110 protein-coding genes and 1 pseudogene (1 of these 111 running past the window's edge) are annotated in these 111,806 nt (G+C 60.9%); 68 read left to right on the top strand and 43 right to left on the bottom strand.

Annotation, left to right across the window (positions count from 1 at the left end; translation table 11 throughout):
• Positions 1–479, bottom strand: the 5' portion of a protein-coding gene (map, locus tag P3C50_RS20325) for a type I methionyl aminopeptidase (protein WP_275547341.1). The gene continues 304 nt to the left of window position 1, outside the view; only the first 479 of its 783 coding nucleotides appear in the window; its start codon is at positions 477–479; the stop codon falls past the left edge of the window.
• A gap of 325 nt (positions 480–804) precedes the next feature.
• Here map and rpsB point away from each other — a divergent pair, with 325 nt between their 5' ends.
• The 23 genes from rpsB (at position 805) to ispD (ending at position 26,671) form a co-directional block, all read left to right on the top strand.
• Entirely contained in the window at positions 805–1,545 is a 741-nt protein-coding gene (gene rpsB, locus P3C50_RS20320; RefSeq protein WP_275547340.1) for a 30S ribosomal protein S2, read from the top strand.
• Positions 1,546–1,656: 111 nt separating this feature from the next.
• Complete coding sequence (gene tsf, locus P3C50_RS20315) at positions 1,657–2,520, top strand: translation elongation factor Ts (RefSeq protein ID WP_275547339.1); 864 nt, start codon at positions 1,657–1,659, stop codon at positions 2,518–2,520.
• 188 nt (positions 2,521–2,708) lie between these two features.
• Positions 2,709–3,452 carry a UMP kinase gene (gene pyrH / locus P3C50_RS20310; RefSeq protein WP_147809583.1) on the top strand — a complete coding sequence of 248 codons (744 nt, stop codon included), beginning with the start codon at positions 2,709–2,711 and terminating at the stop codon, positions 3,450–3,452.
• A complete protein-coding gene (frr, locus tag P3C50_RS20305) occupies positions 3,449–4,006 on the top strand; it encodes a ribosome recycling factor (RefSeq protein ID WP_275547338.1) in 558 nt (185 codons plus the stop codon). The genes pyrH and frr overlap by 4 nt, the downstream gene beginning before the upstream one ends.
• A 17-nt stretch (positions 4,007–4,023) precedes the next feature.
• Positions 4,024–4,770, top strand: a complete 747-nt coding sequence (uppS, locus tag P3C50_RS20300; RefSeq protein ID WP_197857841.1) for a polyprenyl diphosphate synthase — start codon at positions 4,024–4,026, stop codon at positions 4,768–4,770.
• Entirely contained in the window at positions 4,770–5,585 is an 816-nt protein-coding gene (locus P3C50_RS20295) for a phosphatidate cytidylyltransferase (RefSeq protein WP_275547337.1), read from the top strand. Before uppS ends, P3C50_RS20295 begins: the two co-directional genes overlap by 1 nt.
• Positions 5,582–6,766: a 1-deoxy-D-xylulose-5-phosphate reductoisomerase gene (ispC, locus tag P3C50_RS20290; protein ID WP_275547336.1), complete on the top strand. Its 1,185-nt coding sequence runs from the start codon at positions 5,582–5,584 to the stop codon at positions 6,764–6,766. Before P3C50_RS20295 ends, ispC begins: the two co-directional genes overlap by 4 nt.
• A 60-nt stretch (positions 6,767–6,826) precedes the next feature.
• Positions 6,827–8,179, top strand: coding sequence for a sigma E protease regulator RseP (rseP, locus tag P3C50_RS20285; protein ID WP_275547335.1), 1,353 nt, complete (start codon positions 6,827–6,829; stop codon positions 8,177–8,179).
• An 85-nt stretch (positions 8,180–8,264) separates the two neighbouring features.
• The gene (gene bamA, locus P3C50_RS20280; protein ID WP_275547334.1) at positions 8,265–10,640 is read left to right on the top strand and encodes an outer membrane protein assembly factor BamA; all 2,376 of its coding nucleotides are present in this window, start codon (positions 8,265–8,267) and stop codon (positions 10,638–10,640) included.
• Positions 10,641–10,684: 44 nt separating this feature from the next.
• Complete coding sequence (locus P3C50_RS20275; protein ID WP_197857846.1) at positions 10,685–11,188, top strand: OmpH family outer membrane protein; 504 nt, start codon at positions 10,685–10,687, stop codon at positions 11,186–11,188.
• Positions 11,185–12,246: a UDP-3-O-(3-hydroxymyristoyl)glucosamine N-acyltransferase gene (gene lpxD / locus P3C50_RS20270; protein ID WP_197857847.1), complete on the top strand. Its 1,062-nt coding sequence runs from the start codon at positions 11,185–11,187 to the stop codon at positions 12,244–12,246. The genes P3C50_RS20275 and lpxD overlap by 4 nt, the downstream gene beginning before the upstream one ends.
• A gap of 47 nt (positions 12,247–12,293) precedes the next feature.
• Positions 12,294–12,734: a 3-hydroxyacyl-ACP dehydratase FabZ gene (fabZ, locus tag P3C50_RS20265; protein ID WP_003244215.1), complete on the top strand. Its 441-nt coding sequence runs from the start codon at positions 12,294–12,296 to the stop codon at positions 12,732–12,734.
• Positions 12,731–13,507 (top strand): acyl-ACP--UDP-N-acetylglucosamine O-acyltransferase, encoded by a 777-nt coding sequence (gene lpxA, locus P3C50_RS20260; protein WP_275547333.1) that lies wholly within the window; start codon positions 12,731–12,733, stop codon positions 13,505–13,507. The genes fabZ and lpxA overlap by 4 nt, the downstream gene beginning before the upstream one ends.
• A gap of 5 nt (positions 13,508–13,512) precedes the next feature.
• Positions 13,513–14,646: a lipid-A-disaccharide synthase gene (gene lpxB / locus P3C50_RS20255; RefSeq protein WP_275547332.1), complete on the top strand. Its 1,134-nt coding sequence runs from the start codon at positions 13,513–13,515 to the stop codon at positions 14,644–14,646.
• Positions 14,646–15,272: a ribonuclease HII gene (gene rnhB, locus P3C50_RS20250; protein WP_275547331.1), complete on the top strand. Its 627-nt coding sequence runs from the start codon at positions 14,646–14,648 to the stop codon at positions 15,270–15,272. The genes lpxB and rnhB overlap by 1 nt, the downstream gene beginning before the upstream one ends.
• 71 nt (positions 15,273–15,343) lie before the next feature.
• Positions 15,344–18,874 carry a DNA polymerase III subunit alpha gene (gene dnaE / locus P3C50_RS20245; protein WP_275547330.1) on the top strand — a complete coding sequence of 1,177 codons (3,531 nt, stop codon included), beginning with the start codon at positions 15,344–15,346 and terminating at the stop codon, positions 18,872–18,874.
• 137 nt (positions 18,875–19,011) lie between these two features.
• Entirely contained in the window at positions 19,012–19,962 is a 951-nt protein-coding gene (locus P3C50_RS20240) for an acetyl-CoA carboxylase carboxyltransferase subunit alpha (protein ID WP_275547329.1), read from the top strand.
• 58 nt (positions 19,963–20,020) lie between these two features.
• A complete protein-coding gene (gene tilS / locus P3C50_RS20235) occupies positions 20,021–21,343 on the top strand; it encodes a tRNA lysidine(34) synthetase TilS (RefSeq protein ID WP_275547328.1) in 1,323 nt (440 codons plus the stop codon).
• 150 nt (positions 21,344–21,493) lie between these two features.
• Entirely contained in the window at positions 21,494–23,125 is a 1,632-nt protein-coding gene (locus P3C50_RS20230; RefSeq protein ID WP_212629752.1) for a CTP synthase, read from the top strand.
• Positions 23,126–23,128: 3 nt separating this feature from the next.
• Positions 23,129–23,974, top strand: coding sequence for a 3-deoxy-8-phosphooctulonate synthase (gene kdsA, locus P3C50_RS20225; protein WP_275547327.1), 846 nt, complete (start codon positions 23,129–23,131; stop codon positions 23,972–23,974).
• Between the two features lie 148 nt (positions 23,975–24,122).
• Positions 24,123–25,412: a phosphopyruvate hydratase gene (gene eno, locus P3C50_RS20220; RefSeq protein ID WP_275547326.1), complete on the top strand. Its 1,290-nt coding sequence runs from the start codon at positions 24,123–24,125 to the stop codon at positions 25,410–25,412.
• Between the two features lie 285 nt (positions 25,413–25,697).
• Positions 25,698–25,976, top strand: coding sequence for a cell division protein FtsB (gene ftsB, locus P3C50_RS20215; protein ID WP_017363771.1), 279 nt, complete (start codon positions 25,698–25,700; stop codon positions 25,974–25,976).
• A complete protein-coding gene (gene ispD / locus P3C50_RS20210; RefSeq protein ID WP_275547325.1) occupies positions 25,973–26,671 on the top strand; it encodes a 2-C-methyl-D-erythritol 4-phosphate cytidylyltransferase in 699 nt (232 codons plus the stop codon). The genes ftsB and ispD overlap by 4 nt, the downstream gene beginning before the upstream one ends.
• A gap of 12 nt (positions 26,672–26,683) precedes the next feature.
• On the opposite strand, the gene raiA is transcribed toward ispD, so the two are convergent.
• Complete coding sequence (raiA, locus tag P3C50_RS20205) at positions 26,684–27,007, bottom strand: ribosome hibernation-promoting factor, HPF/YfiA family (RefSeq protein ID WP_275547388.1); 324 nt, start codon at positions 27,005–27,007, stop codon at positions 26,684–26,686.
• A gap of 140 nt (positions 27,008–27,147) precedes the next feature.
• Positions 27,148–28,044 carry a LysR substrate-binding domain-containing protein gene (locus P3C50_RS20200; RefSeq protein ID WP_275547324.1) on the bottom strand — a complete coding sequence of 299 codons (897 nt, stop codon included), beginning with the start codon at positions 28,042–28,044 and terminating at the stop codon, positions 27,148–27,150.
• A gap of 134 nt (positions 28,045–28,178) precedes the next feature.
• Between P3C50_RS20200 and P3C50_RS20195 the strand changes: the two genes are divergently transcribed.
• The 9 genes from P3C50_RS20195 (at position 28,179) to rpoS (ending at position 36,289) form a co-directional block, all read left to right on the top strand.
• Positions 28,179–29,291, top strand: coding sequence for an S-(hydroxymethyl)glutathione dehydrogenase/class III alcohol dehydrogenase (locus P3C50_RS20195; protein ID WP_275547323.1), 1,113 nt, complete (start codon positions 28,179–28,181; stop codon positions 29,289–29,291).
• Between the two features lie 99 nt (positions 29,292–29,390).
• Positions 29,391–30,239, top strand: a complete 849-nt coding sequence (gene fghA, locus P3C50_RS20190; RefSeq protein WP_275547322.1) for an S-formylglutathione hydrolase — start codon at positions 29,391–29,393, stop codon at positions 30,237–30,239.
• A 110-nt stretch (positions 30,240–30,349) separates the two neighbouring features.
• A complete protein-coding gene (ispF, locus tag P3C50_RS20185; protein ID WP_275547321.1) occupies positions 30,350–30,823 on the top strand; it encodes a 2-C-methyl-D-erythritol 2,4-cyclodiphosphate synthase in 474 nt (157 codons plus the stop codon).
• Positions 30,820–31,878, top strand: coding sequence for a tRNA pseudouridine(13) synthase TruD (truD, locus tag P3C50_RS20180; protein WP_275547320.1), 1,059 nt, complete (start codon positions 30,820–30,822; stop codon positions 31,876–31,878). Before ispF ends, truD begins: the two co-directional genes overlap by 4 nt.
• Complete coding sequence (gene surE, locus P3C50_RS20175; RefSeq protein WP_275547319.1) at positions 31,866–32,615, top strand: 5'/3'-nucleotidase SurE; 750 nt, start codon at positions 31,866–31,868, stop codon at positions 32,613–32,615. The genes truD and surE overlap by 13 nt, the downstream gene beginning before the upstream one ends.
• 38 nt (positions 32,616–32,653) lie before the next feature.
• Positions 32,654–33,289 carry a protein-L-isoaspartate(D-aspartate) O-methyltransferase gene (locus P3C50_RS20170; RefSeq protein WP_161627115.1) on the top strand — a complete coding sequence of 212 codons (636 nt, stop codon included), beginning with the start codon at positions 32,654–32,656 and terminating at the stop codon, positions 33,287–33,289.
• A 25-nt stretch (positions 33,290–33,314) separates the two neighbouring features.
• Positions 33,315–34,253, top strand: coding sequence for a DUF368 domain-containing protein (locus P3C50_RS20165; RefSeq protein WP_275547318.1), 939 nt, complete (start codon positions 33,315–33,317; stop codon positions 34,251–34,253).
• A 93-nt stretch (positions 34,254–34,346) separates the two neighbouring features.
• Positions 34,347–35,180: a peptidoglycan DD-metalloendopeptidase family protein gene (locus P3C50_RS20160; protein ID WP_275547317.1), complete on the top strand. Its 834-nt coding sequence runs from the start codon at positions 34,347–34,349 to the stop codon at positions 35,178–35,180.
• Positions 35,181–35,281: 101 nt separating this feature from the next.
• Positions 35,282–36,289, top strand: a complete 1,008-nt coding sequence (gene rpoS, locus P3C50_RS20155; protein ID WP_197857862.1) for an RNA polymerase sigma factor RpoS — start codon at positions 35,282–35,284, stop codon at positions 36,287–36,289.
• A 452-nt stretch (positions 36,290–36,741) separates the two neighbouring features.
• Here rpoS and fdxA read toward each other — a convergent pair whose 3' ends face one another.
• The gene (fdxA, locus tag P3C50_RS20150) at positions 36,742–37,065 is read right to left on the bottom strand and encodes a ferredoxin FdxA (RefSeq protein WP_013716392.1); all 324 of its coding nucleotides are present in this window, start codon (positions 37,063–37,065) and stop codon (positions 36,742–36,744) included.
• Between the two features lie 139 nt (positions 37,066–37,204).
• The gene (gene mutS, locus P3C50_RS20145) at positions 37,205–39,772 is read right to left on the bottom strand and encodes a DNA mismatch repair protein MutS (RefSeq protein ID WP_275547316.1); all 2,568 of its coding nucleotides are present in this window, start codon (positions 39,770–39,772) and stop codon (positions 37,205–37,207) included.
• Positions 39,773–39,952: 180 nt separating this feature from the next.
• On the opposite strand from mutS, the gene P3C50_RS20140 reads away from it, so the two are divergent.
• The 3 genes from P3C50_RS20140 to recX all read left to right on the top strand — a co-directional run bounded on the left by P3C50_RS20140 (position 39,953) and on the right by recX (position 42,056).
• Positions 39,953–40,453, top strand: a complete 501-nt coding sequence (locus P3C50_RS20140) for a CinA family protein (protein WP_275547315.1) — start codon at positions 39,953–39,955, stop codon at positions 40,451–40,453.
• An 86-nt stretch (positions 40,454–40,539) separates the two neighbouring features.
• Positions 40,540–41,583, top strand: coding sequence for a recombinase RecA (gene recA / locus P3C50_RS20135; RefSeq protein WP_197857865.1), 1,044 nt, complete (start codon positions 40,540–40,542; stop codon positions 41,581–41,583).
• An 11-nt stretch (positions 41,584–41,594) separates the two neighbouring features.
• Complete coding sequence (gene recX, locus P3C50_RS20130) at positions 41,595–42,056, top strand: recombination regulator RecX (RefSeq protein ID WP_275547314.1); 462 nt, start codon at positions 41,595–41,597, stop codon at positions 42,054–42,056.
• A 4-nt stretch (positions 42,057–42,060) separates the two neighbouring features.
• On the opposite strand, the gene P3C50_RS20125 is transcribed toward recX, so the two are convergent.
• A complete protein-coding gene (locus tag P3C50_RS20125; protein ID WP_275547313.1) occupies positions 42,061–42,951 on the bottom strand; it encodes a DUF6685 family protein in 891 nt (296 codons plus the stop codon).
• Between the two features lie 144 nt (positions 42,952–43,095).
• Between P3C50_RS20125 and P3C50_RS20120 the strand changes: the two genes are divergently transcribed.
• Positions 43,096–43,317: a DUF2835 domain-containing protein gene (locus P3C50_RS20120; RefSeq protein ID WP_197857868.1), complete on the top strand. Its 222-nt coding sequence runs from the start codon at positions 43,096–43,098 to the stop codon at positions 43,315–43,317.
• A gap of 87 nt (positions 43,318–43,404) precedes the next feature.
• Entirely contained in the window at positions 43,405–44,427 is a 1,023-nt protein-coding gene (locus P3C50_RS20115) for a quinone-dependent dihydroorotate dehydrogenase (RefSeq protein ID WP_275547311.1), read from the top strand.
• 81 nt (positions 44,428–44,508) lie between these two features.
• On the opposite strand, the gene rmf is transcribed toward P3C50_RS20115, so the two are convergent.
• The gene (rmf, locus tag P3C50_RS20110; RefSeq protein WP_003244273.1) at positions 44,509–44,724 is read right to left on the bottom strand and encodes a ribosome modulation factor; all 216 of its coding nucleotides are present in this window, start codon (positions 44,722–44,724) and stop codon (positions 44,509–44,511) included.
• A 417-nt stretch (positions 44,725–45,141) separates the two neighbouring features.
• On the opposite strand from rmf, the gene rlmKL reads away from it, so the two are divergent.
• Positions 45,142–47,388: a bifunctional 23S rRNA (guanine(2069)-N(7))-methyltransferase RlmK/23S rRNA (guanine(2445)-N(2))-methyltransferase RlmL gene (rlmKL, locus tag P3C50_RS20105; protein ID WP_275547310.1), complete on the top strand. Its 2,247-nt coding sequence runs from the start codon at positions 45,142–45,144 to the stop codon at positions 47,386–47,388.
• A 71-nt stretch (positions 47,389–47,459) separates the two neighbouring features.
• Here rlmKL and dacB read toward each other — a convergent pair whose 3' ends face one another.
• Complete coding sequence (dacB, locus tag P3C50_RS20100) at positions 47,460–48,896, bottom strand: D-alanyl-D-alanine carboxypeptidase/D-alanyl-D-alanine-endopeptidase (RefSeq protein WP_275547309.1); 1,437 nt, start codon at positions 48,894–48,896, stop codon at positions 47,460–47,462.
• Positions 48,897–49,142: 246 nt separating this feature from the next.
• Here dacB and P3C50_RS20095 point away from each other — a divergent pair, with 246 nt between their 5' ends.
• Entirely contained in the window at positions 49,143–49,484 is a 342-nt protein-coding gene (locus P3C50_RS20095; protein WP_197857872.1) for a YggL family protein, read from the top strand.
• 80 nt (positions 49,485–49,564) lie between these two features.
• Here P3C50_RS20095 and P3C50_RS20090 read toward each other — a convergent pair whose 3' ends face one another.
• The 7 genes from P3C50_RS20090 to P3C50_RS20060 all read right to left on the bottom strand — a co-directional run bounded on the left by P3C50_RS20090 (position 49,565) and on the right by P3C50_RS20060 (position 57,306).
• The gene (locus P3C50_RS20090) at positions 49,565–52,516 is read right to left on the bottom strand and encodes an HD domain-containing phosphohydrolase (protein ID WP_275547308.1); all 2,952 of its coding nucleotides are present in this window, start codon (positions 52,514–52,516) and stop codon (positions 49,565–49,567) included.
• A 70-nt stretch (positions 52,517–52,586) separates the two neighbouring features.
• On the bottom strand, positions 52,587–53,651 hold the full coding sequence (locus tag P3C50_RS20085) for an FUSC family protein (RefSeq protein WP_275547307.1): 1,065 nt from the start codon (positions 53,649–53,651) through the stop codon (positions 52,587–52,589).
• A 12-nt stretch (positions 53,652–53,663) separates the two neighbouring features.
• Positions 53,664–54,995, bottom strand: a complete 1,332-nt coding sequence (locus tag P3C50_RS20080) for a deoxyguanosinetriphosphate triphosphohydrolase (RefSeq protein WP_275547306.1) — start codon at positions 54,993–54,995, stop codon at positions 53,664–53,666.
• 72 nt (positions 54,996–55,067) lie between these two features.
• On the bottom strand, positions 55,068–56,231 hold the full coding sequence (locus tag P3C50_RS20075; protein WP_275547305.1) for an EAL domain-containing protein: 1,164 nt from the start codon (positions 56,229–56,231) through the stop codon (positions 55,068–55,070).
• A gap of 96 nt (positions 56,232–56,327) precedes the next feature.
• Positions 56,328–56,624 (bottom strand): hypothetical protein, encoded by a 297-nt coding sequence (locus tag P3C50_RS20070; protein ID WP_197857877.1) that lies wholly within the window; start codon positions 56,622–56,624, stop codon positions 56,328–56,330.
• A complete protein-coding gene (locus tag P3C50_RS20065; protein WP_275547304.1) occupies positions 56,621–56,980 on the bottom strand; it encodes a phage holin family protein in 360 nt (119 codons plus the stop codon). The genes P3C50_RS20070 and P3C50_RS20065 overlap by 4 nt, the downstream gene beginning before the upstream one ends.
• Positions 56,981–56,988: 8 nt before the next feature.
• Positions 56,989–57,306 carry a DUF883 family protein gene (locus P3C50_RS20060; RefSeq protein WP_275547303.1) on the bottom strand — a complete coding sequence of 106 codons (318 nt, stop codon included), beginning with the start codon at positions 57,304–57,306 and terminating at the stop codon, positions 56,989–56,991.
• Between the two features lie 370 nt (positions 57,307–57,676).
• Between P3C50_RS20060 and P3C50_RS20055 the strand changes: the two genes are divergently transcribed.
• A complete protein-coding gene (locus P3C50_RS20055) occupies positions 57,677–58,885 on the top strand; it encodes an ammonium transporter (protein ID WP_275547302.1) in 1,209 nt (402 codons plus the stop codon).
• An 82-nt stretch (positions 58,886–58,967) separates the two neighbouring features.
• On the opposite strand, the gene P3C50_RS20050 is transcribed toward P3C50_RS20055, so the two are convergent.
• Genes P3C50_RS20050 through purM form a run of 3 tightly spaced genes read right to left on the bottom strand, consistent with a single transcriptional unit; the run spans position 58,968 to position 61,395 of the window.
• Positions 58,968–59,684: a DUF3108 domain-containing protein gene (locus P3C50_RS20050; RefSeq protein WP_197857881.1), complete on the bottom strand. Its 717-nt coding sequence runs from the start codon at positions 59,682–59,684 to the stop codon at positions 58,968–58,970.
• Positions 59,685–59,692: 8 nt separating this feature from the next.
• Positions 59,693–60,337: a phosphoribosylglycinamide formyltransferase gene (gene purN / locus P3C50_RS20045; RefSeq protein WP_275547301.1), complete on the bottom strand. Its 645-nt coding sequence runs from the start codon at positions 60,335–60,337 to the stop codon at positions 59,693–59,695.
• Positions 60,337–61,395 carry a phosphoribosylformylglycinamidine cyclo-ligase gene (purM, locus tag P3C50_RS20040; protein ID WP_275547300.1) on the bottom strand — a complete coding sequence of 353 codons (1,059 nt, stop codon included), beginning with the start codon at positions 61,393–61,395 and terminating at the stop codon, positions 60,337–60,339. The genes purN and purM overlap by 1 nt, the downstream gene beginning before the upstream one ends.
• 234 nt (positions 61,396–61,629) lie before the next feature.
• Here purM and P3C50_RS20035 point away from each other — a divergent pair, with 234 nt between their 5' ends.
• The 4 genes from P3C50_RS20035 to hda all read left to right on the top strand — a co-directional run bounded on the left by P3C50_RS20035 (position 61,630) and on the right by hda (position 65,755).
• A complete protein-coding gene (locus P3C50_RS20035; protein ID WP_275547299.1) occupies positions 61,630–62,673 on the top strand; it encodes a DUF2066 domain-containing protein in 1,044 nt (347 codons plus the stop codon).
• Between the two features lie 71 nt (positions 62,674–62,744).
• Positions 62,745–63,815, top strand: coding sequence for an AI-2E family transporter (locus P3C50_RS20030; protein ID WP_275547298.1), 1,071 nt, complete (start codon positions 62,745–62,747; stop codon positions 63,813–63,815).
• Positions 63,816–63,925: 110 nt separating this feature from the next.
• A complete protein-coding gene (locus P3C50_RS20025; protein ID WP_275547297.1) occupies positions 63,926–64,867 on the top strand; it encodes a hypothetical protein in 942 nt (313 codons plus the stop codon).
• Positions 64,868–65,050: 183 nt separating this feature from the next.
• Positions 65,051–65,755 carry a DnaA regulatory inactivator Hda gene (gene hda, locus P3C50_RS20020; protein ID WP_275547296.1) on the top strand — a complete coding sequence of 235 codons (705 nt, stop codon included), beginning with the start codon at positions 65,051–65,053 and terminating at the stop codon, positions 65,753–65,755.
• A gap of 78 nt (positions 65,756–65,833) precedes the next feature.
• Here the strand turns inward: hda and P3C50_RS20015 are convergent, their stop codons facing one another.
• Genes P3C50_RS20015 through arsC form a run of 4 tightly spaced genes read right to left on the bottom strand, consistent with a single transcriptional unit; the run spans position 65,834 to position 67,870 of the window.
• The gene (locus P3C50_RS20015; protein WP_275547295.1) at positions 65,834–66,511 is read right to left on the bottom strand and encodes an alpha/beta fold hydrolase; all 678 of its coding nucleotides are present in this window, start codon (positions 66,509–66,511) and stop codon (positions 65,834–65,836) included.
• Complete coding sequence (locus P3C50_RS20010; protein ID WP_013716364.1) at positions 66,511–66,921, bottom strand: DUF2069 domain-containing protein; 411 nt, start codon at positions 66,919–66,921, stop codon at positions 66,511–66,513. The genes P3C50_RS20015 and P3C50_RS20010 overlap by 1 nt, the downstream gene beginning before the upstream one ends.
• 2 nt (positions 66,922–66,923) lie before the next feature.
• Positions 66,924–67,520, bottom strand: a complete 597-nt coding sequence (wrbA, locus tag P3C50_RS20005; RefSeq protein WP_275547294.1) for an NAD(P)H:quinone oxidoreductase — start codon at positions 67,518–67,520, stop codon at positions 66,924–66,926.
• The gene (arsC, locus tag P3C50_RS20000; protein WP_275547293.1) at positions 67,517–67,870 is read right to left on the bottom strand and encodes an arsenate reductase (glutaredoxin); all 354 of its coding nucleotides are present in this window, start codon (positions 67,868–67,870) and stop codon (positions 67,517–67,519) included. Before arsC ends, wrbA begins: the two co-directional genes overlap by 4 nt.
• A gap of 137 nt (positions 67,871–68,007) precedes the next feature.
• Here arsC and P3C50_RS19995 point away from each other — a divergent pair, with 137 nt between their 5' ends.
• Entirely contained in the window at positions 68,008–69,225 is a 1,218-nt protein-coding gene (locus P3C50_RS19995; RefSeq protein WP_275547292.1) for a YihY family inner membrane protein, read from the top strand.
• A 215-nt stretch (positions 69,226–69,440) separates the two neighbouring features.
• The gene (locus P3C50_RS19990) at positions 69,441–69,641 is read left to right on the top strand and encodes a hypothetical protein (RefSeq protein ID WP_197857892.1); all 201 of its coding nucleotides are present in this window, start codon (positions 69,441–69,443) and stop codon (positions 69,639–69,641) included.
• Between the two features lie 48 nt (positions 69,642–69,689).
• Here the strand turns inward: P3C50_RS19990 and P3C50_RS19985 are convergent, their stop codons facing one another.
• Complete coding sequence (locus P3C50_RS19985; protein WP_197857893.1) at positions 69,690–70,082, bottom strand: hypothetical protein; 393 nt, start codon at positions 70,080–70,082, stop codon at positions 69,690–69,692.
• Between the two features lie 114 nt (positions 70,083–70,196).
• Positions 70,197–71,603 (bottom strand): PilZ domain-containing protein, encoded by a 1,407-nt coding sequence (locus tag P3C50_RS19980; RefSeq protein WP_197857894.1) that lies wholly within the window; start codon positions 71,601–71,603, stop codon positions 70,197–70,199.
• A 48-nt stretch (positions 71,604–71,651) separates the two neighbouring features.
• Between P3C50_RS19980 and P3C50_RS19975 the strand changes: the two genes are divergently transcribed.
• The gene (locus tag P3C50_RS19975) at positions 71,652–72,110 is read left to right on the top strand and encodes a TlpA disulfide reductase family protein (protein ID WP_197857969.1); all 459 of its coding nucleotides are present in this window, start codon (positions 71,652–71,654) and stop codon (positions 72,108–72,110) included.
• 316 nt (positions 72,111–72,426) lie between these two features.
• Here the strand turns inward: P3C50_RS19975 and P3C50_RS19970 are convergent, their stop codons facing one another.
• The 5 genes from P3C50_RS19970 to napE are packed head-to-tail and all read right to left on the bottom strand — an operon-like array spanning position 72,427 to position 76,488.
• On the bottom strand, positions 72,427–73,023 hold the full coding sequence (locus P3C50_RS19970) for a cytochrome c3 family protein (RefSeq protein WP_197857895.1): 597 nt from the start codon (positions 73,021–73,023) through the stop codon (positions 72,427–72,429).
• A gap of 9 nt (positions 73,024–73,032) precedes the next feature.
• Positions 73,033–73,518: a nitrate reductase cytochrome c-type subunit gene (locus tag P3C50_RS19965; protein ID WP_275547291.1), complete on the bottom strand. Its 486-nt coding sequence runs from the start codon at positions 73,516–73,518 to the stop codon at positions 73,033–73,035.
• An 11-nt stretch (positions 73,519–73,529) separates the two neighbouring features.
• Complete coding sequence (gene napA / locus P3C50_RS19960; protein ID WP_275547290.1) at positions 73,530–76,034, bottom strand: nitrate reductase catalytic subunit NapA; 2,505 nt, start codon at positions 76,032–76,034, stop codon at positions 73,530–73,532.
• Entirely contained in the window at positions 76,031–76,291 is a 261-nt protein-coding gene (locus P3C50_RS19955; protein WP_197857898.1) for a chaperone NapD, read from the bottom strand. The genes napA and P3C50_RS19955 overlap by 4 nt, the downstream gene beginning before the upstream one ends.
• Before the next feature lie 29 nt (positions 76,292–76,320).
• Positions 76,321–76,488 (bottom strand): periplasmic nitrate reductase, NapE protein, encoded by a 168-nt coding sequence (gene napE, locus P3C50_RS19950; RefSeq protein WP_197857899.1) that lies wholly within the window; start codon positions 76,486–76,488, stop codon positions 76,321–76,323.
• Between the two features lie 238 nt (positions 76,489–76,726).
• Here napE and P3C50_RS19945 point away from each other — a divergent pair, with 238 nt between their 5' ends.
• The 4 genes from P3C50_RS19945 (at position 76,727) to P3C50_RS19930 (ending at position 80,742) form a co-directional block, all read left to right on the top strand.
• The gene (locus P3C50_RS19945; RefSeq protein ID WP_275547289.1) at positions 76,727–77,899 is read left to right on the top strand and encodes an MFS transporter; all 1,173 of its coding nucleotides are present in this window, start codon (positions 76,727–76,729) and stop codon (positions 77,897–77,899) included.
• A gap of 112 nt (positions 77,900–78,011) precedes the next feature.
• Entirely contained in the window at positions 78,012–78,617 is a 606-nt protein-coding gene (locus tag P3C50_RS19940) for an outer membrane beta-barrel protein (RefSeq protein WP_197857901.1), read from the top strand.
• Positions 78,618–78,685: 68 nt separating this feature from the next.
• Complete coding sequence (locus P3C50_RS19935) at positions 78,686–79,363, top strand: response regulator transcription factor (RefSeq protein ID WP_197857902.1); 678 nt, start codon at positions 78,686–78,688, stop codon at positions 79,361–79,363.
• Complete coding sequence (locus P3C50_RS19930; protein ID WP_275547288.1) at positions 79,360–80,742, top strand: ATP-binding protein; 1,383 nt, start codon at positions 79,360–79,362, stop codon at positions 80,740–80,742. Before P3C50_RS19935 ends, P3C50_RS19930 begins: the two co-directional genes overlap by 4 nt.
• 12 nt (positions 80,743–80,754) lie before the next feature.
• Here P3C50_RS19930 and P3C50_RS19925 read toward each other — a convergent pair whose 3' ends face one another.
• Positions 80,755–81,171, bottom strand: coding sequence for a VOC family protein (locus P3C50_RS19925; protein ID WP_275547287.1), 417 nt, complete (start codon positions 81,169–81,171; stop codon positions 80,755–80,757).
• 41 nt (positions 81,172–81,212) lie between these two features.
• Positions 81,213–82,211 carry an AraC family transcriptional regulator gene (locus P3C50_RS19920; protein ID WP_275547286.1) on the bottom strand — a complete coding sequence of 333 codons (999 nt, stop codon included), beginning with the start codon at positions 82,209–82,211 and terminating at the stop codon, positions 81,213–81,215.
• 162 nt (positions 82,212–82,373) lie between these two features.
• Here P3C50_RS19920 and P3C50_RS19915 point away from each other — a divergent pair, with 162 nt between their 5' ends.
• The 4 genes from P3C50_RS19915 to P3C50_RS19900 all read left to right on the top strand — a co-directional run bounded on the left by P3C50_RS19915 (position 82,374) and on the right by P3C50_RS19900 (position 86,957).
• On the top strand, positions 82,374–83,513 hold the full coding sequence (locus P3C50_RS19915) for an acyl-CoA dehydrogenase family protein (protein ID WP_275547285.1): 1,140 nt from the start codon (positions 82,374–82,376) through the stop codon (positions 83,511–83,513).
• Positions 83,514–83,596: 83 nt separating this feature from the next.
• Positions 83,597–85,237, top strand: coding sequence for an AMP-binding protein (locus P3C50_RS19910; protein ID WP_275547284.1), 1,641 nt, complete (start codon positions 83,597–83,599; stop codon positions 85,235–85,237).
• Positions 85,238–85,317: 80 nt separating this feature from the next.
• Positions 85,318–86,499, top strand: a complete 1,182-nt coding sequence (locus tag P3C50_RS19905; RefSeq protein WP_275547283.1) for a CaiB/BaiF CoA transferase family protein — start codon at positions 85,318–85,320, stop codon at positions 86,497–86,499.
• A gap of 176 nt (positions 86,500–86,675) precedes the next feature.
• Positions 86,676–86,957 (top strand): lysozyme inhibitor LprI family protein, encoded by a 282-nt coding sequence (locus P3C50_RS19900; protein WP_275547282.1) that lies wholly within the window; start codon positions 86,676–86,678, stop codon positions 86,955–86,957.
• A gap of 27 nt (positions 86,958–86,984) precedes the next feature.
• On the opposite strand, the gene P3C50_RS19895 is transcribed toward P3C50_RS19900, so the two are convergent.
• The 4 genes from P3C50_RS19895 to P3C50_RS19880 all read right to left on the bottom strand — a co-directional run bounded on the left by P3C50_RS19895 (position 86,985) and on the right by P3C50_RS19880 (position 89,696).
• The gene (locus P3C50_RS19895; RefSeq protein WP_275547281.1) at positions 86,985–87,479 is read right to left on the bottom strand and encodes a SprT family zinc-dependent metalloprotease; all 495 of its coding nucleotides are present in this window, start codon (positions 87,477–87,479) and stop codon (positions 86,985–86,987) included.
• A gap of 60 nt (positions 87,480–87,539) precedes the next feature.
• On the bottom strand, positions 87,540–88,202 hold the full coding sequence (locus P3C50_RS19890; RefSeq protein ID WP_275547280.1) for a Yip1 family protein: 663 nt from the start codon (positions 88,200–88,202) through the stop codon (positions 87,540–87,542).
• Between the two features lie 134 nt (positions 88,203–88,336).
• Positions 88,337–88,936: a Yip1 family protein gene (locus tag P3C50_RS19885; RefSeq protein WP_197857912.1), complete on the bottom strand. Its 600-nt coding sequence runs from the start codon at positions 88,934–88,936 to the stop codon at positions 88,337–88,339.
• A gap of 166 nt (positions 88,937–89,102) precedes the next feature.
• On the bottom strand, positions 89,103–89,696 hold the full coding sequence (locus tag P3C50_RS19880) for a DNA-J related domain-containing protein (RefSeq protein ID WP_275547279.1): 594 nt from the start codon (positions 89,694–89,696) through the stop codon (positions 89,103–89,105).
• Between the two features lie 100 nt (positions 89,697–89,796).
• On the opposite strand from P3C50_RS19880, the pseudogene P3C50_RS19875 reads away from it, so the two are divergent.
• From P3C50_RS19875 to P3C50_RS19855, 5 genes and pseudogenes are all read left to right on the top strand, one after another.
• Positions 89,797–89,925 (top strand): annotated as a pseudogene (locus P3C50_RS19875) (tRNA 2-thiocytidine(32) synthetase TtcA); the annotation flags it as partial.
• A gap of 203 nt (positions 89,926–90,128) precedes the next feature.
• Positions 90,129–91,328 carry a site-specific integrase gene (locus P3C50_RS19870; protein ID WP_275547278.1) on the top strand — a complete coding sequence of 400 codons (1,200 nt, stop codon included), beginning with the start codon at positions 90,129–90,131 and terminating at the stop codon, positions 91,326–91,328.
• Positions 91,325–92,977, top strand: coding sequence for a hypothetical protein (locus tag P3C50_RS19865; RefSeq protein ID WP_275547277.1), 1,653 nt, complete (start codon positions 91,325–91,327; stop codon positions 92,975–92,977). Before P3C50_RS19870 ends, P3C50_RS19865 begins: the two co-directional genes overlap by 4 nt.
• Positions 92,940–95,267: a hypothetical protein gene (locus tag P3C50_RS19860; protein WP_275547276.1), complete on the top strand. Its 2,328-nt coding sequence runs from the start codon at positions 92,940–92,942 to the stop codon at positions 95,265–95,267. Before P3C50_RS19865 ends, P3C50_RS19860 begins: the two co-directional genes overlap by 38 nt.
• 1 nt (position 95,268) lies before the next feature.
• The gene (locus P3C50_RS19855) at positions 95,269–95,679 is read left to right on the top strand and encodes a hypothetical protein (RefSeq protein WP_268128026.1); all 411 of its coding nucleotides are present in this window, start codon (positions 95,269–95,271) and stop codon (positions 95,677–95,679) included.
• Between the two features lie 103 nt (positions 95,680–95,782).
• On the opposite strand, the gene P3C50_RS19850 is transcribed toward P3C50_RS19855, so the two are convergent.
• From P3C50_RS19850 to P3C50_RS19835, 4 genes are all read right to left on the bottom strand, one after another.
• The gene (locus tag P3C50_RS19850) at positions 95,783–96,991 is read right to left on the bottom strand and encodes a GIY-YIG nuclease family protein (protein ID WP_275547275.1); all 1,209 of its coding nucleotides are present in this window, start codon (positions 96,989–96,991) and stop codon (positions 95,783–95,785) included.
• Positions 96,984–99,095 carry a DEAD/DEAH box helicase gene (locus tag P3C50_RS19845; RefSeq protein ID WP_177429728.1) on the bottom strand — a complete coding sequence of 704 codons (2,112 nt, stop codon included), beginning with the start codon at positions 99,093–99,095 and terminating at the stop codon, positions 96,984–96,986. The genes P3C50_RS19850 and P3C50_RS19845 overlap by 8 nt, the downstream gene beginning before the upstream one ends.
• Before the next feature lie 117 nt (positions 99,096–99,212).
• On the bottom strand, positions 99,213–102,053 hold the full coding sequence (locus tag P3C50_RS19840) for a DNA methyltransferase (protein WP_275547274.1): 2,841 nt from the start codon (positions 102,051–102,053) through the stop codon (positions 99,213–99,215).
• A 371-nt stretch (positions 102,054–102,424) separates the two neighbouring features.
• A complete protein-coding gene (locus P3C50_RS19835) occupies positions 102,425–102,646 on the bottom strand; it encodes a helix-turn-helix domain-containing protein (protein ID WP_173177978.1) in 222 nt (73 codons plus the stop codon).
• A 104-nt stretch (positions 102,647–102,750) separates the two neighbouring features.
• Here P3C50_RS19835 and P3C50_RS19830 point away from each other — a divergent pair, with 104 nt between their 5' ends.
• From P3C50_RS19830 to P3C50_RS19815, 4 genes are all read left to right on the top strand, one after another.
• Positions 102,751–103,338, top strand: coding sequence for a hypothetical protein (locus tag P3C50_RS19830; protein ID WP_062832656.1), 588 nt, complete (start codon positions 102,751–102,753; stop codon positions 103,336–103,338).
• Positions 103,335–104,735 (top strand): DEAD/DEAH box helicase, encoded by a 1,401-nt coding sequence (locus P3C50_RS19825; protein ID WP_062832657.1) that lies wholly within the window; start codon positions 103,335–103,337, stop codon positions 104,733–104,735. Before P3C50_RS19830 ends, P3C50_RS19825 begins: the two co-directional genes overlap by 4 nt.
• A 66-nt stretch (positions 104,736–104,801) precedes the next feature.
• Positions 104,802–105,065 carry a BPSL0761 family protein gene (locus P3C50_RS19820; RefSeq protein WP_062832658.1) on the top strand — a complete coding sequence of 88 codons (264 nt, stop codon included), beginning with the start codon at positions 104,802–104,804 and terminating at the stop codon, positions 105,063–105,065.
• A 14-nt stretch (positions 105,066–105,079) separates the two neighbouring features.
• The gene (locus P3C50_RS19815; RefSeq protein ID WP_079767685.1) at positions 105,080–105,715 is read left to right on the top strand and encodes an AbiEi antitoxin N-terminal domain-containing protein; all 636 of its coding nucleotides are present in this window, start codon (positions 105,080–105,082) and stop codon (positions 105,713–105,715) included.
• A 63-nt stretch (positions 105,716–105,778) separates the two neighbouring features.
• Here P3C50_RS19815 and P3C50_RS19810 read toward each other — a convergent pair whose 3' ends face one another.
• Together P3C50_RS19810 and P3C50_RS19805 are read right to left on the bottom strand one after the other, a co-directional pair.
• On the bottom strand, positions 105,779–106,933 hold the full coding sequence (locus P3C50_RS19810) for a helix-turn-helix domain-containing protein (protein WP_062832659.1): 1,155 nt from the start codon (positions 106,931–106,933) through the stop codon (positions 105,779–105,781).
• Between the two features lie 6 nt (positions 106,934–106,939).
• On the bottom strand, positions 106,940–107,590 hold the full coding sequence (locus tag P3C50_RS19805; protein WP_045428535.1) for a hypothetical protein: 651 nt from the start codon (positions 107,588–107,590) through the stop codon (positions 106,940–106,942).
• A gap of 333 nt (positions 107,591–107,923) precedes the next feature.
• Between P3C50_RS19805 and P3C50_RS19800 the strand changes: the two genes are divergently transcribed.
• The 3 genes from P3C50_RS19800 to P3C50_RS24185 all read left to right on the top strand — a co-directional run bounded on the left by P3C50_RS19800 (position 107,924) and on the right by P3C50_RS24185 (position 108,985).
• Positions 107,924–108,157, top strand: a complete 234-nt coding sequence (locus P3C50_RS19800) for a hypothetical protein (RefSeq protein ID WP_031653269.1) — start codon at positions 107,924–107,926, stop codon at positions 108,155–108,157.
• A gap of 166 nt (positions 108,158–108,323) precedes the next feature.
• Positions 108,324–108,605, top strand: a complete 282-nt coding sequence (locus P3C50_RS19795) for a hypothetical protein (RefSeq protein WP_041106953.1) — start codon at positions 108,324–108,326, stop codon at positions 108,603–108,605.
• 137 nt (positions 108,606–108,742) lie between these two features.
• A complete protein-coding gene (locus tag P3C50_RS24185; RefSeq protein ID WP_063540368.1) occupies positions 108,743–108,985 on the top strand; it encodes a hypothetical protein in 243 nt (80 codons plus the stop codon).
• Between the two features lie 142 nt (positions 108,986–109,127).
• Here the strand turns inward: P3C50_RS24185 and P3C50_RS19790 are convergent, their stop codons facing one another.
• Together P3C50_RS19790 and umuD are read right to left on the bottom strand one after the other, a co-directional pair.
• Positions 109,128–110,405 carry a Y-family DNA polymerase gene (locus P3C50_RS19790; RefSeq protein WP_045428530.1) on the bottom strand — a complete coding sequence of 426 codons (1,278 nt, stop codon included), beginning with the start codon at positions 110,403–110,405 and terminating at the stop codon, positions 109,128–109,130.
• Positions 110,392–110,823 (bottom strand): LexA family protein, encoded by a 432-nt coding sequence (gene umuD / locus P3C50_RS19785; protein WP_023082840.1) that lies wholly within the window; start codon positions 110,821–110,823, stop codon positions 110,392–110,394. The genes P3C50_RS19790 and umuD overlap by 14 nt, the downstream gene beginning before the upstream one ends.
• 94 nt (positions 110,824–110,917) lie before the next feature.
• Here umuD and P3C50_RS19780 point away from each other — a divergent pair, with 94 nt between their 5' ends.
• Entirely contained in the window at positions 110,918–111,634 is a 717-nt protein-coding gene (locus tag P3C50_RS19780) for an SOS response-associated peptidase family protein (RefSeq protein WP_275547273.1), read from the top strand.
• Positions 111,635–111,806: the final 172 nt, after the last annotated feature.

The following is a 111,806-nucleotide window of genomic DNA, read 5'->3' as shown; positions in this document are numbered from 1 at the left end:
CCGTTCTTCTCGGCATGCTTCTGGATCACTTCGCCAATATCGCCCAGGCGTGCGCCCGGCTTGACCAGTTCGATGCCTTTATACATGCATTCCTGAGTGACCTTGGCCAGACGCTCGGCCCATTCGGCGACCTTGCCGACCATGAACATCTTGCTGGTATCGCCGTGGTAGCCATCCTTGATCACGGTGATGTCGATGTTCAGTACGTCGCCATCCTTCAACGGCTTGTCGTTGGGAATGCCATGGCACACCACGTGGTTGATCGAGGTGCAGATCGACTTTGGGAAGCCCTTGTAGTTGAGCGGGGCGGGGATGGCCTGCTGTACGTTGACGATATAGTCGTGGCAGAGGCGGTCCAGCTCTTCGGTGGTCACGCCCGGCTTGACGTGCTCGCCGATCATCTCCAGCACTTCGGCGGCCAGGCGGCCGGCCACGCGCATTTTCTCGATTTCTTCGGCGGATTTGATGGTGACGGTCATATGAAGCTCTCGGGCGCGTACGGAAAAGGGGAGTATCTTAGCAGCTACGAGGCGCAAGCCCCAAAAGGCAGCTGCAAGCCTCAAACTACAAGCCGCAAGCTGAGCGCGGTGGTCGCCGGTGCAGGGGGTTCGCCTCTACTTGCAGCCTGAATCCTGTAGCTTGCGGCTGCTTTGTGTGGTATAAAACGCGCCGCTTTACGGGCACTACGTCCGAAAGCCTAAACCCACACACGTATCGACACGGTTTCCTGGGTGCCTTTCGACAAGTTCGAGGGTTGGAAACTGGGATGCGTGGAGGCCTAACCCGACTTATCAAGGAACTATCATGTCCCAAGTCAACATGCGCGATATGCTGAAGGCCGGTGTGCACTTCGGCCACCAGACCCGTTACTGGAACCCGAAAATGGGCAAGTACATTTTCGGCGCGCGCAACAAGATTCACATCATCAACCTCGAAAAAACCCTGCCGATGTTCAACGAAGCCCAGGCTTTCGTTGAGAAGCTGGCTGCTGGCAAGAACAAGATCCTGTTCGTCGGCACCAAGCGTTCCGCTGGCAAGATCGTTCGCGAAGAAGCTGCTCGTTGCGGCTCGCCGTTCGTCGATCACCGCTGGCTGGGCGGCATGCTGACCAACTACAAGACCATCCGTGCTTCGATCAAGCGCCTGCGCGAGCTGGAAACCCAGTCCCAGGACGGCACCTTCGCCAAGCTGACCAAGAAAGAAGCCCTGATGCGTTCCCGTGATCTGGAAAAACTGGATCGCAGCCTGGGTGGTATCAAGGACATGGGCGGTCTGCCGGACGCTCTGTTCGTGATCGACGTTGACCACGAGCGCATCGCTATCACCGAAGCCAACAAGCTGGGCATCCCGGTCATCGGCATCGTCGATACCAACAGCAGCCCGGAAGGCGTTGACTACATCATCCCGGGTAACGACGACGCCATCCGCGCCATCCAGCTGTACATGGGTGCCATGGCTGACGCCGTGATCCGTGGTCGCAGCAACGCTGGCGGCGCGACTGAGGAGTTCGTCGAAGAAGCCGCAGTCGAGAGCGCCGAAGGCTAAGCGGTAACGCCAAGCATTTAGCGTTATGCGCTGTGCAAGAAGGGGGCTAGGCCCCCTTTTTGCCACTCAAAGATTTGATTTGGTTGAAGACCTACCGAGAGGATTTTCAAGATGGCAGAGATTACTGCGGCCCTGGTTAAAGAACTGCGCGAGCGTACCGGCCAAGGCATGATGGAATGCAAGAAGGCCCTGGTTGCCGCTGGTGGCGACATCGAGAAAGCCATTGATGACATGCGCGCTTCCGGCGCCATCAAGGCTGCCAAGAAGGCCGGCAACATCGCCGCCGAAGGCTCCATCGCCGTTCGCGTCGAAGGTGGTCGTGGCCTGATCATCGAAGTCAACTCGCAGACCGACTTCCTGGCTCTGCAGGATGACTTCAAAGGTTTCGTCAAGGAAAGCCTGGATGAAGCCTTCGAGAAGAACCTGACCGACGCTGCTCCGCTGATCGCCTCGCGCGAATCGGCTCGTGAAGCCCTGGTTGCCAAGTGCGGCGAGAACGTCAACATCCGTCGTCTGACCGCCGTTTCCGGCGAAACCGTTGGTGCCTACCTGCACGGCCACCGCATCGGCGTTCTGGTCGTCCTGAAAGGCGGCAACGACGAACTGGCCAAGCACGTTGCCATGCACGTTGCAGCTTCCAACCCGGCCGTCGTTTCGCCGGACCAGGTTTCCGAGGAGCTGGTTGCCAAGGAAAAGGAAATCTTCCTGCAGCTGAACGCCGAGAAGATCGCCGGCAAGCCGGAAAACATCGTCGAGAACATGGTCAAAGGCCGTATCGCCAAGTTCCTGGCCGAAGCCAGTCTGGTCGAGCAAGCCTTCATCATGGACCCGGAAGTCAAGGTCGGTGACCTGGTCAAGAAAGCCGGTGCCGAAGTCGTTTCCTTCGTTCGTTACGAAGTGGGCGAGGGTATCGAGAAGGCCGAGACCGACTTCGCTGCCGAAGTCGCCGCTCAGGTTGCTGCCAGCAAGCAGTAATCGGCGGTTAGGCCAGTTGTCCCAGAGAGGCTGCCCGCTTGCGCGTGCAGCCTCTTTGCCGAATTAGGGGCGACAAATGTACAGGCGGCCGTGCAACCTACGGTCGTCGGCACGTTCGAAGTGCCGGATGATTGCAGCGCCCAGGCGCGTTGCTCAAGAATTTCATATCGCCGCAGGAGAGACTTGCAATGGCTCAGCAGACCACTGGTCGCCAACCTCGCTACAAACGCATTCTGCTCAAACTTAGCGGCGAAGCCCTGATGGGCTCGGAAGATTTCGGCATCGATCCCAAAGTGCTCGATCGCATGGCGCTGGAAGTTGGCCAACTGGTCGGCATCGGTGTGCAGGTCGGCCTGGTGATCGGTGGCGGCAACCTGTTCCGCGGTGCGGCGCTGTCCGCTGCCGGCATGGATCGCGTCACCGGTGACCACATGGGCATGCTGGCGACCGTGATGAATGCGCTGGCCATGCGTGATGCGCTGGAGCGCTCGAACATCCCGGCCATCGTCATGTCGGCGATCTCCATGGTCGGCGTCACCGATCATTACGACCGCCGCAAAGCCATGCGCCACCTGAAGACCGGCGAAGTGGTGATCTTCGCCGCGGGCACCGGCAATCCGTTCTTCACCACCGATTCGGCTGCCTGCCTGCGCGCCATCGAGATCGATGCCGACGTGGTTCTGAAGGCGACCAAGGTCGATGGCGTGTACACTGCCGACCCGTTCAAGGACCCGCATGCCGAGAAGTTCGAGCGTCTGACCTATGACGAGGTGCTCGACCGCAAGCTGGGCGTGATGGATCTGACCGCCATCTGCCTGTGCCGTGATCACACCATGCCGCTGCGGGTCTTCAACATGAACAAGCCCGGCGCCCTGCTGAACGTTGTAGTGGGTGGCGCTGAAGGAACCCTGATCGAGGAGGATGCACAATGATCAACGACATCAAGAAAGACGCTCAGGAACGCATGAGCAAGTCCCTGGAGGCACTGGGTCGCAACCTGGCTTCCATTCGTACCGGTCGTGCCCATCCGAGCATTCTCGATAGCATCAAGGTCCCGGCCTGGGGCAGCGACATGCCGCTCAATCAGGTCGCTGCGATCACCGTCGAGGATGCGCGTACCCTGAAGATCGTCGCGCACGACAAGAATCTCGGTGCCGCCATCGAGAAGGCCGTCCTGACTTCCGACCTGGGCCTGAATCCGAGCAGCGCCGGCACCACCATCCGTGTGCCGATGCCCGCCCTGACCGAGGAAACCCGCAAGGGCTACACCAAGCAGGCGCGTGGCGTTGCCGAGGATGCCAAGGTTGCGGTGCGCAACGTGCGTCGCGATGCCCTGGCCGAGCTGAAGAAGCTGTCCAAGGCCAAGGAAATCAGCGAAGACGAAGAGCGCCGCGCTGCTGACGAGCTGCAGAAGATCACTGACAAGTTCATCGGTGACGTGGACAAGGCGCTCGAGGTCAAGGAAGCGGACCTGATGGCCGTTTGACGGCTGGGCGCCCACACATGGACAAGAACAACCAGGGGGCGGTGCCAAGGCATGTCGCCATCATCATGGATGGCAACAACCGCTGGGCGAAGAAGCGCCTTTTGCCGGGTGTGGCGGGGCACAAGGCCGGGGTCGACGCGGTTCGCGCGGTGATCGAGGTCTGTGCCGAGTCGGGTGTCGAGGTGCTGACCCTGTTCGCTTTTTCCAGCGAGAACTGGCAGCGCCCGGCCGAAGAAGTCGGTGCGCTGATGGAGCTGTTCCTCGGCGCGCTGCGCCGTGAGGCCAAGCGTCTGTTGGATAACGACATCGGCCTGCGCATCATCGGCGACCGCTCGCGCTTCCATCCTGAGTTGCAGGCTGCCATGCGCGAAGCGGAGCTGCTGACTGCCGGCAATCGTCGCTTCACCTTGCAGATCGCTGCCAATTACGGCGGTCAGTGGGATATTGCCCAGGCCGCTCAGCGCCTGGCGCGTGAGGTGCAGGCGGGGCATTTGCAAGCCGAAGACATTACCCCGCAATTGCTCCAGGGCTGTCTGGCAACCGGTGACCTGCCCTTGCCCGACCTGTGCATTCGCACGGGGGGAGAGCACCGCATCAGCAATTTCCTTCTCTGGCAGTTGGCCTACAGTGAACTGTACTTCTCCGACCTTTACTGGCCGGATTTCAAGCACGAGGCCATGCGCAAGGCGCTGGCCGATTTCGCTACCCGCCAGCGTCGCTTCGGCAAGACCAGCGAGCAGGTGGAAGCTGAGGCACGCTCCTAATGCTCAAACAACGAATCATCACGGCGCTGGTACTGCTGCCCATTGCTCTGGGCGGTTTCTTCCTGCTCGAAGGTGGCGCCTTCGCGCTGTTCATTGGGGCAGTGGTCACCCTGGGTGCGTGGGAGTGGGCGCGGCTGGCGGGGTTCGATGCGCAGTCGCTGCGCGTGGCTTATGCTGCGGCGGTGGCTGTGTTGCTCGGCTTGCTGTATCTGGTCCCGGCCGTCGCGCCGATGCTTTTGCTGGTGGCGGTGCTGTGGTGGCTGGTGGCGACCATGCTGGTGCTGAGCTATCCCGATAGCAGTCGTTACTGGGGCGGTGTACCGGGCCGTTTGCTGATCGGCCTGTTGATTCTCCTGCCGGCATGGCAGGGGTTGGTTCTGCTCAAGCAGTGGCCGCAGGCCAATGCGCTGATCATCGCGGTGATGGTGCTGGTTTGGGGCGCTGATATCGGTGCCTATTTCTCCGGCAAGACCTTCGGCAAGCGCAAGCTGGCGCCCAGGGTCAGCCCGGGCAAGAGCTGGGAAGGGTTGTATGGCGGCCTCGCTGCTAGTCTGCTGATCACCCTGCTGGTCGGGCTGCAGCAAGGCTGGTCCGGCACGGGGCTGTTGCTGGCCATGGCCGGCGCTGCCGTGGTGGTGCTGATTTCCGTGGTTGGCGACCTGACCGAAAGCATGTTCAAGCGCCAATCCGGGATCAAGGACAGCAGTAATCTGCTGCCAGGCCACGGTGGCGTGCTGGATCGTATCGACAGTCTTACCGCAGCGATTCCCGTATTCGCCACATTGCTCTGGCTGGCCGGCTGGGGCTCGTTGTGAGTGCAGTGCAACAGGTCACGGTGCTGGGCGCGACCGGCTCCATCGGTCTCAGCACGCTGGATGTGATCGCTCGTCATCCCGAGCGTTACCAGGTATTCGCCCTTACCGGTTATTCCCGCCTGGCGGAGCTGCAGGCGCTCTGTGTGCGCCATAACCCGCGCTACGCCGTGGTGCCTGATGCCGATTCGGCGCTCGAGCTGCAGAACCGTTTGCGTGTCGCCGGACTGGCGACCGAAGTGCTGATCGGCGAGGAGGGGTTGTGCGCGGTATCCGCCGATGCGGCCGTCGATTGCGTGATGGCTGCCATCGTCGGTGCTGCCGGGCTCAAGCCGACGCTTGCGGCCGTGCAGGCCGGCAAGAAGGTACTGCTGGCCAACAAGGAGGCGCTGGTGATGTCCGGCGCCTTGTTCATGCAGGCCGTCAAGCAGAGCGGGGCGGTTCTTCTGCCGATCGACAGCGAGCACAACGCCATTTTCCAGTGCCTGCCAGGTGATTATTCGCGCGGCCTGCAGGCAGTCGGTGTGCGCCGCGTGCTGCTGACGGCCTCCGGCGGACCTTTCCGCGAAACGCCCCTGGTCGAGCTGGAGCACGTCACGCCCGAGCAAGCTTGTGCACATCCGAACTGGTCGATGGGGCGCAAGATTTCGGTCGATTCGGCGAGCATGATGAACAAGGGCCTGGAGATGATCGAGGCCTGCTGGTTGTTCGACGCGCGTCCCGAACAGATCGAGGTGGTTATCCACCGGCAGAGCGTGATTCATTCTCTGGTCGATTACGTTGATGGTTCGGTCCTGGCCCAGCTCGGCAACCCGGACATGCGCACGCCTATCGCCCATGCCCTGGCATGGCCGGAGCGTATCGATTCGGGAGTGTCTGCTCTGGATCTGTTCGCCGTCGGTCGCCTGGATTTCGAGCGCCCTGACGAGCAGCGTTTTCCCTGCCTGCGTCTGGCGCGCGAGGCGGCGCAGACCGGCGGCAGTGCGCCGGCGACGCTCAATGCGGTCAACGAGGTGGCGGTCGAGGCGTTCCTGCAGCGACGCATCCGTTTCGTCGATATCGCGGGTATGATTGAGTCCGTGCTGAACGCGCAACCGGTCAGGGCTGTCGAAGCGCTCGACGCGGTATTCGAAGCCGACGCCCGGGCGCGTGAGTTGGCCGCGCAGTGGCTGGCCGCTCGTTGAGCCGGCGATCATCCGGCATGCATCAGAACCTGAGCGGCCCCGTAGGGCTGGAGAAGTGAAATGAGTGGGCTGTATATGCTGGTTGGCACCCTGATCGCGCTGGGTGTCCTGGTGACCTTTCACGAGTATGGGCACTTCTGGGTGGCCCGGCGCTGCGGCGTCAAGGTTCTGCGTTTCTCCGTCGGCTTCGGCACGCCACTTGTGCGCTGGCATGATCGCCACGGCACCGAATTCGTCATTGCCGCCATTCCCCTGGGCGGCTACGTCAAGATGCTCGATGAGCGCGAGGGCGATGTGCCGCCCGAGCTTGTCGAGCAGTCCTTCAATCGCAAGAGCGTACGCCAGCGTATCGCTATCGTCGCTGCCGGCCCGCTGGCCAATTTCCTGCTGGCGATGCTGTTCTTCTGGTTCGTCGCCATGCTCGGCAGTCAGCAGGTGCGCCCCGTCATCGGTGCGGTGCAGCCGGACAGCCTGGCGGAGGCTGCCGGGCTGCGTGCAGGGCAGGAGATCGTCGCGGTCGACGGTGAGGCCACCAATGGCTGGGCGGCGGTCAACCTGCAACTGGTGCGGCGTCTGGGTGAAAGCGGCGCGCTCGACCTGCGTGTGACCGAGTCGGGCTCCACGGTCGAAACGCCCAAGCAGGTGCAACTGGACAACTGGCTGCGTGGTGTCGATGAACCGGACCCGATCGGTTCGCTGGGTATTCGCCCATGGCGTCCGGTGCTGGAGCCTGTGCTGGCTGAAGTCGATTCCAAAGGGCCGGCTTATGCTGCCGGCCTGCAGCCGGGTGATCGCCTGCTGGCGCTCGATGATCAAGCGCTGGCCGATTGGCAGGATCTGGTCGATCGCGTGCGGGCGCTGCCGGGCGAGACGGTCGCGCTGCGTTTCGAGCGCGATGGCCAGGAGAGGGATGTGCAGCTGACTCTGGCGTCGCGAGGCGAGGGCGAGGCCCGCAGTGGCTACCTGGGCGCGGGCGTTCAGGGCGTTGAATGGCCTGCCGAGATGCTCCGCGAGGTGCGTTACGGTCCGCTCAAAGGTGTCGCCGAGGGCATGCGTCAGACCTGGGCAATGAGCCTGTTGACCCTCGATTCGCTGAAGAAAATGCTGTTCGGAGAGCTCTCGGTAAAAAACTTGAGTGGGCCGATAACCATTGCTAAAGTGGCGGGCGCTTCAGCTGAGTCAGGGCTGGGGGATTTCCTGAAATTCCTTGCATATCTGAGCATTAGCCTGGGAGTTCTCAATCTGCTGCCCATTCCCGTGCTGGATGGTGGGCATCTGCTGTTTTATCTGGTCGAGTGGGTGCGTGGTCGCCCCTTGTCTGAGCGGGTTCAGGGTTGGGGGATGCAGATCGGCATCAGTCTGGTCATCGGGGTCATGCTGCTCGCCCTGGTCAACGACCTCAGCCGCCTGTGAGCATTGCTGAATACGCTCTTGAGATTTAAAAGAAGTGTCGCTTAAGCGGCAGTTTTTATCGTCAGTTGGAATAAGAAAGGACTTCATGAAACGTCTGCTGCTACCTGCGGTACTGTCCGCATTGATGATCGCCGAAGTTCACGCCGAGTCCTTCACCATCTCCGATATTCGCGTCAATGGCTTGCAGCGGGTGTCCGCCGGCAGCGTGTTCGGCGCACTGCCCCTCAACGTGGGCGAGTCCGTCGATGATCGCCAGTTGGTGGATGCCACTCGCTCGCTGTTCCGTACCGGCTTCTTCCAGGACATCCAGCTTGGTCGCGATGGCGACGTGCTGGTCGTTACCGTGGTCGAACGTCCTTCCATTTCCGGTATTGAGATCGAAGGCAACAAGGCCATCACCACCGAAGATCTGCTCAAGGGCCTGAACCAGTCCGGTCTGGCCGAGGGCGAGATTTTCCAGCGCGCCACACTCGAAGGCGTGCGTAACGAACTGCAGCGCCAGTACGTCGCCCAGGGCCGCTACTCGGCCGAGATCGAGGCCGAAGTGATTCCGCAGCCGCGTAACCGCGTGGCGCTGAAGATCACCATCAACGAAGGCACCGTAGCGGCCATCTCCCACATCAACGTGGTCGGCAACACCGTGTTCTCCGATGAGGATCTGGTCGACCTGTTCGAGCTGAAAACCACCAACTGGCTGTCTTTCTTCAAGAACGACGACAAGTACGCCCGCGAAAAACTGTCCGGTGACCTGGAGCGTCTGCGCTCTTACTACCTGGACCGCGGCTATATCAACATGGATATCAGCTCGACCCAGGTATCCATCACGCCGGACAAGAAACACGTCTATATCACCGTCAACGTCGAAGAGGGCGAAAAGTACAGCGTCCGCGACGTGAAGCTGTCCGGTGACCTCAAGGTTCCGGAAGAAGATGTGCGCGCATTGCTGCTGGTCAAGGAAGGGCAGGTCTTCTCGCGCAAGATCATGACCACCACCAGCGAGCTGATCACCCGTCGTCTGGGTAACGAGGGTTACACCTTCGCCAACGTCAATGGTGTGCCGGAAGCGCACGACGAGGACAACACCGTCTCGATCACCTTCTTCGTCGATCCAGGCAAGCGTGCCTACGTCAACCGCATCAACTTCCGTGGCAATACCAAGTCCGAAGACGAAGTGCTGCGCCGCGAAATGCGCCAGATGGAAGGTGGCTGGGCTTCGACCTACCTGATCGACCAGTCCAAGGTGCGCCTCGAGCGCCTGGGCTTCTTCAAGGAAGTCAATGTCGAAACCCCGCAGGTACCGGGCACCGACGACCAGATCGACGTCAACTACAGCGTCGAAGAGCAGCCGTCCGGTTCCATTACCGCCAGCGTCGGCTTTGCCCAGAATGCCGGTCTGATCCTGGGTGGTTCGATCAGCCAGAACAACTTCCTCGGTACCGGTAACCGCGTCAGCATCGGCCTGACCCGCAGTGAATACCAGACCCGTTACAGCTTTGGCTTCGTTGACCCCTACTGGACCGTCGACGGCGTCAGCCTGGGTTACAACGCCTTCTACCGTACCACCGACTACGATGAGCTCGATGTCGACGTATCCAGCTACTCGGTGGACAGCCTGGGTGCCGGTATCAACATCGGCTACCCGATCAGTGAGACCTCGCGCCTGACCTACGGCCTGACCGTGCAGCAGGACAGCATCGACACCGGTCGTTACACCGTCGACGAAATCTTCGATTTCATCGACGCTGAGGGTGACAACTACCTGAACTTCAAGGGCTCCATCGGCTGGTCCGAGTCGACCCTGAACCGTGGCGTGCTGGCCAACCGTGGCCACTCGCAGAGCCTGGTGCTGGAGACCACCCTGCCGGGTAGCGACCTGTCGTTCTACAAACTCGACTACCGTGGCCAGGTGTTCACCCCGATCAGCGACAACTACACCCTGCGCTTCCACACTCAACTGGGTTATGGCGACAGCTACGGTAGCACCGCGGAATTGCCGTTCTACGAGCACTACTACGCGGGTGGTTTCAACTCGGTGCGGGGCTTCGAGGACAGCAGCCTGGGTCCGCGCAGTACGCCGAGTCGTGGCGCGGGCAACCCAGGGGGGAAACCAGGAACCCTGCGTGACCCGGATCAGGATCCGCTGCCCTTTGGTGGTAACGTTCTCGTCCAGGGCGGTGTCGAGATGCTCTTCCCGTTGCCGTTCGTCAAGGATCAGCGCTCGCTGCGCACCGCGCTGTTCTGGGATGTGGGTAACGTCTTCGACACCAACTGCTCGTCCAGTCAAAAGAAGCTCAGCGACAGTTGCGATGTCGATTTCAGCAATCTGGCCAGCTCCGTGGGTGTCGGCCTGACCTGGATCACTGCACTGGGCCCGCTGAGTTTCAGCCTGGCCATGCCGATCAAGAAGCCGGATGATGCCGATACTCAGGTATTCCAGTTCTCCCTGGGCCAGACCTTCTAAAAGTCATTCACCGAAAGCCAACAGTTTTGTTGCAGGAGTGCATTGTGCGTAAGTTGACTCAACTGGTTCTGTTCACCGCCGCCCTGATCGCCACTCCGGCGTTCGCCGAGATGAAGGTGGCCGTGCTGAACTATCAGATGGCGCTGCTTGAGTCGGATGCGGCCAAGCGCTACGCGGTCGATGCCGAGAAGAAGTTCGGCCCGCAGCTGAACAAGCTCAAGACCCTGGAAAGCGATGCCAAGCGCATTCAGGATCGCATGGTCAAGGATGGCGAGAAGATGCAGCAGGCCGAGCGCGAGCGTCTCGAGCTCGAATTCAAGCAGAAGGCCCGTGACTTCCAGTTCCAGTCCAAGGAGCTGAACGAAGCCAAGGCCGTCGCTGACCGTGAAATGCTGGCCAAGCTCAAGCCGAACCTGGACAAGGCCGTCGAGGAAGTGATCAAGAACGGTAACTTCGACCTGGTGCTCGAGCGCGGCGCGGTGATCGATGTCAAGCCTCAGTACGACATCACTCGCCAAGTCATCGAGCGCATGAACCAGATGCGTTGAGCATGACTGTGACAGTTACTCTCGGCCAATTGGCCGAGCGCCTGGGCGCCACCTTGCGTGGCGCTGAAGCTAAGGTCATTACGGGCCTGGCCACCTTACAGGAGGCCAGGCCCGAACAGTTGAGCTTCCTGGCCAATGCCCAATACCGCAAGCACCTAGCGCAAACTCAGGCCGGCGCCGTGCTGCTGACCGCAGCCGATGCCGAAGGCTACGCTGGCGATGCCTTGATCGTTGCCAACCCGTATTTGGCTTACGCCCAGCTTTCCCACCTGTTCGACCGCAAGCCCAAGGCGGCCGCGGGCATTCATGCCACTGCGCACGTCGCCGACGACGCCGTTGTCGATTCGAGTGCCAGTATCGGTCCCTATGCGGTGATCGAGAGCGGTGCGCGTATCGGTGCTGAGGTCAGCATTGGTGCCCATTGCGTGGTCGGTGCTCGCAGCGTGATCGGTGATGGCGGCTGGCTTGCGCCGCGCGTGACGCTGTACCACGACGTGCAGATCGGCAAGCGTGTGGTGATCCAGTCCGGCGCGGTGATCGGTGGCGAGGGCTTCGGTTTCGCCAACGAGAAGGGCGTCTGGCAGAAGATCGCGCAGATCGGTGGGGTGACCATCGGCGATGACGTCGAGATCGGTGCCAATACCACGGTCGATCGCGGTGCGCTGTCCGACACCCTGATCGGCAATGGCGTGAAGCTGGATAACCAGATCATGATCGCGCACAACGTGCAGATCGGCGACAACACCGCCATGGCCGGCTGCTGCGGGATTTCCGGCAGCACCAAGATTGGCAGGAACTGCATGATCGCCGGTGGTGTGGGGATGGTCGGTCATATCGAGGTGTGCGACAACGTGTTCGTCACCGGGATGACCATGGTGACCCGCTCGATCACCGAGCCGGGCGCCTATTCTTCCGGTACCGCCATGCAACCAGCGGGCGAGTGGAAGAAGAGCGCAGCCCGTATTCGTCAGTTGGACGAGATGGCCAAGCGTCTGCGCGAGCTGGAAAAACAGCTGGCCGCCGTGACCCAGACGGCAAACGTCTCATCTGATGCCTGAGCACGGCGTGACCGTGCTCTTTTCTTTTCTTACAGGCTTAACCGGACATGATGGACATCAACGAAATTCGTGAATATTTGCCGCACCGCTATCCGTTCCTGCTGGTGGATCGTGTGGTGGACCTGGACGTCGAAGGCAAGCAGATTCGCGCCTATAAGAATGTCAGCATCAATGAGCCGTTCTTCAACGGTCACTTCCCCGAGCATCCGATTATGCCGGGCGTCCTGATCATCGAGGCCATGGCGCAGGCAGCCGGCATCCTCGGCTTCAAGATGATGGGTGTGAAGCCGGCCGACGGCACTCTTTATTACTTCGTCGGCTCCGACAAGCTGCGTTTCCGCTCGCCGGTGCTGCCGGGCGATCAGCTCACGCTGGAAGCTAAGTACCTGAGCGACCGCCGCAGCATCTGGAAATTCGAATGCCGTGCCACGGTCGATGGCAAGGAAGTCTGCTCCGCTGAAATCATCTGCGCGGAACGCAAGCTATGAGTTCGATTGACCCTCGCGCGATCATCGACCCCAGTGCCAGATTGGCCGACGACGTCGTCGTCGGCCCGTGGAGCATTGTCGGGCCCGATGTGGAAATCGGCGAGGGTACAGTCATCGGCCCGCACGTAGTGCTCAAGGGGCCGACCGTTATCGGCAAGCACAATCGCATCTATCAGTTTTCGTCGGTCGGTGAAGACACGCCAGACCTGAAATACAAGGGCGAGGCGACGCGCCTGGTGATCGGCGATCACAACACCATTCGTGAAGGCGTCACCATTCACCGGGGCACCGTGCAGGATCGTGGCGAAACCACCATCGGCGATCACAACCTGATCATGGCCTATGCTCACATCGGGCACGACAGCGTCATCGGCAATCACTGCATCCTGGTCAACAACACCGCGCTGGCTGGCCATGTTTGGGTCGAGGACTGGGCAATTCTGTCCGGTTACACCTTGGTGCACCAGTTCTGCCGCATCGGCGCACACAGCTTCTCCGGCATGGGCACTGCCATCGGCAAGGACGTACCGGCCTTCGTCACGGTGTTCGGTAACCCGGCCGAGGCGCGCAGCATGAATTTCGAAGGCATGCGCCGCCGTGGGTTCTCGGCCGAAGCCATCGCTGCATTGCGCAAGGCGTACAAGCTGGTCTATCGCCAGGGGTTGACGGTGGAGCTGGCGCTGAGCGAGCTGGCCGAGTCCGCTGCGCAGTTCCCCGAAGTGGCGATCTTCCGCGATTCCATCCAGGCCTCCACCCGCGGCATCACCCGCTGATTCCTATGACCAGACCACTTCGCGTCGCACTGGTCGCCGGTGAGGCGTCCGGTGACATCCTCGGTTCCGGCCTGATGCAGGCCATCAAGCAGCGTTACCCGGATGCCGAATTCATCGGCGTCGGCGGTTCGCGCATGGAAGCCGAGGGCCTGAAATCCTATTTCCCGATGGAACGTCTGGCGGTCATGGGCCTGGTCGAAGTACTCGGCCGCCTGTTCGAACTGCTCGGCCGTCGCCGCCAGTTGGCGCGTGATCTGATCGCCGCCAAGCCGGATGTGTTCATCGGCATCGATGCGCCTGACTTCAACCTTGGCCTGGAACTCAAGCTGCGCCGTGCCGGGATCAAGACCGTGCATTACGTCAGCCCCTCGGTCTGGGCCTGGCGGCAGAAGCGCGTGTTGAAGATTCGTGAAGCCTGCGACCTGATGCTGACCCTGTTCCCGTTCGAGGCGCAGTTCTACGATGAGCATCAGGTGCCGGTGCGTTTCGTCGGTCACCCGCTGGCCGATGCCATTCCGCAGCAGGCAGACCGCGCCGCTGCACGCGAAGCGCTGGATCTGCCGCAGGACGAGCCGGTGGTGGCCTTGATGCCGGGCAGTCGTGGTGGAGAGGTTGCGCGTCTTGGCGAGCTGTTTCTCGACGCCGCGATCCGCCTGCGCTCACTTCGCCCAGGCGTGCGCTTCCTTCTGCCTTGTGCCACGCCCGAGCGTCGCGAGCAGCTGGAGCAGATGCTGGCCGGACGGGACCTGCCGTTGACCTTGCTCAACGGCCGTTCCCATGAGGCGCTGGCGGCCTGCGATGCGGTGCTGATCGCGTCGGGTACCGCGACCCTGGAGGCGCTGCTGTACAAGCGCCCGATGGTGGTGGCCTATCGTGTTGCGCCGCTGACCTATCGCATTCTCAAGCGCCTGGTGAAAAGCCCCTATATCTCGCTGCCTAACCTGCTGGCCGAGCGCCTGCTGGTGCCCGAGCTGATTCAGGACGCGGCGACGCCAGAGGCGCTGGCCCAGGCCGTGGCGCCACTGATCGACGGTGGCCAGGTACAGACCGAAGGCTTCGACGTGATCCATCGCGCACTGCGCCGCGACGCCTCGGTATCGGCGGCTGATGCCGTGCTCAAGCTGGCGGGGCGCGACTGATGCAGCTGGGGCTCGATTTCACCCTGGTCGAGGAACTGGTCGCCGGCGTCGACGAAGTCGGCCGTGGTCCGCTCTGCGGCGCGGTGGTCACGGCTGCGGTGATCCTTGATCCGGCGCGGCCGATTCTCGGGCTGAATGATTCGAAGAAGCTCACTGAGCTGCGCCGCGAAGTGCTTTTCGACGAGATTCGCGAAAAGGCCCTGGCCTGGTGCATCGCCCGCGCCGAGGTCGAAGAGATCGACCGCCTGAATATTCTGCATGCCACCATGCTGGCCATGCAGCGTGCCGTCGAGGGCCTGAGTGTGACGCCCAGACTGGCGCTGATCGACGGCAACCGTTGCCCCAAACTGGCCGTGCCGAGTGCGCCGGTGATCAAGGGCGACGGCCGGGTGCCGGCGATCGCTGCGGCGTCGATACTGGCCAAGGTCAGCCGTGACCGCGAGATGGTCGAGATGGACCGCCTCTATCCTGGCTACGGCATCGCCGGCCACAAGGGCTACCCTACGCCCGTTCACCTCGACGCGCTGCAGCGCCTGGGGCCGACGCCGATTCATCGGCGCTCCTTCGCGCCGGTGCGCGCGCTGCTCGAGCCTGTCGTCGCGGATTGCATCGTAGCCACGATCTGAAGCTCTGGCCCTAAGCCAGACCCTCTTAGGCTACAATCCGCGCTTTGTCGTTTTCATCTGCAAGGCCCTCCATGACCCAAGCTTTCGTCCACCTGCGTCTGCACACCGAATACTCCCTGGTCGATGGTCTGGTGCGGGTCAAGCCCCTGATCAAGGCGGTGGCCGGGGCCGGTATGCCGGCGGTGGCCGTCACCGACATGAGCAACATGTGCTCGCTGGTGAAGTTCTACAAGACGGCCATGGGCGCCGGCGTCAAGCCGATCTGCGGCGCTGACATCTGGTTGGCCAGTGCCGAGGAGGATGGCCCGCTGACGCGCCTGACCCTGCTGGCGATGAACGCCAAGGGTTACCGCAATCTCACCGAGCTGATCTCCCGGGGCTGGGCCGAGGGGCAGAGCAACGACCTGGTGATCATTCAGCGCGACTGGGTCAAGGACGCCGCCGAGGGCCTGATCGCCCTGTCCGGTGCGCGCGAAGGCGAAGTCGGCCTGGCGTTGCTGGCTGGCGATGAAGCAATGGCGGAGACGCGCCTGCGCGAGTGGATGGCGGTGTTCCCGGATCGCTTCTATCTGGAAGTGCAGCGCACCAGCCGTGTCGGCGACGAGGAATACCTGCATGCGGCCGTGGCCCTGGCCGATCGCGCCGAGGCGCCGCTGGTGGCCACCAACGACGTGCGTTTCATCAAGCAGGACGACTTCGAAGCCCACGAAACCCGCGTCTGCATCGGTGAAGGCCGTACCCTCGACGACCCGCGTCGACCGCGCAATTACTCTGATCAGCAGTACCTGAAAAGCGCCGAGGAAATGTGGGAGCTGTTCTCCGATCTGCCAGAAGCGCTGGAGAACACCGTCGAGATCGCCAAGCGTTGCAACATCGACGTACAGCTCGGCAAGTACTTCCTGCCGGACTTTCCCACGCCGAATGGCATGGGCATCGACGACTACCTGCGGCATGCCTCGTTCGAGGGCCTGGACGAGCGTCTCGAAGTGCTGCTGCCCAAGGACACGCCGGATTACGAGGCGAAGAAGCAGGTCTATATCGACCGCCTCAACTTCGAACTCGACATCATCATCCAGATGGGTTTCCCCGGTTACTTCCTGATCGTGATGGACTTCATCCAGTGGGCCAAGAACAACGGCGTGCCGGTCGGCCCTGGCCGTGGGTCGGGTGCCGGTTCTCTGGTGGCCTACGTATTGAAGATCACCGACCTCGATCCGCTGGCCTATGACCTGCTGTTCGAACGCTTCCTCAACCCTGAGCGGATTTCCATGCCCGACTTCGACGTCGACTTCTGCATGGACGGCCGCGACCGTGTGATCGACTACGTGGCCGAGAAGTACGGGCGTAACGCGGTCAGCCAGATCATCACCTTCGGCTCGATGGCGGCCAAGGCGGTGGTGCGCGACGTGGCACGGGCGCAGGGCAAGTCCTACGGCCTGGCCGACCGTCTGTCGAAGATGATTCCCTTCGAAGTGGGCATGACCCTGGAGAAGGCCTTTGACATGGAGGAGCCGCTGCGCGAATTCCTCAAGAACGACGAGGAAGCCCAGGAAATCTGGGACATGTCGCTCAAGCTCGAAGGCGTGGTGCGCGGTACCGGCAAGCATGCCGGTGGTGTGGTGATCGCGCCGACCAAGCTCACCGACTTCTCGCCGATCGCCTGTGACGAGGAGGGCGGCGGCCTGGTGACCCAGTTCGACAAGGACGACGTCGAGCAGGCCGGCCTGGTCAAGTTCGACTTCCTCGGTCTGCGTACCCTGACCATCATCAAGTGGGCGATGGAGACCATTCACCGCATCCAGAAGCGCGATGGCGCCTCGGACGAAGAACTGGTCAACATCGACTTCATCCCCCTCAATGACAAGCCGACCTACGCCATGCTGCAGAAGGCCGAGACCACCGCGGTCTTCCAGCTCGAATCGCGCGGCATGAAGGAGCTGATCAAGAAGCTCAAGCCCGACTGCCTGGAAGACATGATCGCACTGGTGGCGCTGTTCCGTCCCGGTCCGCTGCAGTCCGGCATGGTGGACGACTTCATCAACCGTAAGCACGGTCGTGCCGAGCTGTCCTATCCACATCCGGACTACCAGTACGCCGGCCTGGAGCCGGTGCTCAAGCCCACTTACGGCATCATCCTCTATCAGGAGCAGGTGATGCAGATCGCCCAGGTCATGGGCGGTTACACCCTGGGCCAGGCGGACATGCTGCGCCGCGCCATGGGCAAGAAGAAGCCCGAGGAAATGGCCAAGCAGCGTGGCGGCTTCATCGAAGGTTGCGCCAACAACAATATCGACGCCGACCTGGCAGGTAACATCTTCGATCTGGTGGAGAAGTTCGCCGGCTACGGCTTTAACAAGTCGCACTCCGCCGCCTACGGACTAGTGTCCTACCAGACAGCCTGGCTCAAGGCGCATTACCCCGCGCCGTTCATGGCCGCGGTGCTCTCGGCGGACATGCACAACACCGACAAGGTGGTGATCCTGGTGGAAGAGTGCCGCAACATGAAGTTGCGCATCGATCCGCCGGACGTGAACGTCTCCGAGTTCAAGTTCACCGTCAACGACGATGGCCGTATCGTCTATGGCCTCGGTGCGGTTAAGGGCGTGGGCGAGGGGCCTGTCGAGGCCATCGTCGAATGCCGTGCCGAAGGTGGGCCGTTCAAGGACCTGTTCGACTTCTGCAACCGCGTCGACCTCAAGCGCATCAACAAGCGCACCCTTGAAGCGCTGATCCGCAGCGGCGCGCTGGATCGCCTCGGCCCCTACTACCAGGACGAGCTCAAGGCTTACCAGGCCAGCGTGGACAAGAACCGCGCGGTGTTGCTGGCGTCCATGGAAGAGGCCGTGCAGTCCGCCGAGCAGACCGCGCGCAGCGCCGAGAGCGGCCACATGGACCTGTTCGGCGGCCTGTTCGCCGAGCCCGAGGCGGATGTCTACGCCAACCACCGCAAGGCCCGCGAGCTGCCGATTAAGGAACGCCTGAAAGGCGAGAAGGACACCCTGGGCATCTACCTGTCCGGCCACCCCATCGACGAATACGAAGGCGAGATTCGCCGCTTCGCCCGCCAGCGGATCGTCGAGTTGAAGCCTGCACGCGATACCCAGACCATCGCCGGGATGATCGTCAACCTGCGGGTGATGAAGAACAAGAAGGGCGACAAGATGGGCTTCATCACCCTCGATGACCGCTCCGGGCGTATCGAAGCCTCGCTGTTCGCCGATGCCTTCGCCAGCAACCAGGCGCTGCTGCAGAACGATGCGCTGGTGGTGGTTGAGGGCGAGGTCAGCAACGACGATTTCTCCGGCGGTCTGCGTCTGCGCGCCAAGCGCGTGATGAGCCTGGAAGAGGCCCGTACCGGCCTGGCCGACAGCCTGCGCGTTAAGGTCGCCAGTGAAGCGCTCAAGGGTGATCGCCTGCGCTGGCTGGCCGAGCTGTGCAGCAAGCACAAGGGAGCCTGCCCGGTGACCGTCGACTACAGTGGCGAGGAGGCACGCGCCTTGCTTCAATTCGGCGATGCCTGGCGAATCGACCCGGCCGACACTTTGATTCAGGCATTGCGTGACCAGTTCGGGCGCGACAACGTCTTTTTGCACTACCGCTGATATGCGAGAGGAAAATTCCTCTTCGTGACAGCAAAGGCACCCAAGGGTGTCGACCCGCTGCGCCCCATCCCTTAAGGTAGGGCGCCTAATGGATACAGCTCCCCGGCCACTTGGCCGTCGACGCAAGACGGATGACTATGAACCCGAATTTCCTCGATTTCGAACAGCCGATCGCCGACCTGCAAGCCAAGATCGAAGAGCTACGCCTGGTTGGTAATGACAACGCGCTGAACATCGGCGACGAGATTGCCCGCCTGCAGGACAAGAGCAGCGCCCTGACCGAAAGCATCTTTGGCAACCTGACCAGCTGGCAGATCGCGCAGCTCGCGCGCCATCCGCGCCGCCCTTATACCCTGGACTACATCCAGCACATCTTCACCGAGTTCGACGAACTGCACGGCGACCGTCACTTCTCCGACGACGCTGCCATCGTCGGTGGCGTTGCGCGCCTGGGCGATCAGCCGGTGATGATCATCGGTCACCAGAAGGGCCGCGAAGTGCGCGAGAAGGTGCGCCGCAACTTCGGCATGCCGCGCCCTGAGGGCTATCGCAAGGCCTGCCGCCTGATGGAAATGGCCGAGCGCTTCAAGATGCCGATCCTCACCTTCATCGACACCCCTGGTGCCTACCCGGGCATCGATGCCGAGGAGCGTGGCCAGAGCGAGGCCATCGCCTGGAACCTGCGCGTGATGGCGCGCCTGAAGACTCCGATCATCGCCACCGTCATCGGCGAAGGCGGTTCTGGCGGTGCGCTGGCCATTGGCGTCTGCGACCAGCTGAACATGCTGCAGTACTCCACCTACTCTGTGATCTCGCCGGAAGGTTGCGCCTCGATCCTCTGGCGTACCGCTGAGAAGGCGCCGGATGCTGCCGAGGCCATGGGCATCACCGCCGAACGCCTGAAGGATCTGGGTATTGTCGATCAGGTAATCGCTGAGCCGCTGGGCGGCGCGCACCGCGATCCGGCCGCCGCCTCGGAGTCGATCCGCCAAGAGCTGACCAAGCAACTGGCCAGCCTGCAGGAGCACGATACCGACGCGCTGCTCAAGCGCCGTTACGACCGCCTGATGAGCTACGGCATCGCCTGAGTTCTCTCAGCGCATATCTCAATGGGCCTTCGGGCCCATTGTTGTTTAAGCTTGGCCGATGACTGCTCTCGATCTTCACCTGCGTCAGGCTCTGCAGCCGTGGCGCACGGCTCCTGCCTGGCGTATCGCCTTTTCCGGTGGCCTGGATTCCAGCGTGCTGCTGCATCTGCTCGCCGACTGGGCGCGGCACGAGCAGTTGCCGCCGCTGACTGCCATTCATGTCCATCATGGCCTGCAGTCGGTAGCCGATGACTGGCCGGAACATTGCGCGCAGTTTTGTGCACGCCTGGATATTTCTCTGCAGATCGTCAAGGTGCAGGTGACGCCGGGGGCGAGCCTGGAGCAGGCCGCGCGGAACGCGCGTTATGCGGTATTCAGTGAGCGGCTGGGGCCGGGCGAGGTGCTGCTCAGTGCCCAGCATCGCGACGATCAGGCCGAAACCCTGCTATTTCGTCTGCTGCGCGGGGCAGGGGTGCGCGGGCTGGCTGCCATGCCGGCCAGTCGGCCGCTGGGGCCGGGCAGGCTGGTGCGGCCACTGCTCGACTGTTCGCGCGCCGAGTTGCAGGCTTACGCGCAAAGTCGTGGTCTGGTTTGGGTCGAGGACCCTAGCAATGCCGACGAGCGTTTCAGTCGCAATTTCCTGCGCAGGCAGGTGATGCCGCTGCTGGCCGAGCGCTGGCCGCAGGCTGCTGCAAGTCTTGCGCGCGGCGCTGTGCACCTGGGTGAGGCTCAGCTACTGCTCAATGAATTGGCCGAGATGGACCTGCTTGCTGCTCGTGGCGCTTGCGCATTTCCCTGGTTGCCTTTGCCTTCTCTGGACCTCGCGGCAGTGACCGCGCTGAGCGATGCGCGGCAACGCAACCTGCTGCGGCATTGGCTGGCGCCGCTTACCCGCATGCCGGACAGCGATCACTGGGCTGGCTGGTACGACCTTCGCGATGCCGTCGCGGATGCGACGCCGATCTGGAAACTGGCCGATGGCGAATTGCACCGCGCCGATGGCCGCTTGTGGTGGCTCAGTGGCGACTGGCTGAAGCCGCTGCGGCCGCTGGAGCTGCCATGCGCTGCGTCTGGCGAGCCAGTCGAGCTTCCCGATAATGGTCAGGTGCATTTGTCTGGCGAGCTGGCGCAAGGTCGCTGGCAACTACGCTACCGTCAAGGAGGCGAGTCGCTGCAGGTGCCGGGGCGCGGCAGGCGTGATCTCAAGCGCCTGCTCAATGAAATGCGCGTGCCGGCATTCGTGCGTTTGCGCCTGCCGCTGCTGTTCGATGGCGATGAGCTGATGGCGGTGGCGAACCTGACGCATGCGCCAGGAATCGAGGCGAGCGGGGTGCGTCTGCACTGGTCACCGCCTATCGGCGCGCAAGGTTTGAGCTGGTAAGGCCTTTCGGGTAGACTACGCTCCCGTCTTACTACAGCTTTTGCCGACTCCCTCAGGGAGCTTGGCGAGCTTGCCATTGTGTTGTCGATGGCGCTCCTTCGCTTTCCCCGGCGGCACTGACCGCTTAAACGCAGACTTCTAGGGTTTTTCATGACGCGCTACATCTTCGTCACGGGTGGTGTTGTTTCTTCATTGGGGAAAGGCATCGCCTCGGCTTCACTGGCGGCCATCCTGGAGGCGCGGGGCCTGAAGGTCACCATGCTCAAGCTGGACCCTTACATCAACGTCGATCCGGGCACCATGAGTCCGTTCCAGCACGGTGAGGTGTTCGTTACCCACGACGGTGCCGAGACCGACCTCGACCTGGGTCACTACGAGCGCTTCATCCGCACCACGATGAGCAAGAGCAACAACTTCACCACCGGCCGCGTGTACGAAGACGTGCTGCGCAAGGAGCGCCGTGGTGATTACCTGGGCGCAACCATCCAGGTCATTCCGCACATCACCGACGAAATCAAGCGTCGCATCATCAAGGGCGCCGGCGATGCCGACGTGGCCCTGGTGGAAATCGGCGGCACCGTTGGTGACATCGAGTCGCAGCCGTTCCTCGAAGCCATCCGCCAGCTTCGCGTGGAAGTGGGCGCCAAGCGCGCCATGCTGATGCATCTGACCCTGGTGCCGTACATCGCCACTGCCGGCGAGACCAAGACCAAGCCGACCCAGCATTCGGTCAAGGAGCTGCGCTCCATCGGCCTGCAGCCGGACGTGCTGGTGTGCCGCTCCGACCATCCGATCGATGTGTCCTCGCGCCGCAAGATCGCCCTGTTCACCAACGTCGAAGAGCGTGCAGTGATCAGTCTGGAAGACGTCGACACCATCTACAAGATTCCGGGCGTGCTGCACGCTCAGGGCCTGGATGACTTCGTCGTCGAGCGTTTCGGCCTGGAGTGCGGCGGCGCCGACCTGTCCGAGTGGGATCGCGTGGTCGATGCCAAGCTCAATCCGGAGAAAGAAGTCACCATCGCCATGGTCGGCAAGTACATGGAGCTGCTTGATGCGTACAAGTCGCTGATCGAAGCGATGAGTCACGCCGGCATCCAGAACCGCACCAAGGTCAACCTGCGCTATATCGACTCCGAAGACATCGAGAATCAGGGCACCGGCCTGCTTGAAGGCGTCGACGCCATCCTGGTCCCGGGCGGCTTCGGTCTGCGCGGCGTGGAAGGCAAGATCAAGACCGTGCAGTACGCTCGCGAGAACAAGATTCCTTACCTGGGTATCTGCCTCGGCATGCAGGTCGCGGTGATCGAATACGCCCGCAATGTGGTGGGCTGGACCGACGCCAACTCCACCGAATTCGACATGGCCAGTCAGCACCCGGTAGTTGGCCTGATCACCGAGTGGCAGGACGCGGCAGGCAGCGTCGAGCAGCGCAGCGAGAGCTCCGACCTGGGTGGCACCATGCGTCTGGGTGCGCAGGACTGCCAGCTGCAGGCCGGCTCCAAGGTGCACGACTGCTACGGCAAGGACGTGATCGTCGAGCGTCACCGTCACCGTTACGAAGTGAACAACAACCTGTTGCCAAAGCTGACCGAGGCTGGCCTGAAGGTCACTGGCCGCTCTGGCGATGGCGCGCTGGTGGAAGTGGTCGAGGCGCCGGATCATCCGTGGTTCGTCGCTTGCCAGTTCCACCCGGAATTCACCTCCACGCCGCGTGACGGCCATCCGCTGTTCAGCGGTTTCGTCAACGCCGCACTGGCGCAGAAAGCGAAGAAGGTCTGACCCATGGCGCAGAAGATCATCAAGGTTCGCGATATCGAAATCGCCAACGACAAGCCATTCGTGCTGTTCGGTGGCATCAACGTGCTCGAGTCGCGCGACCTGGCCATGCAGGCCTGCGAAGAGTACGTACGGGTGACCGAGAAACTCGGTATCCCCTATGTGTTCAAGGCCAGCTTCGACAAGGCCAACCGTTCCTCCGTCACCTCCTTCCGCGGCCCTGGCCTGGAAGAGGGCATGAAGATCTTCGAGGAAGTGAAGAAGACCTTCGGCGTGCCGGTCATCACCGACGTTCACGAGCCGCATCAGGCCGCTGCCGTGGCCGAAGTGTGCGACATCATCCAGTTGCCGGCCTTCCTCTCGCGGCAGACCGATCTGGTGGTGGCCATGGCCAAGACCGGCGCGGTGATCAACATCAAGAAGGCGCAGTTTCTCGCTCCGCAGGAAATGAAGCACATCCTGACCAAGTGCGAAGAGGCCGGTAACGATCAACTGATTCTCTGCGAGCGCGGTTCCTCCTTCGGTTACAACAACCTGGTGGTGGACATGCTCGGCTTCGGCATCATGAAGCAGTTCGAGTACCCGGTGTTCTTCGACGTGACTCACGCGCTGCAGATGCCGGGTGGCCGTGCCGACTCCGCCGGCGGCCGCCGTGCTCAGGTCACCGACCTGGCCAAGGCCGGCATGAGCCAGGGCCTGGCTGGTCTGTTCCTGGAGGCGCATCCGGACCCGGAAAACGCCAAGTGCGATGGCCCATGCGCCCTGCGTCTGAACAAGCTGGAGCCGTTCCTCAGCCAGCTCAAGCAGCTCGATGATCTGGTGAAGAGTTTTCCGCCAATCGAGACTGCCTGAACCGCACGCAATCCGGTAAAGTGCCGCCCGAGAAAAATCCCGCCTGACCCGTGAGTCAGCGTGAGCCGCCGATCTGCCTGCGGACAGCGGCGGCCCAGTGCAGCCTGCTGCTGCTGTCTTATCGTCAACCTTTGGAGCATTAACAACAATGGCAAAGATCGTCGACATCAAGGGTCGTGAGGTTCTCGACTCCCGTGGCAACCCCACCGTGGAAGCCGATGTGATTCTGGAAGGCGGTATCGTCGGCAGCGCCTGTGCGCCGTCGGGTGCCTCCACCGGCTCGCGCGAAGCGCTGGAGCTGCGTGATGGTGACAAGAGCCGTTACCTGGGCAAGGGCGTGCTGAAAGCCGTCGCCAACATCAATGGCCCGATTCGCGACCTGCTGCTGGGCAAGGACGCTGCCGATCAGAAGGCGCTGGACCGCGCGATGATCGAGCTCGACGGTACCGAGAACAAGGCCAAGCTGGGCGCCAACGCCATCCTCGCCGTGTCCCTGGCTGCTGCCAAGGCCGCCGCTCAGGCCAAGGGCGTGCCGCTGTACGCGCACATCGCCGATCTGAACGGCACCCCGGGCGTCTACTCCATGCCGGTGCCGATGATGAATATCATCAACGGCGGCGAGCATGCCGATAACAACGTCGACATCCAGGAATTCATGGTGCAGCCGGTGGGCGCCAAGAATTTCGCCGATGCCCTGCGCATGGGCGCCGAAATCTTCCATCACCTCAAAGCCGTACTGAAGGCCCGTGGCCTGAACACTGCTGTGGGTGACGAAGGTGGCTTCGCGCCGAACCTGGCCTCCAACGAAGATGCCCTGGCTGCCATCGCCGAAGCTGTTGCCAACGCTGGCTACAAGCTGGGTGATGACGTGACTCTGGCGCTGGACTGCGCCTCCAGCGAATTCTTCAAGGACGGCAAGTACGATCTGGAAGGCGAGGGCAAGGTCTTCGACGCCGCCGGTTTCGCCGACTACCTGGCTGGTCTGACCCAGCGCTACCCGATCATCTCCATCGAAGACGGCATGGACGAGTCGGACTGGGCGGGCTGGAAAGTCCTGACCGACAAGATCGGCGAGAAGGTACAGCTGGTTGGCGACGATCTGTTCGTTACCAACACCAAGATCCTCAAGCGCGGTATCGACGAGAAGATCGGCAACTCGATCCTGATCAAGTTCAACCAGATCGGCTCGCTGACCGAAACCCTGGAAGCCATCCAGATGGCCAAGGCTGCCGGCTTCACCGCCGTGATCTCGCACCGCAGTGGTGAAACCGAAGACAGCACCATCGCCGACCTGGCCGTGGGTACTGCCGCTGGTCAGATCAAGACCGGCTCGCTGTGCCGCTCCGACCGCGTGTCGAAGTACAACCAGTTGCTGCGTATCGAAGAGCAGCTGGGCGGCAAGGCTCCGTACAAGGGCCGTGCCGAGTTCCGCGGCTAACATCTGCGTGGTAGAAAAGGGCGACGCAAGTCGCCCTTTTTCGTGGTTATCCCAGCGTTGGTGCCGCACTGTAGGAGCGGATTTATCCGCGATTGTCGCGGCTGAAGCCGCTCCTACAGAGGCTGCGCGATTGCGGGCATGGCGTTTTTCGTGGACGCTTCGTCGATCTTTGGGAACCATTGCACGGATGCAGGTACAGAAACCCCATGTCACTCATCAGTCGGCTTCTTTTCAAGCATGAACGCAGCCCCTACCATGCCGATGACTCAATCTGCGAGCCGCTCCATGCGTAGTCCGTATTGGCTGTTCATCGTGCTGATCCTGTTGCTTGCCGGTCTGCAGTATCGTCTGTGGGTCGGCGAGGGCAGTCTTGCCCAGGTTAGCCGCCTGCAGCAGCAGATCGCCGAGCAACAAGGCGAGAACGAGCGTCTTTTGGAGCGCAACCGCATCCTTGAGGCCGAGGTGATGGAGCTCAAGCGCGGTATGGAGACCGTTGAAGAGCGCGCGCGGCAGGAGCTGGGCATGCTCAAAGAGGGTGAAACCCTCTACCTGCTGACTGAATGAGTGTTCCATTCTGGCTGGTGATTCCAGCAGCTGGCGTCGGCGCAAGGATGGCTGCCGACCGTCCCAAGCAGTACCTGCAGATTGCCGGTCGCAGCATTCTCGAGCACAGCCTGCATTGTTTTCTCGATCACCCTGGCCTGCTGGGCGCGGTGGTATGCGTTGCGGAGGACGATCCGTTCTGGCCGCAACTCCCGGTTACCAGCGATCCGCGTGTACGCCGTGCGCCAGGCGGGCGTGAGCGGGCCGATTCGGTACTGGCCGGGCTGCAGACGCTGCTTGCCGAGGCCGCAGGTGCCGAGGACTGGGTGTTGGTGCATGACGCCGCGCGCCCCAATCTAGCCAGGCAGGACCTGGACCGTTTGCTGGCAGAGTTGGCCGATGATCCGGTGGGCGGCCTGCTGGCCGTGCCGGCGCGCGATACGCTCAAGCGTGCCAGTGCCGACGGGCGAGTGTCGCAGACCGTGGATCGCAGTGTGATCTGGCAGGCCTATACGCCGCAAATGTTCCGCCTGGGGGCGTTGCATGGCGCGCTGAGTCAGGCTCTGCAGGTGCAGGTGGCGATTACCGATGAGGCCTCTGCCATGGAGTGGGCGGGGCAGGCGCCGCGGCTGATCGAAGGCCGGGCGGACAACCTCAAGGTCACCCGCCCGGAAGATCTGCACTATCTGCAGTCATTATGGCCACGCGGCCATTGATTCATTGCTGCATCAGTGCGTCCAGTTTTTCGCGTCCTTGCCCAGGTTGCGATCCAGCGCGTTGGTCAGCTTGTTCATGGCGCCGTCGATGGCCTGATGCATTTCCTCTGCATCGTGGGATACCGTCATCGGGTCACGCCCTTTCATCCGTGCCTCGACCTTGCAGCGTTTGTCCTGAGGGCCGCTCTTGAGCGCGTTCTCGTCGGAAAGGTGGACTTCGATCCGGGTGAGGTGGTCCTCGTAGCGTTGGAGTTTGCTGCGCACTCGACTGCTGATGTCTTCCTTGAAGGCCATCGACGAGGCGACGTGCTTACCGCTGTTGACCAGAACCTGCATAACCATGTCCTCATGCTGCTGAATTCGTGAGGCCCCGTTTGCCGGGGACATTGGTTGTGACGCGGTCGCCTCGCTCAAGTTTCGGCCAGGCTTGTGACATTCCATGACGGTTCAGCTGAGCGACAAGGTTGTTGCAGGGCTCAGGCGGGGGCGGCGTACTCAGCGCGCTGACTCAGCCCCAGGCGCAACGAGTCGATTAGCTGGCGGATCTTTGGTGAGAGATGACGTTGTTGCGGGTAGATCGCCCAGACCGCGGTGTTGGGCGGGCGGTGCTGCTCCAGCAGGGAGATCAGTTGCCCGCTGCGCAGGTGTTCCAGCACGTAATAGTCCGGCAACTGGCACAGGCCGAACCCACGCAGCGCGGCGTCGAGCACGGCCTGGCCGCTGTTGCAGCGCCAGTTGCCTTGTACCCGCACCTGGGTTTCCCGGCCGTTCTCGGCAAAACTCCAGTTTTCGCTGCTGCCGATCAGGCAGTTATGCCGGGCAAGTTCCGACAGCGAGTGCGGTCGGCCGTAGCGCTGCAAGTACTCGGGCGCGGCGCACAGGTACATCTCCCGAGGTGCCAGGCGTGCCGCCATCAGCCGCGAGTCCTGCAGGCGCCCAAGGCGGATGGCCAGGTCGAGGCCTTCGTGCAGCAGATCCAGTTGGCGGTTGGACAGCTCGATCTCCACACGTAGCTGCGGGTGGCGGGCCATGAAATCATTCACCAGCGGCACGATGAAGCGCTCGCCATAGGCCACCGCGCAGGTCATGCGCAGCAGCCCCTTGGGCTCCGCTCCGAGGTCGCCGACTGCTCGCAATGCTTCCTCGCGTGCATCCTGCAGGCGCTGGCAATGCTGCAGAAACAACTGCCCGGCCTCGGTCAGGGCCACGCGGCGCGTGCTGCGGTAGAACAGGCGACTTTGCAGGCGATCCTCCAGGCGCGCCACTTGCCGGCTGACCTGCGAGGTGGACAGGCCCAGTCGTTCCGCGGCGGCGCTGAACTGGCCACACTCGGCGACGGCGACGAATTCGTCGAGTCCTTCCCAGCGACTCATGGTTTTTGCTCCAGTCGTTGACGGATGAGCATATTATCCCTGTGTGGCAATAATGTTTTGATATCTGTTGAATTATCTCTTCTTGCCGTTGTTCTAGACTGCTCGGCACTTTCGCAACGCTCAGGAGAGCTTTCATGATCAAGTCCCGTGCTGCCGTCGCTTTCGCGCCCAACGAGCCGCTGAAGATCGTCGAGATCGATGTCGAGCCGCCAAAGGCCGGTGAAGTGCTGGTGCGTATCGTCGCCACCGGCGTTTGCCATACCGATGCCTACACCCTGTCCGGCCAGGACTCCGAAGGCGTATTCCCCTGCGTGCTGGGCCACGAGGGTGGTGGCATCGTCGAGGCGGTGGGCGAGGGCGTGACCTCGGTGAAGGTCGGCGACCACGTGATTCCGCTGTACACCGCCGAGTGCGGTGAGTGCAAATTCTGCAAATCGCAGAAAACCAACCTGTGCAGCTCGGTGCGTGCCACCCAGGGCAAGGGCCTGATGCCGGACGGCACCACCCGTTTCAGCTACAACGGTGAGCCGATCTACCACTACATGGGCTGCTCGACCTTCTCCGAATACACCGTGCTGCCAGAAGTTTCGGTTGCGGTGATCCCGAAGGAGGCGCCGCTGGACAAGGTCTGCCTGCTCGGTTGCGGCGTGACCACCGGTATCGGTGCCGTACTCAACACCGCCAAGGTCACCGAGGGCTCCACCGTGGCCATCTTCGGCCTGGGTGGCATCGGCCTGGCGGCGATCATCGGTGCCAAGATGGCCAAGGCCTCGCGCATCATCGGCATCGACATCAACCCGGCCAAGGAAGCCGTGGCACGTGAGCTGGGCATCACCGACTTCGTCAACCCGAAGGAGCACGACAAGCCGATCCAGGACGTCATCGTCGAGATGACCGACGGTGGCGTCGATTACAGCTTCGAGTGCATCGGCAACGTGCAGCTGATGCGCGCCGCGCTGGAGTGCTGCCACAAGGGCTGGGGCGAGTCGACCATCATCGGCGTGGCGCCAGCCGGTGCCGAGATCAGCACCCGTCCGTTCCAACTGGTCACCGGTCGCGTCTGGCGTGGCAGTGCCTTCGGTGGGGTCAAGGGCCGTAGCGAGCTGCCGGGGTATGTCGAGAAGTCGCAGAAGGGCGAGATCCCGCTAGACACCTTCATCACTCACAACATGGGGCTGGACGAGATCAACGAAGCCTTCGAGCTGATGCATGAAGGCAAGAGCATCCGTACCGTCATCCATTTCTGATGAAACACCGTGCGGCCTCTTGGCCGCACGGATTCTCGCGGGGTGCGCTGTGCGCACCGCAACCCCTTGGTGCGCATGGCGCACCCTACGGAGCGGCTCATGACCCTCGAAATCGTTTCCAGCAACAAGAGCTTTGGCGGCTGGCACAAGCGCTATCGCCATCGCTCCAGCAGCCTGAACTGCGACATGGTGTTCGCCGTCTATCTGCCACCGCAGGCCGAGCAGGGCGCCAAGCTGCCGGTGCTGTACTGGCTGAGCGGCCTGACCTGTACCGATGAGAATTTCATGCAGAAGGCCGGCGCTCAGCGCATGGCGGCCGAGCTGGGGTTGATCATCGTCGCGCCGGACACCAGCCCGCGTGGCGAAGGCGTGGCCGACGACGCCAATGGCGCCTATGACTTCGGCCTCGGCGCCGGCTTCTATGTCAACGCGACGCAAGAACCGTTCGCCCGTCACTACCGCATGTACGACTACGTGGTGCAGGAACTGCCGACATTGATCGAGGCCAACTTCCCGGTTTCGGACAAGCGTGGCATCGCCGGCCATTCCATGGGCGGTCACGGCGCCTTGATCTGTGCGCTGAAGAACCCTGGGCGCTACCAGTCGGTGTCGGCGTTCTCGCCGATCAGCAATCCGATGAACTGCCCCTGGGGCGAGAAGGCGTTTTCCCTGTACCTGGGTGAGGAGCGTTCGCGTTGGCGTGAGTGGGATGCCAGCGTGCTGATCGCCGAGGCTGAGGAGAAGCTGCCGATCCTGGTCGATCAGGGTGATCGCGATGACTTCCTCGAAGGCCAGCTCAAGCCACAGGTACTGCAGGCCGCGGCCAAGGCCGCCGGGCATCCGCTGACGCTGCGCATGCAGCCTGGCTATGACCATAGCTACTATTTCATCGCCAGCTTCATCGACGAGCATCTGCGTCATCATGCGGCCGCGTTGCGGCAGCTTTAAGCGGCAAGCCACAAGCGGCAAGTAAAGCTTGGCCGCAGGCTTGGCTGCACACAGGCTCTTGCAGCTTTCGGTTAGAATCACGCCCTGACTTTTTCAGGGCGTTGTTCTTTATGCGTATCGGTCATGGTTATGACGTACACCGCTTCGGCGAAGGCGATTTCATCACCCTCGGCGGCGTGCGGATTCCCCATAAGTTCGGACTTGTCGCTCACTCCGACGGCGACGTGCTGCTGCACTCGCTGAGCGATGCCCTGCTCGGCGCGGTGGCGCTGGGCGATATTGGCAAACATTTCCCCGATACCGATCCGACCTTCAAGGGCGCCGACAGCCGTGCGCTGCTGCGTCACGTCATGGGCCTGGTGCGGGCCAAGGGCTACGCGGTGGGCAATGTCGACACCACCATCATCGCCCAGGCGCCGAAGATGGCGCCGCACATTCAGAGCATGCGCGAGCGCATTGCCGAAGACCTCGACATCGAGCTGGATCAGGTCAACGTCAAGGCCACCACCACCGAGAAGCTCGGCTTCACCGGGCGCGAGGAAGGTATTGCGGTGCATGCCGTGGCCTTGCTGGTCAAGGCATGAACGAGCTGCAGCTGCTGGGGCCGCGCGCGCATGGCCAGGCCTGCGGGCGTGCTGTGCTCAAGGCCACGGCCGAAGATTTCCAGGTCGATGAAGTATTGGACATCCCGCTCACGGGCCAAGGTGAGCACCTATGGCTGTGGGTGGAAAAACGCGGCCTGAATACCGAGGAAGCGGCGCGGCGCATCGCCCGTGCTGCCGGTTTGCCGCTCAAGGCGGTCAGCTATGCCGGTCTCAAGGATCGCCAGGCGCTGACCCGTCAGTGGTTCAGCCTGCACCTGCCGGGCAAGGCCGACCCCGATCTTGCCGCCGCGCAGGGCGATGATCTGGTCATCCTGAGCAGCCAGCGGCATAACCGCAAGCTGCAGCGCGGCGCCCATTCGGCCAATGGCTTCACCTTGCGCCTGACCGCGCTCGAGGCTGACCGTGATGCCCTTGAGCAGCGCCTGCAGCGTATCGCCGAGCAGGGCGTGCCGAATTACTTCGGCCTGCAGCGTTTCGGCTTTGATGGCGGCAATGTCGAGCAGGCGCGAGATTTTGCCTCGCGCCAGGAGCTGCCGGTGCAGCGCAATCTGCGTTCGCGCCTGCTTTCAGCGGCACGCAGTTACCTGTTCAACCAGGTGCTGGCCAGGCGCGTGGCGGCCGGCACCTGGAACCAGGCGCAGATCGGCGATTTGCTGGCCTTTACTGGCAGTCGCAGTTTCTTCATGGCAGGCGAGGCTGAATGCCATGACCCGCGCCTGGCCATTCTTGATCTGCATCCCACCGGGCCGTTGTGGGGTGACGGTGCGCTGCCGACCGGTGGTGCTACCCAGCAGTTGGAGCAAAGCGTCGCCGATGACGCTGCGCAACTGGTGCAATGGCTGGTCAAGGCGGACATGGCGCACGAACGGCGCATTCTGCGCCTCCCCATTCAGAGCCTTACGTGGCATTATCCCGAGCCCGATATTCTGCAACTTGCATTCGTCCTGCCGGCCGGGTGTTTCGCCACCGTGGTGGTGCGCGAATTGCTCGATCTGGTGCCAGCAGGGCAGACGGATACTCCATGCGAATTCTGATTTCCAACGACGACGGGGTGAACGCGCCCGGTATCGCCGCGTTGCACCAGGCGCTGGCCGACTACGCCGAATGCGTGGTGATCGCCCCGGCCGAAGACAGGAGCGGTGCCAGCAGTGCGCTGACGCTCGATCGCCCGCTGCATCCCATGGCCCTGACCAACGGTTACATCAGCCTCAACGGCACGCCGACCGATTGCGTGCATCTGGGGCTTCACGGCTTGCTCGAGCAGACGCCGGACATGGTCGTCTCGGGCATTAACCTGGGCGCCAACCTGGGCGATGATGTGCTCTATTCCGGGACCGTCGCCGCCGCGCTGGAAGGTCGCTTCCTGAGCAAACCGGCGTTCGCCTTTTCGCTGCTGTCGCGGCTTCCCGATAATCTGCCCACTGCTGCCTATTTTGTCCGCAAGCTGGTCGAAGCGCACGAGCGCCTCGAGTTGCCGCCGCGCACCGTGCTCAACGTCAATGTGCCGAATTTGCCGCTCGAACATATCCGTGGCGTACAGCTGACGCGTCTCGGTCACCGTGCGCGCGCAGCAGCGCCGGTGAAGGTGGTCAACCCGCGGGGCAAGGAAGGTTACTGGATCGCGGCTGCTGGTGATGTCGAGGACGGCAGCCAGGGCACCGATTTCCATGCCGTGATGCAAGGCTATGTATCGATCACGCCGCTACGGCTCGATCGCACATTTAATGAGGCTCTCGAAACTATGGATGGCTGGTTGGAGGGCATCTTCTGATGCGTGGACAGGACGACATGCAGCGCAGCGGGATCGGCATGACCTCGCAGCGCACCCGCGAACGATTGATCCAGCGCCTCTACGAGGAAGGACTGTCCAACGCGCGGGTACTGGAAGTGATCCGCCGTACCCCGCGTCATCTGTTCGTCGATGAAGCGCTGGCGCACCGCGCCTATGAAGACACTGCGCTGCCCATCGGTCATAACCAGACCATTTCCCAGCCGTACATGGTCGGTCGCATGACCGAGCTGCTGCTGGCAGCCGGGCCGCTGGACAAGGTTCTGGAAATCGGCACCGGCTCCGGCTACCAGACCGCCGTGCTGGCGCAACTGGTAGAGCGGGTGTTTTCGGTCGAGCGCATTCAGGTGCTGCAGGATCGCGCCAAGGAGCGTCTGGCCGAACTCAAGCTGCGCAACGTGGTCTTTCGCTGGGGAGATGGCTGGGAAGGCTGGAATGCGCTCGGCCCGTACAACGGCATCATCGTCACGGCGGCTGCGGCGCAGGTACCGCAGGCTCTGCTCGATCAGCTGGCACCGGGCGGACGCCTGGTCATTCCGGTGGGCAGCGGCGATGTGCAGCAATTGTTGCTGATCGTACGTGAAGAGGATGGTTTTTCCCGTCATGTGCTGGACGCGGTGCGCTTCGTGCCGCTGCTCAACGGGCCGCTGGCCTGATCGCTTTATCGCTCTGGAAGGATCCATGAAGAAACATTTCCTGCTCTACGCCAAGGGTATGGCCATGGGCGCTGCCGATGTGGTGCCAGGTGTTTCCGGCGGCACCATCGCCTTCATCAGCGGCATTTACGACGAGCTGCTGCGCTCCATCGCCGGTATCCCCGAGGCATTGCTGTTGCTGCTGCGCGGCCGCATCAAGGACGCCTGGCAGATGGCCAACGCGACCTTTCTCCTGGTGCTGTTCAGCGGCATTGTCACCAGTATCCTCACGCTCGCCCGCGTCATCACCTATTTACTGCACCATCATCCGATTCCGGTTTGGTCGTTCTTCTTTGGGCTGATTCTGGTATCCACCTATCTGGTCGGCCGCGAAATCGGGCGCTGGAACTGGAGCAGGGTGGTGAGCTTCGTGCTCGGTCTGGCTTTCGCCTACTGGATCACCGTCGCGGCGCCCATGCAGTGGGGCAGTGACTTGCCGACCCTGTTCCTGGCCGGGGCCATCGCCATCTGCGCGATGATCCTGCCGGGCATTTCCGGCAGCTTCATCCTGCTGCTGCTCGGCCTTTATTCCGTGGTGCTGGGCGCGGTAAAGGACTTCAATCTCATGGTCATGGCGGTTTTCGCCAGTGGCTGCCTGGTGGGCATCCTCAGTTTTGCGCGCCTGCTCAGCTGGCTGCTGTCGCGCTGGCGGGACCTCAGCCTGGCGTTTCTCAGCGGGCTGATGCTCGGCTCCCTGAACAAGGTCTGGCCCTGGAAGGAAACGCTGACCTGGCGTGTCGACAGCAAGGGCGAGCAGGTGCCGCTGTTGCAGAACAATCTGCTGCCCGGGCAATTCGCCGACGTCAGCGGCCAGGATCCACAGCTGCTATTCGCCGTGGCGCTGGCGCTAGGCGGTATCGTCTTGGTGCTGGGTCTGGAGTGGCTGGCAGGGCGTCGGCCAGTCGATGCTGGCCGCACCGAATAAATACGGCACAATGGGCGCCGTACACGGAATCATTCAGGGAGCGTTTGGGTGAGTTGCACCGTCCTTCACGTGCTAGTGCGCGCAGTCGCAGCCTTGCGCCTGCCGCTCGCCATCCTTGCCGCCTCGGCATTGGCCGGTTGCGTCAGTTCGCCTCCTGGGGGCGTGCAGGTGGTCGATCGCGGGCAGGGCCAGGGGCGTGCTCCGGTGGTCCAGCGCCAGCCCGTGCGCAACGGCCACTATGTCGTGCAGCGTGGCGATACCCTCTATTCCATCGCCTTTCGTTTCGGCTGGGATTGGAAGGCGCTGGCTGCGCACAACGGCCTGCGTGATCCTTACATCATTCGCGTTGGCCAGAAGATCCGTTTCGACAATCGCCCAGTCGCTAGCAGCCAGACAGTCGTTTCGACACCGAGCCCGGCCACCTCGCCGGTGGTCACCCGCCCGGTGCCGAGCCGTCCGCCGGTCGCCGTGACGGCCCCGCCTGCCTCTCAGCCCGCTCGGCCACCTGTCGCCAACACGCCCGCGACCACGCCTGTAACCCCGGTAAGCCGCTCGGCCAGCGGTTGGTCCTGGCCGACACAGGGCGCAGTGATCAGTCGTTTTTCCTCAAACGGTAGTTTGAATAAAGGCATTGATATCGCCGGGGAATTAGGACAGCCTGTTTTAGCTGCGTCTGATGGATCGGTGGTGTACGCCGGGAGTGGTTTGCGGGGCTACGGCGAGTTGATCATCATCAAACACAGCGACACCTACGTAAGTGCTTACGGTCATAACCGCAGGTTGTTGGTACGGGAGGGGCAGCAGGTCAAAGCGGGGCAAAGCATTGCCGAAATGGGGTCCACAGGGGCCGACCGGGTGAAGCTGCACTTCGAGATTCGCCGCCAAGGTAAACCTGTCGATCCGCTGCAATATCTGCCACGTCGTTGATCCGCGGCTGACCCGTTCCATCGCGTAGGAGGGACGGGCTCAGGTATGGCCAGGACGGTTCCGCCAGAGTCTGTTGTCGAACTCAGCTAAGGACAACAACAATGGCTCTCATCAAAAAAGAAGCGCCGGAGTTTGACGTCGACGATGAGCTACTCCTGATGGAGTCCGGCATCGTTTTCGGCGAGGTTCAGGGCGATGAAGTGGAAGCACCGGTCGCGCGGCCCAAGGCCAAGAACGCAGCCCCTTCCAGGCAGCACAAGTACATCGATTACACCCGGGCGCTGGACGCCACTCAGCTTTATCTCAACGAAATCGGTTTCTCTCCCTTGCTCACTCCCGAAGAGGAAGTGCACTTCGCGCGCCTGGCGCAGAAGGGCGATCCTGCCGGGCGCAAGCGCATGATCGAGAGCAATCTGCGCCTGGTCGTGAAGATCGCCCGGCGTTACGTCAATCGCGGCCTTTCCCTGCTCGACCTGATCGAGGAGGGTAACCTGGGCCTGATTCGCGCCGTGGAGAAGTTCGATCCGGAGCGGGGGTTCCGTTTTTCGACTTATGCCACCTGGTGGATCCGCCAGACCATCGAACGCGCCATCATGAACCAGACGCGAACCATCCGTTTGCCGATTCATGTGGTCAAGGAACTCAATGTCTATCTGCGTGCGGCCCGCGAGCTGACTCAGAAGCTGGACCATGAGCCTTCCGCGGAAGAAATTGCCAACCTGCTGGAAAAACCGGTGGGTGAGGTCAAGCGAATGCTTGGCCTCAACGAACGCGTGTCCTCGGTGGACGTCTCGCTCGGTCCGGACTCGGACAAGACCCTGCTCGACACCTTGACCGATGATCGGCCGACCGACCCCTGCGAGCTGTTGCAGGACGATGATCTGTCGCAGAGCATCGATCAGTGGTTGTCAGACCTGACCGATAAGCAACGCGAGGTCGTTGTGCGTCGTTTCGGTCTGCGTGGGCATGAGAGCTGTACGCTGGAGGAGGTGGGCCAGGAGATCGGCCTGACTCGCGAGCGCGTGCGGCAGATTCAGGTCGAAGCGCTCAAGCGTCTTCGTGAAATTCTGGAGAAGAACGGCCTGTCCAGCGACGCATTGTTTCAATGAGGTTTGCGCCTCGATGAAAAACCCGGCTTCGGCCGGGTTTTTTATGTGCTGTCGCGTAAGCCGTTGCTTACAACTGTTGTCAGTCTTTGTGCTGAAGTGGACTGATTTTAACCGACTAGTTCTTGTAATTATTTGTTTTTAAAGGAAATTAAATTTAATCGAACTGATTGAGCGCATTTCAGTCGGGTTGTGCGGAAGTCTGAAGTGGCTAATATCACACCCGTGCTCAGGGACAAGCACAGGTCGCCAGGATGACGATCAGGAGTATCGCAAGAAGCGATTCATCAGGACGATGATTTGGGAGACAAAGGGATTAGGGAATAAAAGTGGGCGGCGCGAGCCGCCCCTTTTTTTGTCCGCTATTTCTGACGCTACGCCGGGACGGAATGTCGAAGTGGCTCCGTATAAAGCAAAAGACCCGCACATGGCGGGTCTCCGTGTTTCTGGCGAACTCAGCGCTCCAGATGCTGCAGCTTGTCCTTCACGCCGTCCCACTCTTCGGCGTCCGGCAGCGCATCCTTCTTCTCGGTGATGTTCGGCCATACTTCGGCCAGGTCGGCGTTCAGCTCGATGAATTCCTGCTGATCCTCGGGTACCTCGTCCTCGGAGAAGATAGCCTGAGCCGGGCATTCCGGCTCGCACAGGGCGCAGTCGATGCACTCGTCCGGGTGAATGACCAGGAAGTTAGGGCCTTCGTAGAAGCAATCCACCGGGCAGACTTCCACGCAGTCGGTGTATTTGCACTTGATGCAGTTGTCGGTGACGACGAAGGTCATTCTGATTCTCTCCTCGGGGCGGCGGCCTGGGCTCTTTCTGCGAAGGGCTGCCAGGCGCTCTGTCTAAGGCCGCGGCTCAGGCTGTAAACCGGGCGGTCGTAAAATTGCGCGCGATTCTAGCAGTTTGTTGTTTGGAGCGTTAGATCTGCGTCTTCCATGTATATAACAGCTCGAGCGCTTTACGCGGAGTCAGATCATCGGGATTGATCTTGTCCAATTGCTCCAGCAGTGGATGTGGCGCGCTGGCGAACAGGTCGCTCTGCATCGGTACCTGCGGCTTACCTGGCTCCTGGCGCGGCAGGTCGTGCTGCAAGCTGGTGGCCTCCAGACGTGCCAGGTGCTCACGGGCTCGGCTGATCACGGTGCCCGGCACGCCCGCCAGTTGTGCCACTGCAAGGCCATAGCTCTGGCTCGCCGGTCCGGGCTGGACGTGATGGAGGAAAACGATGCGCTCGTTGTGCTCGGTGGCCGAAAGGTGCACGTTGGCCACTACCGGCTCGCTTTCCGGCAATACCGTCAGCTCGAAGTAGTGTGTGGCGAACAGGGTGAAGGCACGCAGGCGCGCCAAGTGCTCGGCTGCCGACCAGGCCAGCGACAGGCCGTCGAAAGTGCTGGTACCACGACCGACTTCGTCCATCAGTACCAGGCTGCGTTTGCTGGCGTTGTGCAGGATATTGGCGGTTTCGCTCATCTCCACCATGAAGGTGGAACGGCCGCCAGCCAGGTCGTCGCTCGAGCCGATCCGGGTGAATATGCGGTCGACCAACGACAGCTCGCAGGTCGCTGCCGGCACGAAGCTGCCGATATGGGCCAGTAGCACGATCAGCGCGGTCTGGCGCATGTAGGTGGACTTACCGCCCATGTTCGGCCCGGTGATGACGAGCATGCGGCGGTTGTCGTCCAGGTCCAGGTCGTTGGCCACGAAGGGGGTGGTCAGCACCTGCTCGACCACCGGATGACGCCCCTGATCGATGCGCATGCACGGCTCGTCGACGAAGCGCGGGCGGTTCAGGTCGAGGTTCAGCGCGCGCTCGGCCAGGTTGCTCAGCACGTCCAGTTCGGCCAGGGCCGCGGCGCTGTCCTGCAGCGGGGCGAGGTGGCCAATCAGCCTCTCGAGCAACGCGTCGTAGAGCATCTTCTCGCGCGCCAAGGCGCGGCTCTTGGCCGACAATGCCTTGTCTTCGAACTCCTTGAGCTCCGGGGTGATGAAACGCTCGGCGCCCTTGAGCGTTTGCCTGCGGATGTAATCGGCCGGGGCGGACTCGGCCTGTTTGGTCGGCAGCTCGATGAAGTAACCGTGCACGCGGTTGTAACCGACCTTGAGGTTGGCCAGGCCGGTGCGGGCTTTCTCGCGTGCCTCCAGATCCATGAGGAACTGGCCGGCGTTCTCGCTCATCGCCTGCAGCTCGTCCAGTTCGGCGTCGAAGCCGGTCTTCAACACGCCGCCATCGCGAATGACTGCCGGCGGATTGTCGATGATGGCGCGGGACAGCAGGTCGGCCAGCTCAGGGTAGGTGGCAACGGTAGTGGCGAGTTTTTGCAGGTGCGGTGTGTCCAGCGAGGTCATCGCCTGTTGCAGCTCGGGCAGCGCAGCCAGGGCATCGCGTAGGCGAGCCAGATCGCGCGGGCGAGCGTTGCGCAGGCCGATGCGGGCAAGGATGCGTTCCAGATCGCCGATTTCCTTGAGCTGCGGCTGCAGCGTCTCGAAGCGGTAACCGTCGAGCAGGCAGGTGATGGCGTTCTGACGCGCCTCCAGCACCGCGCGGTCGCGCAGCGGGCGGTTCAGCCAGCGGCCCAGCAAGCGGCTGGCCATGGCGGTCTGGCAGCGATCCATGACCGATTGCAGGGTGTTGTCGCGGCCACCTGAAAGGTTGATGTCCAGCTCTAGGTTGCGGCGGCTGGCGCCGTCGAGGATCACCGTGTCGTCCAGGCGCTCATGGCGCAGGCTGCGCAGGTGCGGCAGGGCGGTGCGCTGGGTTTCCTTGGCATAGGCCAGCAGGCAGCCGGCGGCGCCGATGGCCAGGGTCAGGTTCTCGCAGCCGAAGCCCTTCAAGTCCTGGGTGCCGAACTGCTGGCACAGGCTCTTGAAGGCGCTGTCGCGGTCGAAATCCCAGGGCGCGCGGCGTCGCGAGCCCTTGCGCTTCTCGGCGGGCAGGCCCTGTGGCCAGTCGTCCGGGATCAGTAGTTCGGCGGGGCTCAGGCGCTCCAGTTCGGCCAGCAGGTTTTCCCAGCCCTTGATTTCCTGAACGCTGAAGCGGCCGCTGGTGATGTCCAGCACGGCCAGGCCGAACAGGCGCTCGTCACCGAGGACGGCAGTCAGCAGGTTGTCGCGATGTTCGTCGAGCAAGGCTTCGTCGCTGATGGTGCCGGGAGTGATGATGCGTACCACCTGGCGCTCCACCGGCCCCTTGCTGGTGGCCGGGTCGCCGATCTGCTCGCAGATCACCACCGATTCGCCAAGTTTGACCAGCTTGGCCAGATAGCCTTCAACCGAGTGGAAGGGGATGCCGCACATGGGGATCGACTGGCCGGCCGACTGACCGCGAGCGGTCAGGGTGATGTCCAGCAGCTTCGCCGCCTTCTTCGCGTCTTCATAGAAAATTTCGTAGAAGTCACCCATGCGATAGAACATCAACTGGTCCAGGTGCTGGTTCTTCAGCTTCCAGTACTGCTGCATCATCGGGGTGTGTGCGGAGAGATCGGTCATGCCGGGCCTTACGTGCGGTGGGTGTGACGAAACGGGGAATCTTCCCATACTTCGCCTTTGCCGTGGACCCCGAAACGCCGGCGATATCGCTGGCCGCTGTGTTGTGCCGGCTGTCCGTCATGGCCATTTCCACTGCTGGCGCAAGATGTGTAGGGTGGGGCACTCGATAAGGAGGCGAACATGGACAGAATCAGTCAGTTGGCCGAGCAGCTCGGCCAGGCGCTGAAGGTGCAGGCCGCTCAGGTCAGCACTGCAGAATCGTGCACCGGTGGCGGTATTGCCGAGGCGATTACCCGCATACCGGGTAGCTCGGCCTGGTTCGAGGCTGGATACGTGACTTACTCCAACGCACAGAAAACCAGGCAACTGGAAGTCTGCGCCGAGCTTTTCGCCAGCGTCGGCGCGGTCAGTCAGGAGGTAGTGGAAGCCATGGTGCGCGGCGCCCAGGGGCACAGCGGGGCACGCTACGCTGTTGCCGTCAGTGGCGTGGCGGGTCCAGATGGCGGCTCGCCGGAGAAGCCGGTCGGTACTGTCTGGTTGGCCTGGGGAGACGGCGAGCGCCTTTACAGCCTGCGCAAGCAGTTTGCCGGAGGTCGCGACGAGGTACGCCGACAAACGGTCGAGGCCGCGCTGGCCGGGCTTCTGCGCCTGTTGGCAGAGGAAAATCCGGCATTGGGGTAGGCGGGCGACTTGCCCTGTGGAATAATACTGGCTACTTATACAGTTGTTGGCGGCCGCTTAGGCCCTTGTGAATACGTGAGGATGTAATGGACGAGAACAAGAAGCGCGCTTTGGCGGCTGCCCTGGGTCAGATCGAGAAGCAGTTCGGCAAGGGCGCGGTCATGCGCATGGGCGATCATGAGCGTCAGGCGATCCCGGCCATTTCCACCGGCTCGCTGGGTCTGGATATTGCTCTGGGCATTGGCGGTTTGCCGAAAGGCCGTATCGTCGAGATCTACGGTCCTGAATCCTCAGGTAAGACGACCCTGACCCTGTCGGTTATCGCCGAGGCGCAGAAGCTGGGCGCCACCTGCGCCTTCGTCGACGCCGAACATGCGCTGGATCCGGATTATGCCGGCAAGCTCGGTGTCAATGTCGATGACCTGCTGGTGTCGCAGCCGGACACCGGCGAGCAGGCGCTGGAAATCACCGACATGCTGGTGCGCTCCAATGCCATCGACGTGATCATCGTCGACTCCGTGGCAGCGCTGGTACCCAAGGCAGAAATCGAAGGGGAAATGGGCGACATGCACGTCGGCCTGCAGGCCCGACTGATGAGCCAGGCGCTGCGCAAGATCACCGGCAACATCAAGAACGCCAACTGCCTGGTGATCTTCATCAACCAGATCCGTATGAAGATCGGCGTGATGTTCGGCAGCCCGGAAACCACCACCGGTGGTAACGCGCTGAAGTTCTACTCCTCGGTCCGTCTGGACATCCGCCGCACGGGTGCGGTGAAGGAAGGCGAAGAAGTAGTGGGCAGCGAAACCCGCGTGAAGATCGTCAAGAACAAGGTCGCACCGCCGTTCCGTCAGGCCGAGTTCCAGATCCTGTATGGCAAGGGCATCTACCGTAACGGCGAGATCATCGATCTGGGCGTGCAGCAGGGCCTGGTCGAGAAATCGGGCGCCTGGTACAGCTATCAGGGCAACAAGATCGGTCAGGGCAAGGCCAATGCCGCCAAGTACCTGGAAGAAAATCAGGCCGTGGCCCGCGAGATCGAAGGTCAGATTCGCCAGAAGTTGCTGGTCAGCAGCGCTCCGGCGAAAGCCTCCGCCGACGATCTGGCTGACGCAGAAGTCGACTTCTAAGCCCTCAACGCATGACCGTCGTACTGGATAACCCGCTCGCCGTCAGGCGAGCGGCCATGGATCTGCTGGCGCGACGTGAGCATGGCCGCGTCGAGCTGACGCGCAAGTTGCGCAAGCGCGGCGCTCCCGAAGAGATGATCGAGACTGCCCTGCAGCGCTTGTCGGAAGAAGGGCTGCTGTCGGAAGCCCGCTATCTGGAGAGCTTCGTCGCCTATCGGGCGCGTGCCGGTTATGGTCCGCAGCGTATCCGCGAAGAGCTCGGCCAGCGTGGGCTGGCGCGCAGCGATATCGATCAGGCGCTGCGCGAAAGTGGCATCGACTGGTTCGAGCAACTGCGTGCAACCTGGCAGCGCAAGTTCTCCGGTCGGCTTCCCGGCGATGCTCGCGAACGTGCCCAGCAGGGCCGATTTCTAGCTTACCGTGGTTATTCGCTGGATATGATCGGGCGTTTGCTGCGCGGTTGTGATGAGTAGTTCGTCACTCCGCGTCTTCAGGTTGAACGCTCAGCTTGTGTAGATGCTCCGGTACGTCGGGAGCGCCGGCCAGGCGCAAACCTTCGCCCAAAGCAGTGGCGTCCTGGTGCTCCTTGGGCAGCATGAGGAATTCCGGTGTGCCGACTTTCTTCAGCAACGACAGTCGCGCGTAGGGGATGGCATTGTCCAGTAGCAGCCCCATGAAGCTTGGATCGCTCCAGGCGGCCTCGGGCATGGCCAGTACGTGATAACGACTCTGCAGGTCATTCAGGCCTGTTTCGTTCAATCGATAACGCACCAGATTGGCTGGCAGTTGCACGTCCAGCCCGCGTCGGCGTGCGTAGGCGATCGCTCCGGCGAACGACTCGCCTTGCGTTTCACCTGACCAGAAGGTGCGTGAGCCTCGCCAGTTGGCCTGGCGCAGTTCGATCGGCTCTCCAGCGAGGAAGCGCGGCAACGCCAGGCTGATGGTTCTGACGAAATCCTTGTAGCTGATGATGCGCACCTGCTTGCAGTGTTCGCTCGCAGCATAGTCTTCGAAGCATGCATAGCCTGGTGCGGGAGTGGCGCAGGCGAAACCATCGATCATGCGCAGGTCATAGGCTGGCAGGTGCTGAGTTTGCGCCTCCACCACCTGAGTCAGGGCTGCGTGGGCCTGGGCCTTGTCTTCCTGTACCGGGCCGGAGAGCGCACCGCGCGGCAGATTGAGCAGAAGCTGCAATTGCGGGCCCTGGTGCCAGCAGATGCTTTCGACCATCGCGGGTAGCGGTTTGAACGGCAAGCGCAGGGCACTAGCTCTGGCAAAAATCTGCCGTGAGCCACGGCCGAGCAAGCCCATGCGTTGAGCAAGAGCGGCCAGGCGGCTGCTGAGGGTTGAAGATTCGGACAGGCTCATGGCCGGCAGATCGCTCCTGAAGCGTCTACTGCAGTGTGGCAGACGCGGACGACTGTTGCCCATAAAGCGTAGCGCGGCGTAAGAGCGCCAGCTGCTGTGCAGGTCTGTGGCAAAATAGCCGCATTCATTTGCGAGGGTGCCTCCATGCCCAGCTTGGTGCTGGATATTGCGTTATCGGCCGAACGATTGCAGGCCATCTACCGTGGCCATGCCAACCGCATTATGGCGCAAAGCCGTGACGGGCGCCGGGTCAGTTTGCCGGCCCACCATCTGCGGCCGTATCTGACTCATACCGGCATTCATGGTTCCTTCGTGCTGGAGTTCAACGATACCGGTGAGTTGCTGAGCTTACGCCCTTTGGACTGATCTGGCGCGCTTGCCTCGCGCAGGCGATGCCTGCGCAGCTATAATCGCCGGCCTGCCAACCCTCTACCTGTCGAGCTGAGCCTGCCCATGTACTCCCTGGCCCGCGAGCTGTTGTTCAAACTGTCCCCGGAAACCTCTCACGAGCTGTCCATCGATCTGATCGGTGCCGGTGGCCGGCTGGGGCTCAATGGCCTGCTGACCAAGGCGCCGGCCAGTCTGCCGGTGAACGTGATGGGCTTGCAGTTCGCCAATCCGGTCGGTCTGGCGGCGGGGTTGGACAAGAACGGCGATGCCATTGATGGCTTCGCTCAGCTCGGCTTCGGCTTCGTCGAGATCGGCACCGTGACGCCGCGTCCGCAGCCGGGTAACCCCAAACCGCGGCTGTTCCGTCTGCCGGAGGCCGAGGCGGTGATCAATCGCATGGGGTTCAACAACCACGGCGTCGATCATCTGCTCGCTCGGGTCCGGGCAGCCAAGTTCAAGGGGGTGCTGGGTATCAACATCGGCAAGAATTTCGACACCCCGGTCGAACGCGCGGTGGACGATTACCTGGCCTGTCTGGACAAGGTCTACGCCCACGCCAGCTATGTCACCGTCAACGTCAGCTCGCCGAATACTCCGGGGCTGCGCAGCCTGCAGTTCGGTGACTCGCTCAAGGAGCTGCTCGAGGCGCTGCGTCGTCGCCAGGAGGATCTGGCACAGGAGCACGGCAAGCGCGTACCACTGGCGATCAAGATTGCCCCGGACATGAGCGACGAAGAAACCGCGCTGGTGGCATCGGCCCTGCTGGGCGCCGACATGGATGCGGTGATCGCCACCAACACCACGCTCAGCCGTGAAGGCGTCGAAGGGCTGGCTCATGGCGACGAGGCCGGCGGCCTGTCGGGCGCGCCGGTGCGTGACAAGAGCACGCACATCGTCAAGGTGCTGGCTGGCGAGTTGTCCGGCCGTTTACCGATCATCGCGGTAGGCGGTATCACCGAGGGCAGGCACGCAGCGGAGAAGATCGCTGCGGGGGCGAGCCTGGTACAGATCTATTCGGGATTCATCTACAAGGGGCCGGCGCTGATCCGCGAGGCCGTGGATGCGATTGCTGCGCTGCGTAAATAAATAGGGCTCCCGAAGGAGCCCTTGGGCTTGCGCCCGCCGCCCGGAGGGGGTCGGCATGGTGAAGTCGGGAGTGATCCTGTATTAGCCGACAGCGTGAAGTTCGTTGAGTCGATGAATACCGGCTGTGCCGGTCAGCCCATCCCAGTTGTCGCCACGGCCCTCACGCCAGCCATTGAGCCAGGCCTGACGAACCGAAGGTAGGGTAAAGGGGCAGAGTTCGCGGGATTTACCATTGATGCCGTATTGATAGCCGCGCAAAAAAGCTCTTTCTAACGGATCACGCTTAAGTCTTCTCATAGGGTGTTGCCCTCACTGTTGACTGTTATGTCCCGTTGGCCTTGTGGCAAGGCCAGGCAGAAATTTTTCTGCCTACGAAAGTCCGCTGCCGGCGTGGCGAACTTTCTGCGCCTTCGCCATTGCAGCGAAAGCCTTAGGTAGTGTTCTAACGAATGCACCGGGGGCTGTGAATGATCGATTTGTCATAAGGGCGTAACCTAAGTGAGGGTGTGGCCATAAGGACGCTTGAGATAGGTCAGGCGTCGCTCGGCCAGGCGGCGCCATAGCTGGCTGTGCGCACCGATGCCCTCAATTTGCTAGTGCAAATGAGAGTGCTTACTTATTCCGACGAAGGGTCGCACTGTGACCTTTTGTCACTTATTTTGAGTCGAGGTGCGCCGAAGCACCTCCCTGATTGCCATAGGCAGCGGAACATCCATGTCTGATCGTTACGAAATCGTGCTGACTTGCCCCAAGGGGCTCGAAGGCCTGTTGTTGGAAGAAGCCAAAGCGCTCGGGCTGGAGGAGGCTCGCGAGCAGACCGCTGCAGTCCGCGGTCATGCCGAGATCGAAGTCGCCTACCGCTTGTGCCTCTGGTCGCGACTGGCCAACCGTGTGTTGCTGGTGCTGTCGCGCTTTGCCATGAACAACGCCGACGAGTTGTACGAAGGCGTCAAGGCAGTGGACTGGCGCGACCATCTTGAGCCCGCCGGCAGCCTGGCAGTGGAGTTCAGCGGCAATGGCTCGGGCATCGACAACACCCACTTCGGTGCACTCAAGGTCAAGGATGCGATCGTCGACCGGCTGCGCACGGCCGGGGGCGAGCGTCCCAGCGTCGACAAGCTCAACCCTGATTTGCGCGTACATCTGCGCCTGGATCGTGGTGAGGCGGTGCTTTCTCTGGATCTGTCCGGGCATAGCCTGCACCAGCGCGGTTATCGCCTGCAGCAGGGTGCCGCGCCGCTGAAGGAGAACCTGGCCGCTGCGGTGCTGATCCGCGCCGGCTGGCCGCGCATTGCAGCCGAAGGTGGCGCACTGGCCGACCCGATGTGCGGCGTGGGCACCTTCTTGGTGGAGGCCGCATTGATGGCCGCCGACATCGCGCCCAACCTCAAACGCGAACGCTGGGGCTTCTCCAACTGGCTCGGCCACGTGCCGGCCATCTGGAAGAAATTGCATGCCGAGGCCGAGCAGCGCGCGGCGGCGGGCTTGGCCAAGCCGCCACTGTGGATTCGCGGTTATGAAGCAGACCCGCGCCTGATCCAGCCTGGGCGCAACAACGTCGAGCGCGCAGGCCTCTCCGACTGGGTGAAGATCTATCAGGGCGAACTGGGCAGTTTCGAGCCTCGTCCGGACCAGAATCAGAAAGGCCTGGTGATCAGCAACCCGCCCTATGGTGAGCGTCTGGGCGATGAAGCCAGCCTGCTGTACCTCTATCAGAACCTCGGCGAGCGCCTGCGTCAGGCCTGCCTGGGCTGGGAGGCGGCGGTATTCACCGGGGCGCCGGAACTGGGCAAGCGCATGGGCCTGCGCAGCCACAAGCAGTATGCCTTCTGGAACGGTGCATTGGCCTGCAAGCTGCTTTTGATCAAGGTGCAGACCGAACAGTTCGTCACCGGTGAGCGGCGCACAGCGGAGCAACGCGAGCGTGAACGTGAGCAGAATGAGTTGCAGGCCGAGGCGCCCAAACTCAATCGCAACGGCAATCCGATCAAGCCGGCACCTGCGCCGGTCGAGCAGGCACGCCTGAGCGAGGGCGGGCAGATGTTCGCCAACCGCCTGCAGAAGAACCTCAAGCAACTGGGCAAGTGGGCGCGCCGCGAAGGCGTCGAATGCTACCGGCTGTACGATGCCGACATGCCGGAATATGCCCTGGCGGTCGACCTCTATGCTGACTGGGTGCATGTGCAGGAATACGCTGCGCCGCGCTCGGTCGATCCGGACAAGGCGCAGGCGCGCCTGCTCGATGCCCTGGCGGCGATCCCGCAGGCGCTGGGTGTGGCGCAGAACCGGGTGGCAATCAAACGTCGCGAGCGCCAGGCCGGCACCAAGCAGTATCAGCGCCAGGCTGCCCAGGGACAGTTCATGGAGGTGAGCGAAGGCGGCGTCAAGCTGCTGGTCAACCTCACCGACTATCTGGACACCGGGCTGTTCCTCGATCACCGTCCGTTGCGCCTGCGCATTCAGCGCGAGGCGGCCGGCAAGCGTTTCCTCAATCTGTTCTGCTACACCGCCACGGCCACCGTACATGCGGCCAAGGGCGGGGCGCGCAGCACGACCAGCGTCGATCTGTCGAAAACCTACCTGGACTGGGCGCGGCGTAATCTGTCGCTCAACGGTTTTTCCGACAAGCACCGCCTGGAGCAGGGCGATGTGATGGCCTGGTTGGGCGAGGATCGCGGCGAGTACGATCTGATCTTCATCGACCCGCCGACTTTCTCCAACTCCAAGCGCATGGAAGGCGTGTTCGATGTGCAGCGCGACCACGTCGAGTTACTCGACCTGGCCATGGCGCGTCTGGCCCGTGGCGGCGTGCTGTACTTCTCCAATAACTTCCGCAAGTTCCAGCTCGACGAGAGTCTGGTGGCGCGTTATCAGGTCGAGGAGATCAGCGCGCAGACCCTGGATCCGGACTTCGCCCGTAACCCGAAGATCCACCGCGCCTGGCGTTTCACCGCACGCTGACTGCGTAGCCCGGATGCAATCCGGGGCTCAGGTTCAAAAGAGCCCCGGATTGCATCCGGGCTACAAAAGCGTCAGCGCTTGGGCTGTTTGTAGGTTTCCAGCAACACCTGATCGAGAATCGAGGTGGCGCCCCAGGGTTTCGGGTCATTGAGGATGGCGACCACGGCCCAGTCCTGGCCATTGCTGTCGCGACTGTAGCCGGCGATGGCGCGCACGTTGTTCAGCGTACCGGTCTTGATATGCGCCTCGCCCACCAGCGGTGTGCGTTGCAGACGCCTGCGCATGGTGCCGTCCATCGCCACCAGCGGCATCGAGCTGCGGAACTCGGCGGCGTACGGGCTGCGCCAGGCAGCCTGGAGAATCAGAGCCATCTCCCGTGCGCTGATGCGCTCGGCGCGCGACAGGCCGGAGCCATTCTCCATCACTAGATGCGGTGCGGTGATGCCCTTGCGTGCCAGCCAGCTGCGAATCACCCGCTGCGCGGCCATGGAGTCATCCTGGTCGGCTTCGGTGCGGAACTGCGCCCCGATGCTGAGAAACAGCTGCCGGGCCATGGTGTTGTTACTGTACTTGTTGATGTCGCGGACGATCTCCACCACATCGGGCGAGAAGGCGCGAACCAGCATGCGGGCGTCTTCCGGAACGGAGCCCTGGCGGTCCTTGCCGAGAATCTTGCCGCCCAGCTCCTGCCAGATGCCGCGTACCGCACCCGCTGCGTAGCTGGGGTGATCGAGCAGCGACAGGTAGGTCTGCGCGCTGCAGCCTTCGGCGAGCTGGCCGCTGACGATCAGGGTGGTGCCGTCGAACTCTTCCACTGCGTTGTAACGAATGTCCGGCCAGGATGGGCACTTGGCTGCCTTGAGCAGGCGGACCTGATTGTCGATACGCACCGAGGCGATGGGCGGGTCCATGGCGATGCTCACCTTGCCGTCTTCGGCACGGGTGATGAAACGTTGCGCCTTGAGGTTGACCAGCAGCGAGTCGGGTTTGACCAGGAAGGGTTTGTTGGCGTCGCCACCGTCGTCGTTGAAGGCGGGCAACTGCGGTGCGACGAAGAAACCGCGATCCAGCACCAGATCGCCCTGGACCTGGCGCACGCCGTTGATGCGCAGGTCACGCAGCAGCAGCCAGAGTTTTTCCATGTTCAGTTTTGGGTCGCCGCCACCTTTGAGGTAGAGGTTGCCATGCAGTACGCCCTCCTTCAGTGGGCCGTCAGCATAGAACTCGGTCTTCCACTGATGATTTGGGCCCAGCAGTTCAAGTGCCGCATAGGTGGTCACCAGCTTCATGGTCGATGCCGGGTTGACCGAGACATCGGCGTTGAATTGCAGGCCGCCGGTCTGTCCGCCGAGCGGCACGGTCATCACCGACAGCGAGTTGTTGGAAATCTTGTTGGCCTTCAGCGCCTGTTCCACCTTGGCAGGCAGTGCGGCGCTGGCGGCATGGCAGGAGAGGGCGAGGGGGAGAATTACGGCGCTCAGCGCCAGTTGGCGAAACCGCTGAATCATCGACAGGAACCTTCCGCAATCAGGCGGGAGCAACGAGGGAGACAGACAAACGACCGTCCGGCTCGGGGAAAAGTTGCCGGCATTATGCCGCAAGAGCCGATCTGTAGTTGGCCCCAGCCGTTTAAAACCGTCGCGGCAAACAGCTGGTGTTCAACCTGTGCCCGGGTGTGCCAGGCAACACAAGACGGGCGCTTGGCCGGCGAAAATGCTAGAGTGCCGCGCGTTATCACCTTTGAGGATTGTTTCATGGCGACCAACCGTTCCCGCCGTCTGCGCAAGAAGCTCTGTGTCGATGAATTCCAGGAGCTGGGCTTCGAGCTGACCCTGAACTTCAAGGCCGACCTGAGCGACCAGACTCTCGACGACTTCGTCGATCAGTTCCTCGATCAGGCCATCGCCGGCAATGGTCTGGACTACGTCGGTGGCGAAGACTACGGTCTGGTCTGCCTGGCCAAGCGTGGCTCGGTCAACGAGGAGCAGCGCGCTGCCGTCGAGGCCTGGCTCAAGGGCCGCGACGAGCTGGAGAACTACGAAATCAGTCCGCTGTTGGACGTCTGGTATCCGGAGAACCCGATCAACCAGGCTTGATCGGCGTTCGGCCAATCCAGGTCATGGTCTTGTAGGAGCGGACGGGCGGCGTTCCGCTTTATTCGCGAATAAAACCGCTCCTACACAATGCCTGCCTTTTCCAGCAGTGCCTGCTCGTCTACCTCATCGATCTGCTCGGGCCGCATGAAGCGTTCGGCGTAGCGTCGATGGATGCCGCTACGGACGAACAGAGCGAACAGCTGCGGGTCGATGTGCGCCCCCTTGCACATGCCTACCATGATGTTCAGCGCTTCCGACAGCGTCTTGCCCTTCTTGTACGGGCGATCCACCGCGGTTAGCGCTTCGAAGATATCGGCGATCGCCATCATCCTCGCCGGCAGGCTCATCTGCTCGCGCGTCAGGCGCTTGGGATAGCCGCTGCCGTCCATCTTTTCGTGATGCCCGCCGGCGATCTCGGTGACGCTCTGCAGGTGCCTGGGAAAAGGCAGGCGGTCGAGCATCAGAATGGTCTGCACGATGTGATGGTTGATGATGTAGCGTTCCTCGGCCGTCAGCGTGCCGCGGGCGATGCTCAGGTTGTGCAACTCGCCACGGTTGAACTTGTAGGGCGGTACCTCCAGCTTGAAGCCCCAGCGGTTGTCCGACGCGATCAGCTCCTGAGCCGGCCGCTCGATCAGATGATCGAGGCGGTCGGCCAGTAGCGCCTCTTCCACCGGCAGTTCGTCGGTCGCCGTGCGCTCCAGGCGTTTGGCCTCTTCCCAGGAAACGCCCAGGCGGTTGTCCAAAGTGCGCAGCCAGCGTCTTTCGGCGATCTGCCCGAGACGTGCCTGGTCGGCATCGGCCATGGCCTCGCCACCCAGGTTGATGCGCGCGATGAAGGCGAATTCGTCGTCCAGATCGCTCAGCAGCTGGTCGCGCAGGGCCGCCAGCGCGGTGTCGTCTCCGCCTTCGGCGCGGCCACGCCAGTAGGCGACCCAGGCATCGCGCTTGAGCACCTCGAAGCGCATGCGCACCTCGTGAATACGGTCGTACAGGGTTTCCAGCTTGGTTGCCTTGTCGACCACGTATTCGGGGGTGGTGACCTTGCCGCAGTCATGCAGCCAGGCGGCGATATGCAGTGCTTCCCATTCCTCGTCGCTGGGGTTGTAGTCACGAAATTCGGGTGCGTCGCTCGCGGCTGCGGCGCGCGCCAGCATCAGGGTGATTTCCGGCACGCGCTGGCAGTGGCCGCCGGTGTAGGGACTCTTGGCATCGATGGCGCCGGCGATCAGCTGGATGAAGGCATCGAGCAGTTGCTTCTGCCGGGCCAGCAGACGCTGGCTCTCGATGCACAGGGCGGCGCTGCCGGAGACTGCGTCGACGAAGGCCACCCGGTCCCGGCTGAGCATGCTTTCGCTGTTCTCGCCGCTATCGCGTTGCAACAGCACCAGTACGCCGACCGTGTCACCCTGGCGGTTGTGCAGGCCGGCGGCGATCAAGTGCAGGCGCGGGCTGTCCATGGCCGAGAGCAGTCCTTGAAATTCGCCCGCCTGATCGAAGCCGATGGAGGTGGCAACGCTTTCGCCGCCGCTGGCCGGGCGTTGCAGCCAGGCGGGTAGCGTCGGATCTGCGTGGGCCAGTGCATGGATGCCCAGCTCGGCGAGGCTGCGGCTCTGACCGTCGATCACCAGTCCCTGGGGCTCCAGTCTATCGTTGTCATTGTCGAGCAGATAGAGCAGCCCGCCCTGCGCATCGCTGATGGAAACGGTGGCGTCCATCACCCGTTTGATCAGCATGTCGAAATGGGTTTCCGCGGAAAGGCTGGCGGCGATGTCGAGGAAGCTCGACAGGGTGTCTTTCATGCTGCCCATCGACACTGCCAGTTGGTCGACTTCGAGAATCGGCGAGCGGCCACTGGCCGGGTGGCTGAAGTCGAAGCGGCGGATGGCCTGCGCTTCCTGCACCAGGCTGCGCAGGGGTTTGGCCACCAGACGCGAGGTCAGCCAGCCCAGCGGCAGGCACAGCAGCAGCGTGGTCAAAGTGATCAACGCGCCCTGCCAGCGGATGCGATAGGCCTCGGCCAACAGTTCCTGCTCGGGCACCAGCAGCGCCAGATGCAGACCCTGCGGGCCGCCTTCCTGAATGTGCCGGTGGGCCATTGCCCAGCGTTGTCTGGCCAGTTCGACAATGCCCTCGTCCTGTTCGTTGAGGTGGCCGGACAGCAATTCACCTAGCGCCGGGTCGAGTTCGCTGACCTTGACCAGCGATACCTTGCCCTCGACCTCCTTGAGCAGGCGGTTGCTCTCCGGGTAGGCCACCGCGTTGCCGTCGGCGTCGGCGAGCACCACTTGGCTGTTGGGCGTGACACGGTGAGTGGCCAGCGTGGCGGAGAGATCGTCGAGCGTGAGGTCGGCACCGAGTACGGTGGTCAGCCCGCTGCGCCTGGCCAGGGTGGTGCCGATTTCCTGGCTGGAAAAGAACAGGTAGGGCGCGGTGGTGATCTGCCCGCCGTCGCCGCGGGCGCGCTTGAACCAATCGCGCTGTCGCGGATCGTAGGGTTCGCTGAGCTTCTGGCGGCGGCTGAGCGGGTTCAGCGAGCCGTCGTAGAACAGATAGTCGCTCTCGGTTCCGGCGCTGCTGCGGTCGATGGTCCAGACCTGATAGGCGGCGTTTTCCGGTGCGTCGAAGAGCTGCTTGAGCGCCTCGCTGCGCAGTGGCCTGACCATGAAGAAGTCGCCGTCCTCGTAGCCGAGATAGATCGAGGCCAGCTTGGGATTGTCGCGTAGTGCCTGGACGAACAGCGGCAGCATTTCCAAACGTTCATCGAGTGTTTCCGCCTGGGCGGCCGGGTGCAGCGCCAGCAGGCTGAGCAGGTGGCGGATGGGGCGATAGGTGTTGTCCAGATCGCGCTGCACGTCGTGCTGGATGCGCTCGAAGAGTGTCGAGCTGCTGGAGAAAATCAGCCGGCTGGTCTGCTGGTAATTGAACAACCCCAGCACGACACCGGTGAACAGCAGCAGAAGCGTGAACAGAACACTGATATGAACGTGCAGAGGGAAACGGCGTTCCCGCGCAACGGCGGTATTGAGCATCGCACTTCACTCCTTGCGGGCGCTGCAGGCTTCCACAGCATAGTGAAGAGTGAACGAATCTGCCTAAACGTTATAAGGGCTGTTGTGAGGCGTCCTCGCTCTTGCCCGTTTTGTTCAGTTGCAGGCGCAGGCCATGCACCAGAAGGGCCACGGTCAGAGTCAGGGCGACACCGATCAGCGCGTTGAGCAGGCGCACCTCGGCCAGGTGCCAGTCCTGCGACAGGCTTTCCGCCAGGAGCACGAAGCACAGGCTGGTCTGCAGCACGAACAAACCGTAGTGATTGGCCTGCAACGCGCGGCTGAGGATGACCAGTACCAGCAGCGTCATCACCATCATTGGCGGGCTTTGCAGACTGTGACCGAAGAGGATCAGCAGGCCGGCGGCGGCGAGACTGGCCAGGCTGGCCTGCAGCGCGCGTACCAGGCTGCCCTGGAACTCCAGCTGCAGCGTGCTGATGACGGTCAGCGTCAGCCAGTAACCACGCGACAGGCCGGCCAGGTTGACGATCAGCCCGGAGGCGGCGAAAGCCAGCATGCAGGCCAGCGCATGCAGGCGCCATTGCTGGCGTGGCAGGCGCTGCGCGTGGCGCTTGAGTACCTTGAGAACGGCGAGAAAACGCGGCATGTACGGCCACATGCGCAGGCCATGGAGGCCGCGCAGGCCGAAGGCCAGCAACATCACCCACAACCCGCCGAGGGTGAACAGCATGGCCACCGCGTAGGGATTATGCAGATTGCCGATGCCGAACTGCCCTTGGCCGAGGCAGACACAGATGCACAGGCCGATACCCAGCTTGCCGGCCTCGCTGCCGAAGCGCTGCAGCCAGGCCAGCAGCAGGCCGAAGGCGGCGAAAATGCCCACGCTGACCAGCGGGTGACTACCGGCCCAGAAACCCAGGCCCGCGCTGCAGGCACCAAGCCCGGTGAGCAGCAGCATGCGCAACATGCCGAAGCGGTGCAGCGGATTGGCCTGCGCGGCCTGCAAGGCGCCGGCCGAGGCCCAGAGAAACCCGCTATGAGCAGTGAACAGACCGAGCAGTAGCGGCAGTGCACAGCCCAGCCCGGCCACCACGGCCGGGCCCCAGGCCGGTGGGCCGGCATGCCAGGTGAAGCTGTTGCGAATCAGGTTCTTCATGTGCGCTTTTCGTCAGACCGGGCTCGAACGGCCGGTCATCTCCCTGGCCATTTCCGTAGCGTAGCTGTCTGTCATGCCGGCGATGAAGTCGATCACCCGCATGAACGAGCGATACAGCGGCCAGCCCGGTTCAGGCGCGTAATAGCTGAGCAGGTCGAGGATGCGCCGATGCTTGAATGACAGCGCGCGTCCGCTGTGCTGTTCCAGCGCCGCGCCGCAGAAGGCATTGAGGAGGATTTCCAGCGTGGTGTAGGCGCCGATCTCGTGCAGCGTCTTGCGCTTGTCGTGGAAAATCTTCTCCCGGGCCAGTGACTTCGCGCTCTGCACGCAGCGCTTGGCCGCGCCGTGCATGTGTTCGACCAGATCGCCCTGCAGGCTGCCGTTGAGCATTGCCTGCTGCTGCTCGACGAAGGCGCTGGCGGCGGCGTTGGTCAGGTGCTCGATGGCCTTGCCGCGCAGGATCGCCAGTTTGCGCCGGCGCGAGTCCCGGGGGCCGAGCTGGCGATAGGTTTCCGGCAGATCATCGCCGACCAGGTCCAGCAGCAGCGCCTCGACTTCGGTGTAATCGAGCAGCTCCATCTCCACGCCGTCTTCCAGGTCGATCAGGCCGTAGCAGATGTCGTCCGCCGCCTCCATCAGATAGACCAGTGGGTGGCGCGCCCAGCGTTGGGCCTCGAGCTGCGGCAATTCGAGCTTGGCGGCGATCTGTTCGAGCAGCGGCAACTCGCTCTGGTAGCAGCCGAACTTGTGTTTCTTGTAGCCCTGGGCGTCGGCATGGCGCGCCGTCCAGGGGTACTTGAGGTAGGTGCCGAGGGTCGCGTAGGTCAGCCGTGTGCCGCCGTCGAACTGGTGGTATTCGAGCTGGGTGAGCACGCGAAAGCCCTGGGCGTTGCCTTCGAAATTGAGAAAGTCGCAGCGCTCGGCATCGCTCATCGCATCCAGCCAGCCACGCCCGGCGGCCTGCTGAAACCAGTGGCGGATGGCGTCTTCGCCGGAATGGCCGAACGGTGGGTTGCCGATGTCGTGAGCCAGACAGGCCGACTGCACGACCATGCCCAGATCGCTGGGCGTGCACCACTGGGGCAGTTCGTCACGCAGCATCTCGCCGACGCGCATGGCCAGGGAGCGGCCGACACAGCTGACTTCCAGCGAGTGGGTCAGGCGGGTATGGATATGGTCGTTGCTGGAAACCGGATGCACCTGCGTCTTGCGCCCCAGGCGGCGGAAGGCACCGGAGAAGATGATGCGGTCATGATCCTTGTGAAAGGGGCTGCGTCCGAGCTCTGCCGAGCCGGGCGCGGGTTTGCCGAGACGTTCGCGGGTGAGCAGGGTGTGCCAATCCAAGGCCGATCCTCGCCAGGTTGATCCGGGCCCCTAGCTTGGTTGTTCGTGCCGCTGCCTGCAACCCCGGGTTGGCTACAGGCCGGCGGCGTCGATGTCCACCAACAGCAGGCGACGACCGTTGTCGATGAACTGGCCAGCCGTCAGGCAGTACTGGTTGGTGGTGGCGTCGCGGTAGGTGGTGGACAGGGTCAGGCGCCGTTCCTCCCAGCCTTCGGCCAGCAGTTGATAGAAGTAGGGGCGCCACGACCAGTTGTGGCCGAGGTAGCGGTCATCTGCCTGCCAGGCGTGCTGGCGCCATTCCAGGTTCGGCGTCAGCTGGGTGCCATGGCGGTCGCACTGATAGGTGCGCAGCAGCCAGGGATAGTTATTCGGTGCGCGCAGGCTGCTCGCCGCAGCACCGCTTTCGGCCCAGGCCCGCAGCTCGGCCATCAGTTCGGTCAACTGCTGGCGCAGGTTGAGCAGACGCGCACGCTCGGCAAGTTTCTGCTGCACGTAGCTGTCGCGCAAACGTGCGAAACGGCCGACGAAGGCATCGCTGGCGAACAGCTCCCGCTCGGGCTTGGCGAAGAGAAAACCCTGCACATAGCGTGCGCCGCACTCCAGGGCGAAGTTCAGTTCGGCTTCGGTCTCCACCCCTTCGGCGATGATCCAGCAGCCGGTTTTCTCCGCCATCTGCGCCAGGGCCTTGACCACCTCGCCGCTGGGGCCGCCACGCGCCGCTTCCTGAAACAGGCGCATGTCCAGCTTGAGGATGTCCGGCTGCAAGGCCAGCACGCGGTCGAGCTGCGAGTAGCCGGCACCGAAGTCGTCGATGGCGATACGCGCGCCGGCTTCACGGTAGCGCGCGACCACGTCGGGCAGCCGCTGTCGGGCGCCACCCAGTTCGGTTATTTCGAAGACGATGCGCGCGGGGTCGATACAGCTGCGCTGGAGTTGAATCAGACTGGGAAGGGGTTGGGCGGGGCGCAACAGGCTGATCCAGCGCGGCGAAATGTTCAGGCTGAGAAACCAGTCGCTGGGGGCTTCGCCAAAGCGCCGCAGCGCATCTTCACGGACTTGGCGGTCCAGGCGCCGCAGGGCTGCGGTGGGCGTTTTCGGATCAGCGAAGAGGTGGCCAGCTGAACGCTCCTGACCACTGCCATCGCGCAGCCGGGCCAGCGCTTCAACGCCAGCTATGCGGCCAGTGGCCGTGTCGATGAAGGGTTGGAAGACGGCGAATGGCTGTCCGTCGAGCACTGAATGTCCTTAGCTGCGAGCAGTTGGCCGCATGAAGCGGCAGACTGCTCGACCAAGCAAGATTACGGCCACTCCTCGCAAGGGTGGCCGTATTTGCTACCTCATGGGACGGTGCCGAAGCAACGGAATGACCAGCAGCGCCAGGCGCAACAAGCTACGCATGCCCCGCTTGCGAACCAGCAACGCGGTCAGCGTCGCTGCTCCACCTGCGAGCCAGAATGGTGCAGTACCCTGGCGCAAGCGTTGTCCGTAGTCACGAGCCTGGCGTAGCGGGCTGGTGAGCTGCAACGCTTCATGGCGAACCTCCTGGCGGCGCATTTCCAGGCGCATACGCAGCACGGCCTTGCGCATCTCGCGCGGTGACGCGCCTGGGGGCATGGTTGGAGTGGTCATGGCAACAGTTGCTCCTTATCTCGTTGCAATTCTTCCAGCGTCGCGCTGAAAGGCGCTTCAGCGTTCCGCAAGCTCTGCACCAGCCAGGTACCGCAGGCTAGCAGGCCCGCTCCATGGAACACACACAACCCGATGGCCACTGCCAGGCGGTGGCTGTCCCAGAAGATGACCAACAACAGAACGGACAAACCGAACAACAGAAGCAGAGCAAAACTGAAGCACAGGCCCCCGAGCAGCAGCGCACGCAGTGCCTGGTTGCGCTGGTCCTCCAGTTCATGGGCGATCAGCGCGATGTGGCCTTGCAACAGGCCGAGCAGCGCTGCCCCTAGACGACGGGCTGAAGAGTCCTTGGACATGGGCGCTGTCAACGACGGCTCATCGTAAGGCCGAGCACCAGGCCGACAGCGGCTGCTACGCCGACGGCCTGCCACGGATGCTTGTGGACGTACTCTTCGGTGGCGTCGACGGCGACCTTGCCCTGCTGACGCAGGCTGGCCTCGGCATCATGCAGGGTTTCCCGGGCGCGGCCCAGGCTGCTGCGAATATCGTCGCGCAGGGCTTCGGCCTGTTCACCGGCGAGGCTGGCGGAATGTTGCAGGAGCTTCTCGGTGTCGCTGACCAGAGCCTGGAATTCATCCAGCAGGGCGTCCTTGGTGCTTGAAATAGCGGCTTTGTTTGGCATGGCGAGCAGTCCTCTGCATTGGGTATGTATGGTTTACGAGTGCTCGGCGGCGCCAGGGTTCCACAAGAATAGTCGCAGAGTGACCGGTTTGGCGTTTGGTATGGCGATTGCATTTTGCTGGTGCGCGAAAGCCAGCGATGCCCTGCAATGGGGCCTTTCGGGTTTGGCTCAGGATGGTCTGTTTCGCGCATAACCACTTGATTAAAAAGAAATAAGCATCGATCAGTCGATTTCGGTGGCGCCATTTCAGGGCCGCCTGTCGGCACTCTTCGGGGGCGTACCCTGCAGTCTGGCTGCATTGTGGTGCGAATTTTCGAGAGATGCCTTGGTTTGGTGCCTTTTCCTCTGCCTCCGGAGTTTTCATTCTTCGATGGAAAACATCAATAGTGCCGTGGCCACGCTGATTCACGGCTCCAATACTCTGTTCATCCTGCTGGGTGCGATCATGGTCCTGGCCATGCATGCCGGTTTCGCCTTCCTCGAAGTAGGTACGGTACGGCAGAAGAACCAGGTCAATGCGCTGTCGAAGATTCTTTCGGACTTCGCCATTTCCACGCTGGCGTACTTCTTCATCGGTTACTGGGTCGCCTATGGCATCCACTTCCTTGAGCCGGCCGCTGTGCTGACCGAACACCATGGCTATGGCCTGGTGAAGTTTTTCTTTCTGCTGACCTTCGCCGCCGCGATTCCGGCGATCATCTCCGGTGGCATTGCCGAGCGCGCCAAGTTCGGCCCGCAGCTATGCGCCACGGTGTTGATCGTGGCCTTCGTCTATCCCTTCTTCGAGGGCATGATCTGGAACGCCAACTACGGTGTGCAGGCCTGGCTCGGAACGCGCTTCGGTGCAGGCTTCCATGACTTCGCCGGGTCGGTGGTGGTGCATGCCATGGGCGGCTGGCTGGCGTTCGGTGCGGTGCTGCTGCTCGGTCGCCGCAATGGTCGTTACCGCGACGGCAAGCTGGTGGCCATGGCACCGTCGAACATTCCATTTCTGGCGCTGGGATCATGGATCCTGATCATCGGATGGTTCGGCTTCAACGTGATGAGCGCGCAGACGCTCGAAGGCGTCAGCGGCCTGGTGGCCGTCAACTCGCTGATGGCCATGGTCGGCGGTACCGTCGCGGCGCTGGCGGTCGGTCGTAACGACCCTGGCTTCCTGCACAACGGCCCGCTCGCCGGCCTGGTGGCGATCTGCGCCGGTTCGGATCTGATGCACCCGATCGGCGCACTGGCCACGGGCGCTATCGCCGGTGCGCTGTTCGTCTGGGCCTTTACCGCGACTCAGGTGAAGTGGAAGATCGACGACGTGCTCGGCGTGTGGCCATTGCATGGCCTATGCGGCGTCTGGGGCGGTATCGCCTGCGGCATTTTCGGGCTCGAAGCCTTTGGCGGCCTGGGTGGCGTGAGCCTGGCCAGCCAGATGATCGGCACGGCGCTGGGTGTGGTGATCGCGTTGGTCGGCGGCTTTGCGGTGTATGGCCTGCTCAAGACTTCCCTGGGCATTCGCCTGAGTCAGGAAGAGGAGTACAACGGCGCCGACCTGTCGATTCACAGGATTGGTGCGATGAGTCAGGACTGATACTTATCGGGCGCTGCCCGATCAGCGCCTTGATGGCCAATAAAAAACCGGGCATTTGCCCGGTTTTTTGTTCGTGCGCCAATCAGTCGCGGCGGCCTTCCACTGCCTTACCGGCGACTGTGCCTTCCTTGAGCATGATCTGGTATTCCTTGCCGTCGGTTTCCACCTGATGCAGGCGCACCAGCAGGTGGCCCCAATCCTTGGCGAACCACAGTACGGTCTTGCGGGTGCTCTGCGTGGGGTCACGCACACGCTCGACCTTGATCGAATCGATCAGGCCGGCCTTGGTGCGTACCACTTCCTCGCCCAGCACACGGAAGTCGTAGGTTTCGATTTCATCACCATCGACCACCTGGTAGCTCACGCTCTTCTTGCCGGCTGCAACGTCCTGCTGCAGGGCGATCTGGTAGGTCGATTTGTCCAGCAGGCCGCGGTTGAGGGGAAAGGTTACGGCATCGCCACGGTCGTTGCCGATAACCTGCTTCTGCTCCCAGTCGAAGTCCTGCTCGACCTTCTTGCCCTTGCCCAGGCCGCTGCGGTTGAGGCGATAGGTCAGCGGTAGCAGGGCTCCGTTGTCGACGCGGAAGGTGCTTTCTTCGGTCAGGCCGGCGACCAGCATCGAGGCCTCGAAATTGAGTGTCCAGCGACCGTCGTCCTCGTGCTTGAGGCTGCGCTCGGCGCTGCCGCTTACCGGCAGCTGCTTCCAGTCGGCGGTATAGCTGGCGGAGAAAGGCTGCAGGTCCTCGGCGAGGGCTGGCAGGGCGAACAGTGTCATGGCGAACAGCAGGGCACGACGCATAGAGTCTCCTAGGTTCGAATCAGGTGGCCGCTGGCGGGTAGCGGCTGGCCATCCAGCATTGCGCCTCGGACGCCGAGACGCAAGCGGCCTTCGGCAAACCAGCGTACGGCCAGGGGATAGATCTGGTGTTCCTGCTGATGCACGCGACTGGCCAGGCTTTCGGCCGTGTCGTCTGCCGTCACTGGCAGCACAGCTTGTACGACCAGAGGGCCACCATCGAGTTCCTCGGTGACGAAGTGCACGCTGCAGCCGTGCTCGCTGTCGCCAGCCTCCAGCGCTCGCTGGTGCGTATGCAGCCCCTTGTGCCTGGGCAGCAGCGAGGGGTGGATGTTCAGCAGGCGCCCAGCATAGTGCTGAACGAAGCCCGGCGTAAGAATGCGCATGAAGCCGGCCAGCACCACCAGATCGGGCTGATGGGCATCGATGGCCAGGATCAGGGCCGCATCGAAGGCTTCGCGGCCGTCGAACTGCTTGTGGTCAAGCAGTTCGGTAGCGATGCCGGCCCGTTGCGCCCGTTGCAGACCATAGGCATCGGCGCGGTTGGAGATGACCGCGGCGATGCGAGCCGGATTGCCGTCGTGGCCGAGGCTGTCGATCAGCGCTTGCAGGTTGCTGCCTGACCCGGAGATCAGGACGACGACATTGCAGGGCATCAGTGGGCTTTCAGGTTGTTCAACTGAACCTGAGCCGCGCCTTCGGCCGCTTCGGTGATCTGACCGATGACCCAGGGCTGCTCGCCGCTGGCGCGCAGGCTGGCCAGGGCTGCCTCGACCTGATCCTGGGCGACGCAGATGACCATGCCGACGCCGCAGTTCAGCACGCGGTGCATTTCGTGCTCGTCGACGTTGCCTTGTTCCTGCAGCCAGTCGAACACGGCCGGGCGATTCCAGCTGGCTACGTCGATCACCGCCTGGGCGCCTTGCGGCAGTACGCGCGGGATGTTGTCCAGCAGGCCGCCGCCGGTGATGTGGGCCATGGCCTTGACCGCGCCGGTGTCCTTGATCAGCTTGAGCAGCGGCTTGACGTAGATGCGGGTCGGCGCCATCAGCAGGTCGGTCAGCGCCTTGCCGCCCAGTTGCACCTGCTCGATGTCGGCACCGGAGACTTCGATGATCTTGCGAATCAGCGAGTAGCCATTGGAGTGCGGGCCGGAGGAGGGCAGGGCGATCAGCGCGTCGCCGGTGACGACCTTGGAGCCGTCGATGATTTCGCTCTTTTCCACCACGCCGACGCAGAAGCCGGCCAGGTCGTAGTCTTCGCCTTCGTACATGCCCGGCATTTCGGCGGTTTCACCACCGACCAGGGAGCAGCCGGCCAGCTCGCAACCGGCGCCGATGCCGGTGACCACGGTGGCAGCCACGTCGACGTTGAGTTTGCCGGTGGCGTAGTAGTCAAGGAAGAACAGCGGCTCGGCGCCGCAGACCACCAGGTCGTTGACGCACATGGCGACCAGGTCCTGGCCGATGCTGTCGTGCTTGTTCAGGTTCAGCGCCAGGCGCAGTTTGGTGCCGACGCCATCGGTGCCGGACACCAGCACCGGCTGCTTGTAGCCAGCCGGGATCTCGCACAGGGCGCCGAAGCCGCCCAGGCCACCCATGACTTCCGGACGGGCAGTGCGCTTGGCGACGCCTTTGATGCGCTCGACCAGGGCTTCACCGGCATCGATGTCGACGCCTGCGTCCTTGTAGCTGATGGAGGGTTGCTTGCTCATAGATCCGGGCCTTTGGATGGGGAGTTCGTGTAGGCGCCGACGTGGCGCAGGCTCTCAGGAGCCCGGTGCGCGTACCGGCTGGCGAAGGCGCGCGATTTTATCAGGCTTGCCCGGTAGCGGCCACTCGCGTGGATGCGCTTCGTCGCAGGCAATGGCTCTGGTTGCCGGGGCAGAGGCGGCTGTTTAAGGTATAGGCCTTTGCGCACGCCATTATCCCTTCGCGAGAGCCGCCCCATGCGTTTGTCTGTCCGCCTGATGTTCTTCCTTGTGTCGCTCCTGAGCCTGCCGGCATTGGCCGCGCCGGTTGCCGGCCTGTATCAGGTGCGTGAACCCGTAGCGGACCAGCAACCGGAAAGCCGTGACGCGGCGATGCAGAAAGCCCTGCAGACCCTGGTGCTGCGCCTGACCGGCGATGCCAAGGCGCTGCAGAACTCGGCGCTGGAAGGGCTGCGCAAGGACCCCCAGCAAATCGTCAGCCAGTACGGTTACGAAGGCGACGCACTGCTGGTTGAGTTCGATCCAGCCAGCACTGACCGGCAATTACGCCAGGCGGGGCTGGCCCTGTGGGGGGCCAACCGTCCGGCCATTCTCGCCTGGTGGCTCAACGAGTCGCCGGAAGGCAGTCAACTGGTCGGCGAGAGCCAGGGTGCATCAGCACTGCTGCGCGATGCCGCGCAACATCGTGGCCTGCCACTGCGTTTGCCGCTGGCGGATCTGAGCGAGCAGGCGCTGGGCAGTGCCGATGCCTTGCTGGCCAATGATCCGCAGGCGCTGCGCGAAGCGTCCGAGCGCTATGGCGCCGACGCTTTGCTGGCGGTACAGGCGGCCGAAAGCGGCGGCAACTGGCAGGCGACCTGGCGCCTGTGGCTGGGAGACGAACGTGAGCAGGGCAAGGCCGAGGCCGCCGATCAGGCCGCGCTGGCCGATGCGGTGATGCTGGCGGTGGCCGAGCGTCTGGCCCCGCGTTTTGTCGTCAAGCCTGGCGCGGCGCAAAGCCTGACGCTGGTGATCGAAGGCGCTGATCTGGGCCGTTTTGCTGCGCTGGAGCGCCTCCTCGAGCCGTTCGCCGCGCGTCTACAGGAAATCGATGGGCAGCGCCTGGTTTATCAGGTCAGCGCCAGTCCGGAGCAGTTGCGCGCGCAGCTGGCACTGGGGCAACTGCAGGAAGTCAGCGAACCGCTCGATGCCGCTGAGCCGGTCCAGGGGCCGCAGCAGAGCCCCGCAGAAGAGGCCCCTCAGGTGAAACCGCGCACCGATCAGCTGCGCTTTCGCTGGTAGAATTTCCACCGCTAGTCACAGCCCTGTTTCACGGCGCCTTTCGGGCGCCGTTTCGCATCGAGGACGCGAGCATGACCGATTCCACCCGCTGGCTATGGATGGCTGGGCTGTTTCTGCTCGGCTGGCTCCTGTATCTGCTGCACCCGATTCTTTCCCCGTTTCTGGTGGGCATCCTGCTGGCCTACCTGGGTGATCCGCTGGTCGACCGTCTCGAGCGGCATCGCCTGTCGCGCACCGGCGGCGTGATCGTGGTGTTCACCCTGTTCGCGCTGCTGTTGCTGATTCTTCTGCTAGTGCTGGTGCCCATGCTCGGGCGGCAGTTGGTGCGCCTGTATCAGCTGGCGCCGGAGATGCTCGACTGGCTGCAGGGCACCGCCTTGCCCTGGTCGCAATCGCACCTCGGATTGCAGGATGACCTGTTGCAGCTCGAGCAACTCAAGCAGGTATTCGCTGACAACATCGGCAAGACCACCGACGTGCTCAAGGTGGTGCTGGCCCAGGCCACGTCTTCGGGGCTGGCGCTGCTGGCCTGGCTGGGCAATCTGCTGTTGATCCCGGTGGTGAGCTTCTACCTGATGCGTGACTGGGATGTGCTGGTCGAACGCGTGCGAGGTTTACTGCCGCGTCAACGCGAGGGATTGGTAGTCAAGCTGGCCGGCGAATGCCATGAGGTGCTCGGCGCCTTCCTGCGCGGCCAGTTGCTGGTGATGCTGGCGCTGAGCGTGATTTATTCCGTTGGCCTGATGCTGGTGGGGTTGGAGCTTGGGCTGTTGATCGGCGTGCTCGCCGGCCTGGCCAGTATCGTGCCCTATATGGGGTTCATCGTCGGTATCGGTGCGGCATTGAGCGCGGCGCTGTTCCAGTTCGGCCTCGATCCCTATCCGCTGCTCGGCATCGGCGTGGTGTTCATGATCGGTCAATTGCTCGAAGGCATGGTGCTGACACCCATGCTGGTGGGTGACCGCATCGGTCTGCACCCGGTCGCGGTTATCTTCGCCATTCTCGCTGGCGGCCAGCTGTTTGGCTTTACCGGCGTGCTGCTGGCTTTGCCGGTGGCCGCGGTGATCATGGTGTTGCTGCGCCATGCGCATGATCTGTACCGGCTCTCGGGGTTGTACGGTGGTTCGCCACCCGTCAATTGAGTGATTGACGGCACTGGGTGTAAGCGCTTCGCGGAATTACCGCTGTACCAGCTTTGAATCGATGTGACCCAAGCTGAGTATGTAAATAAACGGATTGCCAGGGAGGAAAAATGGAGTTTTCGACTGTCCAGCTGGGAGTGGATGTGGCCACGAGCCTGGCGATTTTGGCTTCGGCGATCACCTTTATGGTGAACCAGCGCCTGAAAGCCCGCGAGACCAAGCGCCGTCAACTGGACGAATCCGTTCGTGCGGTGACTGTCGATGAGTTTCAATCTGCGCTGGGCGAGTTGTCGGGCATTTACGTGAAGGAGATCGTCGAGCGCGCTGCCCCTTTGCAGCATTCGGTCGGCGCGGGACTGGAGCGACTGGAGAAGAGCCTCAGGATCAACCCTGAACATTCCGCCGAACTGCTCGAGTCCATGTCGAGCACCAAGCGCGCCATGGGCGATTTCATCAACTCTATCTGTGCCTACAACTATCAGATCTACCCCTTGCTGGACAGCATCGAGGGCGGCAGCGCGCAGATTGCCGAGTTTCGCAGCAGCCTGAATGAGCTGATGGAGGGCTACAACCGCATCGGTGGCGGCTCCGAGTCATTGTTGCGGGAGGTTCGCGCACTCGCCACTTTCTGCAAGTCCAACCCGCTCGAGAGTGTGGATCAGGACCAGCTGCACTCGATGGTGAGGTCGATCATCATCGATGCGGATTATCGCCTCTGGGTGGACACCTTCATCCCCGATGGCTCAGAGGACCTGTATTGGGCCTGTATCGAGCAGGGTGGTTTCGCCGGCCATGAAGAACTGCTCAAGAGTGTTCATGTCAATGTGATCGGCAGCTTCTACCGCAGCCCCGAGCGCATGGAGGCACAGGTTCTGTGGTTCTCCTACGACGCTATCGCCGAGGCACGAAAGCGTTGCAAGGAGTTCCTCACCGACATGGCGGCGATCAACTATTGGCTGATCCGCAAGACCGGCGACGGGGAGACCCTGCCTGAGATGATACGCCGTTACCGTTCGCCAGAGGTTTTTGCGGTCGACTCGGCCATCCGCTGAACGCTGACAGGCCACGGATTGGTGGGAGCAGGCAACGTAGGCCCGCTCCGTTGTCCGGCAAGACGAGCTAACGCATTGAATTAACGAGAATAGTGCGTCAGTGACACCCTGCGGTGAAGGATATAAACTGCCCCGCCTTTACGGAGAGTCCAACAGCGGTTCCGATGAGCCGCCGAGCCCTGCATGAAACCTATCCAGCTGCCTCTGGGGGTGCGTCTGCGTGATGACGCCACCTTCGCCAACTACTACCCCGGCGCCAACGCCGCGGCCCTGGGCTATGTCGAGCGTCTGTGCGAGGCCGATGCCGGCTGGACGGAGAGCCTGATCTACCTGTGGGGCGCCGAAGGTGTCGGACGCAGCCATCTGCTGCAGGCGGCCTGCCTGCGTTTCGAGCAGCGTGGCGAGGCGGTAGTCTATCTGCCGCTCGGTGAGGTGGTGCAGCACGGCCCGGAGCTACTCGACAATCTGGAGTTGTGCGAGCTGGTCTGTCTCGACGACCTCGATGCAGTGGCGGGTCGTAGCGACTGGGAGGAGGGACTGTTCCACCTGTTCAATCGTCTGCGCGATAGCGGCCGGCGTCTGCTGCTGGCTGGCACCATGTCGCCGCGCGAGTTGCCGATCCAGTTGCCTGACCTTAAATCGCGCCTGACCCTGGCGCTGATTTTCCAGCTGCACGAGCTGTCCGACGAGGACAAACTGCGCGCTCTGCAACTGCGGGCCTCGCGTCGGGGCTTGCAGATGAGCGATGAGGTCGGCCGTTTCATTCTCACCCGCGGCGAGCGCAGCATGAGTGCGCTGTTCCAACTGCTGGAACGTCTCGACCAGGCCTCGCTGCAGGCGCAGCGCAAGCTGACCATTCCCTTCCTCAAGGAAACGCTGGGCTGGTAGGCAAGAGCGGCAAGCCTCAAATCGCGTAGTCCGGATGCGATCCGGGAATCCCGTTATTCCCGGATTTCGGGCTACGGGTCAACTCGCGCACAGTCCCTGCATGAATTCGGCGATTGCCCTCGCGCAGACCTTAGGCTGTGTCTGCAGGATGAAGTGCGGACCATCCAGGCGAATCTGGCGGATGTCGCTGCAGGCATGGGCCAGCTGCCTGGCCACCTTGTGTGCAACCAGGCGATCCTGCTGCGGCCATAGATGCAGGGCGGGCAGATCGAGCTGCTGTTGCGGTGCTTGCAGCGTCGCCAGCGTGTGAAGGCGAGCGCGTATCAGCGTCTTGTCCAAGCCAAGGATTTCTTTCTGTATCAGGTGCCGGGTCTGATCGCTCGCGTCCTGGCCAAGGCACATCGCGCGTAGCAGCCAAGGCTGCGTCGCGAGTCGCAAGGGCATGGGCAGGTGCTTGAGCAGCGCCAGGGCAGCGTTGGGGCGGGTCGGAAAAGAGGCGGCGAAGATCACGCCGCGCAGTCCAGAGGGATTGCGCAAGGCAAGCCTGAACGCGAGGGGGCCGGAAAAGGATTCGCCCAGCAGCACGAAGGGCGCGCTGCCCAGTCGCTCGGTTATAGGCTGCGCCAGGCTGTCATAGTCCTGCGGTCCATGAGCGGGCAGTTCGAGGGTGTGGCAGTCGAAATCCCCAAGCTCGGCGAGCAGAGGCGAGAAAAGGGCGCTGCTGCCATTGAGGCCAGGCAGCAGCACCAGGCGCATCAGGCTTCCCCGGCCTTCTTGCGGTCGTACTGAAAGCGCCAGCGGGTGTAGAGCAGGGCGCAGCAGAACAGGCCGAAGCTGATTACCGCCTCCAGAGCGCCGAACAGCGCGCGCGCCGGGTCGATGGCGGCGAGTACACCCTGAATGAAGTAGATATTGACCACGAAGCAGGCCCAGGCGTGAGCGCGTGCATTACCCATGGCGATGCCAGGTGCCAGCAGGGCCAATGGCAGCAGCTGGATGGCCAGTACCACGCCGACGCGGGCACCATGCAGGTCGGCGAAGGCCAGGTTCCATACCAGCAGCAGGGTCAGCAGCGCGATGAAGCTGAACAGGCTCAGCGCTCGGCTGAGTTTGACCCGTGGCTCCAGCCATTCGAGGCTGGGCAAAGGCTTTTTGGCTCGGGCCACGATCAGTGCTCCAGTTTGCCGGCGATCTGCGCCAGGCGTTGGCCCAGCGCGCGGCACAGGGCGACTTCATGTTCGTCGAGCGCGCGTTTGCCGTCGCCACCGGCATGGTGGCTGGGGCCGTAGGGCGTGCCGCCACCGCGGGTTTCGAGTAGAGCCGATTCGCTGTAGGGCAGGCCGCAGAGCAACATGCCGTGGTGCAGCAGTGGCAGCATCATCGACAGCAGGGTGGTTTCCTGGCCGCCATGCAGGCTGGCGGTAGAGGTGAACACGCCAGCCGGCTTGCCGACCAGCTCGCCGGTGAGCCACAGGTTGCTGGTGCCGTCGAGGAAATACTTGAGCGGTGCGGCCATGTTGCCGAAACGGGTCGGGCTGCCCAAGGCCAGGCCCGAGCAGCTCTTCAGGTCGTCCAGGGTGGCGTACATGGCGCCGTCCTCAGGCACGCTCGGGGCGACGGCCTCGCATTCGCTGGAAACCGCTGGCACCGTGCGCAGACGTGCTTCCAGGCCGGCCATCTCGACGCCGCGGGCAACCTGCTTGGCCATCTGCGCAGTGGCGCCATGGCGGCTGTAGTAGAGCACCAGAATGTAAGGCGTACTCATGCCAGCAGCTCCAGCACCTTCTCCGGTGGGCGACCGATCACGGCCTTGTCGCCGGCGATCAGGATCGGGCGTTCGATCAGTTTGGGATGCGCGACCATGGCTTCGATCAGTTGCGCTTCGCTCAGGCTGGTATCGCTCAGGCCCAGCGCCTTGTACTCGTCCTCGCCGCTGCGTAGCAGGTCACGGGCGGTGATGCCCAGCTTGCCCAGCAGGCTCTTGAGCTCGCTGGCGCTGGGTGGGGTTTCCAAGTAGCGCACCACCTCAGGTTGCAGGCCGCGGGCTTCGAGCAGTTCCAGCGCTCCGCGGGATTTGGAGCAGCGCGGGTTGTGATAAAGGGTCAGGTCGGTCATGGTGGCTCGCATCCGGCTTGAAGTGGCGGCTATTCTAACCGCCTGGTGCGTGGATGCACGAAAACCAGCGAGCCGCTTTGCTGCGACCTTTTTACGCGGCGCACTGTCTTTTTAGGTTTGAGGGCTAAGGAGAGGTCATGCAGGTTCGTCTCAAGGACTGGCTGGGATTCTGGCTGTGTCTTTACAAGCGCTTCGTGGAAAACCGCGGCGCGGGCAACGCAGCGGCGTTGACCTATACCACGCTGTTCGCCGTGGTGCCGATGATGACCGTGACCTTCGCCATGCTCTCGGCGATTCCAGCGTTCCAGGGCGTCGGCGAGGATATCCAGGGCTTCATCTTCCACAATTTCGTACCGTCTACCGGTGAGACGGTGCAGGAATATCTGCGCGAGTTCACCACGCAGGCGCGGCAACTGACCTGGTTCGGCGTGGGCTTGCTGGCGGTTACCGCTTTTCTCATGCTGGTGACCATCGAGAAGACCTTCAACGTAATCTGGCGGGTGCGTCAGCCGCGCCGCGGCATGTCCAGCTTCCTGCTTTACTGGGCAATTCTCAGCCTCGGGCCTTTGCTGCTCGGCGCCGGGTTCGCGGTCAGCACCTATATCGCCTCTCTGTCGCTGATTTCCGGGCCGGACGCCGTGGTTGGCGCCAAGACGCTGTTGGCGTTCGCTCCGTTGTTTTCGAGTATCGCCGCCTTCACCTTGCTTTACGCGGCAGTCCCCAATACCCGCGTGCCGCTGCGTCACGCGCTGCTTGGTGGCCTGTTCACAGCCATTCTGTTCGAAGTCGCCAAGGCACTATTCGGCCTCTACGTACGATTGTTTCCCGGTTACCACCTGATCTATGGGGCGTTCGCCACGGTGCCGCTGTTTCTGGTGTGGATCTATCTGTCCTGGCTGATCGTGCTGCTGGGCGCCGAGTTGGTGTACGGCCTGTCTCAGCCCAGGGACTGGCGTCGAGAGCCCATTCCAAGAGGTTTGACCCTGCTGGTGGTGCTGCGTCTTTTGCTGAAACGCCAACAGAAGGGCGAGGCCCTGCATTACGGCGACATGCAACGTGCCGGCTGGCGCCTGCCGGAGGACGAGTGGAGCCAGGTGATGGATTTTCTCGAACGCGAGCACCTGGCGTGCAGAGCCAGTGGCGGTGGCTGGGTCTTGTGCCGGGATTTGCACACATTCCCCGTCTACAAGCTGCTTGAGTGCAGCCCCTGGCCGTTGCCGAGCCTGTCGCAACTCCCGGCGCAGCTCGATGAGCCCTGGTATCCGGCATTGCGTGAAGGATTAGAGCGCGTGCAGGCGCAGCGCGAGCAGCAGTTTGGCACTAGTCTCGCTGAGTGGCTGCCGGGAAAGGGCTGACGGAGTCTCTTAAGAAATGTCGAACGGGGCGACGAGGTCGCGATACCACGTGACAAAAAACGTCAGTAAACGGCCTTGCCCCGCTGTGCTGTGGCCCTGGCACCAGACTGGACGTCAATGAATGCAGTGCCGGGGGCTGGCACGCTTCTGGCAATCGCAACAGCAATGGCCATCGAACTGCCAGCAGGGCAGGGGCGCTAAGGACGCATGCAGTAATGACAGGCAAAGACAGGGTGATTCACCTTCATCGACGCGATCCGCAAGAGGCGCTGACGCGGCTCAACCGCATTACCGGGCTGCGTTTCGCCCGCTGGCCGGAATCGCTGCTCGAACACGCGGTCAGTGAAGACCCGCAGCCTGAGGCCGCCGATTCGAAAGCATTGCCCTCGCGCAGCCCGGAGGCTTCCTCCGCCTGAAAGCAAAACCCCGCGACGATGCGCGGGGTTTTGCTTTTTCGTGCTGTCTCAGGCCATGGCCTGGCGACTCGCGCTGCTGGCCAGCTCGACCGCCTGAACGAAAAATTCCTCGACGACCAGGCTTTGCGCCGGTACTGCCGAACGCAAGCGTACCTGCATCTCTTCGATCTTCTGCCGCACCGGCATGCGGGCGATGCCTGAGAGCAGGATCTTGCCGTGGGCGTTGACCTTGCCGTGGTCGACATTGACTTCGCGGCGTTTGTCGCCGTCGCGATAGCTCACCAGCAGCGTTACCGGCAGGTTGGCCAGCCCGGGCAATTGCAGCCAGGTGGCAATGTTGTATTCGGCCACGCGACCCTCATAGGGCGTGACCAGCAGGTGAGCGACGTCAACGATGCGCGAGGGCACGGAGCCAATCAGCTTGTCTTGCACGTGGGACATGGCGACATTCCAGACTGGGTGAGACTTGGGTGCCCGGGATTATAAGCAGCCACCTGTTGGCGAAACTGTGCACTCGGCAGGCGCGCCGCGTGACTGGGGTCGCAGTTTCGCGTATCAGGCCAGACGCAGCGGGTGGCGGGTGACAGCCGATGTCTGCAGGTTGCTCTCGGGAAGCTGCACGATCGCCTGGTTGTGAACGTTGGCCAGTTGCAACCACAGATGTTCGTCGACGCTGAACTGGCCATTGGGCAGCCACAGGCCGTGGTACCAGCCGTTACCCGGCGCCGGGGTGCTCTGCAGGACGCCGGGATGGGTTTGGGCATTGGGCGCGCGCCGCAGCCACACCGGCCGCGGCAACCCCTTCAGATAGCGCAGGCCGAGGTGCAGACCCTCGCTGCCCTGATGGCGCCAGCGCACCAATGCCAGGGTCGGCGTACCGCCGGTAAGTAGCAGAAGCAACTGGCCGACCTGCAGCGGTGTACCTTCATTGGCGTTGCACAGCAGGCGCGCGCCACCGGGGCTGGCATCGAGCAAATTTGCCTCGGTGCGCTGCGGCAGCTTGTCCAGCAGTTGCGCGTGAATAGCCGCCAGGCCGACCACCAGGCTGCATTGGCCTTCGAGCTCGGCGCGCTGGTGACGCCGTTGTTGGCGACCCAGCCAGTGCTGGCGTACCCGTTCGAGAAGCTGGCGCTCCTGAGCGCTTTGCAGAGGCGCCGGTTCGTGCAGCGCGATCAGCAGTGCGCCCAGTTCGAAACGGCGCAGGTTGGCCGCCTCGCCCTCCACCGGCTGTTCGAAGCCCAGGCAAGCCTTGGACTGGCTGAGGTCGACGAGCGGACCCTCGGCATCATCTTCCTCGTCCCAGCTTTGCAGCCTGGCCACCGACGCCAACGGTGCGAGTGCGTTGAACAGGGTCAGGCATTCGCCTTCGTCGAGGTGAAAGGGGTTGCTCAGGGCCAGTAGCAGCATCTGTTGGTACAGCCCGCGCAGGTCGCTGGCCGGCTTCGGCTCGAAGGCGGCGGCTACCGGCTCGTCCAGGCACTGCTGGTGCTCGCCGATCCAGTACAGCAGGTGGCTGTCGCGCCAGAGTGCCGCCGGTGGCTCCTGATAGAGCTGGTAGTGGCGCAGCAACTGCTGGGCGAGGAAATGCTGGGCCATGTACAGGCACCAGGCCAGGTGCGGCAGCGACGGCTGACGACCTTGCAGAATCTGTAGCAGCAGGCGCTTGAAACCGATCGCCAACTCGCCACACAGGCGTACGAACAGCGTGCTGGGTGGCTGCTGGCGATTGGCGAGGCCAACGTAATGGCGATATTCGTCACTGAAATTTTGCAGCGTACGCTGCCTTTCCAGTAAGGTCAGAGCGCTGCGATTGAGCGTGAACAGTAGCCCCAGCACCTGTTGCAGGCCATGTTCCGGCTCCAGGTGACGGGCCGCCGCGAGTCGCTGGACTACCTCCGCTGGCGATACGTCGTTGTCCTCGCGGATATCCGGTACTTCCAGGCGCAGTGCATTGAGCGTCATATCAACCCCGAGTGGACGAGGATCGAGTACATGGGCTTACGGCTCCGGATGGTCGGCAAGGCTGTTTTGGGAATCTGCGCCGGTCTGCTGCTGGCGGCTTGCGCCGAGGATTTCGGCCCTGATCAGCATGGACGAAAGGTAACGGCTGACAGCCTTGATGGCCAGTGGCTGGTTATCAATTATTGGGCCGAATGGTGCGCGCCATGCCGCACGGAAATCCCTGAGCTCAATGCGCTGGAAGATGAGCTGAAAAACCGGTCGGCACGGGTGATCGGCGTCAATTTCGATGCGTTGCAGGGCGATGACCTCAAGCGTGCGGCGGACAGCTTCGACATCCGTTTCACCGTGCTGGCGCAGGACCCGGCCGCACGTTTCGAACTGCCACGCAATGATGTACTGCCGGTGACCTACATCGTCGATGCCGATGGCAAGCTGCGTGAGCGCCTGGTGGGCGAGCAGACGGCAGCCGGCCTGCTGGCGCATTTGCAACAACTGCGCGGTGATTGAAAACGCCTGGGATGCGCCGTGCCCATGTCGGACATTGCGCTGCCTGCAGTGTGCACAGCGCACCCGACAGGCACCCACGGCGCTGACCAAACTCGCCATCAAATATCGGGCAGGTGGTGGGCACTGCCTTGGCAGCCTATTAGCCGGATGCAAGCCGGAATGAGCGCCGCGCTTCCCCGGATTGCATCCGGGCTAGGATTCAGGCCCGTCTCGAGCGAATGCGGTAGTCAGTGACGCGCGGCGCATAACGCGCACTGCACTACCCTGGGCTCAGGGCGCACCATCCGTGTTGCCCGCGAACCTGATAGCACAGCGCTTACCAGCCCGGCACCCCGCTCATGTCCGGCAATTGGTGGGCGATGCCCTTGTGGCAGTCGATACAGGTAGCTTCACCGTTGGCCAGCGCGCTGGAGTGCATCTGCCGGGCGCGCGGGCTCTGTTTGGTGAAGTCCATGTAATCGAAGTTGTGGCAGTTGCGGCATTCCAGTGAGTCGTTGGCCTTGAGCCGCGCCCATTCGTGCTCGGCCAGCTCGCGGCGGTGGGCGAGGAACTTGTCGCGGGTGTTGATGGTGCCGAAGATCTTGCCCCAGACCTCCTTGGAGGCTTGCATCTTGCGTGCGATCTTGTCCGTCCACTGGTGCGGCACGTGGCAGTCGGGGCAGGTGGCGCGCACGCCAGAGCGGTTGCTGTAGTGAATGGTGTCCTGCAACTCGACGTACACGTTGTCGCGCATTTCGTGGCAGGAAATGCAGAATTGCTCGGTGTTGGTCGCCTCCAGAGCGGTGTTGAAGCCGCCCCAGAAGATGATCCCGGCGATGAACCCGCCGAGGCTGAGAAAGCCCAGGCTGTAGTGCACGCTCGGGCGACGCAGGATGCCCCAGTACTCCTTGAGCAGGGCCAGTAATGACTTCATGGGGCCTCCTCAGGGTTTCGCCGCGCCGGCTGCTTCGTCTTCGAGCAGATGGTCGATGTTGCGGAAGCTATTGCCGACCAGAGGTTTCACCTCCTGCTGGGTGACATGGCACTGGGTGCAGAAGTAGCGTCGCGGCGACACGGCGGCGAGCGGCTGGCCGTCGCGGTCCATGTAATGGGTGATGCTGATCATCGGTGCCTGGCTGCGGGCGCTGCCGGCTCGGCTGTGGCAGGTCACGCACTTGTTGCTGTTGGCGTCCACCTGATAGCCGCGAATGCTGTGCGGGATGGTCGGTGGCTGTTCCGGGTAGTTGCGCTCGCGGCGGACGTCCTTGTTCTCCTCGTTGCCCAGCACTGGTGCTGGCAGGCTCTGAGTGAGGGTGCCGCCAGGGCGGCGGCCGTCCGGCGCCGGGGCGTCGAGGGGGTAATCGAGCTCGCCGGCAAAGGCCAGGCCAAAAGCGGCAAGCAGTAACAGAGGCAGAAAACGCAGGCTCATGACGGCTCTCCTCAGGCCAGGCTGACCAGTTCGATCTTCACCGCACACTTCTTGTAGTCGGTCTGCTTGGAGATCGGATCGGTGGCGTCCAGGGTGACCTTGTTGATCAGTTTGTTGGCATCGAAGAAGGGCACGAAGACCAGGCCGCGCGGTGGCTTGTTGCGCCCGCGGGTTTCGATGCGGGCGCGGATCTCGCCGCGCCGGCTGATCACCTTGACCTCGCTGCCGCGCCGCGCCTTGAGCGCCTTGGCATCGTCCGGGTGCATGTAGACCAGGGCATCGGGCACGGCGCCGTGCAACTCCTCGACGCGCTGGGTCATGCTGCCGGTATGCCAGTGTTCCAGCACGCGGCCGGTGCTGAGCCAGAACGGGAACTCATCGTCCGGTGCCTCGGCTGGCGGCTCGTAGGGCAGGGCGAAAATCAGCGCGCGTTTGTCCGGGTAACCGTAGAACTGCACGCCGCTGCCTTCTTCGACGTATGGGTCGAGGCCCTCGCGGTAGCGCCAGCGCGTCTCTTGGCCTTCGACCACCGGCCAGCGCAGGCCGCGTGCGGTGTGATAGCTGTCGAACGGCGCCAGGTCATGGGCATGACCGCGGCCGAACTGGGCGTATTCCTCGAACAGACCCTTCTGTAGATAAAAGCCAAAGGCCTCGGCCTCGTCGTTGGCGTAGCCGGCCTCGATCTGCTCACTGGGGAACTGGTCGACCTGGCCATTGGCGAACAGCACCTGATAGAGCGTCTTGCCCTTGTACTCCGGGGCCTTGGCCAGCAGTTCGGCGGGCCAGACCTCATCGGTGGTGAAACGCTTGGAAAACTCCACCAGTTGCCAGAGGTCGGACTTCGCCTCGCCCGGCGCCTTCACCAGTTGATGCCAGAACTGCGTGCGACGCTCGGCATTGCCGTAGGCGCCTTCCTTCTCCACCCACATGGCGCTGGGCAGAATCAGGTCGGCGGCCTGGGCCGAGACGGTGGGGTAGACGTCGGAGACGATGACGAAGGCCTGCGGGTTGCGCCAGCCGGGCAGGATCTCCTGCATCACGTTGGGGCCGGCCTGCATGTTGTTGCTGACCTGGGTCCAGTAGACCTTGAGCACGCCATCCTTGAGCTTGCGGCTCTGCTCCACGGCATGGAAACCGGGCTTTTCCTGGATGGTGCCGGCCGGTAGCTTCCAGATCTTTTCGGCGGTTTCACGGTGCTTGGGATTGGCCACCAGCATGTCGGCGGGCAGGCGGTGGGAGAAGGTGCCCACTTCGCGCGCGGTGCCGCAGGCCGAGGGCTGGCCGGTCAGCGAGAAGGGGCTGTTGCCCGGTTCGCTGATCTTGCCGGTGAGCAGATGGATGTTGTAGATCAGGTTGTTGGCCCAGACGCCACGAGTGTGCTGGTTGAAACCCATGGTCCAGAACGACATGACCTTGCGCTTGGGATCGGCGTACAGCTCGGCCAGGGCCTTGAGGCGTTCGGCCGCCACGCCGCTTTCCTTGGCGGTGCGCTCCAGCGTGTAGGGTTTGACGAAGGCGGCGAACTGCTCGAAGGACATGTCCTCCCAGGTGTTGGCCTTGGCTGCGTTCTTCGCCTGCATCTCCAGCGGATTGTCGGCGCGCAGGCCGTAGCCGATATCGTCGGCGCCACGCACGAACTTGGTGTGCTTGCCGATGAAGTCCTCGTTCACCGCGCCGCTTTCGATGATGTGGTTGGCGATGTAGTTGAGGATCAACAGATCGGTCTGCGGTTTGAACACCAGCGGGATGTCGGCCAGATCGAAGCTGCGGTGCTCGAAGGTGGAAAGCACGGCGACTTTGGTATTCGGATGGCTGAGGCGGCGATCGGTGACCCGGCTCCAGAGGATCGGGTGCATCTCGGCCATGTTCGAGCCCCACAGCACGAAGGCGTCGGCGGCTTCGATGTCGTCGTAGCAGCCCATGGGCTCGTCCATGCCGAAGGTGCGCATGAAGCCCATCACCGCCGAGGCCATGCAATGGCGCGCGTTGGGGTCGATGTTGTTGCTGCGAAAGCCGGCTTTCATCAGCTTGTTGGCCGCATAGCCTTCCCACACCGTCCACTGGCCGGAGCCGAACATGCCGACGGCCTCCGGACCATGCTCGCGCAGCGCTTGCTTGGTCTTCTCTTCCATGATGTCGAAGGCCTGCTCCCAGCTCACCGGCTGGAACTCGCCCTGCTTGTCGTACACACCATTCTTCATGCGTAGCAGCGGCTGATTCAGGCGGTCGACGCCGTACATGATCTTCGACAGGAAGTAACCCTTGACGCAGTTCAGGCCGCGGTTGACCTCGGCCTTGACGTCGCCGTGGGTGGCCACCACGCGGTTGTCGCGTGTGGCGACCATCACGCTGCAGCCGGTGCCGCAGAAGCGGCAGGGCGCCTTGTTCCAGTCCAGGCGGGTCATGTCCGCCTCGGTGATCAGGTTGCTGGCGGTACTGACGATGGGCAGGCCTGCAGCCGCTGCAGCGATTGCCGCGGCGTTGGCTTTGGCGAATTCACGGCGGGAAAGCTTCATTTTGAGTCTCCTTCTGGCTCGAGGAGTTCGTGGTAGACCAGAGCTGCATTGAGCACGCCCGGCAATGCGTTGATCTGTTCGATACGCGCGAGAATGTGGCGCTCATGCTCGGTCTCCAGTACCACCACCAGCTTGCCCTCGGGGCTTTCCTGGTGCAGTTCGAGACCATCGAGCTGGCGCAGATTGGCTTTCACCGCGGCGAGCAGCTCGGGCCTAACGTGGACCAGCAGGCTGGATATGTGCAGGGGGGCGGCCATGTTCCGTGGCTCCGTCGGGTAAAAGGGGATCAGGTCGGTGGGCCTGGTGGCCCGAATAGCATCTGCGTGAACCAGATGATGAATCCGTAGCCGCCGACCAGCGCCACGGACAGGAGGGGGAATAGGCAGACGACAAGAAAGACGAACAGGCGGGTTTCCTTGCCTTTCGTGGCGCTGCGTTCGGGCGTGGTGTCCATTCGCTCGGCTCCATTGCGTTCCGTATCTCAGGCTAGACCCTAGCATTGGTAAGGGCAAAGTCAGTTGAGCTGGATCAAGGTAGAGGCAGAACGATCGAGATAAGGGGGACGCGTTCGAAATTATCGATAGCGTGCTAATATTTGCTCTTCGTTCGTTCGCAGGCGCGCGATCGCTCCGATCGAATTCGCTTGTCGAAGCGTCGCTTGTCCGCAACATGCTCCGTGAGTCATCCAGTCTATGTCCGCTTCTCATCTCAGCCGTGGCAGTGCCGGTTATCGGCGCGCCACGCTGGCGCTGTTCTGTGCCGGTTTCGCCACCTTCGCCATGCTCTATTGCGTGCAGCCGTTGCTGCCTCTGCTGGCCGCACACTTTCGTGTCTCGGCCGCCAGCAGCAGCCTGGCGCTGTCGCTGACGACCTTGAGCCTGGCGCTGTGCCTGCTGGTATCCGGTGCGCTGGCGGAAAGCTGGGGCCGCAAGCCGGTGATGGCGGCAGCGCTGGGCCTGGCGGCGATGCTGGGAATTGCCAGTGCGCTGGTGGAGGAGTGGGGCAGCCTGTTGATTCTGCGTGCACTGCTGGGGCTGGCGCTGAGCGGTTTGCCGGCGCTGGCCATGGCCTATGTCGGCGAGGAGTTCGATCCCGAGGCGCTACCCGCCGCCATGGGCCTGTACATCGGCGGCACGGCACTGGGCGGCTTGCTCGGTCGCTTGTTGGCCGGCCTGCTCAGCGATATCGGTGGCTGGCCCTGGGCGCTGGGTGGGATAGCCGGGCTGGGCCTGCTGGCGATGGGGCTGTTTCTCTGGCTGCTGCCACCTTCACGTCATTTCACGGCCCAGCCGTTGTCTCTGCGCGGGTTGCTGCGCAACTTCGCCCTGCACCTGAGCAATCCGCGCCTGCGCGTTCTGTTCGCCCTGGCCTTCCTGTTGATGGGCGGCTTCGTCGCGTTGTTCAACTACGTGGGTTTCCGTCTGGCCGGCGAGCCGTTCAATCTGTCCGCCACGGTGATTGGCCTGCTGTTCACCGTCTACCTGTTGGGGATCTTCAGCGCCGGCTGGGCCGGGCGACTGGTGCCGCGTTTCGGCGCACGCCAGGTGCTGCACGGCGGCATCGGCCTCATGCTGCTGGGGGTGGCCCTCTGCGCGACGCCTTGGTTGAGCGCTGCGGTGGTTGGGCTGGCATTGTTCACCCTGGGCTTCTTCGCCGCTCATGCGGTGGCCAGTGGGCAGGTCGGCGCGCATGCGCAGGGCGCCAAGGCGCAGGCATCGGCACTCTATCTGTGTGCTTATTACCTGGGTTCCAGCCTGGTGGGGTACGTCGGCGGTTACGTCTGGGAGCATGCTGGATGGCTGGCATTGCTTGGCGTTCTGGCTTCGTTGTTCATCACTGCAGCTGCTCTGGTGCGGCGTATCTAGCCTGTTCGTCGCTCGTTCAGTGCAGGTTCAAGGAGAGTTCAGCGGTGATTCAGTAGTCTTCCCGCAGACTTGTTGTCGAGTTGATCAAAACCGCAACGAGAGGAACGATTCGATGAAAATCACCCTGAACCGTATCGCATTGGCTACCTGCCTGGCCCTGGGCACAACTGCTGCCCAGGCCAACGACAATTTCGTCGGCCTGACCTGGGGCCAGACCGACAACAATATTCAGAAGTCCAATGCGCTGAATGCCAACCTGGGCAATCCCAAGCTGGACAAGGTGATCAATGGCGAGGGGACCTGGGGCATCCGCGCCGGTCAGAAGACTGCCGATAGCCGCTACTACGCGACCTACGAAAACGTCTCCGACAGTCACAATGGCTACAAACTGCGCCAGCAGAATCTGCTCGGCAGCTATGACATGTTCGTTCCGCTGGGTGACAACAACACCAAGCTGTTCGGCGGTGTGACCGGTGGCCTGGTCAAGCTCGAGCAGGAGAGCCGTGGCTTCTCCCGCGACAGCGATATTGGATTTGCTGCAGGCCTGCAGGCCGGTATCCTTCAGGAACTGAACAGCAATACCTCGATCGAAGCCGGCTATCGTTATCTGCGTACCAATGCCAGCACTGAAATGGCCCCGCATGGGGCAGGCAAGGCCGGTTCGCTGGACCTGCATAGCAGTTCGCTGCTGTACCTCGGCGCCAACTTCGCCTTCTGACGATGGCTTAGCGTTACCAGGCCGGGCATCTGCCCGGCCTTCGTATAACTGAAAAAGGGGGACGTCCCATGAAATTGCTGGTGGTGGAGGATGAGGCGCTGCTGCGCCACCATCTGTTCACTCGCCTCAGTGAAAACGGGCATGTGGTGGATGCCGTGCGCACTGCCGAAGAGGCGCTTTATCGAGCTGAGTCCTTCAATCATGATCTGGCCCTGGTCGACCTCGGTTTGCCGGGCATGAGCGGCATCGATCTGATCCGCCAGTTGCGCAGCCAGGACAAGAGCTTTCCGATCCTGATACTAACCGCGCGTGGCAACTGGCAGGACAAGGTCGAGGGGCTTTCCTGCGGCGCTGACGATTACCTGGTCAAACCCTTCCAGTTCGAAGAACTGGAGGCGCGCCTCAATGCCCTGCTGCGGCGCTCTTCCGGGTTCACCAAATCGACCATCGAGGCCGGTTCCCTGGTGCTGGACCTCAATCGCAAACAGGCCTCGGTGGATGAGCAATCCCTGCAGCTGACTGCCTACGAGTACCGTATCCTCGAGTACCTCATGCTGCACCACCAGCAGGTGGTGGCCAAGGAGCGCCTGATGGAGCAGCTCTACCCGGGCGATGACGACCGCGACCCGAATGTCATAGAAGTTCTGGTCGGCCGTCTGCGGCGCAAGCTTGAGGCCGTGCTGGGTGGCAAATTGATAGAAACCGTGCGCGGCCAGGGCTACATGTTCAACGAGCGCTGCAAGTGAGGCGAGCGCGCCGCTTTGTACGCAAGTTGCGCATTCGCTTCGGCTCGTTGCGACTGCGCCTGATGCTGGCCAGCGCGGCGCTGGCGATGGTGTTCATGCTGCTGCTGATGCCCGTGCTGCAAGGCGTGTTTCTCATGGCCCTTGAGCAGACCGTGGAGAAACGCCTGGCCTCCGATGCTGCAGCGCTGATCTCTGCCGCACGCATTCATAACGGCCAACTGCATATGCCGGAGAAGATGCCGGATGAAGAGTTCGATAATCTCGACTCTCACCTGCTGGGCTTCATCTTCGACCGCGACGGCCAGTTGATCTGGCGCTCACGCTCCTCCATCGACGAACTGGTGCGTTACCTGCCGCGCTACGACGGTCTCGGCCACGAGTTCGTGAGGATTCGCGACGACAGCGGCCAGGAATACTTCGTATATGACATCGAAGTGGATCTGCTCGGTGGCGACCAGACCGCCCTGAGTATCGTCACCATGCAGCCGACGCGCGAATACCAGGGGCTGTTCAACGGCTTTGCCTGGCAGTTGCGGCTGTGGCTGGGCATCGCGCTGCTGGTGTTGCTGGGCCTGCTCTGGTTCGGCCTGACCTGGGGTTTTCGCAGCCTGCGCGGCTTGAGCGATGAACTCGATGGCGTGGAGGGCGGCACCCGTCAGCGCCTGAGTGACGAACATCCACGTGAACTGCTGCGCCTGACCAACTCCCTCAACCGCCTGCTCGACAGCGAGCGACGCCAGCGCGAGCGTTACCGCGATTCGCTGGAAGACCTGGCGCATAGCCTGAAAACACCGCTCAGCGTGCTCCAAGGCATCGGTGAGACCCTTGCCGTTCAGCCTGAGAATCGTGAGCAGGCGCAACTGATGCAGGCGCAGATCGAGCGCATGAGCCAGCAGGTCGGCTACCAGTTGCAGCGAGCCAGTCTGCGTCGCAGCGGCCTGGTGCGCCATCGCGAACAGGTCTGGCCACTGCTCGATAGTTTGTGCCGTTCGCTGGACAAGGTCTACCGCGACAAACGCGTGGAGGCGACGCTGGAAGTGCCTGAGCACAGCCAGATCACCATGGAGCGTGGCGCGCTGATGGAACTGCTAGGCAACCTGCTGGAGAACGCCTACCGGCTGTGCCTGCATCGCGTTCGAGTCAGGTTGCAGCCACTGGCCGGGGGCTGCCTGCTCACCATCGAAGATGACGGCCCTGGCGTGCCGCAGCATCAGCGTGAGCGGGTACTGCAGCGTGGCGAGCGGCTGGACGCGCAGAACCCCGGGCAGGGCATCGGCCTGGCGGTGGTGGAAGACATCATCGAGAGCTACGACGGCGAGTTGAGCCTGGAAGACTCCGAGCTGGGCGGCGCCTGTTTCCGGGTGCGTTTGTACGACTGAGTCGTGAACGACTCAGGCGGCCCATTGCGGGTTCCACACCACTTCCCAGACGTGGCCGTCCGGGTCCTGAAAGTAGCCGGCGTAACCACCCCAAAACGTTGCGTGGGCCGGCTTGATGATCGCCGCGCCCGCGGCCCTGGCCTGTGTCATGAGCGTATCGACTTCTTCCGCGCTGGCCACGTTGTGACCAAGCGTCATTTCGGTAGGGCTGCTGGGATGCACGGCCAGGCCAGTGTCATGCGCAATGCTGGCGCGCGGCCACAGCGCCAGACGCAGGCCCGCCTGCATGTCGATGAATACCACTGCGCCATGTTCGAATTGCTGGCCGACGATGCCCTCTGTCGCGAAGCCCAAACCATCACGATAGAAACGCAGTGACGCCTCAAGATCCTCTACCCCCAGGGTGATAACGCTTACACGAGCTTTCATTCGATCTCTCCTGCTACTGATTCGGTCTGGGTTCGCGTGGCTTAACCTCCCTGCGCCCGATAGGCCCCGGGCGTCAGCCCGGTCCATTTCTTGAACGCCCTGTGAAAGGCCGAGGGCTCGGAGAAACCGAGCTGTTCGGCGATGTCCTGAATCGCTAGTTCGTCGCGGCCCAGGTGATAAATGGCGAGATCGCGGCGCAGGTGGTCCTTGAGTTCCTGGAAGCTGGTGCCTTCTTCGCGCAGGTGGCGGCGTAGGGTTTGCGGGCTGCTATGCAGCTGCTGGGCGACCTGTTCAAGGTCCGGCCAGGTACGGCAGTCGCGGCCGAGCAGGCGACGAATCTGGCTGATCAGGCTGTCGCCGCCGTCGGGGCGGGCCAGCAGGTCGGCCGGGGAATGCTGGAGAAACTGTTTGAGGGTGCGCTCGTCCTGCAGCAAGGGCATCGTCAGGTAGCGGGCATGGAACAACAGGCTGGTTTGCGCGGCAGCGAAGCGCCGGTTGCAGGGGAATAGCAGTTCGTACTCGGCGGCGTGCCCAGGTTCGGGGTAGGCGAAGGTGGTCTCTTCCAGACGAATGCGCTGGCCGATCAGCCAGCTGCCGAGGCGATGCCAGATCACCAGCAGGCTTTCCACCAGGAAATGATCAGGGTCCCACAACGTACTGTCGTCGACGCTCAGCCGAGCCCAGTCGCCCTCGCGTTGCAGGTGGATGCTCGGCGCGTCGGGAAACAATCCGTAGAACATCGCGCCCCGGCTCAGGGCCTTTTCCAGGCTGCGGCAGTGGATGATGGCGTGGCCCATCATGGCGAACGTGCCGCGCTTGCTCGGCTGGCGACCGAAGCCCAGGTACTCGTCGTCCAGCGCCTCCCACAGCAGTTGCATCAGCCGGGCAAACTGCTCGGGGGCGATGCGTGCGCGCGGCTCGACCAGCACCGCAGGCTGAATGCCGGCCTGGCGCAGAATCGCCTCGCAGGCCAGGCTGCGGCGGTCGGCACCGCGCAGGGCGGCGCGGACGAAATGGCTGGCGATGGTACGTTCGCGCATGCTCGAGTCTCGATAGCGAGGATGGTCGATGGTAGGCAGTTGCGCTCGGCTTGGGCAAGCCAGCCGAGCGATTGGGTCAACCGAGGCTGAGCGCATGGGTCATTGAGGGTGCGCGAGGCGGCCCTTAACCTCAAGGGCATAACAACAGCGGAGGATCCGCCCATGCAGCGCAGCCATTTCGACACCGAGCACAACCTGTTCCGCGATGCCTTCGGGGCCTTTCTCGACAAGGAAGTGGTGCCCCATCAGGAGGCCTGGGAAGAGGCCGGCGTGGTTGATCGCAGTGTCTGGCGCAAGGCCGGCGAGATGGGTTTTCTGCTGCCCTGGGCGGACGAGGAATACGGCGGCGCGGGGCTCAAGGATTTTCGTTACGAGCAGATCATGTGCGAGGAGCTGGCGCGCATCAACGAGCCCGGCTTCATGCTGCCGCTGCACTCGGCGCTGTGCGGTCCTTACATCGCCGAGTATGGCAATGCCGAACAAAAGGCGCGTTTGCTGCCGGGCATCATCAGCGGCGAGATGATTCTCGCGGTGGCGATGACCGAACCCTCGGCTGGCTCCGATCTGGCCGGCATGCGCACCACGGCGGTGGACAAGGGCGACCACTGGCTGCTCAACGGCTCCAAGGTGTTCATCTCCAATGGCTACCTGGCCGATGTGGTGATCGTTGCGGCCAAGACCGATCCGGCCAACAAGCACGCCATGGGCCTGTTCCTAGTGGAACGCGGCATGCCGGGTTTCGAGCGCGGCAAGAAGTTGAAGAAACTCGGCATGCACAGCCAGGACACCGCCGAACTGTTCTTCAACGACGTCAAGGTGCCGAAGGAGAACCTGCTCGGCGATGCCAAGGGCGGTTTCTTCTACCTGATGAACATGCTTGCCCAGGAGCGCTTGACCAACGCCTGCGGCGCGGTAGCCGGGGCCGAGGCAGCATTGCAGACCACCATCGATTACGTCAGGGAGCGCCAGGCCTTCGGCCGCCCGGTGGCGCACTTTCAGAATACCCGCTTCAAGCTGGCGGAAATGCGCACGCAGATCGACGTGGCGCAGGTCTTCACCGACCGCTGCGTGATGGATCACAACCAGAAGAAGCTCAGCCCCGAGGTGGCCGCCGAGGCCAAGCTGTTCACCACCGAACTGCTCGGCAAGGTGGTCGACGAGGGCGTGCAGCTGCATGGCGGCTGGGGCTACATGTGGGAATACCCGATCTGCAAGATGTACGCGAACGCGCGCATTCAGCGCATCTTTGCGGGTACTTCGGAAATCATGAAGGAAATCATCAGCCGTGGGATGAAGCTGTAGTTCCGCGCCATGACGGCCCATGGAGGTCTATCGTCATAGCGCGCTCACCGTGATGAGCCATAACAACAAGAAGGCGATCACTCATGACCCTGCAACTGCCTCTCGAACGCTTCAACCACTGGCTGGACCGCCAGCCTGACGCCATCTGGCTGCGTCAACCGGTCAACGGCGTGTGGCACGACTACAGCTGGCGCCAGGTCGACACACAGGCGCGGCGCCTGGCCAGTGCGTTGCTGGCGCTGGGCTGCGTGCCGGGCGAGCGCGTCGCCCTGTTGGCGAAGAATTGCGCCGAATGGTTCATCAGCGACCTGGCCATCCAGCATGCCGGGTTGATCAGCGTGCCCTTGTATCCGCTGCAGGCTCCGGAGCAGATCGCCTACGTACTGGAGCATGCCGGCTGCAAGGTGATTCTGGTCGGTAAACTGGATGAGCCAGACAAGCTGGCCAGCGGTATCGCACCGCATATCACCCGCATCGCCATGCCCTATCCGACCATGCCCGCCGAGCATCGATGGGAGGCCTTGCTGGCCGCGCATGAGCCGCTGCCGGGCACACGTGTTCAACGGGGTGATGATCTGCTGTCGATCCTCTATACCTCGGGTACGACGGGGCACCCCAAGGGTGTGATGCTCACGGCCTACGCCATGGCGTTCTCGTCGGCCAACGCCACGGCGGAAATGAACATGACGCCGCAGGATCAGTTTTTCTCCTACCTGCCGCTGTCGCATGCTGCCGAGCGCTTTTTGGTGGAGTTCAACAGCCTTTATTGCGGTGCACCGGTGGCCTTCGTCGAATCCCTGGAAACTTTCGCCAGCGACCTGCGCCAGGTACGGCCCACGGTGTTTTTCTCGGTGCCGCGATTGTGGACGCGCTTTCAGCAGGGTGTGCTGGAGAAACTGCCGGCGCACAAGCTCGAGCGCCTGCTGCGCATTCCGCTGCTCGGGCGGCTGGTGGCGCACAAGGTGCGCGCTGGCTTGGGGCTGGATCGCGCGCGGATTCTGGTATCGGGCGCGGCGGCGATTTCCACCGGTTTGCTGGAATGGTATCGGCGGTTGGGCATGACCATTTGCGAGGGCTACGGCATGACCGAGCACTTCGCCTACGGCTGTTTCAATCGCCCCGGTCAGGTGCGCTTCGGTACCGTTGGCAGGCCAATGCCGCATCTCGAGGTGCGCATCGACGACAGCGGCGAGATCCTGCTGCGCAGCGAGACGCTGATGCAGGGTTATTACCGCGAGCCGGAGAAAACTCGCGAGACGCTCAAGGACGGCTGGCTGCACACGGGTGATCGCGGCCAGTTGGATGAGGCTGGCTACCTGCGCATTACCGGGCGGGTGAAGGATATCTTCAAGACCAGCAAGGGCAAGTACGTGGCGCCGGCACCCATCGAAGGTGAGATCGCCAAGAGTCATTGGGTCGAGCAGGTGTGCCTGATGGGCAGCAATCTCGACCAACCCCTGGCGCTGATCGAACTGTCGCCCGGCGCTCGCCAACAATCACGCGAGGCGCTCGAGCAGTCGCTGACCGAACATTTGCAGGCAGTGAATCGGGGGCTGGAGCCGCACCAGCGCATCAGTCATTTCTATCTGGTCAGCGAGCCCTGGACAGTGGATAACGGCAGCATGACGCCCACCATGAAGATTCGCCGCAATGTACTGGAGGTGCGCTATGCCGAGGTCATCGCCGCCATGCCCGCTGATGCTGTGATCATCTGGGAATCTTGACCCTTCACCGGCATGCAAGCCGTTAAGCGCCAACCCGGATTGCATCCGGGTTACTTCGAACAAGCCAATCTGGAGTCACCATGTCCGGTCCCTTGTCTTCGCTGAAGATTCTCGACTTTTCCACGCTGCTGCCGGGGCCGTTCGCGTCGCTGCTGTTGGCCGACATGGGCGCCGAGGTGCTGCGGGTGGAGTCGCCCACGCGCATGGACCTGGTACGCGTGCTGCCGCCTCATGATGGCGGAACGTCCACCAGCCACGCCTATCTCAACCGCAACAAGCGCAGCATCGCCCTGGACCTCAAGCGGCCGGAGGCCGTGGAGGTGATCAAGCAACTGGTGAGCGAGTACGACATCGTCCTCGAGCAGTTCCGCCCCGGCGTGATGGACAAGCTGGGCGTTGGCTACGAGGCGCTCAAGGCGATCAACCCGCGGCTGATCTACGTGTCGATCACCGGTTATGGCCAGAACGGCCCTTATCGCGACCGGGCCGGGCATGACATCAACTACCTGGCGCTGGCCGGTATCGCCAGCTACACCGGGCGCCAGGACAGCGGCCCGTTGCCGCTTGGCGTGCAATTGGCGGATCTGGCAGGCGGCTCGCTGCATGGGGTGATCGGCCTGCTCGCAGCCGTGGTGCAGCGCCAGGTCAGCGGTGTGGGGCAGCAGGTCGACGTGAGCATGACCGACTGCGCCTTCAGCCTGCATGGCATGGCCGGCGCCGGTTATCTTGGTGCGGGGGTCGAGCCCGGCATGGAAAACCAGGCGCTCAATGGTGGCAGCTTCTACGACTATTACCGCACGCGCGACGGCCGCTGGTTCTCCGTCGGGAGCCTGGAGCCGCAGTTCATGCAGCAGTTCTGCGCCGCCATCGGCCGGCCCGAGCTGGCGGCGCGTGGCTTGTCGCAGAAACCCGAGGACCAGCGCGCGCTCAAGCGTGAGATCGAGATCGAGTTCGAGAAGCGCGATTTCGCCGAATGGGGCCGTGTGTTTGCAGAGCTGGACGCATGCGTCGAGCCCATGCTGCCGCTGTCCGAGGCGGTGCAGCACTCGCAGATCAGGGCGCGCGAACTGGTCGTCGAGGTGCCGCGCGAAGGCTTGCCGGCGCAGGCGCAACTGGCCTGTCCCTTGAAGTTCTCCGACGGCGTGCCAGCGCCCCGGCATGTCGGCGCGGCGCTCGGCGCGCATACCGAAGAGGTACTGGCGGAGTTGGGTTATGACGCCGAGCGGATTGCCGCGCTGCGCGAGTCGCGCGTGTTCGGTTGAAGCGAGCCATGGCGCCCGCTTAGGATGGGCGCCTTTACCGCACCGGGGCGTCAGCCATGAAAGGAATCACAGGGGTGGCGTCGAGCGCCGTGAGCTGGATTTTTGCGTTGGGCGTGGCAATCGCGCCAGCACAGGCCGCTGAGGACCCAGACGATCCCTGCCAGCAAGGTAGCGCCATGGCCGCGTTCATGTGCCAGGGACCGGTGTGGAAGGCGGCCGAGCAGGAGCTGCAGGGCACTTACGATCGCGTGATGGCCTCGCTCAAACAGTATGAGCCGGCCCTCGCCACGGAGCTGCGCGATGCCCAGCGCCTGTGGATCAAGCTCCGCGAACAGGATTGCAGCCTGTACGCCCGCAACCGGGTGCAAGGCTCGCCCTGGACCGGCTTCTGGGAGGCGGAATGCCACGCTGAGCAGGCGCGAGCGCGCACCGAGTGGCTGAAAACCTTCGAAGGCTAGTGTCGCTATCGCTGCGCTGGCGCCCGATCATTCCTGGCGCTGTTCGCCGGTGAAATTTAGCGTCGCCTTGCAGCGCCTGCAGTAATAGCGCCGCCCCTTGGCCACCAGCGCGTGACGCTGAGCGGAGAAGGGAAATTCACCATCGACGCAGCTGCAGCGGTAGATGAAACGGGCCACCTTGCGCCGTTCGACTTCGTAGCTGTGGCAGCGATGCGGCGGCAGTTCGTAAACGCCGCGCATGATCAATTGCCATTCCTCGCCGTGGGGTTGAATGCGCGGGCCGAACAGTTGGTGGGCGATCATGTGGGCGACTTCGTGGGGCACCGTCTGGCGCAGGAAGTCTTCGTGGTTGTCGCGGTACAGCTGCAGGTTGAAGCGCAGCTTGTTTTCCGTCAAATGAGCGACACCGGCCTTCTGCCCGCGCAATTTGAAGCTGATTTCGGGGCGGGCGAAGGGCTGCTTGAAGAAGGCTTCGGCCTGCTGGTAGCAGGCTTCGACGCGAGCGTGAATCTGTTCGGGCATGACGGGCGCAGGTACGGGCTGAGCGCGGATTATGCCGCAAGCAGCCCGCCTGCGCAGGTATCACTCGTCTCCTGGCGGCTGCATGCGCTCCTGCTGCGTGCCGCGGCTCTGATCCTGATCCACCGTCCGCTGGTACTCCGGCTCGAGGGTGTAGGACCAGAACAGAATCATGCTGACGAGGATGGTGACCACCACCAGTAGGCCGACGCCAATCATCGAACTGGCATAGAGAAAACCCTGATGGTTATCGATACGCATGAAGCGCGGCAGGCCGACATAGATCAGGTAGGAGGTATGCGCGCAGGCCGCCAGCAGAGCCAGTATCGCCAACCAGCGGGTGGGGTAGAGCGCGGCGATGCCGGCGAGGAAGAACGGGGTGCAGGCGTAGGCGATGAAACCAATGCACTGGTTGAAAGTGGGCCGGGCTTCGAAGGTGCGCGACATGTAACGCAGGAAGTAGCCCATGATGAAGATGCCGATAAGCGTCGTGACATAGAGCAGCACGCTCAACTGCACTGCGCTTATCGCCTCCAGGCGGATGCGCTCATCTTCGACCAGACTCCAGCCTACCCAATGCGTGCCGATGAATAGACAAACCGCCGGCAACAGGGCGAACAACAACAGGTAGGGCAGGTAGTTGGCACTGTTGCGTTCTTCGTCCTGACGAATCGCCGTCCAGGCGCGGTCCGGGCGGGTGAGAAGGGTATAGAGATTTGCGTACATGGTATGTCCATCCGCTGGCTGCCTTTATATCTGGGGCAGCTATTGCGGCGCAGGGTTCAATTCAAATTCCCCCAATAACGTTGTGGACAAAAAAGGCCGCCCGAAGGCGGCCTGTCGATTTTGCGTGAATGCCATCAGCTGATATAGATCGGGCCAACGCCCATGCCCCAGAGAATGACCGAGCTGGCGATCATCGCCACCAACACCACCAGACCCACCGCCAATACGGAGCTGGAGAACATGAAACCCTCGTCATCGGGAATGTTCATGAAGGTCGGTATACCGACGTAGAGCAGATACACCGTGTAGCAGATTGCGACCGTGCCCACGACCATGCCCAGCCATAGATGTGGATAGAGCGCTGCAAGGCCTGCGATGAACAGCGGGGTTGCGGTATAGGCGGCGAAGACCACGCACTGGGTCAGGCTCGGATTGGCATCGTAGGTACGTGCCATCCAGTGAATGAAGGCGCCCATCACGGCCACGCCTGCAAGCATCGCCAGGTAGGACATGATGGTCATCACCATCGCACTGCCCTCGGTCAGCATCACCGGTGTTCGGTCGCCGATGGCCCAGCCAACCTGAGTTGTGCCGATATAGGCTGAAATGGCGGGAATCGCCGCGAGAATCAGCACGTGGGTCAGGTACATGTGGCTGATGGATTCCTCCTCGCCACGGATTTCTTGCCATTCTTGATCGGGATGGGTGAAGAGCCCCCAAACGTGGTGGATCATGCCAGACACCTCCTTTTCTTATGACGGTCGCCCCCCAGCGAACGCCCGGGGCGCGTGTACAGCGCCGCCGGGTGTCAGGCCGAAATTATGCGACCTTATGTCGCAGTATAGACAGGGCCTGGAGCCGGCGTGGTGTCTGGCTTTAGAGCAAATTGCTCTCTAGCGATCAGTGGTAATAGCGCTCAAGTATTTCCATGGCCAGGTTGATCGACTGCAACCGCTCTGTACTGCCGCCTCGGTCCGGATGATGGATGCTGACCATTTGTCGGTAGCGCTGCTTGATTTGTGGCAGATCGAGCGTGCGTTCGTTGCTGAGCTCGAACAATTCGAGGGCTGCCTGTTTCTCGTCGCCGCCCTGCATGCGCGTCCAGAAACTGGTCAGCAGGCGTTCTACGTCGCGTTCGTCGGTATCGCGCAGATGGTTCATGTCCAGGTAGTAGTCGCGCAGTTCATCGCGTTGGCTGAGCCCCGCAGTGCCGGGCTGATAGGGCAGCAGGCGGATGCGCAGCGGGCTGATCTCGAGCAGGTGCGTCTGTTCCTGCCAGAGCTGATCACGCAGGCGGTAGAGGGCGTTGAACAGCAGAAAATGGGTGCGGAAGAGCACCAGCTTGTCAGTCAGCGGCAGGTTGGGCAAATGGCCGCTGTGGCGGGCCTTGAGTTGCTGGATAAGGGCATATTCGGCCAGCCCGTCGGGGGCGGCCTGGAGCAATTGCAGCACCTGCTCGGCTAGGTCCTTGTTGGGGTCGAGGTCGTCTTTCATCGGCCGAGCCTAGCATTTAACCGTCAACGGGGTAGGGGCGCGGCGCCTTTGTGCGTAAAATGTCGCGCTTTCGTTCCCACCCCTCGGATTTCGACGCACCATGGGCACCCTCTCGGTCAACCAGAACAAACTGCAGAAGCGCATTCGCCGCCTGGCCGGCGAAGCCATCACCGACTTCAACATGATCGAGGATGGCGACAAGGTGATGGTCTGCCTGTCCGGCGGCAAGTTATAACCAAAAAAATATTTGTAAAGCCTATAAACCTGTAGACATTGCCTGTAAGCCCCGCCTTCCGTCGCTTTTCCTTTCCTCTCGTTTGACAGAACTCATTTGTGGACTAGTTTGTAACTAAATCGGTTATTGGACTAGCTTTTTTGTCAATCATGAAAGTCAAACGATACCAATTCAATTCGTTGCCCTTCGTGTCGATAGTGGACGAAGCGGATTGCCCTATTGATCCGTATGTTTCCTGCTACCTCAATGGTGCTTTATCTGCTAAATCGGCCAATACGAGATTTAGGTACGCAAATGAACTGCTGTTCGTGCTGCAGTACTTTTCGGAAAAAAATATTGACCTACCCGAACGAGTTGCGTCGGGCATTTTTATCTCCCAGATGGAGTACATGCAGTTCTATGACAGATGCTGCTTAAGTAAGGGTTCTGGTGATGAAGGTATAAATATAAGATTTCTAGATATAAATGATAAACATCTAAGGAACATCATTGTTGCCAATCAGAAAGGGATGGCAAAGGTCGCTAGCGAAACCTTGCAAGGTCGCATCAGACGACTTCGACAATTTCTTTTATGGTTGTTCGATGAGTTTCACGAAGTGCAAGATGCTGACGAAAAAACAAAAAATAAATTTAATGAGCTTATTGCAAAAATTAGGTTAGATGAAGATGCCCTTGGCAAGAATGGAGGGCAACATGTTGGCGATCCTGAGGAATCGGTGATCCCGGATGACGTTTTCGTAAAGTTTTTAGAGATGGTGATGCCGTCCTCTCCTAATAATCCCTTTAAAGCATCTAGGGTGAGGAATTACTTGATCGTCAATTTGCTAGTCCTAAGCGGCATCAGAAGAGGTGCGCTGGCAAAATTGAAGATTTCTGACTGTCTATTTCATGGCACTAACGATCAGCTAGCTATTTATCGATCTGCAAATGATCCAACAGATCTGCGCTCTGAAAAACCCAATCAAAAGACAAAAGCACACTTCGCCTCGGTTGATCCAGGTTTTTTGGAGAAGGTTAAGTTCTATATTGACAACGTTCGTATTGCCTTTCCTCGTGCGCAATTCCATGACTTCGTGTTTGTCAGCGAAAATGACTCTAAAGGCACTGCGGGTCAGCCTCTTTCTTTAAAGGCAATAAATGCAATATTTCAAAAGCTCTCTAGGTCGCTGGGCTTTCATGTCCATCCTCATTTGTTGCGCCACAAATGGAATGAAATTTTTGATAAGAAAGGGGAGTCGCTTGGGGTCAATCCGGCTTTGCTTGAGGATGCTAGAAAATATGCCATGGGCTGGTCGCAAAATACGACTCAGAACAGACGATATAATGAAAAGCGAATTGCGCTGAAGACGAGAGAGATATCAATGGCGCATCAAAAAAGAGTGGATCCGCAAAAATGACTCGCGAGAAGAGGCGGGAAGTTTTTAAGTCTCTGACTAATGAAGGCTCATGGATTACGGCCAAATCTGGCCTGATGGTGAATACCTCGGAGGATGTATGGATATTACTGCCGAATAATGGAAAAGGAAAACGGTTGTGCGTTGACTGGGTTCATTCGTCTAACATGCCAGATGATGATAAAAAATTAATTCTGAGTGTATTTGTGGACTACGTGCGAACCAAGGCTGCGAGTACGGCGTCAGGTATCGTTTGCAATGTAAAGCCATTTATGTTGAATGGCATTCCGTCCCTAGCCAGAGTTAAATCTATATGGAGTGGGCTGCAGACAAACAATAAGAAGGGCCTCAATCAGTTCTTTGGGACGCTCTCTAGGCAAGGTAATACACGGTATGAAGAATATCACAAGTATACGCGGACACATTTGGACAAGGGTAAAGACAATACTCTTGATCCTTCCATTGGGGCACTAAGCGATATTGAGTTTGACTCGTTAGCCAGGCAGATCAATGAAAATATACAAGAGTTCGACTGGGGCGCCAGTCGGGATCTTTTGTTTTTTCAGTCGCCGAGGCTATATGCGCGGCTCAGAAATATAGTCACTAACAAGTTGTTGCTCTCCATCGTAAGGCGGCCAATTCAAATTGCGCTATTGAAATGGTCTGATTTGATCCCCTCGGGTGCGAGTTTTCGCGACGCGGGAATTCTTCCTGTGGACGAAATCGGCACGGTAGGGGGGCAAACATTGCAGCTTAGAGTGTTCATAGTTAAGTCTAAGGGCGCACAATTCTCAAGGGAGCGGCCCGAGCGCTATCCAATACATCTTTCCGAATATATCTCAGGGGTTCTTATAGACTATAAACGGGTGGTATTGGAAGGGCTCAGACTAGTGATGGACTCAGCAGAGATTCAAGTGGATCAATCTGAACTCTTGAGCCTCATGAATGATATGCCTATGTTTCCAGCGGTTGATTTTTTTAAAGTGCGATTTGACTCTTTAGATTTGTTCAAAAGCATGTTTACGCCAAAGTCTACTGCCTACCACATATCGGAGACTGCAGTTGCACACGCCATGAGATGGGTTCCGGTTGCCTCTGATCGAACTGTCGAATGTATGGCTACTTCCAATAGAATTCGTCACACCGTATTAACTCGCGGTGCTCAAAATGGTCTGCCCGCCGTTCAATTGGCCAAGATGACAGGTGTCACCGTGCCGGCTGCAAGGCATTACATAGATTTGGATTATGTATCTAGGAGAGAGATTGACACAAAGTATATCGGAAATGAGTTTCTAAAGAAGGCTTTTAGCCATACCTTAACTGTCGTTCCGGAAGGCGATGAGGTCATTGTCGACAATAAGTTCAACCCTGTTGGTGGGGCACTCAACAAGCATTCCTGCGCGACCTGTTCAACTGTTTTAGGGAGACCATTGGGGTGTTATGGGTGCCCAAACTTTCGTCCGATGCTAGAAGCTGATCACAGGTCGGTATTGGCTGATGCAGAGGGCAAGCTTGCTGCAAACCGCAACTCCCTAGTTAGTCCTATTTACGCCCGAAGTATTGAAAAACTGGAGAGACAGATTGTTTGGGTGAAGCAGACAATAATGGTTTGCGATGAAGAACTCGCAAGGCAGCGCACAATCAATGCTTAACAAATACCTTGGCCGATTGGAGCGGCTCATCAACGAATATCGCGAAGCCGAGCTAGCGCAATTTGAAGGACATGGCGGCAAGAAGGCGGAGTTTGATGATTTGGTCTGGTATCACGTGGACCCCAATACTGGCCGCCGAACCAGATTCTTGTGTGGTGTACATGGGCGTAAGGGCAAAGGCAACGCCGGCAACCATCCCATATACGCCCTTCCTTACCCCTATGACCACCTGATAAAAGTGTGGATCATAGAAACAACGAACACACCACTTTCCGTCAACGAGAAAAAAATTCGGACGTCGGTAGCTAGGAAATTGTTGTCACTCATGGATGGTGATCTCTATGAGCAATCAGAGTGCACAATCACCAGTCTTAATTTGGGGGCGCGTTCAGCTGACCGCTTGCGGCCGTTTCTCGCGTTCTGCGCTGAAAAGGGGGTGATGCGAAAGGTCAACCTGAAGGGCAGCGACAGCAGAGACAGGACGGGACATGCCACGTTTGACAATACGCTGGAGAAACTTCCAGATATCCAAGCAGTGCTTGCGCTAGCCGACATCTTCTCTACTGTATTTGAGTATGTGGATGAACATGGCTCGCTGCGCCCTGGTAAAGAGATAAAAATCCATGATGCCTTAGTAGTGACTTTTGGAACGCTGTCGCTGGCGTCGCCTAATCGAACTTCTGCGGAAATACCTGTTCTTCCTAAACAAAGACTGCATTGTTACTCTGAAAGCAATGGAGAGCTAGTTTATTACCTCGACTGGATTGGAAGTAAAGGCTACGGGAACAACAAGAACCACATACTTGCGGTGCTCGCTGATCCGATAAAGAAAGCCATGAACTTCTTTTACAAAGCATGCGAGCCAGCGAGAATTCTATGTCGATTCTACGAGAACCCGGACCAAAGCTTGAAAGCGTTGCTTGGTGGGTTCGAGATAGCGCCAGAACTAAAGAGGAATTTAAATTTAGCCCAGCGGCCCAATCTTTTCACATTGGGTTATGCATTAGGGTTCTATGGGGCTAATGATTGCGTTCCGATCCTTAAGGAAGGAGTTGATCTGACTTCCACCTATATAAGTCAAAGAGGCCATTTTTTCGAAAAAAAACCGATTTATTCATTGCGGCCTAAAGATCAGTTGTCCGTGTCGCAAACAAGAAGTGCAGCTTTAGCAGGATTACCCCACTTGTTCGGGTACGCCAATATGCCAAAAGTTTTTTCCGATAAGTCTGTCGTTTCGGTTGAAGAAGTGCAGGAGTGGTGGATTGCTTTCTATAGGACATCAATTTTGCCGGAATTTCCACTCTCATTTTCAAGCGGAGAATCAAGTATCAAGCTTAAGGATGCCATGTTCTGCTTCTTGGGGAGTTGGCTTTATGGTGCGCCCGAGAGTGTCGGAAGTGGTGGGAAAGTTTTTCAAAAGACAAACTATGCGGTGGTGCCATTAGCGTCGCTAGGCGCCTCGGTTCTTACTCGACTGGTCGGCCAGGGGCGCTACACGACATCGATTTTTCAGGATTACGGATTTTCGTCAGAATTAATTCTGCGACCGCATAGTCTGCGGCACTTATCTAACACCCTTGCTGATTTAAGTAGCATTCCAGTTGAAATTATCACTGCTTGGTCTGGCAGAAAGAATCCCGAGCAAACCCATACTTATATTCATACGACTCACGACGAGAAAGCCAGTCGTGTGAGTGCGATATTGAATCCGCCAGATATCGACAGGCGGGATATTCGAGTCGTTTCCCAAAATCAACTTACACAAACCACCAACCTGCCGGCATCTGTCACCTCCACCGGTCTTTGTACTCAAAATCTTAATGTAACGCCTTGCAATTATTTGAACGATTTCGTCTCGCAGTGCTTCATGTGTCCGGAGACTTGTCACATAGCAGGCGATGTGAAGACAATCGAGTTTTTTGAGAAAGATTTATCGTTTCAAACTTTGAGATTAGAATCGGTAGCGTGTGATCCACGCTTACCAAACTCCCAGGCGATGAGGCGGTGGTATCTAATTCACTCGCGAAATACCCATATTCTATCCATGCTGAATGATTTGATGAAAAGTAAGCCTGTCGGAACGATGATTCGTTACTCAAATAAAAATTCTGAGTTCAGTTTGACCGATCTAAATACCAAGATCATTACAAAGGTCGCGTGTGCCCTACCGGATTTTGAGGCTCGCCTGAAGGGTATTATTGAAGATAAGACTGCCAGAACAGCATCTGATGCTAATCCCGAGTTGCGCACTCTTTTATCCTCTTTCGGTCTGTCTGAAGGGGAGGTGTGATGTGGTAGTACCAAAAATATCAGCTCAGCAACAGCGTAAAATTGAGATTATGTTAGCTAAGTGGGTAGGTAAGCTGACTTGGGACGCGCTGGTCGCTAAGGTAGAGCTTGAGCTTGGCATAAAAACAACTAGACAAACCCTATGCACTTATGTCGGTATCAATACATATTATAAGAATAAAAAAGCTCAACTTCGTGGCACAACTCCTTCCCTGCTCACAAAGATAACTGCTTCTGAAGTAAAGCTTGTGGAGCAAATAGAGCACTTGAAGGCTGAGGTTGCGGTTCTCAAAAGAAATAATGCAGAGCAACTGCGTATGATTGAGAGGATGCTTTTGAACGCCAATGCCATTCCCAACCTTGATCTCTATGCCTTGATCAAGAAAAGACCTGAAGAGATACAAAATGGCTAATCATTCGTACACCTCCTCGACTATGCCGTATTGGGCACACGCTTGGTGTGCAATCCAAGGGGGCATCCAGGAGAGAAGAATTGCTTTCTCCCGGATATGACCATCACGCTTTAATTGCCCCTTCGCTGACTAGGCGAGCTGTTTGCGGGTCATACGCAAAACCGGTAATCGACCCATCTCGAATGCGCTCAACCGCCTCATCAATCACATGCAGCGGCACCAGAAACCACTCCCTAGGTTTGACCGGATGGCCGAAGCGGTCTTCGATGGTCAAGTCCAGCTGCGCCGCGCCGAACAGGCGGTGGAAGATGTTTTCCAGCCGGGTGCGGTTCAGGTTGTGCAGCTTGTAAGTAGCGACCACCTCCACATCAGCCAGCAGGTAGGTGGCGTCTTTGTCTGCGCCTGCGATGCGGGTTTCCACTCGGCCTCCGGTTACGCCGATCTTGTGGATCAGCTCGCGGTGCTCGGCCACGAAGGGGTGGTTAGACTGGCTGCGCAGCACATAGATAGTGCCGCTTTCTATGTCGTCCGGCTCGGCGATGTCGCTGAACAGTGGGCCTGAGTCGACCTTGATCAGCCGAGATCCGGCACGCCCCTCACTGTCCTTGTAAAGCGCCCGCTGTAGGGATCGTAGCAATAGATCGCTTTCCGTCTCATTGGAGTAGATGACGCGCAAACGCCCATTCGTCTCCGCATTCGGCGTTTTGTAGGTGTCCCCGACTTCTGCGACGTAGGCAATGAGCCCGCTCAGAATGAAGAAGTCTCCAGCCTCAATACTGGCGTTCTTGCCAAAAGGCTTGGTCACCCAGCGCTTTTGCTTCAGGCCTACTTCCACTTCATCAAACAGCGGCTTGAACTTCTCGAAGTCTTTACAGGGGTTCCGAGCGGCCATCTCTTCTGCCGCCTTTATTGCCGCACTGGAACGCACATGCCGCAGTACCGTGATGTCGTCCTGCTCGACGGACTCACTGCCGATGCCAAGCTCGGCGAGCAAGGCGTCCTCATCCAGGTCATCCACATTAGTCGTGGTGACCGCAGTACCTGACAGTAGGCCGTGAGTATCCAGACCGGCCAGTAGGGTTTGTGCCTCTGGCAGTTTGCGCAGTTGATCTAGGCGCACGGCATACAAGCGCTCAAAAATGTCGCGGTCTTCGCCATGCAGCGGAGCGCGGCCGTGGGTCTGATAGAAGCGCTGAATGTCCTCGAAGCCTGAGATGATGCGTTCTTCGCGAGGGGTTCGAGTGGCTTTCTTGAACGTGGAAACTTCTACCCCCAATGCATCCAGCAGGTCGTCATCGTTCATATCAGCCATTGGCGGATTCCCCCTGCGCCGCTTTGGCTTGGGCGCGGTAGCGTGCCAATGCTGCTACGCCTTCAGCCAGGCGTTTTTCCCAGGCATCGGCAGAGTTGATGTCGGGCAGGCGGCCGCGCTCGTTCTTGAACTGCAGGGCACGCTTGGCCAGCTCTCGCGCCTCATCTTCGGGGATGCTCACCTTCTTGGCAGCAATGCTGGCCTGAACCTGGCGCAGAGACTTTTCATCCATTGCCTTCGCCAGTACCGCATAGGCGGCATCGAAGGGGTTGATGCGGTCGATCAGGTCAATGTCCAGCTCGCGCACGTTAACGAATTTGCGCACGCCATCAAGCAGTGCTGTGCTGCCCTGCACGTTGTCGCTACCGTTTGCATCTGCCTGCGCCAGAGCCAACTTGGCCTGCTGGGTAATGTTCATGGCGGCGATGGCGTGCTGGCGGATGGCTTCCTGGTCGACGTCGCTCAAATCGGGGTACCGCTCGCGCACGATCTTGCCCATGCGCAGTTGAGTCAGCTCTTCCGGCAGGGTGTTCTCCTTATCGAACAGGCCGCGCTCCAGCACGGTTTTGTCCTGCAGGAAGCTGGTCACCACCTCGTTCAAATCTTCTTTGCAGATGCGCGTGGCTTCTGTGCTTTGCGGCGTGGTCAGGCCGTTAATCTCGACATGGAACTGGCCCGTGGTTTCATTCACACCCAGGTTGGTGCCGCCCGGTTGATACCCCTCCGGGCCATAATTGAAGCCTTCTTTCGGCCCGGTATCTTTCGGGGTGAACTCATAGCGCGGGGCGAGCACCTGTTCCATCAGCAGGCTGGCAGAAATGGCCTTGAGCATATCGTTTACCGCTTCGGCTACAGCTGCTTGATCAGCCATTGGCTCTGCGATCAGGTTGGTGAAGCGTGAGCGCTCTTTACCTTCTGCATCGCGGGTGGCACGGCCAATGATCTGCACGATTTCGGTCAGGCTCGAACGGTAGCCGATGGTCAGCGCATGCTCGCACCAGATCCAGTCAAAGCCCTCCTTCGCCATGCCCAGAGCGATGATCACATCGACGTTGTCGCGGTTGTTTTTCTGCGCCGGGTCTTTCAATGCGCCGAGCACTTTGGAGCGTTTGCCTGGGTCGCTGTCATCCACCAGGTCGGCCACTTTCAGCGTGCGGCCGTCCTTGGCTTTGATCAGGTGAAAGCCGGTGGTCGGGTCTACACCTTGCCAATCGCCGAGCGCGCTCATGATCTCGTTGACCTCGCGCTCTTTGTCCTTGAGGCTCTCGCGGGCATTTACGTTTGGAATGTGGACGATGGTTTTCAGTGCCGGGTCCAGCACCTTGGCGACCGCATCCACGTACCGGCCGGTGTAGAAGAAGTAGCCAATATCCAGCGACTTGAGCCAGCGGTAGCCGTTGAGCTGCTCGTAGTAGGTGTAGGTGACTGTCTCAAATTTGTTCTCTTCCGACGGGGCCAGCACGGCCTCGCTGTCACCACGGAAGTAGGAGCCGGTCATGGCAACCAGATGCACCTTGTCGCGGTTGATAAACGCGCTCAGTTGGCTACCCAATTTGTTGTCCGGGTTGGCGGAAACGTGGTGGAACTCGTCGATGGCAATCAGGCGGTTGTCGAAGGCGTCAATGCCCAACTCTTCCACGGCAAAGCGGAAGGTGGCATGGGTGCAGACCAGCACCTTGTCGCTGCTGTTCAGGAAGGCGCGCACTGCATCTACCTTGGACTTGGCCACACGCGGCTCATCGATGCCTGGGGCATTGCACAGGTTCCACTGTGGGGCTACTTGCCAGTCCCAGTAGAAGCCATGTTGGCTCAGCGGCTCATCGGCAAAGCTGCCGCCAATGGAACGTTCCGGCACTACGACTATGGCCTGCTGCAGTCCCTGGTTGTGGAGCTTGTCCAGAGCGATAAACATCAGGGCGCGGGACTTGCCTGATGCCGGTGGCGATTTGATCAGCAGATACTGTTCGCCGCGCTTGGTATAGGCGCGTTCCTGCATGGTACGCATGCCCAGCTCATTGGCCTTGCTGGATGCCCCAGTATGCGCGGTAGCAATGGATACCGACGGCACTGTGTAGCTGTTGGTCGGGTTGGTAGTGTTAGTCACTGTGATTCTTCCTCCGTGAGAGTGCCGTCGCCTGGGCATTGTGGATGCAGCCTTTGAGATCAGCTAACCACTCGCTGTAGCCTTCGGGGGGCGTGGTCAGGTTAGCAAGGGTATCGCTCATGCCTTTTTCCCTCGAGACTGTTTCGGCGTGGCCTTTGCCGTGTCTGCTGTCATCTTGGTGTAGAGGTCAAACAGCTTTTCCAAACGTTCGGTATCGTTTCTAAAACGCCGACCGATATAGATGCGCTCCAGCACTTCATCGCTGTGCTCGTGGGCATGGCGCAGGTTGTCCGGCATTTTTTCCGGGTCGTACAGGTCAGCAATTGTGGCGGGGAAGTGGGCTTCGCGGGCCAGCAAAATAGCCTCGGCGCAAGCAGTAAGATCGGCCTTATTTTGTTCGGTGAGCAGCGGTACAGGGAATGTGTTCCAACCGAGGGTATTGGAGTAGCGAAAGTCACTTTTTATCTTGCCGCAAATTGTAGCGATCCAGACAAGGTGTAAGCGAGAGGCATAGATCGCCATATTCCAAAGTGGGGCGTCATATAAAGCTGAAGCGCTGTCAGCGACAATGTCACCTTTAGCTCCAAGCGCAAAAGGCAAAAAATCACGGTTTTCAGAACTGTGGCGCGGAATGATGAACGGATGCTCATCACCTGTCTGGCGGATCTCGCCAAACAGATGTGGCGTCTTAGCCAGTTCTTGAGTCGGCTTTTTGTCGCTATCCATACGCATAGATTTTACGGCGGCCAGCCGTTCGGAAATCTGTGTGTTGGCCAAAAGTTCCGCTTCAGTCGATTTGCTCAGCCATAGACAGAAGCGCTCTTTCCCTTGGATAGAATCTTCCGAGCCAAGGAATCGACGCACAACTTGTTGCTGCTGATGTTCGGTCAGTTTGAGTGACTCAATTTCGTCTCTATCGAGCAATAAATTTCCCCCGTCAGTAGGGGCGCTCCCTTTTGTCATGGTGCTAAGCCCGCTAATGGGGGTAGGCCTTTTTGCGACAATTATATTTTGTGCGGGAACCAAGTAGGCGTTTATATTATCGGCTTCTTTTACGGAAAAATTCCCGTCTTTGTCCAGAGCATACAGGTGGCGCTTCTTGCTGGCTTGGCATGAGATGCCAACAATCACAACTGTTACGCCTGCGTTGTGTGCGGCTAAGTTGGTCCACTTAAATGAGGTGTGCGCGAATGTGATTTGATGGCCCGTTGAAAAAATAAGCGGCCATAAGGCTGGAACTTGTTGCCCCTGGCAAATGGAGTTTGTTGATACAAAAGCAGTCGTGGTCTTGGTTTGGCTGCCGTAGTCCGCTGCCTTCATAAACCAGCCAGAAACATAATCAAGTGATTTCCATGTTCTCGTACGATGACTAAAGATGGATTGTAGGTCTGCCTTGCGGCTTTCATCTTCTTTTTTCAATCTCTCCTTAACTTCTTTGCTGGCACCTTTCGGGGCTTTTACTGTCGCGCCGACATATGGTGGATTACCACAGATATACGTTTCTCCTCCTTCATTCTCAAAGTCGATCTCTGTCTGATCCAACGGGGTGCTGAACAAGTCATCACCAACCACCTTCACCCCAGTTCCCGTTGGTGGGCAGATGCTTAACCAATCCAGGCGTAAAGCGTTGCCGCACACAATCCAGTTCTGCGAATCCAGTGGCAGAAATTCGGCCAGTGCATCCTGCTGGCCTCGATACAGCACGTCGCATTGAAACTCGGCAATGATCAACGCTAGCCGGGCAATTTCTGCCGGAAAGTCGCGTAGCTCGATGCCGCGAAAGTTGGTCAGCGGTATTTCGGACTTATTGTGAGCCTCCCCCCGGCGGAGATTGATCTCCGCCTCGATCTCGCGCATCTGCTTGTAGGCGATAACCAGGAAATTGCCGGAGCCGCATGCTGGGTCAAATACGCGGATGCGTGCCATACGCTTGCGTAGGTTAAGCAGCTTGGATTTGTTATCGCCTGCAGTATCTAGTTGCGCGCGTAGATCATCGAGAAACAGCGGGTTTAACACCTTGAGGATATTCGGCACGCTGGTGTAGTGCATGCCTAGTGCGCTGCGCTCTTCATCATCGGCCACTGCCTGAATCATGCTACCGAAGATATCTGGATTGATTTTCTCCCAGCTCAGCTCGCCGGCATTTCTAAGATAGACACGTGCTGCTCGGGTAAAGCGTGGTGTGTCTGTACTGCCAGAGAAAAGGCCACCATTCACATAAGGGAAAGCATTGGCCCAGCTGGGTAGGCGCGGTTCGGCACTGATACGCTCGGCCTTCTTGATGTTCATGGCACGGAAGATTTCAGACAGTACCTGGCCGGTGTTGGAGCCGTCGCGCTCGCTGCACTGCTCTACCGTTTTGGTAAACAGGCCATCGCCCGGAAAGATGTCGGTATCTTCGGCAAAGAAGCAGAAAATCAGCCGTGCCATAAAGTGGTTCATGTCATGGCGGCGTTCGGCCTTGGCCCAGTCCGGATTCTCGTTCAGCAGTTCAACGTACAGCTTGTTCAGGCGGCTGGTGGCGCGCACGTCGATGGGGTTGTCCTTGATCTCCTTGATGGTGGAGATGCCGGCCAACGGCAGCAGGAAACCGAAATGGTTGGGAAGGTCTTGATAGTCGCAGGTGATGGTTTCACCCGTGATCAGCTCTTCGGCCTCCAGCGTTTGCCCGTCGGTGACGAGGATGAACTTGGCTTTGGCTTTTGTGGTGGCCGAGCTGGTGCGCAGCGCCTTGAGCGTTTCGCCCACGGTGCCGGGCTCGCAGGCGGCGATATGAATGTTATTGCGCAGTAGTACGCCGCCGGGTACGTCCGAAGCGTTGTTGTTGCCAGCGCGTAGACGCTTGATCTCTGCGTCTTTTCTGCCAAATGCAGCCAAGAAGGAGAACGGGAATTCTGCCGCGTCAAAGGGCTCAAGAGCCAGCTCCGATATGGCGGACTCAATTTCTACTGCATTCATGGTTTACCACTGTCCAGATCGCTGATGCGCGAAGGCGGCGACTTTGGCCGCAAAAATTTTGGGTAATGGCTACATCCCCTGGCCGGCACATGTTGCTCTGTCGGCTTGGCGTCAGCATCGGCAACTCAGCTCTGTTCAGCAGAATTGGCGTATGCCTAATGCCATCGGCGGCGACAGCCGAGCGCCCTGAGCCAGTGACCGGGAAATCAACCACTACACGATGCCGGGGGATGATAAAGGAAGGCGCTTCTTTAATGCGAAAAAGCCGCAGACCTCCAAGTGTTGTCTGCAGTTGCAGGGGCCATCCGAGAGCGAAGTTCGGCCCGGACTGGTCAGGCCTTCTTGAACACCGCTCTCGATCAGACGCGGAGCTACAGCTCTGACAACCGAGGCAGAAGGCAGGATGGATCGCAAGCGAGCTCGCTTGCGATTCGATACAGCTTCTCGACGGTGATGTTTACTTCGCCACGCTCGATTCGCCCCATATAGCTACGGTCCATACTGCAGGCCAGCGCTAGAGCATCCTGAGAAATCCGGCAAGCCTTTCTCTGCGTCCGGATGCGTTCCCCTAACGCCTTCGCCAACTTATCCATGACCGTCTCAATTCCAGTTGAGGCGGCACTATCGTGTGTTTGCGGACGTAGGAGCCACGGATTATAATCCGCATTTCCTCTGCGTTAACTCTTCTGGTGCCTCAATGAAATCGGCCTCGTTTACCTTCGACAGGCGTCTGTACGAGCTGCTTCAGGAGGAAGGGCGTTCAAGGTTCACGACGCGTGAACTGCGTGATGCCTATGCCAAGCGCCTTGATGGCATGACTTTCCGTATCGGTGATGTGCGCCGCTATGTGTATGAGCAGATCCGCCGAATGCTGCGCATGGGTTGGGTTGTGCTCGATGAAGAGCGCCGTTCGCGGGGACAGGTCTACCACTTGCAGCCGATTCCGGCACATCTGCAATTGGAGCTGATCGACAACGGGTTCGAGAACAGCCATAAGACTGCTTGTGAGCCAGAGCAGGAGCCGTCAGCGTTCGATAATGCGGCGGTGCCGCAACCATCAGTCGATGCGGATCAGCACCTGGAGGCGCTCCTCAAGGAAATCAGGCTGGACTTCCTCGCATCGATGGGCGAGGCGGAGCGATACAAGCTGCTCCTCGATGATATGCCGCATCTCCGGGATAAGGTCGAAGGCGAGTACCTAGAAGCTAGAGACCGAAGCTCGCGCCTGCTGGGCCATCTTCGCGCCATCGAGAAGACACTCAAGACGCTTGCCTCCGCACGATGACCACACTGCTGCGAAACTGGCAACGCCGCTGCATCGACGCGGCACTGGAGCACTTTACTGCCACGCCGCACTTCTTCTGCCAGGCAACGCCGGGTGCCGGTAAGACGCGTATGGCGGCAGAGCTGGCCAGCAGGCTGCTTGAGCAGGACCGGATCGATCTGGTGCTCTGCTTCGCACCATCCTGCCAAGTTGTCGAGGGCTTTCGCTCGTCCTTTGCTGCGGTGCTCGGCAGACGCTTGGATGGCCAACTCGGCGCAGTTGGGGCAGCGTTCACCTATCAAGCCATGGAATACCGAGATGAGGCGTTCTGGCGACTCCTCGATGACTACCGTGTATTCGCGGTTTTTGACGAGATTCACCACTGCGCCGGCCACGATGTACTCCTGAGCAACACCTGGGGCCAACAGATTCTTCAGCGGGTACAGGACAGGGCCACCTTCACCCTGGCCCTCTCCGGCACCCCATGGCGTTCGGACGATAGGGCCATTGCCCTGGCCCGCTACTCGACGCCCGAGGGGCACCTGATCTGCGACTACCGCTACGGATTGAAAGAGGCCATTGCTGATGGTGTGTGCCGCTCCCCTCGCATTGTCCTGCTCGACAACCAGAAGGTGAAACTTACCGAGGAGCTGGACACAGAGAGCACTGTCAGGATGTTTCCCAGCATTGCCAAACTATTGGGGGAGTCCCCTGTCACCTACGAAGAGCTGTTGCGTCATGACGAGGTGATTGATCAGTTACTCGGTCTCGGGTGCAGCAAGCTGGATGAGCTTCGCCTGATCAAGCCTGATGCGGCAGGCTTGGTGGTTGCCACCGACATCGAGCACGCCCAGCAAATTGCCTTAGCCCTGGAAACCCTGGGTGAAGGTTGCCGCATCGTGACCAACAAAACCCCGGCTGCGCAGCAGGTTATCAATGCGTTCAGACACAGCGCCTGCCGTTGGATTATCGCAGTTGGAATGATCAGCGAAGGCACGGACATTCCTCGACTCCAGGTGTGCTGCTACCTCAGTCGCATCCGCACTGAGCTGCATTACCGACAAGTGCTGGGGCGAGTGCTTCGGCGCACAGGCGAGCCCGATAATCAGGCGTGGCTGTTCATGTTAGCGGAGCCGACACTGCAGTGCTTGGCTGAGAGAATTGCAGATGATCTACCGGATGACCTGGCAGTGCTGAACGAGGTAGGGATGCCAGCCTCCACTTCAGGTTCAATATCTGGCTGGATTGGGGCTGCTGGCAATATCGATGTCGTGGATGACAGTAATGGAAGTGGCATTGCGCAGGTAATTGGGGCAGGTGCTACATGCACCTTATCCCTGGGGGGCTCTGCCGCTGAGCCAAACCATCTGGTCAGCTTTTCCAAGCACTACCGGCAACAGTTGCTGGCTTGCTTTTGATGCTTGTATGGAGGACAGAATTCAAGCGTCGGCAGACGTGCTTGACTGAATCAGGAGATAGCCGCATTGACCCTTCCTCACGAAAGAACCCGCAGCGTCATCAAGACCGAAGAGTTCCTGCGAGAACTCGCCCGTAACACTGAGCTGCCTCAGGATATCCGCAGCTATGCGAAAAGCCTGCTCAGGCACTACCCGTCGGCCGACCAGATACTCTCGTTGGGGCGCCTTGAAGAGTGCCTGTTGAGCGATGCACCGGATGATGAATATCGACGGCGGGTGATCGCTTTCCATCAGCCGCTGTTCAGCTCGTCATTGGACTTCACGCGATAGAAATGAGAGCCGCAATGTCCAGCACTGATTTTGCTCTGTCGGTATCCACCCGCATTGCGCAACGGGTCAAGCGCTTACCCAAAGGGCAACCCTTCTGCATCAGCCGCTTTGCGGAGCTTGGAGCGCGTGGCGCCATATCCAAGGCGGTAGCTCGGCTGGTCAGCCAAGGCGAACTTGAACGGGTGCATCGAGGAATTTACATGCGCCCGAAATCCAGTCGATACGTTGCACGGGTTCGCCCAAATGTATGGGAAGTAGTGAGCTTGATCGCTAGGCAGAACCGCCATGTTCTACAGATTCATGGCGCTCATGCGGTCAGGTTGTTTGGACTGAGCACCCAGATGCCGCTCATTCCGATCTATTACACCAGCGGACCCAGCCGATCATTTTTTATAGGTAAGGGTGAGGTCCGGTTGGTACATGCGGCACCAATGGTCATGCAGCGTGCCGGGACCGAGGTAGGGGCGGCTATCAGCGCACTATTTTATCTCGGTAAAGACGGCTCGACCCCGGAATGCATTGCCGCGATCAAGAAGGTGCTCAGGCCTGAAGACCTAACCACATTAATGGCCTGCAAAATGCCGAAATGGATGCGCATGGCGTTGGAGCAGTCAGCGCGCATACACACCGTCAACACGCTTGCTCCTTAACGCTCTGTCAGGCAGATTTCCGTTGCTGGCCGAGTCCGACCAAGCGACATCGGCGGCATCCCTTCACCCCTTGACCAAACGAAGATGGGCACCTGATTTCCCACCAGAGTCCGATGGGTTAGCGCTCTGCCCCTTCAACACGTTCAACATCAATCCGAACGTCAATTCATTGATCTCCTCAGGACTGATTGCCAGTTCTCCCGCGACGCCAGCTTTCCCAACCCCATCTGCACGTAACGCGGCGAAAATCTTCTCCAGGATCACTGACCGCTCATGAGCAATAGATTCCGGCTCTTCGGTGCGATAGCCCTCTTGAGCAATCTGAATACACAGCGTTCGGTAAGTCCACTCCGTGGAAAGCCCCAGGCTATGAAGCCGGTAATTTAAGGCTGCCACAGAAACGGACCAGAGCTTCTTGTATTTGATGAGGCTTTTGATAGTGATCGAACGTGGAGCCATTGCTAGAACGCTTGCACGTGGCATTAGAAAAGCCGACGCAAAGGCATTCGCCTCACGCTCTAAATCAGGTCCTTGTGGGTGGGCATGCTGGTGCATAACCAAATGTCCTAATTCATGAGCTGCGTCAAAGCGGCAACGCTCGGCCGACTTAAAGGTATTCAAGAACATAAATGGGCGGCCGCCACTCCACATCGAGAACGCGTCGACCTCCTTTGCATCAATTGCAAGTGAGTAGACACGAACGCCTTTCGACTCAAGAAGCGCAATCATGTTCTTAACCGGCTGCTCACCTAAACCCCAGTGTGCCCTCAGCATCTCCGCAGCGGCCTCTGGCGCTTGGGCACTGCGTGATAGTGCCAGCTTATCGAGCGCCTCAAAATTCGTCAGTGCAGCGCGTTCGGACCCCAGGTCCGGAAGATCTGGCTCTGGCAAATCGAAACGTTGCTCGATCCAGTCATTCAGCAGGAGCGCAATTGCGCCTGCACCGAGAGCTGAATCCCTAAGGCCAGCAGTCATCTTTGAGAGCGACCGGAAACTGGCAACATCCGGCGTTGGCACCTCAGGATCATCACCAAAGAAAAACGCTTCGGGGAACCGAAGCGTTTTAGCGATTTTTGCCAGGGTTCCAGGCTCAGGCTCCTGCGTGCCACTCTCGTAGCCGGAGACTGATCGCTCCGTTACTCCTATATGAGTGGCAAGCTCACGCTTTTTCATACCTCGCCGGCGACGGGCGAGCGCAAATCGTTGTGGATTAAACATGATCTATCACGAGCTTTTACGGCGAATTTCGATGTCGATATCCGGACCGCCTGGGGAGGTAACCTCAAAGAAATCATCATCAAGAGCAAGGGTGCCAAGCATGATGCGTTCAGACCAGAAATTGATCTTGCCGCCTTTACCCATTCCCGATGGACGTGAGAGCTCGATGCGGATTTCCTTCTTCACCGTGTCGGTGTGGTGGAGCAGGATCCAGGTCTCATGAGGGCCTGATTCAGGCAGCTCCTCCGGATCGGGCAGCAAGTCATCAAACATGTCGAACTGGCAGTTCCGCTCAACAGCATCAACTGTATTTTTACCCTTCCTGGATCGGCTGCTCGGCATCCCCAGCAGATTTCCAACATAGCTATCTCCCGATGCGACAGCAATCGCGAGATTGAGCGCCGAGTGAACGGTAAGAGGGTAGTTCGACTGTTCATGCGCGACCCACCCTAGTGGGCGCAGCTGATCGCGCACCGCTCCTACCAACCAGCCCCACATTTCAAGGCCGGGAAAAATGCTGGGATGGTTAGGAGTCAGGCGAACCCGCTGTAGGTGAGCTTGATTGATAGCCTCACGCAGTGGCTCGCGCTCCAGACTCAACTGTTCAAGACGGGCGGCGATTTCATCCTGATCACTGAATACCTGGCAAGCCTGCATCTGAGGACTCCTAACACAACGGTGACTTCCGGTTATTCTTCCTCAAATGAGGTAAAAAAACAAGAAGCACACGTCGCGGAGGGAGACCGAGAGGACGTTGCAGCATGCGTGTTGCCGCCTGTGCATTTTCCACCCACATGCCGGAATTTCATTGACCCAGTTTCGAGCACCAAGCGAGTTGTAGAATTTCGCTTTCAGACTGCTGGGTTAGGGCAGAATAGCGTCGGCACCTGGGTTAAAAATGCACTGGCGATAACATTTGATGTTTGCGGCAGTACCGCCTCCCGTTCCGGATTGGCACAGTAATAGACTTGATTCAAATTCGGAGGAAGCATGGGTATTTCGTATTACCTCGCATGTTTGGAGACCCGGCAATATGTCTGGGTTGGCAGGCTTGACCCACAGGGGGAGGTGCCGGCGGTGGACGTCGAAGGCTCCATCGCCATGTTCGCGCTGGAGAATCGGAACAAACCGTTGATCGTCGTTAGTGAAAGCCATCCGATCCTCGAAGAGGGAATGGAGTGGTCGCCGCCCGCAACGCAAGAAACGTGCAGCGGACAACCATGACGAACCACCGCCAACCGCATCTGTCGAAGACCTGCCATATCCACCGCCGGCATGGCACACCAGACCATGCTTGAGCTAACGCAGCGGGGCTGGAAAACTGGCAAAAGGCGCTCCGTTGCGCAGTGCCCTCGGTTACTCTTTTTAATACGAAGATGAGGTCTGCCCGGTGACAGAGAGCCATAAAGACACCATTTGCGATGTATGCGCTACCAGTACGAGGGTGCCGGGGTACGGCGAGCAGTTCGGGACGCTTCAGGCGCTCTGGGGCTATGGCGCAGGGCATGATGGCGAACGCTATCGAGTCAATCTATGCGAAAGCTGCTTTTTCGCGGCACTAGCGTTTTTGAAGCAGGAGCGCCGCACGCAGAATCTGTTCAGCGATGAGCAGCCCTGCGAGGAGCGCCCATTCGGACTAGTCGCCCGCGATGACTACTTTGGTGATTCGTAGCCATATCGCAGAGATGAGGTTATTGGCTCGCCAGCATCGAACTCAGGCCATGTCTGCACGACTTCTCGGTACAATGGCGTCACCGGCAATCGCTCTAGGGATCTCGCTTGACTGGCGCAAAACTCACTGAAGTCGAGATGCGGCGCGCGCTTGGCCTAGACCTCGCGCCTTCGAAATCGAAGCAGCCCATACCCAAACAGCACTCTACCGTCACACTCGTTGAATTGAGCGTGCGTAAGAACGGTGGTTCGCCATTCCGCTTCGAGCACCGCTCCCGTTCCATCAGTACTCTCGCTGCCCAACTCGAGGCCGAGAAAACAGCACGGGAGAAAGGGTATGAGGTCTGGGTCGTGTTGGATATCAGGCAGGTTTCATCATAGAGCCGCAACAGCCGTCAGTCAGTCCACGCCTCGCTGATTGCTCTGGGGCAGTGAACGCTTGAGTCAACTAGATCGAGTCAGTTCGCACTCGGGCAGCTCTTGGCCGGCACCTGTCTCTTCCAGGGTAAGCCGCCTCAAGCCCTTACGTTACCGTCCATAACTGATCAATCCGCGTCGTATAGCTCGGGCTCATCATCTCCCGACGCATGCCCCAGTCCGGTTTCGCCGGCACCCCTGCAGGTCGCATCGTTCCACGCCCCCATCGTGCATTGATCGCATCCATCACCCCCATCACCCGCTCGGCAGCCATCGGCGGTGTCGCGACGAACAGGTCATCAGTGAACTCGCCACGCTGGCGCAGATCGAGCAACAGGATCTCCGCCTTACTGAATGCAAAGCCGGCCCGGAAGATCAGTTCCAGCCCCGCGGAGGCGGCTTTGGTTATCAGTCGGGTATCGTCGGTCGGATAGGGCAACTCACAGATAATGCCCTTGGTGAACTTCGGCTCGTCCGGGTTGAACATGCCAGTACGAATGCTGATCCGTACCTTCTTGCACAGGGAGTGCTGCGCGCGCAGCTTTTCACAAGCCCGAGCGGTGTAGGAGGCGACCGCTTCGCGGATCGGCGGCAGTTCATGTAAACGCTTGCCGAACATCCGGCTGCAGCAGATCTCTTGCTTCGGCGGTACTTGCTCCTCGAGCGCCAGGCAGGATGTGCCACGCAGCTCACGGGCCGTCTTCTCCACCACTACCGAGAACTTGCTGCGCAGTGTCCAGGCGTCAGCCTGGGCAAGATCCCAGGCAGTACGAATGTTCATGTCGGCCAGGTGGGCGGTCATCTGCCGGCCGATGCCCCAGACCTCGCTGACATCCATCACCTGCAGGAGCCTGTTGCGCTTTTCGGGCTTTCGGATGTCCACGACCCCACCGGTCTGCCGTTGCCATAGCTTCGCCGCACGATTGGCCAGCTTGGCCAAGGTCTTGGTCTGGGCAATGCCCACCCCCACCGGGATGCCAGTGCAGCGCAGCACCCGTGCACGCATCTCCCGCCCCAACCTCTCCAAACTGCCAGGCATACCGGTCAGGTCGGCGAACGCTTCATCAATGCTGTACACCTCAAGCACCGGAGCCATCCCCTCGAGAATGGTCATCACCCGCTGACTCATGTCGCCATAAAGCGCGTAGTTGCTGGAGAACGCAAAAATGCCGTGCTGCCGAAGCTTTTGCCTGATCTGAAAATACGGCTCACCCATCTTGATGCCCAGCGCCTTGGCCTCGGCCGAGCGGGCGATCACGCAGCCGTCGTTGTTCGACAGCACGACGATAGGCGTACGCAGCAGGTCCGGGCGAAACACCCGCTCGCAACTGGCGTAGAACGAGTTGCAGTCGATCAGGGCAATTGCCGACTCAGCCTGGGGCATGGCAGCGCACGCTGTGGGTGACCACGCCCCAGATCAGTAGCTCATCCCCCTCGAGTACGTAGCGCGGCGCGTAGGCCTGGTTCTCCGCCCGCAGAACGATCTGTTCGCCTTCCTTGGCCAAACGCTTCACCAAGGCATCGCCGTTGAGCGCAGCGATGACAATCAGGCCAGGCCGCCCCTCCATCGCCCGATTCACGATAGCCAGGTCGCCATCAAACATCCCTGCGTTGATCATGCTGTCGCCGCTGATGCGCACCAGATACATATGCGGCGCGCGGAGGTCGAGAAGCTCGTCGAGGGATATCTCGGCTTCGATGTGATCCTGCGCCGGCGAGGGAAACCCGGCCGGGACGCGGAAGGAATACAAAGGCAGGCACACGGAGCTGCTGCTCAGTGGCCCAAGGATCGTGCAGGACATAGTGCACCCGTAATAATGCTGTATTTATATACAGTATAAAACAAACCAACCCACCTACAATCAGAATGAGAAAGGCGATGACGAGCGGACGGTCATGTGCGGACGATTTGCGCAGTATCAGGGGATGGCGGATTACCTGCGGGAGCTGAACAGCGAGCAGGAGGTGATCGGCGGCTACGACAACCTGCCGATCGAGCGCTATAACGTGGCACCACAGACCAACGTGCAACTGCTGCACGCGGAGGGAGGGGGCCTGACGATCGCCGCGGTGAGATGGGGGTGGGCACCGCACTGGGCGAAGAAGGGAAAGATGCCAGCACCGATCAACGCCCGCGCCGAGACGGTGGCGAGCGGCAAGTTCTTCAAGCAGATATGGCCGTACCGCGCGCTGGTCGCAGCTGACGGCTGGTATGAATGGGTGAAGGACGAGACCGATCCGAAGCACAAGAAACCCTACTTCATCCGCCTGCGCAGCGGCGAGCCGATGTTCTTCGCCGCCATCGGCCAGCTCCCCCACGCCGGCAGCGAGATTCGCGAAGACGATGGGTTCGTGATCATCACCGCCGACGCCCAAGGTGGCATGTTGGATATCCATGATCGCCGGCCAGTGGTACTGCCAGCGGACTTGGCCCGAGAGTGGATAGACCCAAACACAACTTCGCAGCGTGCCGAGCAGATAGTGCAGGAACTGGGTCTGCAGTCCGAGGCATTCGAGTGGTACCAGGTCAGCAAGGCGGTGGGTAACGTGAAAAACACCGGGGCAGCGCTAATTGGCCCCCTTGATTCCAAGGAACCACCCGACAGGCTCTGATCGACCGGAGGCGAGATGCGCCAGTCAGCTGCGACTGGCGGGAAGCGGCCCAGAGTGTGTAAAAACACTTTCGCATCTTGTATGCCCCAGCCCACTGCTCCTGGGCGTAGTGATTTCCTAAGCATTTGCCACGATCAGCGCCGGTGGCGAGTCAGAGCGCTTATGAAGCACT

It is taken from the genome of Pseudomonas sp. Marseille-Q0931 (assembly GCF_940789645.1).
In the GTDB taxonomy this organism is placed as follows: Bacteria; Pseudomonadota; Gammaproteobacteria; order Pseudomonadales; family Pseudomonadaceae; genus Aquipseudomonas.
Note: the sequence above shows the minus strand (reverse complement) of the source record. Positions and strands in the feature narration are given on the sequence as shown.

Excerpts from the sequence above, each read along its gene's own strand:
- rseP (WP_275547335.1), top strand. The coding sequence starts at position 6,827 with ATGAGTGGGCTGTATATGCTGGTTGGCACCCTGATCGCGCTGGGTGTC.
- P3C50_RS20120 (WP_197857868.1), top strand. The coding sequence starts at position 43,096 with ATGCCCAGCTTGGTGCTGGATATTGCGTTATCGGCCGAACGATTGCAG.
- wrbA (WP_275547294.1), bottom strand. The coding sequence starts at position 67,520 with ATGAGTACGCCTTACATTCTGGTGCTCTACTACAGCCGCCATGGCGCC.
- P3C50_RS19965 (WP_275547291.1), bottom strand. The coding sequence starts at position 73,518 with ATGAGCCTGCGTTTTCTGCCTCTGTTACTGCTTGCCGCTTTTGGCCTG.
- P3C50_RS19800 (WP_031653269.1), top strand. The coding sequence starts at position 107,924 with ATGGGTATTTCGTATTACCTCGCATGTTTGGAGACCCGGCAATATGTC.
- fdxA (WP_013716392.1), bottom strand. The coding sequence starts at position 37,065 with ATGACCTTCGTCGTCACCGACAACTGCATCAAGTGCAAATACACCGAC.
- P3C50_RS20090 (WP_275547308.1), bottom strand. The coding sequence starts at position 52,516 with ATGCTCAATACCGCCGTTGCGCGGGAACGCCGTTTCCCTCTGCACGTT.
- P3C50_RS19945 (WP_275547289.1), top strand. The coding sequence starts at position 76,727 with ATGTCCGCTTCTCATCTCAGCCGTGGCAGTGCCGGTTATCGGCGCGCC.
- purN (WP_275547301.1), bottom strand. The coding sequence starts at position 60,337 with ATGCCCTGCAATGTCGTCGTCCTGATCTCCGGGTCAGGCAGCAACCTG.
- P3C50_RS19890 (WP_275547280.1), bottom strand. The coding sequence starts at position 88,202 with ATGTACGCAAATCTCTATACCCTTCTCACCCGCCCGGACCGCGCCTGG.
- P3C50_RS19985 (WP_197857893.1), bottom strand. The coding sequence starts at position 70,082 with ATGTCCCACGTGCAAGACAAGCTGATTGGCTCCGTGCCCTCGCGCATC.
- P3C50_RS19975 (WP_197857969.1), top strand. The coding sequence starts at position 71,652 with ATGGTCGGCAAGGCTGTTTTGGGAATCTGCGCCGGTCTGCTGCTGGCG.
- P3C50_RS19815 (WP_079767685.1), top strand. The coding sequence starts at position 105,080 with ATGTCCAGCACTGATTTTGCTCTGTCGGTATCCACCCGCATTGCGCAA.
- napA (WP_275547290.1), bottom strand. The coding sequence starts at position 76,034 with ATGAAGCTTTCCCGCCGTGAATTCGCCAAAGCCAACGCCGCGGCAATC.
- tilS (WP_275547328.1), top strand. The coding sequence starts at position 20,021 with ATGACTGCTCTCGATCTTCACCTGCGTCAGGCTCTGCAGCCGTGGCGC.
- P3C50_RS19885 (WP_197857912.1), bottom strand. The coding sequence starts at position 88,936 with ATGATCCACCACGTTTGGGGGCTCTTCACCCATCCCGATCAAGAATGG.
- arsC (WP_275547293.1), bottom strand. The coding sequence starts at position 67,870 with ATGACCGACCTGACCCTTTATCACAACCCGCGCTGCTCCAAATCCCGC.
- P3C50_RS19990 (WP_197857892.1), top strand. The coding sequence starts at position 69,441 with ATGACAGGCAAAGACAGGGTGATTCACCTTCATCGACGCGATCCGCAA.
- lpxA (WP_275547333.1), top strand. The coding sequence starts at position 12,731 with ATGAGTTCGATTGACCCTCGCGCGATCATCGACCCCAGTGCCAGATTG.
- P3C50_RS20140 (WP_275547315.1), top strand. The coding sequence starts at position 39,953 with ATGGACAGAATCAGTCAGTTGGCCGAGCAGCTCGGCCAGGCGCTGAAG.
- P3C50_RS20085 (WP_275547307.1), bottom strand. The coding sequence starts at position 53,651 with ATGAAGAACCTGATTCGCAACAGCTTCACCTGGCATGCCGGCCCACCG.
- P3C50_RS20125 (WP_275547313.1), bottom strand. The coding sequence starts at position 42,951 with ATGAGCCTGTCCGAATCTTCAACCCTCAGCAGCCGCCTGGCCGCTCTT.
- P3C50_RS19835 (WP_173177978.1), bottom strand. The coding sequence starts at position 102,646 with ATGGATAAGTTGGCGAAGGCGTTAGGGGAACGCATCCGGACGCAGAGA.
- P3C50_RS19955 (WP_197857898.1), bottom strand. The coding sequence starts at position 76,291 with ATGGCCGCCCCCCTGCACATATCCAGCCTGCTGGTCCACGTTAGGCCC.
- P3C50_RS19840 (WP_275547274.1), bottom strand. The coding sequence starts at position 102,053 with ATGAATGCAGTAGAAATTGAGTCCGCCATATCGGAGCTGGCTCTTGAG.
- mutS (WP_275547316.1), bottom strand. The coding sequence starts at position 39,772 with ATGACCGATCTCTCCGCACACACCCCGATGATGCAGCAGTACTGGAAG.
- P3C50_RS19915 (WP_275547285.1), top strand. The coding sequence starts at position 82,374 with ATGCAGCGCAGCCATTTCGACACCGAGCACAACCTGTTCCGCGATGCC.
- P3C50_RS20060 (WP_275547303.1), bottom strand. The coding sequence starts at position 57,306 with ATGCCAAACAAAGCCGCTATTTCAAGCACCAAGGACGCCCTGCTGGAT.
- fghA (WP_275547322.1), top strand. The coding sequence starts at position 29,391 with ATGACCCTCGAAATCGTTTCCAGCAACAAGAGCTTTGGCGGCTGGCAC.
- lpxB (WP_275547332.1), top strand. The coding sequence starts at position 13,513 with ATGACCAGACCACTTCGCGTCGCACTGGTCGCCGGTGAGGCGTCCGGT.
- P3C50_RS19995 (WP_275547292.1), top strand. The coding sequence starts at position 68,008 with ATGCAGGTTCGTCTCAAGGACTGGCTGGGATTCTGGCTGTGTCTTTAC.
- P3C50_RS20165 (WP_275547318.1), top strand. The coding sequence starts at position 33,315 with ATGAAGAAACATTTCCTGCTCTACGCCAAGGGTATGGCCATGGGCGCT.
- umuD (WP_023082840.1), bottom strand. The coding sequence starts at position 110,823 with ATGTCCTGCACGATCCTTGGGCCACTGAGCAGCAGCTCCGTGTGCCTG.
- P3C50_RS19925 (WP_275547287.1), bottom strand. The coding sequence starts at position 81,171 with ATGAAAGCTCGTGTAAGCGTTATCACCCTGGGGGTAGAGGATCTTGAG.
- ftsB (WP_017363771.1), top strand. The coding sequence starts at position 25,698 with ATGCGTAGTCCGTATTGGCTGTTCATCGTGCTGATCCTGTTGCTTGCC.
- bamA (WP_275547334.1), top strand. The coding sequence starts at position 8,265 with ATGAAACGTCTGCTGCTACCTGCGGTACTGTCCGCATTGATGATCGCC.
- ispD (WP_275547325.1), top strand. The coding sequence starts at position 25,973 with ATGAGTGTTCCATTCTGGCTGGTGATTCCAGCAGCTGGCGTCGGCGCA.
- P3C50_RS20095 (WP_197857872.1), top strand. The coding sequence starts at position 49,143 with ATGGCGACCAACCGTTCCCGCCGTCTGCGCAAGAAGCTCTGTGTCGAT.
- P3C50_RS19920 (WP_275547286.1), bottom strand. The coding sequence starts at position 82,211 with ATGCGCGAACGTACCATCGCCAGCCATTTCGTCCGCGCCGCCCTGCGC.
- P3C50_RS20195 (WP_275547323.1), top strand. The coding sequence starts at position 28,179 with ATGATCAAGTCCCGTGCTGCCGTCGCTTTCGCGCCCAACGAGCCGCTG.
- P3C50_RS20115 (WP_275547311.1), top strand. The coding sequence starts at position 43,405 with ATGTACTCCCTGGCCCGCGAGCTGTTGTTCAAACTGTCCCCGGAAACC.
- napE (WP_197857899.1), bottom strand. The coding sequence starts at position 76,488 with ATGGACACCACGCCCGAACGCAGCGCCACGAAAGGCAAGGAAACCCGC.
- kdsA (WP_275547327.1), top strand. The coding sequence starts at position 23,129 with ATGGCGCAGAAGATCATCAAGGTTCGCGATATCGAAATCGCCAACGAC.
- hda (WP_275547296.1), top strand. The coding sequence starts at position 65,051 with ATGAAACCTATCCAGCTGCCTCTGGGGGTGCGTCTGCGTGATGACGCC.
- rlmKL (WP_275547310.1), top strand. The coding sequence starts at position 45,142 with ATGTCTGATCGTTACGAAATCGTGCTGACTTGCCCCAAGGGGCTCGAA.
- P3C50_RS20055 (WP_275547302.1), top strand. The coding sequence starts at position 57,677 with ATGGAAAACATCAATAGTGCCGTGGCCACGCTGATTCACGGCTCCAAT.
- rnhB (WP_275547331.1), top strand. The coding sequence starts at position 14,646 with ATGCAGCTGGGGCTCGATTTCACCCTGGTCGAGGAACTGGTCGCCGGC.
- P3C50_RS19970 (WP_197857895.1), bottom strand. The coding sequence starts at position 73,023 with ATGAAGTCATTACTGGCCCTGCTCAAGGAGTACTGGGGCATCCTGCGT.
- P3C50_RS19905 (WP_275547283.1), top strand. The coding sequence starts at position 85,318 with ATGTCCGGTCCCTTGTCTTCGCTGAAGATTCTCGACTTTTCCACGCTG.
- raiA (WP_275547388.1), bottom strand. The coding sequence starts at position 27,007 with ATGCAGGTTCTGGTCAACAGCGGTAAGCACGTCGCCTCGTCGATGGCC.
- recA (WP_197857865.1), top strand. The coding sequence starts at position 40,540 with ATGGACGAGAACAAGAAGCGCGCTTTGGCGGCTGCCCTGGGTCAGATC.
- P3C50_RS20230 (WP_212629752.1), top strand. The coding sequence starts at position 21,494 with ATGACGCGCTACATCTTCGTCACGGGTGGTGTTGTTTCTTCATTGGGG.
- P3C50_RS20015 (WP_275547295.1), bottom strand. The coding sequence starts at position 66,511 with ATGCGCCTGGTGCTGCTGCCTGGCCTCAATGGCAGCAGCGCCCTTTTC.
- P3C50_RS20295 (WP_275547337.1), top strand. The coding sequence starts at position 4,770 with ATGCTCAAACAACGAATCATCACGGCGCTGGTACTGCTGCCCATTGCT.
- P3C50_RS20065 (WP_275547304.1), bottom strand. The coding sequence starts at position 56,980 with ATGTCCAAGGACTCTTCAGCCCGTCGTCTAGGGGCAGCGCTGCTCGGC.
- eno (WP_275547326.1), top strand. The coding sequence starts at position 24,123 with ATGGCAAAGATCGTCGACATCAAGGGTCGTGAGGTTCTCGACTCCCGT.
- P3C50_RS19805 (WP_045428535.1), bottom strand. The coding sequence starts at position 107,590 with ATGCAGGCTTGCCAGGTATTCAGTGATCAGGATGAAATCGCCGCCCGT.
- truD (WP_275547320.1), top strand. The coding sequence starts at position 30,820 with ATGAACGAGCTGCAGCTGCTGGGGCCGCGCGCGCATGGCCAGGCCTGC.
- frr (WP_275547338.1), top strand. The coding sequence starts at position 3,449 with ATGATCAACGACATCAAGAAAGACGCTCAGGAACGCATGAGCAAGTCC.
- P3C50_RS19895 (WP_275547281.1), bottom strand. The coding sequence starts at position 87,479 with ATGCCCGAACAGATTCACGCTCGCGTCGAAGCCTGCTACCAGCAGGCC.
- P3C50_RS20030 (WP_275547298.1), top strand. The coding sequence starts at position 62,745 with ATGACCGATTCCACCCGCTGGCTATGGATGGCTGGGCTGTTTCTGCTC.
- P3C50_RS19880 (WP_275547279.1), bottom strand. The coding sequence starts at position 89,696 with ATGAAAGACGACCTCGACCCCAACAAGGACCTAGCCGAGCAGGTGCTG.
- recX (WP_275547314.1), top strand. The coding sequence starts at position 41,595 with ATGACCGTCGTACTGGATAACCCGCTCGCCGTCAGGCGAGCGGCCATG.
- P3C50_RS20170 (WP_161627115.1), top strand. The coding sequence starts at position 32,654 with ATGACCTCGCAGCGCACCCGCGAACGATTGATCCAGCGCCTCTACGAG.
- P3C50_RS19790 (WP_045428530.1), bottom strand. The coding sequence starts at position 110,405 with ATGCCCCAGGCTGAGTCGGCAATTGCCCTGATCGACTGCAACTCGTTC.
- ispF (WP_275547321.1), top strand. The coding sequence starts at position 30,350 with ATGCGTATCGGTCATGGTTATGACGTACACCGCTTCGGCGAAGGCGAT.
- P3C50_RS19935 (WP_197857902.1), top strand. The coding sequence starts at position 78,686 with ATGAAATTGCTGGTGGTGGAGGATGAGGCGCTGCTGCGCCACCATCTG.
- rpsB (WP_275547340.1), top strand. The coding sequence starts at position 805 with ATGTCCCAAGTCAACATGCGCGATATGCTGAAGGCCGGTGTGCACTTC.
- P3C50_RS19940 (WP_197857901.1), top strand. The coding sequence starts at position 78,012 with ATGAAAATCACCCTGAACCGTATCGCATTGGCTACCTGCCTGGCCCTG.
- tsf (WP_275547339.1), top strand. The coding sequence starts at position 1,657 with ATGGCAGAGATTACTGCGGCCCTGGTTAAAGAACTGCGCGAGCGTACC.
- P3C50_RS19900 (WP_275547282.1), top strand. The coding sequence starts at position 86,676 with ATGGCCGCGTTCATGTGCCAGGGACCGGTGTGGAAGGCGGCCGAGCAG.
- P3C50_RS19860 (WP_275547276.1), top strand. The coding sequence starts at position 92,940 with ATGAAGAACTCGCAAGGCAGCGCACAATCAATGCTTAACAAATACCTT.
- dacB (WP_275547309.1), bottom strand. The coding sequence starts at position 48,896 with ATGATTCAGCGGTTTCGCCAACTGGCGCTGAGCGCCGTAATTCTCCCC.
- fabZ (WP_003244215.1), top strand. The coding sequence starts at position 12,294 with ATGATGGACATCAACGAAATTCGTGAATATTTGCCGCACCGCTATCCG.
- P3C50_RS19910 (WP_275547284.1), top strand. The coding sequence starts at position 83,597 with ATGACCCTGCAACTGCCTCTCGAACGCTTCAACCACTGGCTGGACCGC.
- P3C50_RS20200 (WP_275547324.1), bottom strand. The coding sequence starts at position 28,044 with ATGAGTCGCTGGGAAGGACTCGACGAATTCGTCGCCGTCGCCGAGTGT.
- P3C50_RS20050 (WP_197857881.1), bottom strand. The coding sequence starts at position 59,684 with ATGCGTCGTGCCCTGCTGTTCGCCATGACACTGTTCGCCCTGCCAGCC.
- P3C50_RS19830 (WP_062832656.1), top strand. The coding sequence starts at position 102,751 with ATGAAATCGGCCTCGTTTACCTTCGACAGGCGTCTGTACGAGCTGCTT.
- pyrH (WP_147809583.1), top strand. The coding sequence starts at position 2,709 with ATGGCTCAGCAGACCACTGGTCGCCAACCTCGCTACAAACGCATTCTG.
- P3C50_RS19780 (WP_275547273.1), top strand. The coding sequence starts at position 110,918 with ATGTGCGGACGATTTGCGCAGTATCAGGGGATGGCGGATTACCTGCGG.
- P3C50_RS20240 (WP_275547329.1), top strand. The coding sequence starts at position 19,012 with ATGAACCCGAATTTCCTCGATTTCGAACAGCCGATCGCCGACCTGCAA.
- P3C50_RS19810 (WP_062832659.1), bottom strand. The coding sequence starts at position 106,933 with ATGTTTAATCCACAACGATTTGCGCTCGCCCGTCGCCGGCGAGGTATG.
- uppS (WP_197857841.1), top strand. The coding sequence starts at position 4,024 with ATGGACAAGAACAACCAGGGGGCGGTGCCAAGGCATGTCGCCATCATC.
- P3C50_RS20025 (WP_275547297.1), top strand. The coding sequence starts at position 63,926 with ATGGAGTTTTCGACTGTCCAGCTGGGAGTGGATGTGGCCACGAGCCTG.
- P3C50_RS19980 (WP_197857894.1), bottom strand. The coding sequence starts at position 71,603 with ATGACGCTCAATGCACTGCGCCTGGAAGTACCGGATATCCGCGAGGAC.
- surE (WP_275547319.1), top strand. The coding sequence starts at position 31,866 with ATGCGAATTCTGATTTCCAACGACGACGGGGTGAACGCGCCCGGTATC.
- P3C50_RS20070 (WP_197857877.1), bottom strand. The coding sequence starts at position 56,624 with ATGACCACTCCAACCATGCCCCCAGGCGCGTCACCGCGCGAGATGCGC.
- P3C50_RS19850 (WP_275547275.1), bottom strand. The coding sequence starts at position 96,991 with ATGGCTGATATGAACGATGACGACCTGCTGGATGCATTGGGGGTAGAA.
- P3C50_RS24185 (WP_063540368.1), top strand. The coding sequence starts at position 108,743 with ATGCGGCGCGCGCTTGGCCTAGACCTCGCGCCTTCGAAATCGAAGCAG.
- dnaE (WP_275547330.1), top strand. The coding sequence starts at position 15,344 with ATGACCCAAGCTTTCGTCCACCTGCGTCTGCACACCGAATACTCCCTG.
- rmf (WP_003244273.1), bottom strand. The coding sequence starts at position 44,724 with ATGAGAAGACTTAAGCGTGATCCGTTAGAAAGAGCTTTTTTGCGCGGC.
- P3C50_RS19825 (WP_062832657.1), top strand. The coding sequence starts at position 103,335 with ATGACCACACTGCTGCGAAACTGGCAACGCCGCTGCATCGACGCGGCA.
- P3C50_RS20035 (WP_275547299.1), top strand. The coding sequence starts at position 61,630 with ATGCGTTTGTCTGTCCGCCTGATGTTCTTCCTTGTGTCGCTCCTGAGC.
- P3C50_RS19865 (WP_275547277.1), top strand. The coding sequence starts at position 91,325 with ATGACTCGCGAGAAGAGGCGGGAAGTTTTTAAGTCTCTGACTAATGAA.
- purM (WP_275547300.1), bottom strand. The coding sequence starts at position 61,395 with ATGAGCAAGCAACCCTCCATCAGCTACAAGGACGCAGGCGTCGACATC.
- rpoS (WP_197857862.1), top strand. The coding sequence starts at position 35,282 with ATGGCTCTCATCAAAAAAGAAGCGCCGGAGTTTGACGTCGACGATGAG.